We start from the raw sequence: 115343 nt of genomic DNA, 5'->3' as shown, positions 1-115343 counted from the left end.
ATGTAGGCTGCGACATCAAGACGGTGCGCAAGTGGCGCAACCGGATCGCGGCGTTTGCTGACGAGGCGGTGCTGCAGGACAGGATGCGCAGGGGCCGACCGCCGCGCGTGGCCACCACAGTGCACTACGACCTTATCAAGTTGGCCTGCAGTCGCCCCGATGAGCACAAGGTCCCGTTCGAACAGGTCTGGACTCTGGAGCGGCTGGCGAAGGCCCTGAAGCTCGAGACCAAGGTAGAACTGAGCCGCACCGAGATCTGGCGCGTGCTGCGGGGAGCAAGCCTCCGACCGCATCGCGTCCGGCTGTGGCTACACAGCCCGGACCCGCATTTCCGCCCCAAGGTCGAGGCGATCTGCAAGCTGTATTTGGAGCCTCCCGCAGGCGCCACCGTGCTCTGCGTCGACGAGAAGACGGGCATGCAGGCGCTGAAGCATCGGTTCCCCATGCAGCCGTGCCGTAGCCGAAGAGCCGCGCGCAAGGAGTTCGAGTACCAGCGCCACGGCACGCGCACACTGATCGGGGCCTTCAATATCAAGACGGGCGAGGTGGTGTCGCGCTGCGGACCGACACGCACCGCCGCCGATCTGCTCGCGTTCATGGACGAGGTGGCGGAGCGCTACCCCACGGGCGACGTCTATATCATCTGGGACAATCTCAACATTCACCACGGCGCCAGGTGGAATCAGTTCAACGCGCGGCACGGCGGACGCTTTCACTTCGTCTACACGCCCATCCATGCGTCGTGGGTCAATCAGATCGAGCTGTGGTTCAGCATCCTGAGCCGTCGGGTGCTCAAGCACGCCTCCTTCGCGTCCGCCGAGGAGTTGAGCCGTTGCGTGCTCGCCTTCGTGCGCCACTGGAACAAGCACGAAGCCCGGCCCTTTCGCTGGAAGTTCCGCGGCCAGTGGAGGGCGACCTTGCCGTCCTACGCCGCCTGAGCTTCCGTGCGGTCCGATGTCGAAGCCGTCCGCCTCCCCGGAGCACGCCGCCTCCGTCCGCGCCTACCTCGCAGCCGAGGGAATGTCCCATCTGCGGGCCCGCAAGTACGGGCAGCTCGTGATCATCGAGTCGGGTCCTGAAGCGGGCCCGATAGCCCACGCCAGGCTCCGCCGTGACACTGTCCACCTCTGGACGCTCGAGATCGCAACCCACACCGGTAGGTGGGAGAAGACCGGCTTCCGCGGCCCGTGGCAGGACTTGCTCAAGCTGTTGATGACCGACTTCCCCTGGACGCTCGCGCCGATCGAGTAACTCGCTCCGCGGCGTTGTCCCGCGACGAGCTCGCTCCGTTTCAACGCCCGGCCAGCCCGGCTCGCGGCCGGGTGGCACAGCGCCGATCCAGGGACGAACTTGGGGAACGCTGTACTAGCTCATCCGTCCGATGCCACCGGCACCCCGAGCAATCGACCGATCGCCTCGTGAACAACCCGTGCCGCCGCCTCGTCCCCGAGGGCGACAGCGCGGCTCAGGGTGCTGGCGAGCAAGGCGACCACCGCGGCCCGACGCGACGTCTCGGTCACCGCGAGCTCCCCAAGCCCGGGGCTTGGCCGCTGGGCCCGGGTTGGGCCCGGGCCTCCCAAGGGGGTGCGATCCGTCGTCACGCTCCCCCCAGATCCCTGGGGAAGTGACGGATCGCGACGGTTCGCCACCGTGGAACAGTCCCGCCAGAGAAACCGGTCGATAGCGAGCGGTCGCCGGAAACAGCCGCGATTTTCATAGCTTCCGCCTGTTTCGCCGCCGAGGGCGGCTCCGGTGTGGCCCAACAGGGCGCCCTCCGCCGTCGCGTCGCCCACGGTGAAGGTCCCGCAGCATCACGTGCACCGCCCAGGCCTCGCGGCATGCCTCGATCGCCACCCGGGCCGGCGAGGATGACGATGACGAGCGGGACCGTGCGCGATGGCCGGCGCGTGGACACCGATTCTACCACGACGTGCTAAGCGCTCGGAGATGGCTTCGACAATGGGGTTATTGCGCTGCACACCGCTCGCCTTGGTCATCGCCTGCGCGGCCGAATCCTCGCGCGCGCCCGTCGACGCGGGCACCGACGCGCCGCCCGCGGGCACCGTCACCGCGCCCCCACCGCTCCCGCGTGAGGCCGCCCTCGACGCACGCTTCGTGAAGATCACGCTGCACCGCGAATTCTACTGCGAGGGGGCGAGCTTTGCGGACTTCAATCACGACGGGGTGACGGATGTCATCGCGGGCCCGGATTGGTACGAGGGGCCGGGGTATGGCACGAGCCATCCCGTGTGGCCGAAGGAAGCCTTCGATCCGCACGGCTACTCGGATTGCTTTTTCGAGTTCCCCTACGACTTCGACCACGACGGGTTCACCGACGTCCTCGTCGTCGGCTTTCCGGGTGTGCCCGCGGCTTGGTACCAGAACCCGCGCGACGGCGACGCGCTCTGGGCTCGTCACGACACGCTGCCGTGGCCGATCGACAACGAGTCGCCGCTGTTCGCCGACATCACCGGCGACGGCGTGCCCGAGCTCGTGCACATGTCGGGGGGCGTGCTCGGAACGTCGTCGCCCGGCGTGGACCCGACCGAGCCGTGGGTCTTCCGGGCGCTCACCGAGAATCGGGGGTACGGCGCGTTCACGCACGGCCTCGGTGCAGGCGACGTCAACGGGGACGGCGCAAGCGACTTGGTCGAGGCGAGCGGCTACTTCACGCGGAGCCCGGAGTCGCCCGACGGCTTGCCGTTCACGCGCGTCGAGCAGCCGTTCGGTGCCGGGGGAGCGCAGATGCCGGTGGTCGACGTGGACGGCGACGGGGACGCGGACATAGCGACCACGCTCGCCGCTCACGGCTACGGGCTCTCCTGGTTCGAGCAGGTTCCGAACGCGGTCGGCACTGCGTTCGTGGAGCACGTCGTCGTTCCGGGGACCACACCCGATGCCGCGTCGAGCGTGTTCATGCACGAGCCGCACGCGCTCGCTCACGCCGACATCGACGGTGACCGGCTCCAGGACCTCGTGAGCGGCGAGCGCTTCTGGGGTCATGTGCCTGCCGGCATGCCGGACTTCGACGCGCCGGCCCGGCTCTACTGGTTCGAGCAGGCGCGAGCGGCGGAACGCGTCGACTTCCGGCCCGTTCTCATCGATGACGATTCGGGGGTAGGCACCCAGCTCACGGTCGCGGACGGCAACGGAGACGGCCGGCCGGACATCGTCATCTCGAACAAGAAGGGCGCTTTCGTCTTCCTACAACGCTAGGGCAGGATCCTCGCGCCCATCCAGGACGGCCTCCCACCGGCGCGAGACTTGCGAACTTGCGAACTTGCGAACTTGCGAAGCGACGGAGTCGAGCTCCTGGTCGCGGGCCCACGGAGCCGCTCCTCGGAGCGCGCGCTCATGGCCGGACGCATCCGCATCGGTATCTCGGTCTGGCGCTATGCGCCTTGGCGGGGCACCTTCTATCCCAAAGGCCTACGGCAATCCGAGAAGCTCGCCTTTGCGGCGCGGCATTTCGACTCGATCGAGCTCAACGGCTCCTTCTATTCGCTCCGTCCGGTCGTCGGCCGTCGCCGATGTAGAGCGGCTCGTCGTCGGGCCGAAGCTCGATCGGCCGCGGCGATGCGCGATGGCCGTCCCGCTCGTCGCTCGCGTCGAGCCCGATCGAGACGGCGGCGGTGCCCGCCACGAGCACGGGCTGCCCCACCTCGATGACTGTCTCCCGATAGCGAACCGTGCCGTGAAAGCCGGCGAAGAACGACGCGCGCTCGTGGCCGTAGCGCTTGCGAAAGGTGTCGACGTGGTCAGCGGCGTCCGGGGGCGGCTCGGCGTCCGCGAGGTCGAAACGCACGTGGCCGCTCGGGCGGACGAGCGCCTGGCCCGCGCCGTCGTCGAGGGCGAAGTCGGGGGCCCACTCGGCGGCGTCGTCGACGACCCAAACGAAGCCCAGGCCGTTGGGGCCGAAGCCGCCCTTGCGCTCCTGCCGCCAGCGCACGACCCGGAAGGCGACGCACGGGCGCCCGCTGAAGGGCGAGACGAGCGGCTCGCCGACGGGCACCGCTCGGCCCCTCGCGGCGGTAAAGCGGGCTGGCCGCAGCTGCGCGATCGATTCGACGCACGCCCGGCGCAGGCGCTCTCGCTCGGCGCGCCACAGCGCCCATCGAAGCCCGGCCCCGCCGAGGCCGAGCGTCAGCGCGACACCCTCCCGTAGGGGGCGAAATCAGTGCATCGAGACCCTCCTTGAGGTCGAGACCGGCCTCGACCGAGCCGTTACCGCAGCGGCGCCGAGTCCCTTGGGAGCGTGGACGGTCCGTGGAAGATTCTTAGCGCATCGAACGACGCGCTCCGAGAGGTCGCCACCGCCTGCCTGAAGGCGGTGACGCCGCTCTGGCCGAGCACCTGTGGTGCGTGGCCTCTGCCCGAGTTGCGGGGACTGGCTAGCGACCGCTAGCTGGCATACCCCGGCAAGACCATCTCGCGCGGCAATTTCTGGCTCGCGTCGATCATCTGCTCATAGGCCGCGAGCGGAACCGCCGAGTGCTTCCTGGCGTACTGGAAGAGCGAGTGGGACCAGGCGTCGAAGATCTCGAAAACGCGGTCGACCACCGCCTCCGCCTCCGCCCGCTGCTCGGGGGTGAGCGCCATCTGGGTCGCCTTCGGCTGCCCTTCGGACTTGATGAGGTGGCCAGCCTCCGCCAGGTAGTGTTTCGTGCCGAAGAACTCACATTCGACGCCGCTCTCGAGCACGATGCCCTGACAGTGCTTGAAGATCGTTACGGACACGGCCTCTATCGCCTCGACCATGGCGAAGACGCCGAAGGCCTGCGTCTTCGACGCAATGGCAGCGAACTCGAGGCAGAGCTGCCGGGACACCTTCATCTCCGGGCTCCAGAAGACGCGGGCGGCATCGGACAGGGTGAGCTTCGGGTTCACGCCGAGCCTGTCCAGGTCATCGAGCATCCACTGCCAGTGAAAGTCCTCCTCGTACGTGTGGATGTTCAGCATCCGCTGCAGCGGATCGTCGAGCTTCGCCTTCGATTCGTCGCGGAAGACGTACTTGTTGAGGTCCGAGTAGCCCATGATGAACGGGATCACACAAGGGGCCCACGCGAGCCGCTCCCTCGCTGAGAGACGCTGGTTGTCGAGCAGCTCCGTGAAAAACGGATGACGCTCGTAACCGTTTTGCCGCTTGTCGATGTAAGACAGAACGTGATGCATTGACTCACTCCCTACGTTGCACGCCAACGACAAGGCGCCGCGCGCTCTCGCGCGTCGGAGACGCACGTCGGCTGGCTGGACCTCTCCAGCGTTCTGAGCGCTGCGACACCTCGCACTTCCAATACGACCGTCGACGCGCCGCCCGCAGGCAGGCGCGATGCGTGCCGGACGCAATACAGCTAGCATGGCAGTCGATGGTGGGGAGTGACGCTTTCGCGAACTTCTGATGGATCGCCACAACGACCGTCTTGCTCTGCTGGCCGTGATGTTCATGTGGATCCGGAAAGTCACAGCACCGTAGAGATGCTGGCCGCCAGCGCCCGCACGATCGCGCGGGCGATGCGCGGGCCAGAGGACCAGTAGGTCGACCTGGGCGCGCTCCGCAAGGCGGCGCCCGCGGGTGACGTGCGCTCGCGATGAGGGCGGCCGCGGCGGCGTGATCGCCGCCTGCTTGACGGTTTGCGTCGATTCGCTCGATCCGTCCGCTTCAGAGCCGGCGGGGTCGGCCTCGGCCTCGATGCCGCCACAGAGAGGCGAGAGGCGAGAGGCGAGAGATTGGATGATTGCTTGAGCTTGCCGCGTGGCGGGTGCGCGAGGGCGCGCGCGTGCCGCCGGACGGAACCCCATCGGCCAACCAGCGCCGCCTGCGCGCGGCTACTGCTCACGGCACGCTACCCTGGCGCCGGTGATCCGCTCGAGCTCCCGGCTCACGTGGGTCCGGAAGCGCTCCATGTCCTGCCAGAGCCTCTGGACCAGTCTACTGTTCACCTGAGAATGCCAGTAGAGGACGTCCTGAGGCATGGACAGGTAGAGCTTGATCATCGAGACCAGAGGCCGCGCGGACGCCGTGAGGAGCGGAGCGACCTCCGCGTGGGTGAAGGCCTCGTCATCCCACCAGAGGACGATCTCGGACGAGCTGGACGCTGGCTCGAAGCAGAACCATCCCCGCATCCTCCGCTGTGCGATGGATTCAAGATGCGGCGGTCATCACGCCAGCGCGCAGCGATCCGACCGTCATGCCCCCTCCAATGCCCAGGATGCCTCATCCCATCCAGAACATCCCCGGATCAAGCCGCGCCCCTTCGGACCAGGGCCCGCAGGCGCGGCGAGAGGGCGCGGCCCGAGAAGAAGAGGTCGCGGAACCAGCGCTGCGCCGGGTCGTCGTCGTGGCGCTGTGACCACACGGCGACCACCTGGGCGGCGGGCAGCTCGAAGGGGGGCGCGAACACCCGAAGCCCGAAGAGCTCGCGGGCGCGCTGGGCGACGCTGCTCGGGATCGTGCAGAGGAGGTCGGAGCTGCGCACGGCGAGGGGCGCGGACATGAAGTGAGGCAGGCGCAGGGCCACGCGCCTGGTCTTGCCGAGGCGGGCCAGGGCGCGGTCGACGGCGCCGTCGCGGTGGCCCTCGACGCTGACGAGGACGTGGCCGAGGGCGACATAGGTGTCGAGATCGAGGCGGCGCTTGATCGCCGGGTGGCCTTTACGGGCCATGACGGCGAAGGGATCCTGGTAGAGCGGGGCGCGGCGGAGGCCGGCGGCCGGCACCGGCTGCGAGGCGCCGAACAGGGCCAGATCGATGTCGCCGCGGGCCAGCGCGGGGGTGACGTCAGGGGAGAAGCGCTCGATCTCCAGGCGGATGAAGGGGGCGTGTTCGCCCAGGTGGTCGAGCACGTCGGGCAGCGTCGTGAGCTCGAAGTAGTCGACGGTGGCGACGCGGAAGGTGCGCGCCGAGGTGCGCGGATCGAAGGGCTCGGGGGGGAAGCGAGGGCGCGGCGGAGGTGCTCGAAGGCGGCGGGCAGGGCCGCGCGGAGCTGGAGCGCGCGCGGCGTGGGGGTGAGGCCGCGGCCGAGGGGGACGAGGAGGGGATCGCCGAAGAGCTCGCGCAGGCGCGCGAGGGAGTGGCTCATCGCCGACTGGCTGACGTGGGCGCGGCGTGCCGCGGCGCTGACGCTGCCCTCGACGAGCAACGCCTCGAGGGCGGGGAGGAGGTTCAGGTTGATGCTCCGAATATCGATCTCGCTCATGCCTGGCATGAGATACATCCCATTTTCCTCATGGGTCCAGCGACGCATGCTGGCGGCCCATGAGAGCGTGCGATGTCGAGGTCATGGTGACGGGGGGTACGGGATTCATCGGGCGATGGCTGCTGGCCGAGCTGACCCGGACGAAGGCCGCGGCATCGCCGCCCACCTGAGGCGCAGCCCCGCGGCGTGGGTGCTGCCCCTCGGCCTTGTGCGCCTGCTGCCGGAGGCGCTCACCGGGGTGACGCGAGAGAGCCTGTCGTTCCTCGCCGAAGATGCGTATGACACAAGCGCGGCCGACGCCCACGCCCGCGCGGTCGGTCTGGTGATGCCGCCGATCCATACCAGCGTGGAGCGCTGGTGCGACTACCTGGTGGCGACGCGCTTCGGCGCCACACCCGGGAATGCGCCCGGCCGCCGGCCGGCATCCTCCGTCGCCTGAGCCGTCCGAGGGGGTGCGATGTTGCTGGCGATGGCGAACGTCGCGGGGCCTCCTGCGCTCGTCGCGCCGGCCGGGCAAGACGAGGACGGGCCGCCCGTCGGCGCGCAGATCGTGGGACCGAGGTGGTCGGAGATGTCGCTCCTGAACATCGCCCGCGCAACGAACGGCACGCCACCGCAGGCGAGGTGCTATAAAGAACGAGGAGCGGAGATGAAGAAAGCAAAGGCGCCGGAACCGTCGCTCGAGGAGCAAGTGCAGTGGGTCCTCGAGTGGCTGAAGGCTCACAGCACGAAAGCAACGCTGGACGGCATGTCGCGCTACGCCATCCCGTCGGACAAGGCGTTTGGCGTCGCGATGAAGGACATGAAGGCGCTAGGCAAGAAGCTCGGGCACAACCACGAGCTTGCTTTGGCGCTCTGGGAGACCGGCTGGTACGAGGCGCGGATGTTGACGTCGTTCGTGGCGGACCCCTCCGCGCTCACGGCCGAGCAGATGGATCGGTGGTGTAAGGAGTTCGACAACTGGGCCTACTGCGACACCCTGAGCTTCAACCTCTTCGATCGCACGCCGCACGCGTGGGCGAAGGTCGAGCAGTGGAGCCGTAAAAAGGGGGAATTCGAGAAGCGAGCGGCGTTCGCGCTGCTCTGGAGTCTTGCTCTCCACGACAAGCGCGCGAAGGACCAGCAGTTCGTCGACGCGCTCGGGCTCATCGAGCGTGAAGCCGGCGATGACAGGAACTTCGTCAAGAAGGCCGTGAGCATGGCGCTTCGAGCGATCGGAAAGCGCAATGCTTCGCTCCAAGGCGCCGCCGTCGCCGTCGCCGCTCGTCTCGCCCAGTCCCCGCAGCCTTCAGCGCGATGGATCGGAAAGGACGCATCGCGGGAGCTTGCAGCGGCGCTGCCCAAGGCGTCGAAGCGCGCGGCGCCCCGCTAGGGTGGCGATCACCCTGCTCCAGGATGGGGACGGGTCACCCGACAGGTTGAACCCCCGCTCGTTGACCCGACGCCCGACGAAGGTTAGCAAGGCGTTCGATGAGCTTCGCCGACGGTTCGCCGCTCGCTTTCATCCTGGCCGCAGTGATCGCTGCGGTCGCCCTGCTCGCCGTGGGGCTCTACCTTGCTCACTCGCGGCTGGGCGCCGGCAAGCCCGGCATTGCCAGCGCGACGCTCCACGGCGCGGGCCCCTTCACGCTGACCGTCGCGGCGCCGCCCGCGGGCCCGGTGGACCTCTTCATCCGCTACGCCGTGGCCTTCCCCTTCTTCAAGCCTTCCGGGGGGCCGACGAGCCGCACCTTCGGGCTGATCGTCGAGCTCGTTGCGGACGGTCAGGTCCTGACCTTCGGCCACGGGGGGACGCACCCAGCGGGTCTCCTCGAGTTCGAGGGACTGGCCCACTACATGACCTCGTTCCGACCGGGAAACCCCGGGGAGCCCACGCGCTACACAGCTTCCGTGCTGGTGAAATCTTTCTCGAGCTGTCCGCGCACGCTTTCGGGCGTCGTGCGCACTGCCGAGGGGACCACGCTGGCGACCGCAACACTCACGCTGAGGTGAGCGCGGCCCTCAGGGCGCCACAACGCTACGTACGGAAGTACTTCGTCGGGGGAGCGCCGAAGGTGCGGCGGAACAGGGCGCTGAAGGCGCTCACGGTCTCGTAGCCGAGGTCGATAGCGATGGCGGTGACCGGCGTGTGCGCGGCGAGCAGCTCGAGGGCACGCAAGAGGCGGGCGCGCTGCCGCCACTCGCTGAAGCTGAAGCCGGTCTCTTCCGGGAAGCGGCGTGTCAGCGTGCGTGCCGAGACGCCAGCCCACCTCGCCCAGGCTTCGAGGCGGCGGTTGTCGGCGAGGTCGGCGAGGAGGGCGCGCGCGATCCGCAAGAGGGGCGGGTCGGTGGGCATCGGCAGCCCGAAGTCCTCGCGGGGAAGCGAGCCGATCTCGTCGCAAAGAACGGCGACGAGCCGCAGCTCCGGCGCGCTGAGCGGCGCGAGCTCCGGCCAGGTCGACACGCGCGCGACCGCCTCGCGCAGCAGCCCCGACGTGCGCACGATGCACGGCTCCGGCGGCAGATCCGCGCACGCGGGCTCGGCGACGTAGACGCTCCAGCCGGCGAATGGGCCGTGCGATTCGAGCGAGTGCTCGTGGTGGGGTGGAATCCACGCCGCGTGGGTCGCCGGCACGACCCAGCGGTTGCGCTCTGCGCCCACGGTGATCAGCCCGCGCGTCGCGCCGAGCAGCTGGCCGCGCGCGTGCCGGTGCGCTGGCGTGGTGCGAGGTTCGTCGCCGTCGCGCGTCACCGCGACGAGGAGCGGGGGGCAGGCCGAGCGCGCCCGCTCGGCATCGATGAACGGTCGGGTTGGCGCCAACGGCGTACAGCTTGGCCGCGCGCGCGCAGCGACGCCAGCGTGCGCGGCCTACGTTGAACGCATGAGAGCTCAGGACATCCTCCCCGACGACGTCAACCAGGCCGAGATCAACGGTGTCACCGTCCGTAAGGGCTCGGTCGCAGCGTTCCTGATCAACGCCCGCCTCTTCGCCGACCCGCACACGCGCGCTGCCGCGGAGCGCGACATCATCGACGCGCTCCCGGCGCTCCGTGCCCTCGGCCTGTTCGCGGTGCTCGAGATTCGCGACGCCGAGCTGCGTGCCTTCGTCGAGCGGACGCCGCTCGACGGCGCGCGGTAGGTCCCGCGGGAGACGAGTGCGCTGGACGAAACCCGTGCGCGCGCCGGGGGAGCTTGTCAGCGCACGAGGAGCTCCGAGGCGCGCTTCAGGCCGGTCAGCGCCCTGTAGCGGGCGGCGATGGCCTCCAGCTCGCCGGGGGCGAAGACGTCCTCGATACGGTCGAAGCCGTCGGGCGCGCGCTCATGGGCGATCTGCAAGCACTGCTCCGGACCGTTCCGGCGATTGGCCGCGACGCTGGTCGTCAGGAGGACGGCGCCGGGAGGCCCTGTGAAGCGGAAGCGGGATCTATTTGGATACCGCTTTTCCTGGCCAACCAACCTATCACGCCATGCGTACTGAATAGATCGGCGGCAGGTTATTGGCGACGGGCGTCCAACCCTCTCCGCCGTCATCGCTCACGTAGAGATTGCCCGTGGTGGTACCGAACGCCACAGTGCCGTCTTTGTTGGCGAGCGCATGGCGGTAGATGACGTCGTAGGCTTGCTCCTGGGGCAAACCCCGGCGGAGTTGCTCCCAGGTCTCACCGCCGTCCTTCGTGCGAGCCACGAAGAGCGCGCCGTCGACGGTGATTCGCTGCATGTCCGACTTGCCGGGGACGACCCACGCCGTGCGTCCGTCCCTCGCGTCCGCTGTGATGGGGAAGCCGAAATGCACGCCTTGCTCAGGGCGGCTCACCTTGCGCCAGCTCTTTGCGCCGTCGCTGCTGTAGTAGATCCCAACGTGATTCTGCTGCCAGATATGGTCGGGATCGCCCTCGCATTGCTCGATGTAATGCGTATCGTGGCCCCACTCGGCGTCTGGTTCGGGCGTGTGATCGAGCCGCATGCCGTTGTTGCGCGGTTGCCAGGTCTCTCCACCGTCCGCTGTTTCGATGACGCCCGCCGTGGACACGGCGACGAACATTCGCTTCGGGTCACGCGGGTCCACCACGATGGAGTGAATGCCCGGGGCGAACTCGCCACCCTCGGAGGCCGGCGTGCCAAACCATTTCGTCTCGCCTTTGCCCTCGCCTGTGAACAGGTCGCCGCCGCGTGATTCGTGGTTCCAGAGCGGCCGGTTGAGCTCGAAGGAGCCGCCGCCGTCGCGGCTGACGAACAAGCCACCCGGAATGGTGCCCACGTAGACCGCGCCACCCGGGCCGAAGCCGATGATCCAGAGCTTTTGTACCGTGGCCGGGCGCGTGACGATCTTGATGCCGACGCCGAAATCGCTGCCGGCGTCTTCGTACATGTCCTGGCCGATGTAGCGAGCGCCCTCGGGATATTTGATCTGGGCGGTGTTGTCATTCCAGGTCTCGCCTTCATCCGTCGAGACGGACAGCTTGGCCCCCCAATGGCCGAAGCCGAGCAGCGCCCAGAGCTTGCCCGTGTAGGGATCACGCGCGACATAGTTGACGCCGCCGCCGGCATGGCCCGCGAGGCGCGGCTTCCACGAGCCGTTCTGTTGTTCGACGATAAACGTGCCTTTTCGCGTGCCTACCAGAATACGGCTTGCCATTTCACCCTCCGCTCAACGCTTGCAGAATGTGGACCTCGTCATCGGCAGCGACTGCGTCTGTGAGCCCCTTACGGTCGCGGATCATCTGCTTGCCGACGAAGATGTTGACGTGCGTCCGCAAGCGGCCGCGCTCGTCGCAGATGTAGAAGCCGATGCCGGGCGCGAGCCTCTCCAGGGCCGCTACGACCTCACCCGCTGTCGACGCCTCGACGATGAGGTGTTGACCTTCGAGGTGCGGGAAGAAGGTGTAGAGGTGGCGCGTCAGGTGGACAGACGGCATGGTGGGCTTATCGTATTCCCGAGTTTGCCGCGCGTCAATTGGTTTCACCAGGTCGGCAGGCACGACGCAGCCACACGCAGAGCCCTGATGTTTTCTCAGTCGATACCCTCCTTCATCACGTCGTCATGGATGTGGCTCGCGAGGTGCTCGATCAGCGCCCGGACCGCGGGCGGTAAGCCGCGGCGCGAGGTGAACACGATGTGGACGATGCCCTCGGTCACGTACCACTCGGGGAAGACGCGGATGAGCTTGCCAGACCTCAAGTCCGCCGCAGCGATGTGATCGGGTAACAACGCCACGCCCAACCCTGCGATGGCCGCCTCTCGCAGGGCGGCGAAATCGCCGCACGAGAGGCGCGGCGCGTGATGCACGACCTGCGTTTGCCCGTCGGGCCCGACGAGCTCCCACGCATCTTCGCCGGCCTGCTCGCTCTGGCTGAGGGTCGGTACGGAGGCGAGCGCGGCGATCCCCGGCGCGCCGCCCAGGCGACGCGCGAGGGCGGGGCTCGCGACGAGGAACCGGCGGCTCTTCGCGAGCGTCTTCCGGGTGAGCGTGGCGTCGGTGCCGAGCTTTGTGCGCACCCGAAGCGCGATGTCGATTCGCTCCTCGATCAGATCGACGGGTCGATTGGTGGGGATGACCTGCAGGGCGACACGCGGGTAGCGCTCCATGAAAGAGGGCAGGATGGGCCCGACCAGCTCCATCATGCCCGTGGGGCAGCTCAGTCGGACGAGCCCCTGCGGCTCGCCTTGCGCCTCGGCGACGATAGCCTCCGCCAGCGCCACCTCGCTCATGACGGATCGGCAGCGCTCATAGAACGCCTGGCCCACCTCGGTGACGCTGAAGCGGCGGGACGAGCGCTCGATGAGGCGAACGCCGAGCCGCGCCTCGAGCTGCGCTATCCGCCGGCTGAGCTTCGATTTCGGCTGCCGCAGCGCGCGCCCCGCCTTCGCGAACCCGCCGTTCGCCACGACCTCGGCGAAGAAGAAGAAGTCGTTCAGGTCCTGCATCGGTGATCTCTTCGTTCTGTGAGCAGAACGCAGCGTGCCACGATCGCCGGCTGGCCGCCCTCCGCTTCGGCTCTAACTCCAGGGGGCCGGCGACGTTGAGCGCCGCGATCAAGGACGGACACCATGAGCAACAAACTCCAGGGGAAGATAGCGATCGTCACAGGCGGCACCACGGGGATCGGCCTCGCGACGGCGAAGCGGTTCGCGGCGGAGGGCGCGCGCGTCTTCATCACCGGGCGGCGGCAGGCGGAGCTCGACGCGGCCGTGAAGGAGATCGGCGAGAGGGCCACCGGCGTCCGGGGCGACGTCTCCAGCCTCGCCGATCTCGATCGCCTCTTCGAGGTGGTGAAGCAGCAAGGCGCCCCCATCGACGTCCTGTTCGCCAACGCCGGCGGCGGCGAGTTCGCCCCGCTCGGCGCGATCACCGAGGAGCATTTCGACAAGACCTTCGCCATCAACGTCAAGGGGATGCTGTTCACGGTCCAGAAGGCGCTGCCGCTGCTGCGCGACGGGGCGTCGATCCTCCTCAACGGCTCGACGACGGCCTCCACCGGATCCCCCGCGTTCAGCGTCTACAGCGCGACCAAGGCCGCGGTGCGGAGCTTCGCGCGCACCTGGGCGCTCGACCTGAAGGACCGCGGCATCCGCGTCAACGTGATCAGCCCGGGGCCGATCGACACCCCAGGGCTGCACGGGCTTGGCGCGACCGAGGAGCAGGCGCAGCAGATCAAGGCGAGCCTCGTCGCCAGCATCCCCCTCGGGCGGCTCGGCTTGCCGGAAGAGGTGGCCAAGGCCGCCGTCTTCCTCGCCTCCGATGACAGCAGCTTCACCAACGGAACCGAGCTCTTCGTCGACGGCGGCATGGCGCAGGTCTGAGCGCTCGGCGCCGGGCGCCTATCGCCGCCGAGGCCGCGCAAGAGCCAGGCCTGACGACGTGGAGTGAAGGTGCTACACCGCGGGCTGACGCTGGCCCTCCGGGGCGACCGCCCCCAGAGCATCGATATGACGCAGCCCCAGCCCGACAATCCTCTTCACGGTGTCACGCTCCAGATGATCCTCGAGCACCTGGTCGCGCAGCATGGCTGGGAGCAGCTCGGACGCCTGATCAACATTCGCTGCTTCAAGTACGATCCCAGCATCAAATCGAGCCTGCACTTCCTGCGACGGACCCCGTGGGCCCGGCAGCAGGTGGAGGCTCTCTACCTGCGGGACAAAGCCAAGCCCAGCCCGTGACCGGCCCGCTCGAGCGGATGCCGCGGGTGCGCATCACTTCCTCCAACGCTGGAGTCAGGCGCCCGTGGCGCGCACGAACTGCTCGTAGACCACGAGCGTGACCGGCTTGTCGTTGGCGACCTTGACGAGGATGCTCTTGACGCGCAGCCACTCGAGGCCGGTCTTGCCGGCGCCCACGCGCGGTACGCCGATCCGCACGATCCCCGCCCCGGCGGCGTGCGTCACCATCGCGGCGAGCGAGCGCTCGAGCGCGGCGAGCGAGGGCCTCTTCGTCGCGTTCTCCTGGATCGCGAGGGTGTACACCGTGTCGCTGCCCTCGCTCCAGACGAAGGCCTCCCCGAGCTGGAGCTTCCGCTCTGCGCTCCGCTGCTCGAACGCCGGGAGCAGGCCCGGCCAGCGCTTCTTGAACGCCACGGAGATCCCCGTGTCCATCTGGCCCACGCAGCTCACGCCATGCGCGTACGCGTGAAGATCCGGGGTGTTGAGGAGATCGCCCTTGGTGAAGATCGTCGGCACGCGGGGCACCCTAGCACTGCCGCGGGCAGCTTCGTGAGAAGCCGACAGGCCCGCGAACGCGAGGCGAGGAGCCGCCTATGCCCCCGCCACCTCAGGCGCGCCGTTCCGGCCCACCCGGTACGTCCGCACCGGCACCCCCGTACGAGCCGGTCGTGCTCGCTCCAGCGCGCGGCCTCTTCCTCCAGCCCGAGCAGCCGGCCGATCGCCTCGTGCGTCAGGACGAGGCCGGGCGCCTGGCCGGAGCACGACGGTGGCCCCAACTCAACGCTTCCTGGAACGCGAGAGGCCCTGGGCGATGGATCCCACGATGGTGATGCCGGTCCCGTCAAAGCCCGATGCCACCAGGGTGCGGGCCAACTCGGGCTGGATGCCCGTGATCATGGCGCGTGCGCCGAGCAGCCGGATGGCTCCTACCATCTCGAGCAGGTGCCTGGCGCCGGCCTCATCGAGCGCCGCGGCGCCGGTCATATCGAGGATCACGCGGTCGACCCCGGAGCCGGCGATCGCAGGCAGGAGCCGCGCCGCGATCTCCGCGCTCCGCTCTCGGTTCAGCGCCCCGATGATCGGCAGCGCCAGCGCGCGCGCGCCCACGTCCAGGATGGGCGCGGAGAGGGCGAGGATCTCACCGCGCTGCTGCTCGACGAGCGCTAACGTCGCGTTCAGCTCCTCCAGCAGGCGGCCGCGCTCCTCGGCGGAGCGCTCCGCGCCTATCCGCGCCGTTTCGTCCGTGTGATGGAACAAGACCCCCATGGCGCCCGTCACGGGATCACGCACCGCTCGCCCCTCGACCGCGTGCAGGCGCTCCCCATCCACGGTGCGGGTGAGCATCTCTCTCTCCACGACGTCGCCGTCCAGCGCCGCCCTGAGCATCGCGTCCGCCTCGCCCGGCTCGCTCAGCCAGGCGCTCCACGCCCTCGTGCGGCCGAACGCCCGCAGAGCCGCTGGGTTCTGCATCAGGAGGTCTCCGCTCGGGTCGACGAACGCGATCATCACGGAGGTGTGGCGCAGCGCCTCGATGCCTCGGACGAGCTCCGGCTCAGGCGCTCCCTCCGTGGGAAGCGCCTGGTTCAAGATCGCGAATCGCCCGTCATCGAGCTCCACGCTCGAGGTGTGAAGCGTCACCGTCACTGGCACCCCGTGCGGGTAGAACGTCCAGCTCTCGCGCACGACGCCCCCCTCGCGCAGCTTCGCGGCGAGCGCCTGGATGCGCGTCTGGACCCGCGCGGGCACCGTCGAGAAGTCGCGCGCGAACAGCTCGTCGCGCTCCTGCGCCCGCCACAGCTCCAGGCCGGCCTCGTTCACCCAGCAGACCCGCCAGCGGTCCACGTCGAGGACCCACACGGGGATGGCCGACAGCTCAAGCCCGGCCAGGCGCTGCGCAAGCTGCATCCGCATCACACTCGCTTACCGGGCTGCGGCGCGCAATGGGAGCCGGTCCGCTGTGTGATGCTTCTCATAAATTCGGCCTACAACGGCGGCAGGCACACCTGGCCGCGCTGCCCCCCTCCTGGGCCAGCTCCCGCGCCGTCTGGAAACATGCCGCCTTGCCCTCCTTGATCTGCCGCCATGGGGAAGAGCGCCGATGCGGAGGCCGCTCTCTGTCGTTGCGTGTGTTGCGATTTCGCATACCTGATGGATGGACCTGTTCTCTCTCTCCCTTCAAAAAGAAGTTTCTTGCCCAGTAGAAATCCACACGCGAGCAGCCTTGCGACGCCGAGCGATCGTCATCCGGGCACCCGCGAGATCTGGAGCGATCCGGGGACCTCGGCGTGGAGGGATCTGCGGTGCAGCGCTGTGCGTCGCCGCGGTCGCCATGGTCGTTGGCTGCAGTCAACCCGAGCAAGCCGCCGCGACGACCCACCCAGGAGGGACCGGCGGCGGCAGCGGGGGTGGCGGCGGTGGGAGCGGCGGGAGAGGGCCTGATTCGGGGATCGGCGGCTTCGGCTCCCTCGTCGACTCGGCAGCGGCGGGATCGAGCTGCGGCAGCGTACCGCCAGCGTGCTCGGCGGACATGCACTCCGTCGTGGACTGCAACGGCAATCCGGTGAAGGCGTGCGGGCCCTCGGAGGGATGTTCGAACGGCGCGTGCATCGCCGCGTGCGACGCGGCGGCCGCCGCCAAGAGCTCCGTCGGGTGCGAGTTCTTCGCCCACGTCCCGGCGGCGTCGGGAGAATGTTTTACCCTCTTCGTCGCCAACACGTGGAGCGGGCCGGTCTCCCTGGCGGGCGACGTCGGCGGCGAGACGATCGATCTCTCGAAGTACACGTATACGCCCGAGGGCAGCGGGCCGAGCCTCACCCTGACGCCCATCGGCGCAGGGGGGACGATCCAGCCGGGCGAGGTGGGGATCGTGTTTCTGCGAGGCAACCCCTTCATGCGCGGCGACATCTCGGGCTGCGGCTACCCCATCGAGGTGGCCGAGATGGATCCGGCCGCCTCGGCGTGGAACGACCCGGCGTGGAGCACCGACAACACCGCCACGGCGCTCCGCCTCGTCGCGTCGGTCCCGATCGTCGTCTACGACATCATGCCGTTCAGCGGCGGCTCCTCCGCGATCGCCGACGCCACGATGCTCCTGCCCACATCGACATGGGACACCAATTACATCGCCATCACGCCGTGGCCCTTCGGCGAGAACGAGGGGGCACCAGCGTTGTCGATCGTGGCCTCGTCCGACGACACGGACGTCGTCATCAACCCGACCGTGGAGCTCCAGCCAGGGAAGGGCGTCCCCGCCGCGCCGAAGGGCCAGCCGGCGCACTTCGCGCTCCGGAAGGGGCAAGTGCTCAGGCTCGAGCAGCAAGAGGACCTGCTCGGCAGCATCATCAGCGCGAACAAGCCGATCGGGGTGTGGGCGGAGCAGACCGGCATCAACATCGATCAGGGGTATGCCGACAGCGCGCACGAGCAGATCCCGCCGGTGCGCGCGCTCGGCAGCGAGTACGTCTATGCGCGTTACAGAAACCGCGTGCAGGGTCAGGACGAGACGCCTCCGACGCGCATCACCGGGGCCGTCGACGGCACGACCCTCTCGTGGGATCCAGCGCCGCCGCCCGGCGCCCAGGCCACGGTGGACAAGGGGAAGAGCTTCGTTGTCCGGTCCAGCACGCCGTTCGTCGTCAAGAGCCAGGATGACGAGCACCCGTTCTACGTCTCGACCTACATGACGGGCGGCGCGGCGTTCCAGAATGCCGGGGATCCCGAGTTCGTCAACGTGGTCCCGGCGGGGCAGTACCTGTCGCGGTATCTCTTCTTCACAGATCCGACCTACCCGGAGACGAACCTCGTGTTCGTGCGCAAGAAGGGGGCTGACGGCGTATTCCACGACGTCGTGCTCGACTGCGCCGGGGCGCTCTCGGGGTGGACGCCCGTGGACAGCGCAGGACAGTACGAGGTGACCTGGCGCGATCTCGCGCGGAACAACTTTCAGAGCCAGGAGGGGTGCAGCAACGGCAAACACGAGGCGTACAGCGATGGCCCGTTCAGCGTGACCGTGTGGGGCTGGGGCTCGGAGGTGCCCTTCAACCACAACAGCTACGCTTACCCGGCCGGCGCGAGCGTTCGAGCGATCAACCCGGTCGTCATCCCTCCCGAGCTTCCGCAGTGAGCAGGACACGCGGGTTCAGGGGCTGCGGGCCACGCCCGGGCGACCCCAGGCGGCGCGCGCACAGCCCAGGCGGACCCGGTACGGCCGTCGTGGCAGGGCGGCCGCGGAGCGGACGCCGGGGCTCGCGGCGGAGCGTCGAGGGCGATAGCCGCGGCTGGCTCGGCTACGGCGATCCCATGTCTCGCGCTCATTTCTTTCCCTACGTTGCTCTACGGAATTTCCGCGATGGTGCGGTGAGGACCACGGCGATAGGTTCCCTACCTGCGATCCCGGTTCGTCCGCGGCAGCCGCGCGCGGAAGCTGTGCCGAGCTCCATCCCCGTGGCGGACCGGAGAGCCCACGCTCATGCTCAAGCGCCTGATCCTCATTGACGGCCCCTCTTCGAGCAGCGATGGACCCTCGATCTGCGGGACGCAGCTCCTCTCCCCGTCCGAGAGGGCGGCGCTCTCCAGGGAGTTCCCTGGCGTGGAGGTGGAGAGCGGCGCGCCCGGCCCGTCCGGAGGGGCGCTCCACGCTGTCGTCGACGCCCGCGCGTGGCGCGCGTCGGCGCTCGACCTGTGGGCGCTCGACACCCGCCTGCACGCGCTCGACGCCGGCGGCCTCTTCGACCTCCGGATCGAGGGGCTCGAGCGAGCGGGCGCCGCGCGCGCCGCCTACGAGGTCCTCACACGCTGCCAGCGCTTCATCCGCAGGAGGAACCTTGCCTCCGCGACCGCGGCCTTCGCCCGGGTCCTCGGGCGGCACCGGGAGCTCCACGACCTCGACAGGCCGCTCGTCCGCGCCGATTACGATCATGCGATCGACGTCTGGCAATGGATGCTCCGCCTCGATCCGCGCGCCGGCGTCGCCGTCCAGGCGGCGGCGCTCTTCCACGACGTGGAGCGGCTCGTCTCCGAGGCGGACGTCCGGAGAGAGCACCGGGCCCCGGACTACCAGGCGTTCAAGGACGAGCACGCGCGGCGCGGCGCGGCCCTGACGCGCGCCGCGCTCGCCGGCGTCGGGCTCGCGCCGGAGGTCCTCGACCGGATCGGCGCCCTGGTGGCGTCGCACGAGCGGCCGGGGGACGACGCCGAGCTCGCCTTGCTCAACGACGCGGACGCGCTCTCGTTCTTCTCGCTGAACAGCGCCGGGTTCCTCGACTGCTACGGGCCCGAGCACACCCGCGCCAAGGTGGCGTACACGCTTCGCCGCCTCCGGCCCGAGGCAAGGGCGCTCCTGCCGAGGATCCGCTGCCGCCCCGAGGTGGAAGCGATGATCCTCGGCGAGCCGGGCAGGCCGCCGGCGCCGGCGCCGGAGACGCAGGCATAGAGGAGGTCCGCTCCGCCATGAGGCTCGTCATCTTCGGTCTGACGATCAGCTCGTCCTGGGGCAACGGCCACGCCACGCTGTGGCGCGGCGTCGTCTCCGCCCTCGGGCGGGCCGGGCACCACGTCACCTTCTTCGAGCGCGACGTCCCGTATTACGCCGCGCACCGGGATCTGGACGCGCTCTCGCACGGCAACACGCTCCGGCTCTACACCTCGTTCGAGGACGTCCTCCCCGAGGCCAGGCGCGCCGTCCGCGAGGCCGACGCGGCGATGGTCACGTCGTACTGTCCTGACGGCGGCCCCGCGACCGACGTGGTCCTCGAGTCCGGCGCGCTCAAGGTCTTCTACGATCTCGACACGCCGGTGACGCTGGATCGCATCCAGGGCGGACAGCCGGTCGGCTACATCGGCCCTCGAGGCCTCGTCGATTTCGATTGCGTGCTCAGCTACACCGGCGGCGCGGCGCTCGATCAGCTCAAGGCGAAGCTGGGCGCCCGGCGGGTGTTCCCGCTCTATGGCAGCGCGGACCCGGCGGTGCACCGCCCGGTCCCGCCGCGGGACGGCTTCCGCGGGGATCTCTCGTACCTCGGCACGTACGCCGCCGACCGGCAGGCGGCGCTCTCCCGCCTCTTCCTCGAGGCGGCGAGGAGGCTGCCCGAGAGGCGGTTCGTCATCGGGGGCTCGCTCTATCCCGAGGACTTCCCGTGGGCGCAGAACGTCTATTACGTGCGCCACGTGGCGCCGCCGGATCACCCGGCGTTCTATTGCTCCTCGCGGCTGACGCTCAACGTGACGCGGGGGGCGATGGCGGCGATGGGCTACTGCCCTTCCGGGAGGCTCTTCGAGGCCGCCGCCTGCGGGACGCCGATCCTGAGCGACGGGTGGGAGGGGCTCGACCGGTTCTTCACGCCGGGGAGGGAGATCCTCGTGGCGGCGACCACGGACGAGGCGGCCGCGGCGCTCTCGCTCCCGGCGGGCGAGATCGCGGCCATCGCCCGCGCGGCGCGGGAGCGGGTGCTCGCGGAGCACAGCGCGGCGCGCCGCGCGGCGGAGCTCGTGACCATTCTCGAGTCGGTCTCGGCTCATTGAACGGAGTCGAGGTCGGCTCATGAAACGGAGGGACGGCGCGATGTGGGGAGTGATTCCGGCGGCGGGCCTGGGCAGCAGGATCCAGCCGCTCGCGTTCTCGAAGGAGCTGCTCCCGGTGGGGACGCGCAGGGACGGCGACGTGGAGCGGCCGCGCGCGGTCAGCGAGTACCTCATCGACCGGATGGTCCTCGCCGGCGCGACCCGGCTCTGCATGGTGATCTCGCCGGGCAAGTCCGATATCGTCGAGTACTACGGCGCGAGCGTCGGCCCGGCGCACATCTGTTATGTCGTGCAGCCGGCCGCCGCCGGGCTCTGCGACGCCATCTTCCGGTCGCTCCCCTGGATCCGGCCGGAGGAGGACGTCCTCGTGGGGCTCCCCGACACGGTGTGGTTCCCGGAGCACGGGCTCTGCTCGCTCGGCGGCGGGGCGCTCTCGTTCCTGCTCTTTCCGGTCGAGCATCCGGAGCTCTTCGACGCGGTCGTCACCGACGAGGAGGGCCGGGTGCTCGAGATCCAGGTCAAGCAGCGAAACGCGCGCTCGCGGTGGGTCTGGGGCGCCTTCAGGCTCACGGGGGCGGTGATGCAGGAGCTCCACGACCTCTGGTGCGAGCGCGGGCGGGAGGACCCGTACATCGGGACGCTGGTGAACGAGTACCTCGCCCGCGGCGGCAGCGCGCGCGCCGTGCGGGCCGGGGAGGCCTACGTCGACGTGGGGACGCTGCACGGCTACCACGAGGCCATCCAGCTCCTCAGCCGCGCCGCTGCGTGAACGGAGGGGCCATGGAGAGGTGCGTCGGAGGAGCGGCGAAGTGGACGCAGGAGCAGATCCAGGAGCGTGTGCGCGGGCTCGGGCCGTGGTTCCACAACCTCGATCTCGGCGGGGTGAAGACGGCGCCCGACCATTTCCTGGGCGACTACCCCGCGTTCAAATGGAGGGCCTTCGCCGACGCCGTCCCGGCGGATCTCACGGGCAAGACGGTCCTCGACATCGGCTGCAACGCCGGCTTCTACTCGCTCGAGATGAAGCGGCGCGGGGCGGCGCGCGTCCTCGGGATCGACAGCGACGAGGACTACCTGGCGCAGGCGCGCTTCGCCGCGGAGGTCTCCGGGGCAGACATCGAGTTCCGGAACCTCTCCGTGTACGACGTCGGCAGCCTGGGAGAGCGCTTCGATCTCGTGCTCTTCCTGGGCGTCCTGTACCACCTCCGCCACCCGCTCCTGGCGCTCGATCTGCTCCATGAGCACGTGGTCGGGCACACGCTGATCTTCCAGAGCATGCAGCGCGGCAGCGCGGAGGTGGCGCTGCTGGAGGAAGATTTCCCCTTCTCCGAGGAGGAGATCTTCGACGAGGCGGGTTATCCCCGGCTCCATTTCGTGGAGCACAGCTATGCGCACGACCCGACCAACTGGTGGGTGCCCAACCGGGCTTGCGCGGAGGCGATGCTGCGGAGCGCCGGCTTCGAGATCGTGAACCACCCCGAGCCCGAGGTCTATCTCTGCCGCCGGCGCGAGAGGGCCGCCGGTCGTCCGCCTGGCGCCGTCTACCCGGCGAGGCGAGCTTTCGAGAAGGGAGAGCTGGCGTGATCGAGGCGGTGATGCTCTGGAACGAGCCCAACAACAAGTCGCACTGGGATTTCGAGCTCGATCCCGAGTGGACGACGTATGGGACCATGGTGAAGCTCGCCGCGGACGCGATCCGGAGCGAGCGCCACTGGCTGCTGCGGGTGCTGGGCGGCATCTCGCCGATCGATCCGGGGTTCATCGCCAACATGGGGCGGCAGGGCGTGCTCGAGCACATCGACGTGGTCGCGGTGCACGGCTTCCCTCTCGACTGGAATCACTGGCAGATCCACGAGTGGCCCGCGAAGCTCGAGGAGATCCGCGGGGTGACCGACAGGCCTCTCTGGATCACCGAGGTCGGCGTCTCCACGTTCGGCGCCGAGGAGGTGCAGGAGTTCGGCCTCCGGCGGAGCGCCGAGCTGCTCCGCGGCAAGGTCGAGCGGCTCCACTGGTACAGCCTGTATGATCTGCCGCGCGCGTGGCCCGCGACGACCCGGCACCGGGAGGCCGAGGGCTCGTCGTATTACCGGCATTTCTACATGGGCCTGCTCCGCGAGGACGGGACGCCCAAGCGCGCGCTCCGGCTCTTCCCGGAGTACACCCCTGAATTCGGTCTGTGCCAGTGGTTCCACTTCGAGGACCACCGGCTCGACGACGCGGTGGCGTGGCTGAAGGAGCTCGGGGTGCGCCACCTCCGCACGGGCCTCAGCTGGGCCGACAGCTTCCGTCCCGGCGCGGAGGCCTGGTTCGACCGGCAGATGAAGGCGCTCGAGCCGTTCGAGGTGACCCTGACCTACTGCTTCACCCCGGAGCACGCCGGCGTCCGGCCCCACCACACGAGCCCTCCGCAGCGGATCGAGGAGTTCGCCGACTTCTGCGCCCGGATGACGCGACGCTACGCATGAGACGACGCCATGCGTAAATGGCCAGGGGCGGGTACGCGTCTGCTCGTCTGTCCGCGCTTTACGCGCCGTCTGGCGCGCCGCGTCGCCGTTTGGTAGTGTGGAGATCGCTGCGTTTTTCGCCAGGACGACCGCATGCACTCCAGGTGGCTCATGTCCCACGTCGCGAGCACGCCGAAGCGAAAGAGAAGACCCGAGGAGCACTGCGGCATCCCGGGGGGGCGGCCCGAGCCGCGCACCGGGCTGCGCACCAGGCGCGCGGAGGTGCTGTCGTGAACCTCGCCGTGCTGCGCCGTCAGGGCCGCTCCGCCCAGGAGCTCGCGTGGCCGCCGTTCTCGTGGCTCTCGTCGGGCCGGGCGCCGCGCTGTCTCGTCGTGCTCGCCCATCCGGACGACGAGACCATCGGGCTCGGCGCGCGGATCGGCCGGCTCAGCCCGATCGAGGTGGTCCACGTGACCGACGGGGCGCCCCGCGACGAGCGCTTCGTGCCGGCGGGCCTCGCTGGCATCGGGCGCGAGCGCTACGCCGCGCTCCGGCGCGAGGAGGTGACCCGCGCGCTGTCGGTCGGCAACGTGCCTGCGGGGCGGCTCAGGTGCCTCGGCGCGGTCGACCAGGAGGCGATCGAGGAGGCGCCGAGCCTCACCCGGCGGCTCCTCGAGCTGTTCGCCCGGACGCGGCCCGAGGTGGTGTTCACCCACCCCTACGAGGGCGGCCACCCCGATCACGACGCGGCGGCGCTCGCCGTCCACGCGGCCGCGGTGCTCGCCCTCTGGAACGGCGTCACCGCGCCGCTGATCTTCGAGGCGGCGTCGTACCACGCCGCGCGCGGCCGCCTCCTCACCGGCGAGTTCATCGCGCACCCCGGTGTCCCCGAGATCGCGCTCCGGCTCTCGGACATGGAGGCGTCGCGGAAGCGCGCCATGCTGGCTTGCTTCGCCAGCCAGCGGGAGGTGCTCGCCCCGTTCGGCGCGGAGGTCGAGCGCTTCCGGCCGGCGCCCGCGTACGATTTCCGCAGGCCCCCGCACGAGGGCCCGCTCCAGTACGAGCGCCTCGGCTTCCCGATCGACGGCGCGCGCTGGCGCCGGCTCGCGGCGAAGACGCTCACGCTGCTCGGCCTCGAGCGTGAGCTGTGCCTCTGACGGTCCTGCTCGTCGGTTATCCGCTCGCGCCCGTGGGTCCGGACGCCGTCGGCGGCGCCGAGCAGGTGCTCTCGATGCTCGACGAGGCGCTCTCGCGCGGCGGCCACCGGTCGATCGTGGTCGCCCCGGAGGGCTCCACGTGCGCAGGGACGCTGGTCGCCACGCCGGCGCCCCCGCCGGGCGCGGTCCTCGACGAGGCGGCCAGGGAGCGGGCCTTTTGCCATCACCGGAGCGCCATCGCGCTGGCCCTGGATCGGGTTCCGATCGACCTCGTCCACATGCACGGCGTCGATTTCGATCGCTATCTGCCCGAGCCGGGCGTGCCGGTGCTCGCGACCCTCCACCTCCCGCCGAGCTTCTATTCGCCTGCGGTGTTCTGTCTCGAGCGGCCGAGGACATTCCTCCACTGCGTGTCCGCGACGCAGCGGCGCGCCTGTCCGCCGGAGGCGCGGCTCCTGCCCGACATTCCCAACGGCGTCCGGCTGGAGCACTACCGGCCGCGGCGGTACAAGCGCGGCTTCGCCCTCGCGCTGGGCCGGATCTGCCCGGAGAAGGGCTATCACGTCGCCGTCGAGGCCTCGGTCCGCGCCGGCGTGCCGCTGCTCATCGCCGGCCAGGCGTTCGGGTACGAGGAGCACACGCGGTATCTCCAGGAGGTCCTGCTGCCGATGCTGCGCGGGCCCGGGCCTGCGCGGCGCTTCATCGGCCCGGTGGGCCTCGCCCGGAAGCGCCGCCTGCTCGCGGCGGCGCGGTGCCTGCTCGTCCCCAGCCTGGTGCAGGAGACCAGCTCGCTCGTGGCGCTGGAGGCGCTGGCCTCGGGCACGCCGGTGATCGCCCTGCGCGGCGCCGGCGCGCTGCCGGAGATCGTGGAGCACGGCCGGACGGGGTTCCTTGTGGACGGCGCCGCGGAGATGGCCGACGCGATGCAGATGGTCGACCGGCTCGACCCGGCGGCGTGCCGTCACGCGGCCGAGGAGCGCTTCTCGGCGGCGGCGACGGCGGCGGCGTACCTCGAGACGTACCGCCGGATCCTGCGCGAAGGGTGAGGAGGAAGAGCGGCTCAGCGAGCGTTGCAGGCGAAGACGTGCTCGATGGCGTCCACGCACATCTGCTCCGCCACCTCTCGGTTGATCCGAGCCAGCACCCGAAACCGCGTGAGCTCGGTCAAGGTCTGGTAAACGTTGACCTCGGCGATCACCTCTCCATCACCCGCGGCCTCGGCGTTGTAGAAGAGGCGGATCAGGTTGTTCGCGTTCGCCGGCACGCCCCGGAGCAGGAGGTGAAACTCGATGCTGGGGGTCTTCTCACCGACGTCATGCTCGATCCGGTAAGCGTGGCCTGACGAGGCGAGCTCACCGCCGATCGCTTCAAACGTGGGCACGAAGATGTCGGCCAGGATCCGCCGGAATTCATCGATGAAAACCTGGCGCCGATCCGGCGGGTTGGAGCCGTTCGTGCTCCGGGCCAGGCGAGCGCCGTATTTCTTTTGAATGATCCCCAGGCGGATGCGGGTAGTTTCATCGATGGCCACGTGGGTGTCCCTCAGCGGTCAGAACAGGGCGGGATCTCGGGGCGCTCTCGCGGACGACCGAGCGGCCGTCATTTGAGAAACAGAACCTTGAACTGGCCCGGGATGATGGTCGTCCCGTTCACATTGATCTGGTTGTGAAGGCCCAGACCGCTGAGCCGCGACGGCGGTTTGTTCCCAACGATGATCCCGCGAACGGGGACGGTGTGCCTCCGGGGGCCCATGTTGCGAGGGTAGACCACGCCACCAAGAACCCCAGGGTTATCGCCGGAGGAGAGGGGGATGGTGGTGCCCACGGTATGGGCGAAACCGCGCCCCAGAATCACCTTGTACACGACGCCCGTCGCCATGCTATTGGATGCAAAGTTTGGAAAGGGGACAGGGACGTTCGGCGGAATCTTGCAGACGTCCGGGATGCCAAAGTTGAGTCCACCGCCCGATGTCGTGGCAAACATGTCCGGTCACCCTACCTGGATCTGGTCGCCATCGATCTTCACGACGTGCGACGCGGTGATCTTGGCGTTCTCGCTGTGGATGGCGAGGTTGCCCTTCGCCGCATAGTCGATGCGCTCCGCGCGCACATGGTCAGCCTCTTCCACGATGCGGTAGGAGCGCTTCACCCTCTGCGACAGCCGTTCGAGCGCCGAGTCGAGGCTCCGGCCGATCAGCTTGGCCCGGTCGACCTCCCCGCGCGCCATCTTGCTGAAGAACGAGAACAGCTCCAGCGCGACGTGCCCCTCCTTGGCCTCCACACGGAAGGTCGACGCGGCCATCGAGAGGTCTTTGCCGGATACCACGTGTACACCGTCAGGCGCCGCGAGGTCCAGCGAGCCGCTCCGCAAACGGATCTGAAGATCCCCTTCGGCGACGAGGCGCGAGGGGGCGCCCTCCTCCCGCTCGAGAACGGCGAGGATGTAATGCGTGCCATTCACGGCGGTGAGGAGCACCAGATCTCCGGTCGCAGGCTCCAGCAGGCAGCTCGTCGCGCGCCTCGCGCGGACCTCGCCTTGCTCGGTCTCGACGATGTACGCGGAGCTGTCGATACGGAGCACGGCGCCGTGTTCGCCGTAGGCTTCCCGCTGGTATTGTCTCGTTCTTGCTGCGCTCTGCATGGTTTCCTCATCCGTGAGGGGTGCGTTGACTGCCGGCAGGCCTCCCAAGCACGTTGGCCTGCCAGTCTTCTGCTTCCTTGAGCTCCTGGTCGTCGCCGTAGGCCAGCGCCTTGTCCACCGGCCAGATCGTGTCCTTGTCCGTCACACGATGGAGCCGCGCGCGCGCTACCGTTGCACCGGAAAAATCGGCGAGAGACACGTCGGCATGGGAGAGGTCTGCATGGATCAGGTTTGCCTGGCAGAAGCGGGCCCCCGTGCAGATCGCCCGGTGCCAGACGCTCATTTCGAGCCGCGCGCCTGAGAGGTTCGCGGCGCTGGCACGCGCGTCGACAAAGATCGACTGGCTCAGGTCGGCCTGGGTGAGGCTCGCGTTCATCAGGGTCGCTTCGACAAAGTCGGCCTGCTGGGCGATGGCTCCATCCAATCGCGCCCCGGTCAGGTTGGCGCTCTTGAAGCTACAGTTCGACAGCGTGGCGCCTGAGAAGTCGCAACCGTGCAGGTCGGCCTTGGTGAACAGCGTCCTGCTGAGGTCCATTCGCCGGAAGTCCTTGGGCCCCAGCTGCACCTCGATCAGGATCGCCTCCACGAGGGTGATCCCCGTGAGGATGGCCTGGGACAGGTCCTGGCGGAACAAGACAACCTTGGTCAGGTTGGCCTGGGAGAAGTCGGCGCCTTCGACCTCGGCCTGGAACAGGCTGGCGTCGGTCAGGTTGGCACGGACCAACCGGGCGTTCTTGAGCGTGGCATGGTCGATGGTGGCCGACGAGAGGTTCGCTCCGGTCAGATCGGCCGATTCGAGGTCCACGCCCGCAAAGCTCGCTCCGACCAGCGAGGCGTCGGCGAGCACGGCCCCCGCGAGCGTACAGTCCATGACGGTGCCAAGGTGAAGATCCAGTCCCTTCAGGTTGGCTCCCGTGAGATCACAGCGGTGAAAAATCGCCTCGCGCACCTTGACGCCCGCGAGGTTGGCGTTGGTGAAACGGACATCCTCGAAGATCCCACCGGAGAGGTCGAGGCCCGACAGGTCGAGGCCCGACAGGTCCAGCTCCGAGACGACCTCTCCTTGCTCAATCAGCTCGCACAGCGCTTCCCTATCCATGCTGCCTCTCGGCCGGTACCACCCTGAGTCGCTTGAGGTTGGCGCCGGCAAAGCTCGTGTCGTCATCTCCAACCATCCGGTCGGCGCACACGCCAAACAGGTTGGCTTTCACGAACCTGGCCCCCCGGACGCATGCGTAGTTCATGATGCTCAGCCGCAGGTCGGCGGCGTAGAGCGACGCCTTGGTGAGGTTGGCTCGGGTCAGCATGGCTTCGGTGAGGTTCGCGCGGTCCAGGCTCGCCTCCGTCAAGTCAGCCTCATCGAGCAGCGCGCCGCGCAGGTCGGCGTCAGAGAAGTCGCTGCCAACAAGGTTCGTCCCCATCAGGTTCGCGCCGGTGAGCGTCGCGCCGGCGAAGTCTGCGCCCGCGAAGGACGAGCCCTTCACGCTCGCGAGGTCCTTTGCGATCGCGTTTCGGAAGATGGCGCGGTCGCCCTGGGCGGCGATGAAGGTGGCGTCGCTCAGATCGACGCCGGTGAAATCGACCTCGGTCACGTTCACCTCGTTGAAGGTGCACTCCGAGAGCCGCGCGCCCACGAGGCGCGTTCCCGTGAGGTCTACGCTCTGGAACATCGCCTTTTCTGCGACGATGTTTTCCAGATTGGTGTCGCAGAGATTGGCCTCGGAGAGGTCAGCCCCCGAGAGGTTGGCGCCGGATAAATCCGCTCCCCAGAGATCAGCCTTGACGAGCACGGCCTCGCCGAAATCGACGCCTCCCGTGGCCTTCACGTCCCGCAGGCACGCCGAACCAAAATTGGCCCCATCGAGCCTGGCCTCCGAGAGATCCGCCGCCTCCAGGTTTGCGTGCGCCAGGATGGCTCTTGTGAGCTTCGCCTTTCGCAAGATGCTCCCGGTGAGGAAGGCCGACTCGAGATTGGCGCCCTCGAGGTCGATTCCCTCGAGGTTGAGGTGAGAGAGGTCGGCGCCCGCGAGGTCGCACCCCGCAAAGCTCCGCCCCTCCTTGTGCCCGGCTTCCACCTCGCGGCGAAGTCGCAGGGACTCTTCGCTGCCCAGGGGCGCGGAGGCCGCCAGGAGGTGCGCGAACCGCGGCCCGTCGTCGCCCCACTCGCCGAAACGCGAAGCCTTCTGGTCCAGCTCCTCCGCAAACGCGAGGTCATCATCGTCCGCAGGCTCACCGCCCCAGGCCTCGTCCTCTGGCAGGGGGTCCCCGGCTGGCTCCTCGGGCTGGGCGTGGGCAACCTCGGGCGCCTCGTCGGGGAGGTTGTAGGTGTCGTCGAGGTCCGCGTCAGCGGCGGCCTGGGTCTCGTCCTCGAAGGCCTGCCAATCCAGCGACGACACCATCTCTTCGGTCTTCTCTGGCGTGAAGCCCTCGTTCGCCAGCGACTGCCGCATGCGCTCGCGGACCTCCGACATCCTGATCTCGCTCGGACGCTCGGCGGCGTTCTGACGCGCCTTCGAGAGCAACGCACCGACGTCGACCCCGTGCGCCTTCAGCCCGCTGCTGAGCCTGCTCTCGATCAAGCTGACCGCGGCCTCGTCGGATCCGTCCGATTCGGCGAGGGACGCAATATCGTCGGAGGGTTCTTCCTGGCCGAGGTGCGCCTCTGGATCGATGCCCTGGTCCCGCAGCTGCTTCTTGCCCCACTCCATGAGGGCATCCTGCCGGCGAAGCGCTTCGGCCTCCTCGGCGTCGTCTTCCAGGGCGGGGGTCGCCGCCGAGGCCGCAAACTCGAGGGCCTCCGGGTCCTCCTCGTGGCTCACCCCCGTGTCCGCCTGGGACCACGCGGGGCTCTCCACTTCCTCCTCCGTGCCCTCTGGGACGTCCGCGGCTTCCTCCGCCTCTTCCTCGTCCTCGTCGGCCGCGGCGGCGAGGCGCTCGGGGCCGGTCCCCGTCTCGGCGAGCTCGGCCTCGGCGGCCTCGACGTCGAGGTCCCCCTCGAGCTCGGCCTCGAGCGTTTCGACGTCGAGGTCCCGCTCGAAATCGGCCTCGGTCGGTTCGGCATCGGGGTCCGCCATGGCTTCGGCTTCGTGGACACCCGTGGCGGCGATACCGGAGCCGGCCGCAACGGCGGCCGCGCGCTTGATGGATCGAGCCGGGGTACCTCCCAGAAACCCTTCCCGCCTCAGCCTTGACGCAAGCCCGGAGAGCTGGTCATCGGGCAGCGGCGGCGCGTCCGGATCCTCGGGCTCGGGCATGAGCACGTCATCTTCGTCGTCCGGGAGATCAGGGTTTCGGGGGCCGAGCCGGGGGGTCAGGTAGTCGTGGTAATACGCGACGGGCCTGGGAGCGCCCATGGCTTCGCAGGCGACCAGCACGGCCACCACGTCCTTTGCGTCGTCCTCGGAGATCTCGATGCCGCCGCGAAAGAGAACGACTCCCCGTTCGCGGTGCGGGAACAGACGCACCGTATCGAGCTTCATCGTGGGCTCGCGGATCTCCACGCCGTCGCGCGTCTTGAGGCAGACGAAGCATCGGCTCGCGACCCCGGGAAGGGCGCTCTCGATCCGAGGCTTGTCGGGGTGCATGTTCTCGACCACGAAGGCCTCGTCGCCCCGGAAGAAGCCGTCGATCTGCTGGTCTTCCGGCGCCATGTTGAACAGCGTCGGGTCCATATCCCGCGCGAAGCCAGGGAAGCACTCGTCGCGCCACGATGCGTCGTAGGTGCCGATCTTGGAGAACCGCTGGGGCCAGGTCAGATCGTAGCTGTCGAGACCGGCGGGCGTCGGGGAATCGCTGCGTGCGTGGATGAGGTGTTTGGGCGACTCGATGTTGGGGAGCGCCGCGCTTTTGTCGCCGTGGCCCTTGCCCAGCGGGTTCCTGGCAAAACCGTTCCCGCCAAAGGCGTTTTTCCAGGTGACGGGCATCTCGGTGAAAGGCGCCGGATCCGACATGCCGAGCAGACCCCACGTTCGGTCGCCGATGACGTAGAGGCTCTTGTCGATGGGTCCGAGCTGGACGCGGACCGAGCTCGCGGGGCGAGCGACGCGCCCCGGCGGATAGCAGCGGCCCGTGACGAGGAGGTCGCCCCGGGTCTTGGGGTTGAACTCGTCGAGGAGGCCATCGTCGCCGAGGTCCTCGGTGACCATCTTCCAGACCGACGGCTCATAGAGCAGGCGGGCCGGTCGGTCATAGGAGAAGCCGACGAACGTGGTGACCACGAGGTGCGGGGTGCGCTGGTTCATGAAGACCCTGGGCATCACCCCGAGGCGCATGGGCTTGACGATTTTCATCCGACGGACTCCAGGGTAGCGGGCTCAATGGATCCTATGACTCAGCGGTGAGCGCGAGCCTGTTCCACACGCAGCAGGTGGATCACTTCACGATGTGCAAGTCCGCTTTCATGAGGTCGAGCTGGGACGCAATGCGATTGATCTCGAGCTTGGCGTTGAAGCCCTTCGCCTTGAGTTGCGACATCTTCAACTCCTTCACCTCGAGAGGGGCACGTTTGTATGCCAGCCCGTCGATCCTCTCAGTTTTCGTCCCGTAGATTTTCTCGACGCGTGACCCGATTTCGGTCTTGTAAAGGCCAGTCACCGTGCTGGAGGCGGGGCCGACGACGGTGCTCTTTCTCCAACCCCTGATCGTGGAGCGGACCCCCCCTTTGACTTTGCTGATGCTCTGACCTGTGACATCCGTGACGTTCAGGCCCTGAACCGTGGTCTCTCGCCCTCCGCGGAAGTTGCTCGTGGCGCGGCCCGTGATGTCCGTTCGTCGCGTGCCGGTGACATCGGTCTCGCTGGTGCCGTTGATCGTCGTCTTGTTCGATACGTTGACCGTCGTCGTTCGCCCACTGACGAACGTGCTCCTGTCGCGGCCCATGATCCGAGTGGCACGCCTCCCAAAGACGCGCAAGCCGCTGTTGCCCCTGATGGTGGTGGTGCGATCGCCCGCGAGCGTGTACGTGTCGTCGCCCCCGATGATCGTGCTTCGATTCCCCGTGATGGCGGTCTTTCGGTTGCCGCGGAGGATCGTCTTCTCATTGCCAAGGATGGTTGTGTGGCGATAGCCCAAGATCACGTTCTGTGAGTATCCAGCGATGAAGCTCCCGGCGTATCCCCCGACGGCGCTCAAGCTGAAGCCCCCGATCACGCTCTCGGAGATGCCCACGGTGATCGCCGTTCGGTTGCCAGTCACGATGTTCTCGGAGCTGCCTCCGATCCACACATAAGCGTGGCCCTGCGACTTGACCTCGTACGAGGCGCCGCCGTTGGGCGCCCCCATTCGGAGGTAGGTGTTGTCATAAGGCGTCGACAGCGTGACCCGCTCTTGCCCGGCCTGGTCTTCGAGCTCGAGCCGGTTCCGCCCGCCCGTCTGGATCACGTTCCGCGTGTTGTTCCCCGACGTGACCGGGCTCGGCGTGAGCGCGTTGGGCGCGACGCCGACGATGGCCGGCCGGTCAGGATCGCCCCCCTCGAAGGCGCACATGACCTCGACGCCAGCGCGCAGCGGGAAGTGGAAGCCCTCGATGCCGCCGCCATGGGGCTGGAGCATCCGGACCCAGGTCGACGCCTTCCCCCCGCTCAGGTCGCTCTCGTCGAAGAGGAACTTGATCCGGTAGCGACCATGGCTGTCGATCTGCGCGTACTCGCTGACCGCCGCGCCCTCGACGATCGCGATCTCGGTGCCGTAGATGCGCGGCCACTCGGTGACCTGCGGCGCGCGGAACTGCGTCGTCGTGGGGATGGCCTTGGCCTCCATGCGGTAGTTCTCGGTCCACGTCGTGAAGTCGCGGAGCTCGGGCATGTCCGGGGCCTGGTTGGACCAGTGCTCGACCTCGATGGCCAGGTACTTCGTGTTGAACGCGGCCCGCGGATGGTCCTCGATCTCGAAGGTGAACCCAGGGACCACCGTCGCTGCCTTGCCCATCGCCTGGTACACGACGCCGGTCGCGGAGAGGCTCTCGGCCTTGATCCGCGCCAGCCGCGCCCCGTCGCCCGCCGAGAAGAACCGCGCGCCGAACACGCTGACCTCGCCAACGCCGCTCGGGCTGACCGACGCCTGCCCGGTGACCGGTACGGCCGGCGTGGCGTAGTTGTAGTCCTTGAGGCGGACCGTGCCGGGTATGGCCTCATGCCGGCAGGTGAAGGCGTGGAAGGTGTCCTTCGCGGTGTTGGCGCCGCCCGGTTGCGGGAAATAACGAATGGGCTTGCCGCCATGGGGCTGATGGGCCGACTTGTCATCGACCAGCACCAGCGTCTCGCCGCCCTCCCCATGCTCGAAGTAATAATAGATGCCTTCGCGCTCCATCCACCGGGCGATGAACGCATAGTCGGTCTCGCGGTACTGACAGATATGCTCCTCGGGGTTGTAGGAGCCCTGGAGCTGGAGGGCGCAGTCCGTGACGCCGCCCTTTTGAAGGACGGCTTGAAGGATCGCCGGGAGGGCCTGCACGGTGAAGACGCGGCTGTGAAACGACATGGCCAGCAAGGCGAGGCGCGGGACCATGGTGGCCCGGAAGACGGACCGGCCGGCGAACTCGTTGATGAGCTCGATGCTTCCGATGACGCCGCTTCGAAGGAAGGGCTCGCCGCCGTCGCTCCGCTCCAGGGAGATGCTCACCAGCTGGCCCACGGCCGCGGCCATATCAAAGCTCTGGCCGGCATCGTTGGTCATCACGAGGTAGAGCTCGAAGCGATAGAACTTCGAGATTCCCTCGGTGCCATGAAACGCGACGAGCTTGGTGGAAGAGGGCAGGGCGCTTGATTGGACGACAAAATTGTCAGGCATGGCGAGCCTCAGGGGTGAGAAACGGCGGCAAGCAAAGACGCGCTGGCGAGTGTAGACGGAATTTGTGTCGATTGTGTGGCGAGCTACCTGCTTGTCGTTGTCTTTCGATGGCGCTGGGGCGACGGGCTCGTTACAGGTAATGTCATCCGCTGGACGACTCCCTGCTCGCGCCGATCATTCCTCGCCGTCTGTCGGCGGTGCTTTGTGCCTGCTCGCCCCCGGGAGCGCCGGACCGCCCGCTCTACGTTCGAATGAGCGGTCGCCCTGCGAGCGTCGTCAGCGAAGAGCGCCAGCGCGACGGCGTCGTAGCCGACGCCGAACGGGATGAGCCACCGCGCTGCCCGCTGTATGCGCGACACCGACCCCGGCGCCTGCGCCGACGGGTAGTGCCCGAGCAGCGGGGCGGTTTGCAGCGTGTGCATTTTTCCAGACCGACGGCTCATCGAGCAGGCGGGCCGGTCGGTCGTAGGAGAAGCCGACGAAGGTGGTGACCAGGAGGTGCGGGGTGCGCTGGTTCATGAAGACCGTCGGCACCACCCCGAGGCGCATGGGCTTGACGATCTTCATCCGACGGACTCCAGGGTAGCGGGCTCGATGGATCGTACGACGCAGCGGAGAGCGCGAGCCTGCTCCACAAGGAGTAGGTGGACTACCTGATGATTGTCAAATCCGCATCCGTCAAGCTGAGGTGGGTTTTGATCTTTTGCAGCTCGACATCAGTATTGATGCCCTTCCCCTTGAGCTCCTGAATCTTGAATTCCTTCACCTCCAAGGGGGCCTTTTTAAATGCCAGCCCTTTGATTCTCTCGTACTTTGTTCCATTAATGACCTCGACCCGCTTTCCAATCTCGGTTTTGTAAAGACCGGTCACGGTGCTGGCGGCGCTGCCCTCGATGATGCTCCTGCTCGGCCCTACAACTTTAGTGTAGCGGGGGCCATTGATTGTGGTGCGGGCGAGACCGGTGATCTTTGTGATGCTTCCCCCGCCGTGAATCGTGGTTTTTCGCCCTCGGAACAGGTCGGTCTCCACGTGGCCGAGGATTTTCGTTGTTTTCTTACCACCAACAACTGTCGTGCTATCGCCATCGATCTTCGTTTCGTTGTCTCCGTCGACCTCTGTCTCACGGTCACTATGAAAGATGCCCGTGTCCTTGCCCCCGATAGTGGTCGTACGGTTCCCGGCGACAGTCACCTCGCTTTTGCCATCGATCTCGACCTCGCGATCGCTTTTGAACACGGCCTTGTCCTTACCCCTGACCGTCGTTTTTCGTTTCCCCTTGATGAGGGTCTCTCGGTTTCTATGGACGGTCGTTTTTTCAGAGCCAAAGATGCTTGTCCTGCGATAGCCCAAGATCACGTTCTGTGAGTATCCAGCGATGAAGCTCCCGGCGTATCCCCCGACGGCGCTCAAGCTGAAGCCCCCGATCACGCTCTCGGAGATGCCCACGGTGATCGCCGTTCGGTTGCCAGTCACGATGTTCTCGGAGCTGCCTCCGATCCACACATAAGCGTGGCCTTGCGACTTGACCTCGTACGAGGCGCCGCCGTTGGGCGCCCCCATCCGGAGGTAGGTGTTGTCATAGGGCGTCGACAGCGTGACCCGCTCTTGCCCGGCCTGGTCTTCGAGCTCGAGCCGGTTCCGCCCGCCCGTCTGGATCACGTTCCGCGTGTTGTTCCCCGACGTGACCGGGCTCGGCGTCAGCGCGTTGGGCGCGACCCCGACGATGGCCGGCCTATCGGGATCGCCTCCCTCGAAGGCGCACATGACCTCAACGCCAGCTCGCAGCGGGAAGTGGAAGCCCTCGATGCCGCCGCCATGGGGCTGGAGCATCCGGACCCAGGTCGACGCCTTCCCCCCGCTCAGGTCGCTCTCGTCGAAGTGGAACTTGATCCGGTAGCGACCATGGCTGTCGATCTGCGCGTACTCGCTGGCCGCCGCGCCGTCGACGATCGCGATCTCGGTGCCGTAGATGCGCGGCCACTCGGTGACCTGCGGCGCGCGGAACTGCGTCGTCGTGGGGATGGCCTTGGCCTCCATGCGGTAGTTCGCGTTCCACGGCGCAAGCTCGCGAAGCTCGGGCATGTCCGGGGCCTGGTTGGACCAGTGCTCGACCTCGGTGGTCAGGTACTTCGTGTTGAACGCGGCCCGCGGATGGTCCTCGAGCTCGAAGGTGAACCCAGGAATCAGCGTCGTCGCATTGCCCATCACCTCGTAGACAACGCCGGCCGCGGAGAGGCTCTCGGCCTTGATCCGCGCCAGCCGCGCGCCCTCGCCCGACGAGAAGAACCGCGCGCCGTACAGGCTGACCTCACCAAAGCCATTGGGGCTAACCGACGCCTGCCCGGAGATCGGTACGGCCGGCGTGGCGTAGTTGTAGTCCTTGAGGCGGACGGTGCCGGGTATGGCGTCATGCTGGCAGGTGAAGGCGTAGACGGTGTCTTTCGCGGTGTTGGCACCGCCAGGTTGCGGGTAATAGCGAGCGGGCTTGTCGCCAGAGGGCTGATGGGCCGACTTGTCATCGACCAGCACCAGCGTCTCGCCGCCCTCCCCATGCTCGAAGTAATAATAGATGCCTTCGCGCTCCATCCACCGGGCGACGAAGGCGTAGTCGGTCTCGCGGTACTGGCAGACATGCTCCTCAGCGGCGTAGGAGCCCTGGAGCTGGAGGGCGCAGTCCGTGACGCCGCCCTTTTGAAGGACGGCTTGAATGATCTCCGGGACGGCCTTCGTGGTGAAGACACGGCTGTGAAACGACATGGCAAGCAAGGCGAGGCGCGGGACCATGGTGGCCCGGAAGACGCACCGACCGGCGAAGTCGTTGACGAGCTTGATGCTGCCCAGGATGCCACTTCGAAGGAAGCGCGCGCCGCCGTCGCTCCGCTCCAGGGAGATGCTCACCGGCTGGCCCACGGCCGCGGCCATATCAAAGCTATGGCCGACATCGTTGGTCATCACCAGGTAGAGCTCGAAGCGATAGAGCTTCGAGATGCCCTCGGTGCCACGAAAAGCCACGAGCTTGGTGGAAGAAGGCAGGGCGCTTGATTGGACGACAAACGTATCGGGCATGGAGCTCCTCACGGTGAGAAACGACGGCAGGCGCAGACGGGCTGAGGAGTATATGCGAAATTTGTGTGAATGGTGTGGCCCTGCGCCTGGTTGTTGCTGTCTTTTGATGGCGGTCGGGTGACGAATTTGTTTCAGGTGACGCCGTTCAATCGACGACTTCCGGCTCGCGCCCATTGTCACGCGCCACCGGTCGGCGATCCGCGCCGGCTCGCCTCCGGGAGGACGGGGCCGCCGTTCGCCTCGGCGCGCTACATTCGAAGGAGCGGTCGCCCTGCGAGCGCCGTCACGAAGAGCGCCAGCGCGACGGCGCCGTAGCCAATGCCGAACGCGATCACCCATCGCGTTGCCCGCCGCGTGCGCGGCGCCGAGCCTGACGCCCGCGCCGACAGCCAGTACCCGACCAGCGGGACGGCTTGCAGCGCGTGCATCCCGAAGAAGTGGGCTATGCGCAGGTCGCCTCCTCGTGTGCTCCAGTTGACGACGGGGAGCCCGGGTCCGCCGTCGGCGACGCCGACGCTGTGCGCGTTGTGCGCCGACATGAAGCCGCCTTCCGCGCACGCCAGCAGGAACACGAGGAGACCCAGGCGGATGCCCCAGAGGTAGGGAGCCGGCAGCGGGGGTCGCGTCGTCCAGAACCTGTACGCGAGGTACGCCGCGAGCGCCGTGTTCACCAGGATGGCGATGCCCATGAGCGCGAACACCGCTCCGTCGAACAGCGTCGATTGATTGAAGTGCGACGCCACGCCCCGCGCCGCCTGCGCGGCGATCGCGATCATCTCGAAGCTCACAAGCCCCACCGTGCCCCAGACGACCGCCCTCCGGCCCCTCGGCGGGAGCGCGACATCGCCGACGAGCCAGTTGATCGTCAGGAGGTAGATGGCGATCGAGGCGGCGAATTTGGCCGGCTTGATCCACGGGTTCACCCCCATCACGAGGCGCGCATCGAGCGGGGCGACGGCGAGCAGCACGACGAGCAGCGCGACGTGGGCGGCCGCCGCCACGAAAAGGACGGGGCTTCGCCGGAGGAGCTCCTCGATCGAGCGAGGGAGCGAGAGCGAGAGGCTCAGCGAGCGCGCGCTCATCTCAGGCCTCCCCGGCGCGGTGCTGCACCGCCGTCTTGCCGAGGGCGCGCGCCGACCGATCGGCGATCGCGCGGACGGCGAGGTAGAGCGAGAACCCCATCGGCCCGAGCATCAGCGTCAGATAGAGCACCGGGGCCATGAGCCACGGCGAGATGTCGCGATCGCGGCTGTCGAGGTACACCCACCGGCCCACGAAGAGATCGAAGGCGAGGAAGTGAACCCAGCCGATCGTGGCGCCCGCGGGCGAGCCGAGCAGCGGGGCGACCGTCGCGAGGCTCGGCTGGTTGACGATCGGGAACACCTCGCGGAGGACCGGGAGGACGAGCGCCGTGTAGAGCAGCGCGGGCGCGACGACCACGAGCGGCGACTCCATGATCCGCCGCGTCCATCGAGAGCGGGGCAGAAAAACCATCAGGAACCAGAACGGCATCACGAGGAGGCCGCTCAGCCCAAAGACCCTATCCATCATACCCTCCACCGACTGTTGTTTGTAACGATGAAACTATGCGTAACAGTGTTAACTTTGCGGGAAAAAAAGAGAGCGCTCAGGGGCGCAGGCCTCGGACCATCATCTTCATGGCGATCGCCATGGTCCGGTCGACGTCGTCGGCCGTGAAGCGGCCGCGGTCGGCCAGGCCAAGGGCGGTGATCCCGTGGACCAAGGCCCAGACCACCTGGCTGTGGCGCTCCACGTCGCCACGCTGCATCACGCCGGCATCCATCGCGGACGCGACAGCGTTTTGCAGCACGTTGAACGAATCGATCATCGGCTGCTGCCGCGCTTTCCGCTGGTCGAAGACGAAGTCGAAGCGCTGCATGAACATCAGCCGGTAGTGCACCGGGTTATCCATGCCGAAGCGAACGTACGCGGCGCCGAGCGCCACGAGCCGCTCGATCGGGTCCGCCGTGCTCTCGGCGGCCGCGACGAGCGCCCGCTGGAACTCGGTGAAGCCGTCGTGAACGATCGCGAACAGGAGATCGTCCTTGTTCTCGTAATAGCGGTAGATCGTCGTCGCCGAGTAGCCGATGCGCTCGGCCACCTGGCGCATCGAGAACGCCTCGTAGCCCTGCTCCAGAAATAGCTCGCCCGCCGCCGACAGGATCGTGCCCCGGAGGTTCTCCTTCTGCTGCTCGCGGCGCTGCAGGCTCGACGCCTGCAGGCGCTCCGCCTGGGTCGTGCCGCTGGTCTTCGTGGTCTTCGGGCGCGAGCTCGCCATGTCCGTGTCGCCTGTCCTCCGGGCGGCGCAGCCGCCGCCCCCATCGTCATACGTAACGGTGTTACTTTTTATAACGACAGCATCGTCGACCGTCAAGGGTCTCGTTGCGAGGGCGTTGTGGAGGCCTCCCGGGCCTGAGCCTCTTCGAGCGGGCGCGGGGCGGGCCGGGACCTGGCGACCGGCTCGGCCTGCAGGCGCGGTCGCTCGATCCGCGGGAGGGAGGTCCTGCCTTGCGGTGGGCGTGATAGGCTCTGGTCATGGCCCAGGCCGCAGCTCTTTCATCCGCACCCCCGTCAGGCCGGCGGATGTCGCTCATCGAGTGGGCGGCCCTGCCCGAGGATGAGCCGGGCGAGCTCGTGGACGGGTTGCTCGTGGAGGAAGAGGTGTCCGGCTACGTTCACGAGGTCGTGGTCGGCTGGTTGATCCACATGCTCCGCGTCTGGATCACCCCCCGGGGCGGGCTGGTGGGCGGCTCGGACGCGAAATTCGCGGTGAAGCCGCAGCGGGGCCGGAAGCCCGACGTGACCGTCTTTTTCCCCGGGAACCGGAGGCCACCAGCGCGGGGGCTCGTGCGTATCCCGCCCGATATCGCCGTCGAGGTCGTCTCTCCCACGCCGAGCGACGGGCGCCGCGATCGTGTCGAGAAGCTCCGCGAATATGCTGCCTTCGGGGTGCGCTGGTACTGGATCGTCGATCCGCAGCTCCGGAGCATCGAGGTCCTCGAGCTCGGGGCGGATGGGCGCTACGCGCACGCGCTCGACGCGACCGATGGGAGCATCGATGTGCCTGGATGCGAAGGGCTCCGGCTGGATCTCGATGCGTTGTGGGGGGAAGTCGACCAGCTCGGCACCGAGGAGGGCGGAGCACTGGAGGAAGACCAGGAGAGCTGGCCGCGGTAGCCTGCCGGCGGCGCCTTACGGCGCCGTCCGAGCCGCCCTTCGTCAGCTCGCCTCGCCGGTGCGGTCAGTTGATGGGCACGAACTCCACACACGCCTCTTCGATCGCTGCGAAAGCGTTCGTGAGGCCGTCCTCGAGGTGCCCTTCGCACAGATCCCAGAAGAACCCACGGCCGTCGGCGGCGAACAGGTCCACGAGCTCCTGCATGTCCCGGGCTTCTTGCGCGCTCCCATATTCGCCCTCGCACTCCCGCCTCCCGGCGATGCCGAGGAACACCACGTTCTTCGCGTCACCCTTCGCGGCGACCAGCCGATCGTGGATCTGCTGCGGCGTCTGGCGCGGGACGGGCTGCTCGTCCTCGTCGGTGATCGCCACCACCACGAGCAGGGCGTCGTTGCGGAGGAACCCCGCGTTCTGGGCGGTCGAGAACGGCGGCTCCAGCGCGGCGGCGACGGTGGACGCGGGCTGCTCGTCGTCGCTGTCGCCGGTGCACTCGACGTCGTCCCCATAGAGATCTGCAGCGCACTGGAACTCGCTGGTGAGGTCGGTGCTCGTGCTCTCCATCCAGGCCTTGCCGCTCTGGAACGAGCACTCGCCCGCGGCGCCGCGCGTGTGGAAGTTGGCGGGGAGGGGGCAGGCGTCCATCACGGCCGCGCGGAAGTCGAGGATGCTATCGATATTGAGCAACGCCTGCGCGAACGCCGGGAACACGATGTCGCGCATCGATGCCTTCTCCTCATCCATGCTCGAGGAGTTGTCGAGCGCGAACACGACATCGACGTGCTCGCACCCCGAGGAGGCCGCGCCGCTGCCTCCTCCCCCGCTGGTCCCGCTGCCGGACCCGATCCCGGAGCCAACCCCCTCGCCGAAGGAACCCCCTTGGCCGCTGGTACCACCCGCCGGCTCGCCGCCCGAGCTCGATCCGCCCGGCGAACCGCCGGTATCGCTCGTGCCCGAGTCCCCGCCGCAGCCCACGAGACCCACCGTCGCCGCGCAGAGCGCTGCGCACCATGCCCTGAGATCCATGCCGCTCTCCTTCGCTTTAAGTTAAGGGCGCAGTGCCCCTGCCGTTCGCCGCACGGCCCTGTGCGACAATCGGGCGTCAGAGAGCTGACGGTATCATGAGCGCAGCACCGACTCTACGGTCGGCTCGACTCAGCCGTTCGCCGCACGGGGCAACGGTGCGTCATCGTCCGACACCGGGAGCCCAGGTGCGCGATGGCCCAGCCCGAGCGCGCTCCGGAAACCCTCGATCGTGCGGCGCAGACCCGTGCGCAACGGCACCTTCGGCTCGAACCCGAGCACCCGCCTCGCGCGATCGATGACCGGCTGCCGCTGCCTCGGATCGTCCTCGGGCAGCGGGCGGAACACCACACGACCCCGGCTCCCGGTCAGGTGGAGCACCTCCTCGGCGAGCTCCAGCACCGTGAACTCCTCGGGATTGCCCAGGTTCACCGGGCCCGTCTCGGCCGGGTGCTCCATCAGCCGGACGATCCCCTCGATGAGGTCGTCCACGTAGCAGAAGCTCCGTGTCTGGGAGCCATCGCCGTACACCGTGAGGTCCTCACCCTGGAGCGCCTGTACGATGAAGTTCGACACCACCCGACCGTCATCGAGCGCCATCCGCGGACCGTACGTGTTGAAGATCCGCGCCAGGCGCACCTCGACGCCGCGGCGGCGGTGGAAGTCCATCACCAGCGACTCGGCGCAGCGCTTCCCCTCGTCGTAACAGGAGCGGATCCCGATCGGGTTCACGGCGCCCCGGTAGCCCTCTGGCTGCGGGTGGACCTCGGGATCGCCGTAGACCTCGCTGGTCGACGCCTGGAAGACCCGCGCCCCGCAGCCCTCGGCGAGCTTCAGCGCGTGGAACGCGCCGACCACATTGACCAGCGTGGTCCGGACCGGATCGCGCTGGTAATGCGCCGGGCTCGCCGGCGAGGCGAGGTTGTAGATGCGGTCGACCTCCCGCTCGTAGGGCTGCAGGACGTCGTGCTCCATCAGCCGGAAGCGCCGGTGAGAGAGGAGATGGGCGACGTTGTCGCGGGAACCGGTCGAGAGATCGTCGAGCGCGACGACCTCGTGGCCCTCCCGGATCAGCCGATCACACAGGTGGGAGCCGACGAATCCAGCGCCCCCGGTCACCAGGATGCGCAGCGCTGCGCTCATGTCTCTCTGACCTCCTCTCCAGGTCGACTCCCCACGTCGACGTCACCGTCCCCGGTCCCCCGGGCGCTCCGGCGCGTCCTGCTCGTCGAGCAGCTCCCGGGCGTATCTCTCCAGCGCCTCGGCGCGGTGCGCCGCGGTGTGCCGGGCGAGCACGCGCTCGCGCGCCCGCTGGCCGATCGCGATCCGCTCCCGCTCGGGGAGCTCGCGGAGCAGGTGGAGCACCTCCTCCGGGGAGCGGGCGACCAGGATCTCCTTGCCAGGCTCGAAGAGCTCGTCGAGGCCCGGCCAGTCGTCGCTGATCACCGGTACGCCGCAGGCTGCGGCCTCGAAGAGGCGCACGCTCGGCGAGTACCCCGCCTCGATCATGTCCCGGCGGGTGACGTTGAGCGTGAAGCGCTGCGCGCCGTAAAAGCCTCGGTGCTCGCCGGGCGGGACGTGATCCGTGCGATCGACGTTGGTGGGCCAGCCGATGTCCGCCGGGTACTGCGGGCCTGCGACCACGAAGCGGCCTCGCCCCCAGCGGCGCGCCGGAGCGACGAGGAGCCGGTCCAGCGTGGGCTGGCGATCGGCGCTGTACGTGCCGAGGTAGCCGAGATCCCACCGGGGCGGCGCGCGCTCCGGGAAATACTCGTCCGGATCCACCGCGCAGTAGAGCGGCCGCGCCCGCTTCGCCCCGTGGCGGCGCTCGAGCCGCTCGAGCGTCGGGCCGCCGGTGAACGAGAGGTACAGGTCGTACCGCGGGATCAGCGCCGGAGACAGGTACCCGGCGCCGCCCCGCTCGATCTGCTTGAGCGTCACCGGCGTGTCGATGTCGTAGAACGCGGTCTTCCCGCGCGCCGTCTCCGTCACCCAGGCGCCGACCTCGGCGCCGTCGGGCACGTAGGACCCGACGACCACCAGGTCCGCGTCGCGCACCGCGCCCCCGAAGCGCGCGCGGAGATCGTCGAGCCCCCGGTAGAGCTCGGTCCGGCCGTAGGGCGGGCTCGGGAGGTCGCGGTTCTCCGCGTAGAACGAGAGGTCCCGCTCCAGGAACAGCACGCTGTGCCCCCGCTGGGCCAGCCGCCGGAGTAGCCCGCGGTACGTCGTCGCGTGGCCGTTGCCCCACGACGAGGTGATCGACAGGCCCAGGAAGAAAGACCAGGTTGTAGCGCGGGATCTGCGCGCGGAAGGGATCTGACGGCGCGGCGCGGACCCGCTCGAGCGTGGCCGGGGCGTCGACGTCCCAGAAGATCGTGGTGAGCCCCGGCCGATCGAGCGCGGCGACCTCGGCCTCGAGCAGCTCGTCGAAGACGCCGACGCCGCTGGCCTTGACGACCACGTCGGCGCTGCGGGCCTGCTCGACGAGCCGCCTGGGCTCCTCGGGGTCGGTGCCGGAGTAGACAACGACGCGGGCCCACGGCGGGTCCTCGATGTCGCGGTGCTTCTGGCGATCGTAGGCGTCCGGCTCGTGGAAGGTGATGCGGTGCCCTCGCGCCGCGAGGGCGCGGAGGATGCCGCGGTAGTAGGTGGCGGCGCCGTTCCAGTAGGCGGAGACGAGGCTCGATCCGAAGAAGGCGATGTCGAGCGATCGGCTCGGGGTCGGGCGTCGGTTGCGTCGGTTCATGACGTGGCTCGCTGGGGTGTGGCGGCGGGCGCGGGGCGGTCGACCTCGACGCCGAGCTCGGCGGAGATGGCGAGGAGCCCCGCGCGCCGCGAGCGCGCGCGCGAGCTCGATCGCGTAGGAGAAGACGCCCCCCACCGTGTCGGCGGTCATCAGGACGGAGCCGGGGGCGCGCGCAGCGTCAGCCATGGCCGGGGGGCGCGATCAGTTGTCCTTCGCGCAGAAGGTGCAGTGGTAGGGGCACCCTCTGGACGCCTCGACCTCGGCGCCGGGGCCGATCGGGGCGGTGTCGAAGCGGTGGTGGTGGTGGGCGTGGCGCGCCACCGTGGCCTCGTCCCAGCGGAGGGCCGGCAGCCGGTCCATGTCCGAGCCGCGCGGGCCGCCCTGCACGCGCGCCTCGTCGCCTTCGAGCCAGGCGATCGAGTCGATCTCGCCCCAGCGCGATCGCGGGCGATCGGCGAGCTCCACCAGCACGTCCTCGCACTCGCCCATCACCACGGCGTCGACCCCGAGCTTGCGCAGGGTGGCGCGGGGGGTGGTGGAGGCGTGGGGGCCCACCGCGAGCCGGAGCCCTGGCAGCCCGTGGAGCGCGCGGAGCGCCTGCTGCGGGACGCGGAGCTCGGGCGGGGCGCAGCGCCAGAAGAGGTAGCTCGGCGCGGTGGTCACCACGATCGCGTCGGCGCGGAGCGCGGCCACCTCGTCGCGGAGGGCGCCGTCGGCGAGGCCCCGGGCCTGGGCGTCGACGACGGTCGCCTCGTGCTCCGCGGCCTCGAGCAGCGCCCTGGCGTAGCCGTATTCGAGGGGCAGGTGGGGCTCGCGGCAGCCGAAATAGATGCTCCCCTCGAAGCTCCAGGCCGGGTTGACGAGCGCGAACCTCACCGGACGCCCCCCGCGCACGGCTCCTTCGCGGCCTGGCCCGCGATGGCGGCGGCCTTCCCGGCGCCGGTCGCCTCCGTCATCTCCCGCAGCCAGCCATGCAGCCTGCGCACCCCCTCGCGGACCCGGACGCGCGGCCACCACCCCGTGGCCGCGGAGAGCCGGCGGCAGTCGGAGACGTAGTACCGCTGATCGCCCGGCCGCCACCCTTCGAAGCCGATCAGGGGGCGCTTGCCGTCGAGCTCCTCGATGAGGTCGAGCAGCTCGAGCAGGCTGAGGGTGTTCTCCGGGCCCCCGCCGACGTTGAACGCTGACGCCGAGATCTGCCGGATGTCCCTGCGGGCGAGGAGGAGCGCGTCGACGAGGTCGTCGATGAAGAGCACGTCCCGCACCTGCATCCCGTCGCCATAGAGGGTGATCGGCTCCCGCCGGAGCGCCTGGAGGAGGAAATGAGCGACCCACCCCTGGTCCTCGGTCCCGAACTGGCGAGGACCGTAGATACAGCTCATCCGGAACACCGCCGCGGGGAGCCCGAAGGTGCGGGCATAATCGATGACGTACTGGTCCGCCGCGCCCTTGGAGCAGCCGTAGGGGCTGTGGAAGTCGAGCGGGCGGGCCTCGGAGACGCCGGAGGCACGGAGCCCTGGATCCGTGGGCTCGTAGCGCCGAGCGCTGCACGAGAGCGGGACGTCGGGGAGGCCGCCGTACACCTTGTTGGTGGACGTGAGGAGGAGCGGCGGCGGGGCGCTCTCGGCGCGGATCGCCTCGAGGACATTGAGCGTCCCGCGGGCGTTGATCTCGAAGTCTTCCACCGGCTGGACGAGGCTCGTTGTCACGGCCACCTGGGCGGCGAAGTGAAAGACGCTGGAGGCGCGCCGGACCGCGGCCGCGACCGCGCGGGCGTCCCTCACGTCGCCGGTGATCAGCGTGACGCGGTCGCCGTGGGTGCGCCTCAACCACTCGACGTTGCGCGCCACCGAGGGGCGGGAGAGGTTGTCGAAGAGGATCACCGTCTCTCCCGCCTGGAGCAGGCGGTGGGCCAGGTTGGCCCCGATGAAGCCGGCGCCGCCGGTGATCAGCGCCGGGCGTCCTGGCGCTGGGGTCGCGCCGCCCGGGTCGAGCGCCGCGGCGCTCATACCGTCAGCCCCCTGGATTCCAGCTCGGCGCGGGCCTGGGCGACAGCGTCCTTCGCCACCTGCCCCTCGAGCCAGTCGGCGAGATCGCGGAGCCCCTCCTCGAGCGAGACCCGGGGCGCATACCCGATCTTCTGCTGCGCCGCGCTGATGTCGGCGAAGCAGTGCCGGACGTCGCCCAGCCGGGATTTCCCCACGATCTCGGGCTCGATACCGCTCTTCCCCATCACCTCGCGGACGCGCTCGGCGACCTCGCGCACGCTGTACGACCGCCCGCTGCCGATGTTGAGCACCTGGCCCACCGCGGCGTCGGCGCCGAGGGCCCGGACGCAGGCGCGGGCGACGTCGGTGACGCTCACGAGATCGCGCCGCTGCAGCCCATCCTCGAAGATCACGGGCGGACGGTCGTTGAGGAGCCTCGCGGCGAAGATGGCGAGGACGCCGGTGTACGGGTTGGAGAGGGCCTGACGGCGGCCGTAGACGTTGAAGAAGCGGAGGGCGACGGTCGGGATCTGGTACGCGCGCCCGATCATCAGGCAGAGCCGCTCCTGGTCGTACTTGGAGAGCGCATAGACCGACTCGAGCGACGGGGGCTTGGACTCGGGCGTCGGGATGGGCACGAGCGCCTCGCCGGCCTCGCTCCGGACCTCCCAGTCGCCGCGCCTGAGCTGCTCGAGCGGCCGGCTCGCGCCGGGGACCACCGCGCCGGAGGCCGTCCGGTAGAGCCCCTCGCCATACACGCTCATGCTGGAGGCGACGAGCAGCCTCGAGACCGGCTTCTCGGCGAGCTCCTCGAGGAGCACGGCGGTGCCGACGTTGTTGATCGAGGTGTACTCCGCGATCTTGTACATGCTCTGTCCAACCCCGACCGCGGACGCGAAGTGGACAACCGCGTCCACGCCGCGGAGCGCCGACTTCACCGCGTCCCGGTCGCGGACATCGCCCACGATGAGCTCGACTTCCGGGTCGAGGTACGCTGGGCGGCGGCGGTCGGGGCCGTGCACCTGGGGGACCAGGCTGTCGAGCGCCCGGACGCGGACCCCCTGGCGCAGGAGCTCGTCGGCAACGTGAGAGCCGATGAACCCCGCTCCACCGGTGATGAGGACGTGACTCGTCATATCCCTCTGGTTCGATGATCAGCGCGCGGCGGAGACGCCGCGAGCCCGGGCGGAGCAGGCGAGGCGCGCGAGGCCAGATGAGGCCGGAGGCCGAGGTGCCCTTGCGATGACATCGTGCTCCGGCGGATCGCTGCGCATCGTGTCCGGCTCCGTTCGTTGCAAACAGGGCGTGATCGTTGCCCCGGACGCCATCCGAGTATCATGCGACTCAGGATCACGCAACATGGTTTGTGAGGTATTCAACAAGGGCCCGTTCCGTGCGATTTTCCGTGCTCCGTTGAGGAATGCTCGAGTCTGGCGAGCCCATAGGGGCTTTCCCGTCCGTCTTCCGGGCTGGTCTGTACCGTTCGAGCGCGCGAGATCCGCTGACATCGGAGCAGCTAGGGCGAGCCCGTAGCGATTGCTCTGATCGGTTGTGTCTCGCCACATTGCATTGAGCTGCGAGGAATTCCACGACCTTTCTGCCGGCGTGCGAGCGGCACTGGCGCGCGAGCGTGCGAGCACGCGGCGGCGAGCGCGGCGTGGCCCCGGCCGGGCACAGGCGCTGCTATGCTTGCCGCCGCCCGCAGCGTGCGGGCCTCCCGTACGAGCAAGAAAAGGAGAGGAGCGATGATCGTCGTTACCAACCGCATTCCCGTCGCCGAGGGCCACGAGGCCGATTTCGAGGATCGCTTCAAGAAAAGGGTCCACCTGGTCGATCAGGCACCCGGCTTCATCCGGAACGAGGTCCACAGGCCGAAGCCGATGAAGCTGGACCACGCGACCGGCGCGTGGAGCCCGGACCCGGACGCGCAGGGGTTCTACGAGGTGAAGACCTGGTGGCGGTCCATGGACGACTTCATCGCCTGGACGAGGAGCCCCGCGTTCGCGGAGGCGCACCGGAACCGCGCGCCGAAGGAGATGTTCGCGGGCCCGAGCAAGCTCGATATCCACGAGGTGTTTCTCAGCACCGATCTGAAGGAGTAGGTCCAGAGCGTGCTGGCGCTCGATCGACCGACGACGCGCGACGACCGACCGCGCGTCTGCCTCCGCCCGCCGCCTCGAGCGGCGCGTCGGGCCCTGCAACGCAGGCGCCGCGCGGGGCCTGCCGGGACGGTAGACCCGGTCCGAGGCATCTGTTATAACGGATCTACGTAGCCGGTCTGATCGGGTCCGGCCCGACGCGTGGAGCCGCCAGGGGAGGGGGCGAATCGGCCAGGTCGCCTGCCGCCCTTCACGGCCTCGCGCCGCGGGCAGCGCACGCTGGTCCTCACCGGCGGCGCCTGGAAGAACACGCGAACGCCCAGAACCAAGGAGACGCAGCGCATGCGGTTTCGTCCCGATCCCACCTTTTACCCGTCGCCGCGCCTGGCGATGGAGGCGCCGCCCGAGCGGCTGGCTTACGTGACCGCGCTCGACGCGGGCGCCGCGCTGAAGCGCCAGGGCGAGCTGCGCCATGACGCGCTCACGGTCGTCGATCTCGATCCGAGGTCGCCGACGTACGGCACCCTGGTCTCGGTCAACGAGCTGCCGACCTACGGCGACGAGCTCCACCATTCCGGCTGGAACGCGTGCAGCGCCGCCCTGTGCCCCTACGCGCCGCACCCCCACGTCGAGCGCCGCTATCTGCTGCTCCCGGCGCTCCGCTCGTCGAACATCTTCGTCTTTGACGTCAAGGCGGACCCGCGCCGCCCCGAGCTCGTCCACACGGTGCGCGCCGAGGAGATCGCGAAGCGGGCCGGCTACTCTCGCCCGCACACGCTGCACTGCGGCCCCGACGGCATCTACGTGAGCGCGCTCGGCAGCCCTGACGGCGATGGGCCGGGGGGCATCTTCGTGCTCGACTGCGAGAGCTTCGATGTGCTCGGCCGATGGGAGATCGATCGCGGGCCGCAGTTCCTCCACTACGACTTCTGGTGGCACCTCGGCCACGACACCCTCCTCACGAGCGAGTGGGGGACGCCGAGGATGATCGAGGACGGCGTGAATCCGGAGCTCCTGCTCGGCAAGAAGTACGGCCACAGCGTTCACGTATGGGATCTGCGGAAACGCAAGCACCTCCAGGCGCTGGATCTCGGCGATGAGCACCAGATGGCGCTGGAGCTCCGCCCCGCCCACGACCCGACCAAGGCGTATGGCTTCGTCGGCGTCGTCGTGAGCGTCAAGGATCTCTCCGCCTCGATCTGGCTCTGGCATCGCGACGGCGATCGGTGGGCGATCCGCAAGGTGATCGAGGTGCCTGCCGAGCCCGCGGATCCCGACCTCTTGCCGCCGCTGCTCAAGGGCTTCAAGGCGGTGCCGCCGCTGATCACCGACATCAACCTCTCCCTCGACGACCGGTTCCTCTACGTCTCTTGCTGGGGCACAGGCGAGCTCCGGCAGTACGATGTATCGGACCCGTTCCACCCGAAGCTGGTCGGCTCGGTGCACCTCGGCGGGATCGTGCGCCGGGCGGCGCATCCCCGCTCTGGCCCGCTGCGGGGCGCGCCGCAGATGGTCGAGGTGAGCCGCGATGGCCGGCGCGTCTACTTCACGAACTCGCTGTATGCGTCGTGGGATGAGCAGTTCTATCCCGAGGGCGTCGGCGGCTGGATGGCCAAGGTCGATGTGGCGGCGGGCGGGGGCATCGCGCTCGATCCCGACTTCTTCGTCGATTTCGGCTCGCTGCGCCCTCACCAGGTGCGGCTCGAGGGGGGCGACGCGTCGTCCGACTCGTTCTGCTACCCCTAGCCGGCCATGATGCCCTGGCTCACGCTGGCGCTCCTCGGCGCCTATCACGGCATCAACCCTGGCATGGGCTGGCTGTTCGCCGTCGCCCTGGGCCTGCAGGAGAAGAGCAGCCGCGCGGTGCGGCGGGCGCTCGTCCCGATCGCGCTCGGCCACGCGGCGTCGATCGGCCTCACGGTCGCGTTGCTCGGGGTCGGGCTCGCGAGCGTCCCCGCCGCGGCGCTCCGGTGGCTCACGGCGGCCGCGCTTGTCGCGTTCGGCGTGCTCAAGCTGGTGAGGCCGCGCCACCCGAGGTGGGTCGGGATGCGCGTTGGCTTCCTCGACCTGACCTGGTGGTCCTTCCTGATGGCCACCGCGCACGGCGCGGGGCTCATGCTGCTCCCGATCTTCCTGATCGGCGCCGACAACCCCGCTCCGTGCCACGGCGGGTGTCACAACGCGGCTGGCCTGTCGCTCGCGAGCCCGCTGGGCTACCTCGCCGCGGTCCTCGTGCACACGGCCGCCATGATGGCTTCGGCCGCTGCCGTCGCGCTCGTGGTCTATCACAAGCTCGGCGTCGCCATCCTTCGCACCGCCTGGTTCAACCTCGATCGGGCCTGGGCCGTCGCGCTCATCGTGGCTGGCATCATCGCGGTGCTGCTCTGACGTTGTGACGGGCGACCGGGCGACAGCCTGGCTCCCGAGCTCGCCCGCACCCACCTCGACACCCCGAGAGTCGACGGCGGCCCGCCTGCGCACCTCTGCGCGATGTGCAACCGTGCCCGACAACTCTATAAATTTGTCGCGCATCGCGCTGACCTAGCCCGATCGTCGTCAAAGGCTCTCGCATGGCCAGGGATTCACATTATGTCAAGCTCGAGCTTCTCCACGAAGGGGCAGATACCCTTGTCTTTCGAGCGCGTCGGGAAGAAGACGACCGGCCGGTAGTGCTCAAGGTGTTGCGACGCGACCACGCCGACCCCCGCGCTCTCGGGCGGCTGCTCCACGAGTACGAGATCGCCAGTGCGATCGACGCTCCGGCTGTCGTCAAGCCTTACGCGATCGACGCGCTCAACGGCCAGTCTGCGCTGATCCTGGAGGACTTCGGGGGCCGCCCGCTCGATCATCGCCTCGACGAGCCGATGCCGCTCGAGCGCTTCTTCCCCCTCGCCCTCCGCATTGCCGGGGCGCTCGCCGAGCTGCATCGGCATCACCTTATCCACAAGGACATCAAGCCTCAAAACCTGCTCTACAACCCGGATACCGGCGAGGTCAGGATCACCGATTTCGGGATCGCCTCCCGAGCGCCTCGCGAGTCCCAGAACCTCACCCACGCCGGTCTCATCGAAGGAACGCTGGCCTATATGGCCCCGGAGCAGACGGGCCGGATGAACCGCTGGATTGACGAGCGGAGCGACCTGTACTCCCTCGGGGTCACGTTCTACCAGATGCTCACGGGCCGCCTGCCCTTCGAGGCGCGCGATCCCCTGGAATGGGTGCATTGCCATATCGCCCGAGCGCCGCTACCGCCCCACGTGGTCCAGCCCTCCGTTCCCCCTCCGCTGTCCGCCGTCGTGCTCAAGCTGCTGGCCAAGGCCGCCGAGGAGCGTTACCAGAGCGCGCTCGGCCTGCGGCACGACCTGGAGGCGTGCTTCGCAGCGTGGCGGGCCACCGGCACCGTGAACGCCTTTGCGCTCGGGCAGCGTGACCTCTCCGACCGCTTCCAGGTCCCGCAGCGGCTCTATGGACGCGAGCGCGAGGTCGAGGCGCTGCGCGCCACCTTCGAGCGGGTGGTCGCGCAGGGTCGGACGGAGCTCGTGCTCGTGTCAGGGTACTCGGGCATCGGCAAAACGTCGCTCGTCGCCGAGCTGCACAGCCCGGTGGTGCGGGAGCGGGGGTATTTTCTCTCCGGCAAATGCGACCAATACAACAGGAACATTCCCTACCTTCCTTTCCTCCAGGCGTTTCGAGGTCTCTTGCAGGAGATCCTCTCCGCCAGCGAGGAGCGGGTCGACCGTTTCCGGCAGCGTCTCCGGGAGGCCCTTGGCTCGAACGGTCGGCTGCTCGCCGACGTGCTGCCCGAGATCGAGCAGCTCGTGGGCCCGCAAGAGCCCATGCCCGAGCTTCCGGCGACCGAAGCCCAGAGCCGGCTGCTCGCGACAATCCAGCGCTTCGTCGCGGCGACCGCCCAGAAAGAGCACCCCATGGTGCTCTTCCTCGACGATCTTCAGTGGGCTGACGCGGCCAGCTTGAAGCTCGTCGAGCAGCTCGTGACGTGCACCGAGACCGCGCACCTGCTCGTGCTCGGCGCCTATCGCGACAACGAGGTCATCCCCGCGCACCCGCTTCCGCGCATGCTGGCCGAGGCGAAGAAGCACGGCGCCGTCGTCTCCGACGTCGTCCTCGCGCCCCTCTCGGGGGCTGATGTTGGAGCGCTCGTGGCCGAGGCGGTCCACGCCAGCGCGGCGAAGGCCGAGCCCCTCGCGCGGCTGGTCCACGAGAAGACGGGTGGCAACCCGTTCTTCGTGCTCCAGTTCTTGATCGCGCTGCATCAAGAGGGGCTCATCACCCTCGACGCCGAGGCCAGCGCATGGCGGTGGGACATCGCCGCGATCCGCGACAAGGGCTTCACCGACAACGTCGTCGAGCTGATGACGGAGAAGCTAAGGCGGCTCCCGGAACTGGCGCTGGACGCGCTCAAGCTCGCCGCGTGCCTGGGCAGCCGCCTGGACCTCGACACCCTCGCCGTGGTCGCGAAGCGGCCGGCGGCAGAGCTCCGCGAGGCGCTCGAGGCGGCCGTACAGGAGGGGTTGATCGTTGGTCAGGGCGGAACGTATAGGTTCCTCCACGATCGGGTGCAGCAAGCCGCCTATGCGTTGATCCCGGAGGGACGGCTCGCCGAGGTGCACCTGGGGATTGGCTGGCTGCTCTTGAAGCGACAGCGCGCGGAAGAGCGTGAGGACATGATCTTCGACGTCATAGGGCACCTCAACCGCGGCGCGACGCTCGTCCGCTCCCGGGCGGAGAGGGAAGAGCTCGCCGCGTTGAACCTGCGCGCCGGCAGGAAGGCCAAGGCCGCGGCGGCGTTCCACGGCGCGGCTGCCCTCTTCGCCGCGGGCATGGCGTTGCTCGCGCCGGACCGCTGGGAGACGCAGTACGAGCTGACCTACAACCTGACCTTCGAGCGCGCCTACGCCGCGTACGTCACAGGCAGCTTCGAACACGCCGAGCCGCTCTTCGAGGAGCTCATGTCTCGGGCGCGGACCGAGCTCGAGAGGGCCGCGGTCGTCGAGCTTGCGGTCGGTTTCCTTGTGACCCGCAGGCAGAGCGTTCGCGCGCTCGAGCTCGGGCTCCGGTGCCTCCGCGCCCTCGGCATCGATTTGCCGCTCCATCCCACCGACGCCCAGGTCGAAGAAGAGACCGAGCGCGTGTGGCAGACGCTGGGGGACCGGGCGATCGAGGATCTGATCCGCCTGCCCCCCATGACGCACCCGGAGATCAAGGTCGTGATGGGCGTCCTGCGAGGTGTGGCCCTCGCCGCGTATTTCGTGGACCCGAACCTGATGTATCTCGTCAACGTGCGCAAGATCGAGCTCAGCCTGCGTCACGGCAACGCCGAGAGCTCCGCCCACGCGTACATCAGCTTCGCGGTCGAGATCGGCCGGAGGTACCGGAGATACAAGGAGGCTTTCCGCTTCGGCGAGCTCGCCTGCGGCCTGGCGGACGGGAGCAGCCTCCTCACGAAGTCCTTCGTGTTTACCATCTTCGGTCATCACCTGAGCCTCTGGCGGCGGCACTACCGAGAGGCTCCCTTCTATGCGCGTATCGGCTTCGATGCCGCGATCGAGTCCGGCGATCTGCACCTGGCGTGCAACACCTGCCTGTACGCCCCGCTGTTCCCGCTCGCCTGCGGTGAGCCTCTGGAGGACGTCCTTCGTGAGGTCGAAGAGCGACTTGGCTTCGTGCGCAGAGCACGTCACGCGTTCTTTCATGACATCCTCCTCGGCGTTTATTGCCTGATCCAGACGCTGCGAGGGAGGCCGGTCCGCCTCTCGATGCTGGATGGAACCGCGCTGGATCAGGCGGCCTTCGAGGCGCGGCTGGATCCGAAGGATCTGGAGGGGGCTCACTGCTTCTACTATATATTGAAAGCACAGGCGTTGTTCGTGCTCGGCCACCCCAGGGAGGCGGTTGCAGCGACGACCATCGCGAGCGCCGAGCAAGCCTGGAAGTTCGAAATGGGCCCATTGATCGTCGAGTTCGTCTTCTATCGCACCCTCGCGCTCGCCGCCGTCTGCGATGAGTCGCCGTCGCCACGGCGGGAGCTCCCCGATGGCCTCCTCTCCGGCGAGAGGCAGCTCGGCGTGTGGGCGGATAACTGCCCCGAGAACTTCCTCCACAAGCACGCCCTGGTGCGCGCCGAGATCGCCCGGCTCCTGGGGCACGACTCCGAGGCGAGCCGGCTCTACGAGCAAGCCATCTCGTCGGCGCGGGAGCACGGCTTCGTCCAGCACGAGGCCATCGCGTGCGAGCTCGCTGCGGCGTTCAGCCGCGAGCGCGGCCTTCCCATTGCCTCCGACGCCTACCTGCAAATGGCCCGCGCCGGCTACTTCCGCTGGGGCGCTCATGCCAAGGTGGAGCAGCTCGACCAGCGCTACCCCCACCTCGCGGGGCGCAAGCCGATCGCCCCCACCGTCACCTTCGCGCTGCGGGCCGAGCAGTTCGACGTCCTTTCGGTGGTCAAGGCATCTCAGAGCATCTCCGGGGAGCTGAAGCTGCCGCGCCTGCTCGAGACATTGCTGCGCGTCGTGGTCGAGCACGCAGGCGCCGATGAGGGGGTTGTGCTCCTCGTCCGTGGCGAGCGCATGTCGACCGCGGCCGCGATCGCGGCGAGCGGAGGGACGGTGCGATCGTTCGATCTGGGCGGGGAATCGACCGCGGCGCTCCCGCGATCGATCCTCAACTACGTTCGCCGGAGCCGCGAGCGCGTGCTGCTCGACGACGCCGCCGCCCCGCACCCGTTCCTGGAGGACGAGTACTTCACGCGCAGGCGGCCGAGGTCGTTGCTATGCCTCCCCATCGCGCGCCAGACCCGGCTGGTCGGCGTCCTCTATCTGGAGAACGGCCTGGTCACCGGGGCGTTCACCCCCGGGCGGCTCAACGTGCTCGAGCTGCTCGCCTCGCAAACGGCGATCTCGCTGGAGAATGCCCTGCTCTATTCCGATCTCGAGGAGGAGAACGCCGAACGGCGGCGGGCAGAGCAGGAGCTCAAGGCGAATCAAGAGATCCTCCAGGGCATCGTCGACAACTCGGCGGCGGCCATCTTCCTCAAGGATCGCGAGGGCCGCTTCCTGCTCGCCAATCGGCGCGTGTGCGACCTGTTGCGCCTGCCGAGCGAGCAGCTCCTCGGGAAGACCGATGCAGAGATCGTCCCCGGTCCGATCGCGGAGACCCTTCGTGACCACGACCGGATGGTGCTCGAGGCGGGAACGCCCATGGAATGGGAGGAGGAGCTGCCGCTCTCCGATGGGCCGCGCACCTTCCTGTCGGTCAAATTTCCCCTCGGCGGAGGCGCCGCGCCGCGCGCGCTCTGCGGTATCTCCACCGACATCACCGAGCGCAAGCAGGCCGAGCGGGCCCTGCGCTTTCTGGCCGAGGCGAGCCGCAAGCTGATGGCGCTGGGCTACGACGCTACGCTCGAAAGCGTGGCCGATCTCGCGGTGCCCGATCTCTCCGACCAGTGCCTCGTCAGCGTCCTCTCCGAGGACGATGCGGTCTTTGGCACCGCCGCCTCAGGGGTGCGCCTCGAAGAGGTCGAGGCGCTGCGTCAGGCGCTGACGTCCCCCGCGGCGGCGACGTCGACCGAGGCCGAGATCGGGAACGTCCGCGGCCTGCCCCTCATGCAGCAGTTCGGCGTCCACGCCTACCTTCGCGTTCCGCTCCGCGCGCGCGATCGATGCCTCGGGGTCATGTTCCTGCTCGCGACCGCGCCGCAGCGTCGTTATGGGCCCGCCGACCTTGCGCTGGCGGAGGAGCTGGGGCGCCGTGCCGGCCTCGCGCTCGACAACGCCCGGCTGTACGCGTTGGCCCGGGAGGCGATCGGGCGGCGGGACGAATTCCTCACGATCGCCTCTCATGAGCTCAAGACCCCGCTCACGTCGCTGCAAATGCAGATTCAGAGGATCGAGCGGCTCTTGCGCCACGACCCGTCCGCGCACCTCAACCCAGCGCGGATCGAGGCCATGCTCCACGTCCTCCATCGGCAGAGCGCGCGGCTCGGGAATCTGGTGAACGAGCTGCTCGACGTCTCGCGGCTGAACGCCGGACGCCTGACGCTGGCGTGCGAGCCAATCGAGCTCTCCCGCCTGACCCGCGAGATCGTCGAGCGGGTGGCGCCGCAGCTCGCCGCGGCCGGCTGCCGCGCAGAGCTCGACGTGGACGAGCCGGTGGTTGGGTTCTGGGATAGGTCCCGCCTGGAGCAGGTCCTGCTCAACCTCCTGTCGAACGCGATGAAGTATGGCATGCATCAGCCCATTCACGTGGGCGTGCGCAGGCAGGGGGACTCGGCGGTGATCACCGTCCGAGATCAGGGGATCGGGATAGCAGAGGAGGATCAGGCCAGGATCTTCAATCGCTTCGAGCGCGCGGTGTCGGTGCGGAATTTCGGTGGTCTTGGCCTCGGCCTGTATCTGGTGCGCTGGATCGTGACGTCGCATGGCGGGACCGTCCGGGTGGAGAGCAAACCGAACGCTGGAGCGACGTTCATCGTGGAGCTCCCCTTGCGCTCCCCGGCGGTGGGCAACCAGGACGACACGGCACGCCACAGGGCTGACGACGAGGGCCTGAGGCGTATCCCAGGAAACGCTTGAACGCGAGCGCCCTCGTGTACTACGAGGCCGGCCGGGCGTGCTCGTCGGGCAGCGGCCTGACGCCGCGGCGCCCCTATCCCGCGGGGTCGCCACCATGTCAGAACATCATCCAGCAGCGTGGGACACCGGCGTCGGGCCGTGGTGTCCCGCGGGCTCGGGGCAGGGGACAAGGGCGCGTCCCGAGCGCCCGCGCGGCGAGGTGGGGCTGGAGCGGCCGCGGCCGGCGCCAAGGCGGGCCCTGTACCTCCTTCCCAACCTGATCACGCTGTCCTCGGTCTTCTGCGGCTTCGACGCGATACGGCTCTCGGCCTCTGCGCGGTCCGGCGACGACTTCCAGCGCGCCGCGCTCCTCCTCCTCTTCGCGATGCTCGCCGACACGCTCGATGGCCGCGTCGCGCGGATGACCCGGACCGAGAGCGCGTTCGGGGTCCAGCTCGACTCGCTGGCCGATCTCGTCTCCTTCGGCGTGGCCCCGGCGCTTCTCGTGTACCAGTGGGCGCTCCACCGCCTCGGCCTGGCCGGTGTGCTCGGCGGGTTCGTGTTCGCCGCGTGCGGCGCGATCCGGCTCGCCCGCTTCAACGTCCTCTCCATGGGCGAGGCAGGCAGGCCGCCTTCGCCCGCGAGGTACATCGTGGGCCTCCCTGTCACGGGCGCGGCGGGGATCCTGATCGCGATCGTCATGACCCACGACGGCGCGGACGGGCAGCGCGGCGGCGCCGGCGTCGCGCCGGCGGTCCTCGCGACGACGCTGCTCCTCTCGTTGCTGATGGTGTCGACCCTCCGGTTCCGCTCGTTCAAGGACCTCCGGCTCGACCCCCGCACGCTGCTGGCCATCGCGCTCGGGCTCGGATCGAGCGCGCTCCTCTCCGTCCGCTGGGGGCCCGCGCTCGTCCTCGCCTGGGGGCTCGGCGTCTATGTCCTGCTCGGCGTCGTCGAGTCGCTCTGGCAGCTTCCGGCGCTACGGCGCGGCGCTCCGGCTGCGCTCGACGCGCGCGCCCTGGGAGGCAAGGAGCGGCTGTAGCGCGGCCCGCCGATCACGGCCTCCCGGACTGCCAGTATCCGTTCCCCTGCTGCTTCCACCACTTCACCTCGGCGGTCTGCGGGTAGGGGGCCCCCGGCCACGCGCGATACGTGTAGATGCCGTCATCCAGGAGACAGATCGGGTCCAGGCGCTCGTGCCTCAAGCAGACCTTCCCGGGCCCTCTGTCGTACTCGAGATAGTAATCCACCTGTTCGGGGTCCTGTAGCCCATCATTCCAGATATTTTTCGTTCGTGCCTCCCATCTGCCCATTGACACATAGGTGAACGTTTGATGGGTGGTCCCGTTGACCCCTCCGGCCCTGGTGACGGGCCCGGAGTGCGCATAGATCATCATCTGCGCATAGGCGGCCGTCGACGTGAGCGACACGACGGCCAGGGTAGCGAGACCGCGGCGTAGCCTGCTCATGGATCACCCCTCCTGCCATTGAGAGAAACGGTGCTTGTCTCGGACGATCGTCTGTTCGCCAGGTCCCCCTCCGACCTTGACGCGGTTCACCATCTAAAGCTCTGGCGCTGACCGTCAACCCTGTGTACCGGCCTCTGGCGTGGCCCTTGCGCGGGCGCGAGCAGGCTCGTGCTGGAGCGCCGAATAGGTTGAAAGTCGTCTGAACTCAATGGGTTGTGGAGCCCAGCGAGCCGCCGGGGAGCAAACTCCAACGGCAAGGGAATGCGGGAAAGAGAAAAACCGCAAGGACGCAAGGGGCGCAAGGGATGAGAGAGGAGATAATTCCTGTCTTCCACTGGCGCCTTGCGATTTTCTTCTCTTCTGTTGATTTCCCCGAGACTCTACTGTGAACGGTGTTCTAGAGGCGCACTTGGCGCTTCAGCGCTCGGCCTCGACCTTGATGGGTTGTGTCCGAGCGGCGCCTCAGAACGCCGAGCCGTTCGCGCGACGGCCCGGAGAGGTGCTCGCGCCAAGGGTGCTGTGAAGGGCGAAGGGCGCTCCCGGGGAGGCGTCGGGGCTGCGGTTCATCGAGACGCCGTCCTGCGCCGCAAGCCCGCTCGCGTAGGTGACGGTGTCCACGGTCGCGCTCGAGGCGTTTCGCAGTGTGACCGTGTCCCCGCTGTTGCCGAGGTTCAACGACCCCGTGGACGCCGCGACGGCCCCGCTGCCGCTCGGCACGGCGGAGGCGCCGCCATACACCACGATGGCCGTCGAGGGAGCGAGCGACGCGCCGGTCGGGAAGGTGTGCCGCGTCGATGTGCCGTCAGAGAGCGTCCACCCGGCGAGGGCCGCCGCCGCCGTGCCGACATTGACGATCTCCACGAACTCGCCGGCCGTGTTGCTGCCCGGCTCGTTCGCGAGGACTTCGTTGATGATCACGGCGGCGGTGCCCCCGCCCCCGCCGCCGGTCCCGCCGCTGCCGCCGGTCCCGCCGCTGCCGCCGGCCCCGCCGCTGCCGCCGGCTCCGCCGCTGCCGCCGGCCCCGCCGCCGCCGTCGGGGACCAGGAAGTCGCGCACGACGCCCATGTGCTGCATGTTCGAGGCGCCGCTGTCCGACGAGAGCGCGGGGCTGATCTCGGAGAGCGGCGAGTAGACGCGCGTGTCCGCCACAAGGCCGTTCGCGAAGCTGCTCCCGCCGATCACGACGGCCGTCTCGTACGCCTCCAGGTCGCCGTCGACGAGCACCCAGTCGTAAGGCTTCGTCCTGCCGGCGTTGGTGTTCGCGTTCCCGTTCCCGTCGGCGGGATAGGGCCCGGCCGTGACGACGACGTCCGAGAGGCTCGAGACGCACGCCTCGGTCCGGCTCCCCGTGTTGAAGTCGCCGCCGATCACCAGGTAATCGCCCTGGGCCACGTTCGCCTCGATGAACGAGACGAGGTCCTGCGCCTCCGTGTTGCGCGCCGCCGCGCTGGACGTCAGGAGGTGGACGCTGATCGCGAACACGTGGCCGGGGCCAGGGATATCGATGCGCGCCCACGCGAAGTCCCGGTTGCTCACCGACGTGTCGTCCCACTCGCCGGACGCCACGATCGGCCACCGGCTCACGATCCCGTTCGGGATCTGCGCCCCGCTCTCGCGGTAGTAGCTGAACCCGGCGCCGAACGTCGCGTCCACGAAGGCGCGGATCTCGGAGGTGGTGTTGCCGCCGTAGTTGAACTCTTGCAGCAGGGCGATATCTGGCTTGATTCCCTGGAGGATGCGCTTGCCGTGCCCGGGATCGTAGCTCTGGTTGTTGCCGCTCGTGATGTTGGCGGCCATGAGCCGGACGCGCGTCGACAGCGCATCGCTGTGCTCGCCGAGGAGCTCCGCCTCCGCGCCCTCGTCCACGTCGAGCGGCAGATCGGCCACACACGCGGACATGGCGAGCGCCGAGGCGAGCAGAGGCAGCCGAACCCATAAGCATCGCTTCAAGAGGGAAGACGTCGATCGCATATCGCTGCACCAGACCTTTCTGGGGATCGTCTCCTGAGCATCCCCTCGAATTTTCTGGGAAAATTCAACAGGGAGGCAGGGAGACGGGGAGTGAAATACCACCGAACTCCCCGTCTCCCCGTCTCCCTGTTGAATTCTTCTCCAAAAATGCGAGCAAAACGAGGGGTTTGTCAGGAACATCTCATTACAGCACGGAACGAGGGCGCGGCGGTGTCGCGTTCGTCCCTGTTCCATGCAGTGATGATGCCGTTCCGGTTGCGGACGGACGACACCCGACGTCGGGCGCGCTGGTCGGCTCAGCGGCTCAGCGGCTCAGCGGCTCAGCGGCTCAGCGGCTCGCCATCGCGAACGCGATCCCGCTCTGGAGGGAGCTCTTCACCGCGCAGCGGCCCATGTCCGCGCCGCGCTCGGCGAGGCGGTGGGCGACCTCGGGGCGGATCCCCGTGAGGACCACCTGCGCGCCGAGGAGGCGCGCGACCCGCACCGCCTCGAGCAGCGCCTCCATCGCCGGCGGATCGATCTCGTCCACGCCGGTCAGGTCGATGATGGCGATCCGCGTGCGGCGGTCCGCGATGCCGCGCGACAGCGCCTCGATCATGCGGCGCGCCCGCCCGGCCTCGAGCGGGCCGATGAGCGGCACGACCACCACGTCGTCGCGGATGGGGATGAGCGGCATGGACAGCTTCGCCAGCGCGGCGTCCTGGGCCTTGATCACCTCCTCCTGCAGCCGCGCGCGCTCCTCCTCGGCGCGCTTGCGCTCCGTCAGATCGATGCCGGTCATGATGATGAACCGGACCCTCTCGTCCCTGCCGCGCAGGACGGCGCCCGACCACGCCGTCACCCGGCGGGCGCCGTTTGCGGCCGTCCACGGGACCTCCACCTGCCTCTTCGACCCGCCCGCGCCGAGCTGCTCGAAGAGGCCTTTGAGCTGCGCCGACGCGTGTGGATCGGGCGTGAGGTCCCAGAGGAACCGGGCCTCCCGGAGCCCCCGCGCGCTCCCCAGCGCCTGCTCGGCGGCGCTGTTCGTGCGGACGATGCGGCCGCGCGCGTCGAGCACCACGATGAGGCCGTCGACGAGGTCCATGACGGCCGCCATGAAATCCCGCTCCCTGCTCAGCATCTCCTGCTCGTGCTTGCGCTCGAAGATGCGGCCGAGCTGCCGCGCGATGCGGTCGATGGTCGCCGTGAACTTCCCGTCGTCCGCGTGCTCGGCGTCGGAGAAGAACTCCAGCACGGCCACGACGTCCGCGCCGACCACCACGGGGAACGCGAACCCCGCCTTCACGCCCAGGTTCCTCGCGAGCCTGGCGCGCGGGAAATTGGCGTCCGCCGTGACGTTGCGCACCCACGCCGGCTGCTTCGAGGCGAACACCCTCCCCGGCAGCCCGACCCCCGCGGTGAACTGTGTCGCCTCGGTGACAGCCTTGAAGGTCGCGAACTTTGCTTCATCGTTCAGGTGCCAGAGCGCCGTGGGAAGGAGCAGAGACGGATCGTCCGCGGCCGGCACGTACGCATGCCCAACCGGCCAGCCGAGGTGATTGCAGATGTGCGTGATGGTGCGATGCAGCGCCTCTTCGACGCTCGCTGCCTCGTGGACGTCGACGGTGACCACCCGGAGCAGGTCCACGAGCGACCGCTCATCCGTCAGGAGATTGTCGAGCCTCAATCGAGCTCGCGCCGCCAGTTCATCCGAGCGTTTGAGGGGGCAAGTCATGCATGAAGCCGTAACATGCGCCATGTATCAAATCCGTTTCGACGCTGCGTCGTCGGCGGTCCGCTTGTTTCGCTCGTTTGCCATTGACCGGCGCGGCGCGCGCGGTCCCCGGCGAGCGCCGCCGCGTCGCGGTGACCTCGCCGGGCGGGCGGCGGGCGCGACGGAGATCCTGGGAGATCGCGGCGCTCGTCATCCGAGTCGTCGCTGGACGGTGGTGCGCTCTTCCCCTTAAGGTGTCGACCGCCGCCGCGGCGAGGCGGCGCGCGGGGCCGTGAAGCAAGCGACGGCCTCCGCGTCCTCTCCGGCTTCTGCTCCAGTTTTTGACGGCTTTTGACGGCTTCTGACGGATAAGGATGATGATGCTCTCGAACTGTCTTCGCCGGTGTGCGTTCGTTGTGACGTTGCTGGCCGCCGTGCCGGCGCTCGGGGCGCCTCCGCCGGACGGCGCCTCGGCCGAGGCGCAGCAGGCCGCCCGGACCAAGGCGCACGAGGGGCTCAAGCTGTACGGCGCGGACCGCTGGCAGGAGGCGTTCGACGTCTTCCAGGAGGCGGATCGCCTCTTTCACGCGCCGACGCTCGTGCTCTACATGGCGCGGTGCCAGCGCAAGCTCGGCCGCCTGGAGGCCGCGCGCGACCTGTACGAGCAGGTCCTCGGCGAGCCGCTCCCGGAGGATCCGCCGACGGCGTTCCTCGAGGCGCGGAAGGACGCCGAGACCGAGCTCGCGGGCGTGCGCGCCGCGATGGAGGCGGCCGCCGTGAAGGCGCCGCCCCGCGCCGAGCCCGCGGCCCCGGCCGGGGCGGAGGGCGGCGGCTCGCTGGTCCCCGCCGGCGTCGCGTTCGGGATCGGGGCGGTGGGCATCGGCGTCGGCGCCGTGACCGGCCTCATGTCGCTGTCGCAGGTCTCGGACATCAAGGCGCGCTGCGAGGGCCAGCGCTGCCCGCCCGAGCTGCAAGGCGACGCGGACGCAGCGGCCACGCTGGGCCATGTGTCCACCGTGGGCTTCATCGTGGGCGCGGCGGCGGCCGCGACGGGCGTCGTGCTGCTCGTGGTCCGGTCCGGCGGCGGCAGCGAGGCTGCGGGCGCGCCTGCGGCTGCGGGCGCGCCGCGGCGAGCGCCGCGCGGCGTGGCCTGGAGCGCCGGGGTGGGCCTCGGGCGGATCGAGCTCCAGGGGAAGTTCTGATGCGAGCGATGGCGCCAGGCGCGAGGAGGGCGTGGATCGTGGGAGCGCTCGCGGCCTTGGCGCTCTCCGGCGGCGCGTGCACGAGCATCTCCGGGGTCGGCGATCTCGAGTTCGGCGTCGGCCAAGGCGGGGGAGGCACAGGCGGCGGCGTCGGCCAGGGCGGGGCAGGCGGGAGCGGCGCAGGCGGCGGCACAGGCGGCACAGGCGGGAGCGGCGCAGGCCAGGGAGGCGCTGGCGCCGGCGAGGGGGGCGCTGGCGAGGGCGGCACAGGCGCGGGAGGCGGCGGGGGCGCTGGCGAGGGCGGCGCCGGCGGGGGTCAGCCGCCGGGCCCTCCGACGGCGGCGGAGCTGCTCGCGCTCACGGCGTCGTGCCGCCCGGCCTCGTCGGGACCCTTCAGGAACGCGTTTGACGGTAACGCGGAGCCCGGCATCCCTGTCTGCGGGCTGAACGGGGCGTACTTCTGGCAAGCCGGGATGGGGATCGACTGCGACGGGCTGTCCCATGAGTCCTCCGAGTGCCCCTCGTCGACGGCTCACACGGCGCTGTCCGACTCGCAGGGAAACGCGCTCGACTCGGTCCATCTCCCGTTCATCGTCGCCCCCAACAGCTGGCCCGGCGAATGCGACGCGCTCGCGTGGAACCACAAAGACGCCGGTGTCGAGCTGGGGGCCGTGGTGGCGGTCATCCGCGGCGATACGGTCGCCTATGGCATCCTTGGTGATACCGGGGAGTGCGATACGATCGGGATGGGATCGTACGCGATGGCGCAGGCCGTAGGCATCGAGCGGCCGGGCGTCGGGGTGGCGAGCGGTATTACCTACATCGTCTTCGCGGGGCCGCGGGCGGTCGTGGATCCTGTCGAGGACCACGCGAAGGCCGAGGAGCTGGGGATCCAGCTCGCGGCCCAGCTCCTCGCGGCTCCCTGAGCTGGCAGCGCTCAAAGCCCGTCCCTCCCCCACCATCGCTCACCAACGTGAACGTGGACGTGGACGTGGACGTGGACGTGAACGTGAACGTGAACGTGAACGTGAACGTGAACGTGAACGTGGACGTGGACGTGGACGTGGACGTGGACGTGGACGTGGACGTGGACGTGGTCGTCGACGACACGATCGTGGACGTAAACGTTCTGCCGAACCCTTGGTCAACGAATGAAAGCGGCGACTTCCGGGTGACGTTCACGTTCACGACCGAGCCGTTGACGACCACGACCACGACCACGTTCACGTCCACGACCACGTTCACGTCCACGACCACGACGGCTTCGTGCCTTGAGCGTGACCGAACGGGCTTGGTTAACACCGATGACGGGGCCGGGAGGATCGCCTCCGGGAGCGAGAGGATCGCCGCGGGGCGGAGCAGGGCCGCCCCGCGGCGCCTGTCATAGCGACGTCAGTCGCACGTCGCGGCCTGGCAGGCCTCCATCTCCGCGGCGCACGCCTCGCCCACGCACGTATTGCAGGCCTCGGCGTCCTGGCCGTCGCACGCCTCGATGCAGGCGCCGTTCCCTCCCGTCATCTGGCAGGCGAGCGCCGCCGAGAGCTGGGGCCCGACGTTCTCGCAGCTGTTCACGATGCAGCCGAAGACCTCGGGATCCTCCCCGTTGCTGTTGTTGAGGCACTCGAACGTCTGCGCGCACGTGGTCTTCCCGTCGCCGAACCACGTCGCCGCGACCAGGCCCTCCTCGGTCTCGCAGTTCTCGTAGGCCGGGGAGCGCGGGAAGTACGGCCCGATCAGCATGCACATCTCATCGCGGGTGGTCAGGCCCTGCGCGATGGTGCGATCCTCGACGTTGTTGAAATCGCAGCGGTAGTCCAGGGACTCTCCCGCCTTGACCTCGAGGAACGGCGAGAACTCCTTTGACGGCACCCCCTCCCACCGGTCGTGGGCATAGAGCTCCGTCATCGTGCCGTCGAGAGCGACCTTGTTCGCGACATAGCCGACGCCGCGCCGGTGCATGTGCGACTGGATCCTCACGACCGAGATATCGTTCTCGGTGACACAACGCATCCGCGCCGCGGAGCTTCCGTGCGCCGGCACGCTGATGAAGGGGTTGTAATGGAAGAGCATGCCCGCCTCCACCTTCACCTCGTCATCCGCGATCGTGTAGAGGTTGATGCGCGCGTCGGTCTCGATCGGCTTGGACGACGAGTTCAGATAATGGGTGTTCATGAGGAGCACCGTGCCCGGCGGGACCTTGAGCGCCACGCCCTCCGGGAGATCGCCGAGGAAGGAGTTGCCGTCGGGCGACTGGGAGCCGGCGACCACGCCATCGACCTCCCACTCGGCCTGGGGGCCGTCGTTGCAGTCGTGGACCTGGGTCGCGTCCAGGGCGACGCCGCGGCGCGTCTCGGTCGGGATCGACGTGTAGGGCGTCGTGTACAGGAGCACGTGGTGGCTCCCGCCGGAGAACCGCACAAGCTCCCGGTTGACATTGAGCCCCTCCGGCGGCGCGACGAAGAGCTGGCAGCGCTCGATCTCCTGCGCCGGATCGAGCGTGGAGACCATCCGATACTGCACGCCGGCGCCCTCGGCCGGCGGCGCCAGCAGCTCGTCCTCGGAGGGTTGAGGGTTGGTGTCCGAGGAAGAACAGCCGAAGAGGGCGACTGCACCGAGGAGAGCGATGAGTGAGGTCGTTGTTCGCATGCGTTGATCCCTGCCGTGTGTTGGTATCGCATCTCGCGCGCGCCGGTCGTGTCGCGCGCACATGGCTCCCGGGGGCTCGCAGAGGGGCGCGCACCCAAGAAAATCGATCGACGCCGGCATGTCCGCGCCGGCATGTCCGCGGCCGACCTCACCCCATCGAGGGCGGAGTCGGACGCATCATGAAGTCATCTCCAGGTTCGAAGGCGGCCGCGCCCGCTCGGCCGGTCCCGCGAGCCCCATCTCGGAGAGCGGTCGAGCAGCGTGTCGATGGCGAGCCGCACCTCGATGCGAGCCAGCGTCGCCCCGATGCAATAGTGATTGCCGCCGCCGAAAGCAATGTCCTTGTCGGCGCCCCGCTGCAGATCAAACGCGGACGCGCGGGGTAGAGGATCGTACCGCTCACCATGTCGACACGTACGCTCAGCGCCGCGTAGAACTCCCCACTGTCCTCGCTGTCACCCGCCGCGGCGAGGGGCGCATGGGGCGACTTGGCGGTTCCCTCACGCCGGCAGGAAGGGGGAATCCCCCCACCACGCACACGTGAGTCTGCCGCGAGAGCGAGGACAGGCTGTGCTCGTGCAGCTGCTCGCAGCTCGCTGTTCAAGGCGAGCTGCGGGTCGTTCGCTGTGAGCTCCCACGCTGAACGATCGGTCGTCAGGCGGCCATGGCGCAGCAAGGATACGACGTCCTCAGCGCCGGAGGACGAGCCACGCGCCCCGCATCCGTCCGCGTGCCATCGCACATCGAACGCCTCGGCCGACAGTGCGTACATCCTTTCGCTTCGTTGTGAGTTGTGGCCAGGGCGCGCTCGACCGCCGTTGAGTCCGGCGTCGAGCATCGCTGGATGCCATGCGGACCAGCGCCTGTCGAGCATCGATCCCGGCCGCGATGGGTCACCCGGAGCGGCATTGGCGTGCTGTTTTGTGCCTGTTTTCGCGCTGGTGCCGGTCAGATCATGTGTTGAGTGAAGAACTGTAAAGACGCTTTGATAAGCGTGATGTCGCGAGCGCGGCGCAAGGGAGGGGGCGCGCCAGTGCGCTCGCTCTTCCGGCTTCCGGCGCGGCGAGGGCGAGGCGATCCGGACGCCCACCGCCGCTCGGTCGCCTGCGCCGCTCGGGTCGCTGCGAGCGCACCTCGGCCGCGCGCTCTGGTAGCCTGGGCCGGTGCAGCCTCGCGCCACCGCCTGCCGCCTCCCTTCTGCGATCGTCCTCGGGGCGGCCGTCGCCCTCCTCGCCCCGGCCTCGGCGCAGGCCGCAGACCCGGCCCCCGCCGTCGCGATCGACCTCGGGGGGGTGCAGCTCGATCTCGTGCTGGTGAAGGCGGGGCACTTCCGCCAGGGCTCGCCGCCCGCGGAGGCCGGGCGCGGTGATGACGAGGCGGTCCGGGACGTGACCCTCGGCCGCGACTTCTACCTGGGGAAGTTTCCGGTCACGGTCGGGCAGTTCGCGCGCTTCGCCACGGAGACCGGCTACCGCACGGAGGCCGAGGTCGGCGCCTCCGGCGGGTTCGGGTTCGACGGCAAGGGCCTCTCGCAGCGCAAGGAGTTCACCTGGAAGACTCCCGGCTTCCCGCAGACCGACCTGCACCCGGTGACGCTGGTGACCTTCAAGGATGCGGGCGAGTTCACCCGCTGGCTGACGCAGAAGACCGGCCGCGCCTTTGACCTGCCGACCGAGGCGCAATGGGAGTACGCCGACCGCGCAGGGACCCAGACGCGGTTCTATGCGGGGGAGAACGACAGCGCCGCGGCCGTCATCGGGTGGTTCAAGGGCAACGCGGGGAGCGGGACGAGGCCTGTCGGGCAGAAGCAGCCGAACGCCTTCGGCCTGCACGACATGAGCGGCAATGTCTACGAATGGTGTCGCGACTGGTACGGGCCTTATGCGTCTGGCCCGGCGGTCGACCCGGAGCAGACGGCGCCCCCGGCCGGCGACAAGCCCCGGCGCGTGCTGCGCGGCGGGTCGTGGCTCAAGGACGCGAAGCACCTGCGCGCCGCGGCGCGGTATCGCAACGACCCCGGCAGCCGCAACGCGGATAACGGCTTCCGCGTGGTCGCCGCGCTCTCGGCGAGCGCCCCTGCCGCGGCGCCTGGGCCGACCCCGCCGCCGGCGGCGACCGCGCAGGCGCCGCGCTCGAGCTCCTGGTCGACCGCGGCGACGGTGGGGTTCGTCGGCGGCGGCCTCGTCCTGGCCAGCGCCGTCATCGGCCTCATCGGCCTGCTCGTGCACCGCGCGGTCGGCCGCAGGCCCATGGCCGGGGCGCCGCCCGGCGTGACGTTCCGGCCGCAGGGCGACGGCTTCTGGCTGCACGCCCCCCCGCACCTGCACGGGTCGATGCTCCACTACCGCTGCCTCGTGAAGGGCGCGATGCGGCGCGCGTCGGTCCCGATCGAGCCGGGCCCGCGCGGGCAGTTCGTCTACACGGGCGGCGTCCCGTCCGCCGTGGAGGTGGAGCAGATCGGCGCGGCTGCGTGGGCCGCTCCGCGCGCGGCCGGGTGGGCTGCGGCGCCGTCCGCCGCGCCGCGCGCGGCCGTCGGGGGGCACCGGTCGAGGGACCGCATCTCGAGCGCGCCGGACGTGGCCGTCGCCGCGCCGTTCCGCGGCTATCCGTCGGCCTACTGAGCCGCGCCGCTCGATCGCGCATGTCTCGCATGTCCCGCAGCTCCCGCATGCGCCGCCCGCTCTGCGCCGTCTTCGCCGAAGCGCCCGCGCACCGCGCCCGCGCCGGCCGCACGCTGCGCGCGCTGCGGCTCGCCGGGCTCGCGCCTGTCGACCTCACGGCGGCGCCGCTCGCGGCCGCGGCGGAGGAGCTCGCGGCGGGGCCGGTGTGGCTCGTGCGCGGGGGCGCCTGGCCTGCGCCCTCCGCGGCGATCGAGCCGGACCCGTTCCCGCCGCCGAGCGACACCGGGCTGCCGCTCTGCGCGCTCGGCGCCGTCCTTGCGCCGATCGACCTCGCCGCGCCTTCGGCGCCCGAGGCGGACGCCGCGGCGTGGGCCGAGCTGCTGCGCGCCACGGGCGGCGAGCTGAGCCGCGCCGCGCGCGGCCGCCGCGCTCCGGGGCTGCCCCGCGTGGCGAGCGTGTACCTCGACGGGACGCTCGCCGCGGGCGTCGCGGCGCGGCTCGGCGCGGGCGAGCCGCTCGACGCCGCGCTCCAGGGCGAGCTCGGGGCGCGGCGGGCGCGCGTGGTGCGGCACGCGCCGCTCGACGTGTGCGACGACGCGGCGCTGCGGGTCGCGCAGGTGGTGACCAGCTTGCAGCAGGGGGGCGCCGAGCGGATCGCGATCGACCTCGCGAGGGAGCTGCCGCGGCGCGGCGTGCGTTCGCTCGTCTGCGCGGTGTACCGGCCGACCCGCGCCACGTTCGCCGCGCCGGCGGGGGCGCTCGACCTGTCCGAGGCGCGCGGCGATCGGGAGGCGCGCTTCGACGCGCTCGCCCGCGGGCTCGCCGCGTGGGGGGCGGATCTCGCGCACGCGCACCTGCTCGACGCCGAGGATCTCGCGCGGCTGTCCGCGCGCGGGTACCGCCCGCTCGTCACGGTGCACAACGTGGCTGCAGGCTGGCCGGCGGGGCTCGATCGTCTCCGTCCGGAGGAGGCGGCGCTGCTCGTTGCGTGTGCGCGCGCGGTCGAGGCGGAGCTCGCGGAGCGCGCGCTGCCGATCCCGGCGCGCACGGTCTGGAACGGCATCGACCTCGCGCCTGCGGAGGCAGCGCGCAGGGCCGAGGCGGCGCGCGGGGCCGAGGCGGCGGAGGCGTATCGGTCCGGGTCGGGGGAGGCGGTGCGCCAATCCGTGTCGGCGGAGGCCGCGGCGTGGCGGCGGCGCCTCGAGATCGCGCCGGACGACCTCGTCCTGCTCGCCGTGGCGAATCCGCGGCCGCAGAAGCGGCTGCACCTGCTGCCTGGAATCCTCGCGGCCACGCGGGCCGCGCTGGCGGCGGCCGGCGATCCGCGGGCGGCTCGGCTCGTCATCGCCGGGAGCGCCTCGCCCGGCAGCGAGCAGGCGCTGGCCGCGGAGGCGGAGATCCGGCGCGAGGTCGACCGGCTCGGCCTGCGCGCCGAGGTGCGCTTCGCGGGGGCGGTCGGCGACGTGGCCGGGCTGCTCGCGGCGGCCGACGTCCTCGTGTCGCCGAGCGCCCACGAGGGGCTGAGCCTCGCGCACCTGGAGGCGCTCGCGGCGGGCCTCCCGGTCGTCGCGACCGGCGCCGGCGGCACGGCGGAGATCGCGGCCGAGACGCCGGCGATGGTCCACCTGCCGCTCGACGCCGCGCCCGAGCGGTTCGCCGAGGCGATCGTAGCGGCGGCGCGCGCCGGTGCCGCGGGCGACGCGGGTGACGCGCCGACGAGCGGCCGGGAGGTTGTGGCGGAGGCGCGCGCTGGCGCCGGGATGCCGAGCGGCCGCGAGGTCGTGGCGCGGCACTTCAGCCTCGCGCGGATGGCCGAGGGCTATGCGCGGCTCTACCCGCGGGCGATCGCGCGGAACCGCGGCGTGCGCCGGGGCGACGGGTTGCTCCTCGTCACGAACAATTTCTCGATGGGCGGGGCCCAGTCGAGCGCGCGCCGGCTGCTGCTCGGCCTCGCGGCGGCCGGCGTGCGCGGCCGGGCGGCCGTGATCGAGGAGCAGCCGGAGTACCCGACGCCGGGGCGGCGCGCGCTCGCGGCCGCGGGCATCCCGGTGCTGGCGGTGCCGCCGCCGGCCGACATCGAGCCGGCCGAGGCGGTGGAGCGCCTGCTGCGCGCGATCGAGGAGGACCCGCCGGAGGCCGTGCTGATGTGGAACGTGATCGCCGAGCACAAGGTGCTCCTGGCCGACGGGCTGCTCGACGTCCCGCTCTTCGACATCAGCCCGGGCGAGATGTACTTCGCCTCGCTGCGCCGGTATTTCGCGTCGCCGCGCCGCGCGCTGCCCTACCGAGCGCCGCGCGACTATGGCGCTCGTCTTGCGGGGGTGATCGTCAAGTACGGGGCCGAGGCGGCGCTCGCCGCGGAGGTGCTCGGGGCGCCGGCGCACGTGGTGCCGAACGGCGTGGCGCTCGGCCCGCGCCCGATTGCGGCGCCGTGCGCGCCGGCGCCCGAGCCGTGCGCGTCCGGCGGCGGGCGCGCGTTGTTCGCGATCGGGACGGCGGCGCGCATCCACCCGCACAAGAAGCTCGACGAGCTCCTCGCCGCGCTGCGCCTCGCGGCGCCGCGCCTGCCGCCGCACGTGCTGCGCATCGCGGGCGGCATGGAGCGCGGCGCCGAGGCGCACGCCGAGGAGCTGCGGCGGATGGCGGCCGGGCTGTCGGTCGAGTGGGTCGGCGAGCTCGCCGACACGCGCGCGTTCCTGCGCGAGCTCGACGTGTTCGCGCTGATCGCCGAGCCCGCCGGGTGCCCGAACGCGTCGCTGGAGGCCATGGCCGAGGGGCTGCCGGTGGTGGCCACGGCGGTCGGCGGCATGGCCGAGCAGGTGGACGACGGCGTGACAGGCCGGCTGGTGCCGCCGGGCGACGCCGAGGCGCTCTCCGCGGCGCTCGTCGAGCTCGGCGCCGATCCGGCGCGGCGGGCGCGTATGGGGGCGGCAGGGTGGGAGCGCGCGCGGGAGCGGTTCTCGCTGGAGAGGATGGTCGCCGACTACGTGGGCCTGTGCCTGGGCGGGCGGGACGTGCGGGGGAGGTGAGGCGAGACGCTGGAGCACGAGGCCTGCTTCGTCCAGCACCTTCCCCGAAGACGCCAGCTCGCCTGGGACGCCATGGCAGCGCTGCTCAACCCGGCGGCGGCTCGGCTGGATACCTCACAGCTCTGATTGTCCATGTCCGCACGCACGAGGGCACGCGACCAGCGAAAGTTCTGCACCTCTCGCAGCAGGTGGCCTGTTAATTCTGCCACGCCGTCAAGTTGGAGCTGCCGCTGCTCGAGGGGTTGAACACCTCTGTTGCCATCACCTGGTAATTGTGAGTGCCAAGGCTCCACCCCTTTGACGCCCAAGCATTTACGTGATTGGAAAACGTGATGACGCTGTTGGTCCCGGTGGTCCTCTTCGACGTTCGGACGCTCCAGTACTGATAGAACGTCGCGGTGCCTATGATGGAAGGCGCGTTGACTCGCTGCGTCCTGTACAGGTCGTAGGTGCCCCCGTCCGTGGTGACCGTGCCCGCCGGCGTTCCCCCCGGCGGTCTCCAGCTGCCCCAGCTGTCAACGACGTAGTATTCCACGAGTGGGCTCGTCGTCCACCCATAGAGAGTCAGATATGCATTGCTGCTGCCCGTCGACCAGACGCCGGCGTTGTAGCCAATGTTCCTGCTCGATGACCCGGTGAGCCAGCCCTTGCCGCCAACGAAATTATAGTTGCCGCTTGCCCAGTTGACAGCGTAATTGCCGCCGCCGTTCAAATTCATGCTGACCGACCCGCTATCTTTCCAGAACGTGTACCACAGGCCGTCCGTGCCGGTTTGATTCGTGGTTATCGTGAGAGCGCTTTGAGCGGTGGCCAGATCGGTCTCGGTCATGTCCACTTCTGCGCCATCCATGACGCAGTTGGTCAGTAGGAGCCCAAGGGCGGAGCACATGCCGAGCCGGGTGATGTTGTTCATGGCGATCGCCTTTCTTGGTTGGAGTTGGACGCCACAGGTAGGCGGCATGGCTGCCGTGTCTCCGAGAGCCTGGGGCCAAGAAATCCAGACGCGATCCGAAAGTAAGGCTCTTCGTAGTGGCTCCAAACCTACTACCCAATGCCCACGAACGGGACGAGGGTCGCGAGAGATTGCTCAGTGAGCCTCAATCGACGCCGCTCCCCTTGTCACTATATCGCAACACACCAAGGTGGCTCACAGAAAAATCGGAGAAACCGAAAATAAAGAAAGTCGCCGGTCGACGCGTTGTATTCTGGTTGGCCTCTTTGTCCTTCGATGTCAGAGGAGGTGAGAACGGTGGCCTGCGAAACCGGGGGCGAGCCGCAGATCACAGGATATCGAACGGCGTGATCCTCATGGGCGCGCACCGCGATCGCCTTGCGCAGCTCGTCGTCGTTCTTCTGAAATCCAACAAATGCCGTGTGAGCCGCCTGTGCGCCACGCGGGGCTGGGAAATCCAAGCGCGATCCACAAATCCAGCTCTGCGCAGTGGCCGTCCCATCGTACAGCCACGCTGCACGCGGTGGTTGATATATAAACCCTTCCATGATCCGCATCCCTCCTGGAACAGTGACGCTGTATCAATCGTTTATTCATGCATTGAAGGGGCCGCTTTCACTCCCAAGATCCCGGAGGAGCCGACGGATAGCGACGCTTCGCCCCCGCGGAACAGTCCCGTTAAAGTTTGCTGACGCGCGGAGCGAAGGGCGGGGCCGCCGCGAGCGCGCCGCGCTCATGCGCGCGCGAAGTACGTGCTGTGCTCGAGGTCGGCGAGCAGGCCCGCCTTCTAGGGCTTCCAGCCGAACCGGGGTTCGGAAGGCAGGTGCCTCCGCCCCGCCGGCGTCACTTCAGGCGCAGGTAGAACTCCGCCGCCTCGAGGCGGTTCATCGAGCCGGCCGGACCGGTGATGACGGCATGTTGACCGGCGACCAGCAGACCGGTCGTGGAGAGCGCCTTCATGCCGCCTTCGACCTGCGTCGACGTGGCCCCGGACGCGGACAGATCGACGCCGTCGAGTGAACCGCTCAGGTTGGTGTTCAGGCTATGCTCGGAGAAGGAGGGACAGGGATACGTCACGCACACGATCCCGGTGCTGTCGACACGAGAAAAGTGGCCCTTCGGCGTATTGCCCGTCGCCCCGAGCCAGATTTCGCTGGCGATGAGGACGTCAGCCGGCCGCGACCGCAGGTCGCCGAGCACAACCTGCTTCAGGCCGCCGCGGACCAGCGCCTGCCCGGCGCCGAACGCCTCTCTGGCTTTGGCCTCCGTCGAGCGGTCGAGCCCGAGCCCGGATAGATCCAGCTCGAACATATGGCATTCTTCTTGCCAAGTCCCATCGGCGCAGCGGGTCACGCTGGTGTTGACGCGGGCGACGAAATGGCCGCCGCAGATCGGCGCGACGCATTTGCGGTAGTCAGGACGGGTCGCGATGAAATAGTCCGCCACGGCGACCTCGGCCGCGGCCAGCGCGCCGACATCGTCCTCGACGTCGAGCTCGGCCTGGGCGAGGTCCTCCGCGACGCCGCCCTCGCGCGGGGCTTCGCAGGCGAGCGCTGGCGCGGCCAGCACGCCGAGCAGGGCGAGCAGCGAGAGGCGATGATGGGTGAGGTTGAACATCGGTGTTCTCCAGGAGCGGACACGGGTCAACGTGGATGCGAGCGCCTCGGCCGGTCCGCAAGCTCGGGGCGCCTTCATGGGCTTCCACGCGTCGAGGGGGCGAGCTGCCGCGAGCACGGTACGCGCCTGCCGCCCGACCACCCGCTCGCCGTGCTTCGCCCGGAGACGATCGGCTCCAGCGAATGAATATAGTGCGCTGCCAGACCTACCGAGTGAAATACTGGCCGGAGCAAGAATTCGACGAGCAACGAGGTGTCGCGAAATCGATCCGACTTTAATTCTTCGGAAATTTCACAGGGAGGCGGGGAGGGAAATTCAAAATACTCCCCGTCTCCCCGCCTCCCTGTTCAATCTCCCCGCTGGAAAGGGGCTGCAAATGAAGGGGATTCCTTGGGTGCTGAGCCGTTGCGTCATATCAACACAACGGAAAAGAGGCAGGATTGCGCGCACTTACGGATTCGTCATGACCCGGAGCGCTGAGTGGACGCCACCGGATTTGGCCAGGACAGGGGGAAGCCGGCGGATCCTTGGCGACCTGGTCGCAGGATTGTCGGTCGAAGCGAGCTGCGCGCTATCCCGGCTTCTTCGCCACGATGAACGCACATATCCTCCCACCACCAACCTCCCTCTCCTTGATCTCGACGAACCCTGCCTCGCGCATCTCGCGGAGGATCGTCTCGCGATCGTAGCTGTGGACGACCGGCGCCTTCCCGAACCAGCGCAGCACCGTGATGATCGCGCCGTACGGCACCCAGGTGCCGCCGAGGCAGGCGTTGGACGAGATGAACGAGCCGCCGGGCTTGAGGAGATCGAAGATCGCCTTGAGGATGCGCCTCCGATCGGGGACGAGGTGGAGGATGGAGTAGGCCCAGGCGCTGTCGAAGTGCTCGGGCTCGTACGGGGTAGGTCCGTCCAGCGTGCCCTGGCGAAAGGTGACGTTGGTCACGCCCTGGGCCTGCTTCTTCCGGTTGGCGATGCGGAGCATCTCGCCCGAGACGTCCATCGCGTGGATGTGGCCGGCGAACGGCGACATCTCCAGGGCGAGCGAGCCGGTGCCGCAGCCGATCTCGAGCACCGTCGAGCTCGGGCGCAGGTGCTCGCGGGTGATGGCCTTCTTGCGCTCGAAGGCGGTGACGTTCTCCACCGGCTTGGCGGCGTACTTCTCGGCGATGTCGTCCCAGAATCTGGCGTCGGCGGTCATCATGGTCGAAGAATCTACGCACGCGGCGCGCCTGCGCCCGGTGCAAGTTCGTGACGCAGGGGCGCAGTTTCGCGCCACCCCTCGGCCTCGCCGCGAAACAGCGCTGCGCGCTCTGTCAGCGCCGCGGTGATGCCCTCGCGCGCGGCCCGCAGGCGCGCGTTGTCCCGGAGGTCGCGGTGGCTGAGGAGCCAGAAATCGGCGACGTGGCGCAGGTCCGGCCTCGCGAGGCGCTGCAGCCCAGGCTCCGGATCGCCGGCGTACGTGGGTAACATCACGAAGCCGAGGCCCGCGTGTGCGGCCTCGATCATGATCGCCATCGAGTCGAACGTGCCCCAGATCGGAACCTCGGGATAGCTCGACGACGCGATGAACTCCTTGGCGACCCTGTGCACGCTGGATCCGAGCCAGCGCGCGGGGCGCGCGCCGCGCTCGGGGTCGAGCTGGGCAGCGTGCGCTGTCGCGACGTAGTTGCAGAGGGTGATGGGGGCGAGCCGCCGCCCGATCAGGTGCTCCGGCGGGGACGCGCCGGGCAAGAGCGCGCGCACCGCGACGTCGGCCTCGCGCTTCGACAGATCCAGGTTCTTGGCGTCAGCATCCAGCTCGAGCTCGATGCCGGGATGCTGCTCGCAGAGGCCGGCCAGGGCGCGGAGGAGGATCTTCGCGATGAAGGGGTCGGTGCAGGTCACGCGCACGGGCCCCTCGAGCCGCGCGTCTTGCCCGGCGACCCCGCGCTCCAGCGCGGCCATCTCCCGCTCGACGCGCTCCGCCCCCGAGACCATCTCGTTGCCCGCGTCCGTCAGCAGGTACCCGTCACGGTGCCGGTCGAACAGCTTCACGCAGAGCCGCGCCTCGAGGGCCTCGACCCGCCGCGCCACGGTCGAGTGGCTCACGCCGAGCATCGAGCCCGCCGCGCGGACGGAGCCCGTTCGAGCGAGCGCGAGAAAATGGCGCACGTCATCCCAGTCCACGACGCTGCTAGAAGCCCTGGTAGTCGACCTTCATCTGATCATAGGGAGCGATCATGCTCTCGATGATATCGCCGTTCGGCGCGAAGATGCGCTCGTGCCACTCGGTCGGCTCCCAGATGAAGGTGCCGAGCCCGCGCTTGTCCGGGATGTTGAACATCAGGTCGTTGGCCGCGCGCTTCTCCCACGAATACTCCGCCACCACGAACTTCAGGTCGGGATAGCGCTTCACGATATCATCGAAGTTCGCCTTCCACCCCGAGGGCGGCCCCTGGTACTCGGTGTAACAGGACTGGCCGAGCACATCGAACTTGACGCCCTGCCCGAGCACCCCGTCGACCCACCAGCGCGTCGCCGCGTTGTCGTTGCAGCGGTCGAGGTGCAGCATGACGGTGATCGTGTCGTCGGCGTCCTTGACGCCCTGGATCCCGGCCTTCAGGAGCGAGCCGAGCCCCTGGAACGCCTGCCCGGTGACGAAGCCGTCAGGCCACAGCAGCCCCTGCGGGGTCTCGTTGCCGATCTGGACCATGTCCGGGCGCGCGCCGGCGGCACTCAGCTGCTCGATCGCGTCCCGCGTGTAGTCGCGCATGGCGCTCGCCAGCGCGTCGCCCTCGAGATCGGTCCAGGCGACGGGCTTGTGTTGATCGTCGGGGTCGGCCCACACGTCGCTGTAGTGAAAGTCGAGCAGGAAGCCCATGTTCGCTCGCTTCACGCGCCGCGCCATCTCGATCGTGTGCTCGAGATCGCAGAAGCCCTCGCGCGAGTAGGGGTCGTCGTCGATGGCCGAATCGGCGTACACCGCGGTCGGGTCGTTGAACAGGCGCAAGCGGATCCAGTTGAACCCGTGCGCCTTCAAGATCTCGAGGATGTCCTTCTCGACGAGCTCACCGGTCCGCGGATCGATGTCGCGGAACACCTTGCCTCCGGCCTCGCGCTCCTGCACCCAGGAGATGTCCGCGCCGAGGATGAAGCCCGAGGGCGCGCCCGGCGTCCCGTCCCCTCCGCTCCCGCCCGTGCCCGCGCCGCCCGCGCCGCCCGCGCCGCCGGTGCTCGCGGAGGTTCCACCCGCGCCGCCGGTGCTCGCGGACGTTTCACCCGCGCCGGCTCCGCTTCCGGTTGTGCTGCCGCTCGCGCCGCCTGCTCCGCTCCCCGTGGACGCCTCGGCGCCCGTCGACGCGGCCTGACCGGCGCCGCCCCCGCCGGCCGCCCCAGCCCCCGAGCTCTCGCCGCACGCGGAGAGCGCCGGAAGCAGCGTCACCACACCCATCCATCCCAGCTTCTGTCGCAGCATCCTTGACCCCGGCGACGATCCTACCATCGGCCATTCGCGCGATCACCGCGCACGAAGAGGGCGCGTCCACGAATGCGGCGCTGTCAGTAGAAAGATCCGTTGTTGATAGGAATGCCGCAGCGGCTGGAGGGATGCAGCTCATGCCGCCGAGCTCACGCGACCTCAAGACAGCGCCTGCGCTCCGGGGCGCATAAATGGCGAGAGCCCGCCGCACAGCGTGTGCGCGGCGGGCCCTCGGACTGCTTACAGACGATGTGTTACTGCTGCTCCGGCCCCTTGCCCATCCAGTAGCTCTCGGGCGGGCCCAGGAGGCTCTCCTTCACGCCACCGGCGTCCACCACGATCTTCTGGACGATCACGCCCGGATGGACCATCCACACCTTCAGCGTGTGGTCACCCGCCGCGGCGATCGTGTGCTTGGTGCGCATGATGTTGGCGTTGTCCGAGGTGTGCCGCTCCCAGATCTTGTTGCCGTTGCCGTTGAGCTCGACGGCGTGGCTCGTATTGACCTTCTGGACCGGACCGTCGTCGAACGACACGGCGTACTGCAGGCCCTCCTCCCAGTTCTGGAAGTTGTTCCTGGGCGACACGTAGACATACACGTTCACCGGGCCGCTGCTCGTGAGGTGCATGTCGTACTCGAGGCGAGGCGACGCGCCGCCGGGCTCCTGCGCCTCGGCCGTCACCGGGAACGGCGTCACGCCCGACCCGGTGCGCCCGATGTCCGGGAGCAGCTTCCACTCGACGTCATCCGTGCTGACCGCGCGGCTGTAGTGATCGGCTTCCATCGAGACATAGCCGTTCGCCTCGATGAAGCGGTTCGGCTTCCACGCGACCTGCCGCGGGTCCTGGACGCGGGCCGTGACCACCACCGAGCTCCCGTCCGAGCCCGTGACCGTGATCGGGACATCGACCGGGAACGTCTGGTTCGTGGGGATCATGACCCAGTCGACCCTCACCGTCGCGCGGACCTCCTTGTCGACGACACCGTGGCTCGGATAGACGTTCAGCCACGGCGGGCACGGCGTGTTCGCGGCCCAGCCGGCGGGGCACTCGACCGGGAGAGCGGCGTCGATCGTGTACTCGAGCGGCGCGCTGCCGCGGTTGAACACCTCGATGTACTGCTCGGGCTGCGTCTGATACCGGCTGAACGCGGGCAGCACGGGGGTCGCGGTGGTCCCGTCGCCTGCCCCTTCGCCCGTCCAGAAGTTGCTCGACCCGTCGATCGCCACGCCGAGCTCCGCCTCCGCGGGGACATCGATCGAGACGAGCTCAGGCCAGATGAACTCCTGGATGTTGTTGTACTGGTACTCGGGCTGCTGCCAGGACGGGTTCCCCGGCGCGCCGTAGCCGATGTGCGGCTGCGTCTGGAAACCTTCCCACTTCCCGTTGGCGAGATCGCTATTGTAGTAGGAGGCGAGCGTCAGATCGTCCTGGAGCCGCGCCTCTGCGACGGCCGCCTGGTCGTTCGTGGACGCGCGCCCCTGCGCCGCATAGAGCTTGTTCTTGAACCCTGCCAGGCGCAGCGCGTACAGGTTCGCCGTCGCCTTCACCTGGTAGAGCACGAGCTGGAAGTAGGCGTCGTGCGCCTCCTCCGGCAGGAGCCTCTCCACGAACTCCGCCTGCGACGCCAGCGCCTCCCACTCCTCCGTGACGCTCTCGAGCTCACGGTAGTTCGTGAGGCTGAACGGGCTCGCGCTGTCGTCGTACGTGATCGCGGCCGTGTCGGGATCCGGGACGTCGGTCGTGGGCGCGCTGACCATGAGATCGTAATCGACGGTGATCTTCCGGTTGGTCAGCTCCGGCTTGCGATCCGACTGCAGCAGCGAGTAGCTGTGCAGGATGTCGGCGATGATGTCCGCGTGCTCCGAGCCGAACTGCAGCTCGGTCCACCGCCGCTCCCATTCGCCGATGCGCTCGACCGGCCAGCGGTCCGGGTTCCACGCGTAGTCGAGGAAGAACTGGAGCGGGAGCTCCTCGTTCTTGAAGTCTCCGACGTTGACGACCCAGAGCCGATCCACGCCGTAGTTGTAGGCGAGGTGGAGCTGCTCCCAGACGTTGGGCAGGAGGATCGTGTCGACCCACTTGTAGTTACGCCCGCCGCCGACGTAATCGAAGTGGTAGTAGAGGCCGAAGCCGCCGGCCCGCTGCGTGCCGAGCTCCGGCAGGCGCTTCATGTTGGACCAGTTGTCGTCGCAATAGACGACCGTGACGTCGTCCGGCACGGTGATGCCGGCGTCCCAGTAACCCTGGATCTCCTTGTACAGCGTCCAGACCTGGGGGATGGTCGTCACGTCCTGCCCCGTCACGTCGGCGAGGATCTTCCGCTGGGAGTCGACGATGTCCTCCATCAGCGGGATGCCGTCCGCCGGCGGCAGGCTGACGTCGCCGGGGCCGCGCATGCCGAGCGTGACGACGCCCTCGAACTTCTCGTTGACCATCCGCTGGATGCCCTTGGTCCAGTGCTTCTTCAGCGCCTCGGCGTTCACCGAGAAGCGCCAGTCGCCCGTGCCGCCGTACGGATCGGTCTTCGGCTTGGTGACGGTGCCAGCCGAGTCCTTCACCTCGGGGACCACGTGGCGATTCCACTCCTCGATGCCCATCATCATCGGGGCCTCGTGCGAGGTCCCCATCACGACGCCGTACCGCGTGGCCGTCGCGTGGTTCTCCGGGTCGTCCTCGGCGAACGCACGGCCCCAGACGGCCGGCCAGATGTAGTTCGCCTTCATGCGGAGCGCGACCTCGAAGATCTTCTCCCAGTAAAGGTGGTTGAGGCCTCCGGGGAAGCCCTCCGCCTTGCCCGGCCCGAACATCTTGGCCGCCCAGTTGCCCGTCGCGGGGTTCTCGTCGTTGATGAAGAAGCCGCGGTACTTCACCTTCGGCTCGCCCTGGGTGTGCTGCCCGGGGAGCACGAACAGCGCCTGCTTCTTCTGGGCCGGGACGTCGTCCCACCAGTACAGGGGCGATACGCCGATCTGCGAGGAGAGGTCGTACGCGCCGAAGATGGTGCCGCGCTGGTCGCTGCCGGCGATGACGAGCGCTCGGTCCACGCCCTCCACCGGCTGCTCGACGATCTGCGTGACGAACGTCTCCCACTTCCCCGTCAAGCCGGAGACGTCGAGCCGCTCGTCCGCCACGAGCTGATCGATGATCGGGCTCTTGCCCACCGTCCCGACCAGGACCACTTCCTTCGCCGACGCCGGGATCTCGTTGTCGACGGCCGCGGCAGTGCCGGTCACCCGCTGGATGTCCGCCGCGAGGTCGCCCACGACGCGGTTCACGCCCGCATAATCGCTCTCGCTGACGACCAGCGGAGCGACCTTGCCGCCCACGGCGAGGGGGAAGCGACCCGCTCCACCTTCGGTTGAAACGTACTTCTCCAGGGAGCCCGTCACCGGGTCGACCGGCGACACCGGCGTCTCGCCGGGCGGGCCCTGCGGCCCCGGCTCGCCGGGCGCGCCCGGCTCCCCCGGATCGCCCTTCGCTCCATCCGACCCGCAGGCGGTCAACGAAGCGAGCGACATGGGGAGCAGCAAGCAGAGTAGCGAGGATCCGATTCGACCCTTCCTGATGACCATGCGTGCGTAACTCATAACGGTGTTTCCCTCGTTGATGCGGCTGACCGGCGTCGTCGACGCGCCCGCGCTGGACACGGGCCGTGACCTCCGGCGCTGAGGCCGGGCGCTCCTATGCAATCGTCCAAATCCCTGCGGCGATCCGCGCGATCGTGATCGTGATCACGAGGCGCTGTTCCGAGCGATCACGCCGTGGCGATCCCGGTGATCACCACCGCGTGACATGCACACCGACGGTCCCGAGGCCCGCAGGCTCGACCCGCACCGGCCGCGCCGGACAGGACGCGCCCGCTCCGGGCCGCCGGAAGCGCGTGGAAGCGAGGCGCCGTTGACGCGCGGACACGGTCCGGCGCGAAGGGCCCCTCGCTGCGCCGCGTCTCCTGCGGTCGGGCTGGGTTCCGTGGTCAATAGTTGTTGACAGATGAAGCTCGGAGGCAGAGTACGCCTTCTCTGCACAAGTTGGCTGGGTGTCACCCAGGTTGCACCTCGCTGGTGTGGCCCGGGAGAATTCCCGCAGCGCGCCGATCTGATCACGCAATCCCCTCGATTTTTCGGGTCGGCGCCCGTTTTCGTGATCGCGGCGCACGGCGGGACGCCGCCATGCGTCGAGGTGGCGGTGGCCTGGTGCGCGCGTTTCCTGGCTTACCGCAGCGGCGGTGAATGACAGTGTCTATAGAGTTCTCCAGTGGCTCTGAAGGCGGCCCTCGCATCCTTGTTGGAGGCGCTGCGCTCAGTAGATGATGGGCTCGCAGTTCGTGAACTTCAGCGTGGTCTGGAGGCTGAAGTTCGAATCCGTCGCGCGCCGCTCGGCGTGGAACAGGGCGAGCGAGTACTCGTTCCCGATCTCCAGCCCGAGATCCGCGGCGCGCGCGTCGAGGTCGATCGAGTCGGTCTCCACCTCGTGCAGCCCGCCGAGATCGATGGCGAGCTTGTCGTTGATGAAGACCCAGAGGTCGTCGTCGCCGGAGAAGGTGAAGACCTCACCGCCGTTGTAGTGGAAGCTCATGTGGAGCTCGGTGGTGAAGTGATAGTTGTGCGGATAGCCCTCGTTGCCCCAGCCGCGCTCGTCGATGGGGAAGAAGGCGTTGTTCTGATAAACGATGTTGCCCTGGGCATCCGCCGTCACGTTGAAGGTGAACTCGACCGGCGAGCTCACGCCCTCGACGTCGTGATACCACTGCGCGAACTCCTCCGGGCCCGTGGTGCACTCCGTACCTTGCTCGTGGGCATAGACGGGTTTGTGATCGGGCCCGAGCTCCGGCTCGACGATGCCTCTCAGGCTGCAGGCCCCGAACGTCTGAAAGTCGGGGTGCCCCTCGCCCGTGCCATAGTCGTAGGCCTTGAAATCGCGGATGACGCCGGTGAGCGTGGGGGTGCAGCCGTCGCCGCCACCGCTGCCAGTCCCGCTGCCGCCGACGTTGCCGACCGGATCGAACGGGTCGCCCGAGGTCGCGCCGACGCTGCTGCCGCCGCCGCTGCCGTTGCCCGCGCCAGACGCGGCGCCATCACCGCCGCTCGTGGCTTCACCGTCGGTGCCATTGTCCGGCGAGGAGGAGTCATCACTCGCGCATCCAACCGTCGAGAGCGCTGCCAGGAGCGACGCCGCAACGACATTCAAAACCCCCAGATGCCGCATAAGTCACCCTGCCCCGAAGCGAACGAGGATAAGTAAGACTAATTACAAACAAACCAAGAGAGGGTACAGCGAGGCTGGCCCGTTCCGCCGCGATACTGCTTCGAGAACAGCGCCATTGCAAGAGGAGGCTTTCGGGCGCTCCAACAGAGCTTCGAGGCACGGGTTTGCGTCGTTGTGTGCCGGATGGTGGGTCCGCTGGCCGTTTTTGTGTCATAATGGGTCAACGGCAAGGGCTGAAGGCGGCGCGTCAATGTCGTGGTCGTGGCGCTCCGGCGTGCGACGTCGCCCCGCCGCTGTCCGCCTGCGGATGGGGGCTGGAGCCGCGGAGCGCAACGGCCCCGCCGCGATGCGAGGACGGTGTGGCGCGCCGCTTGCTGTGCGCCATGCCTGGCACAGTCTCCGCACACTCGTCGAAAGGGCAACACCATGAGGGCACATCGCATCATCCAGGGAGCGCTCCTGCTGGCAGCGGCGCAGCTTCCTTTCGTCATCGCTTGCGCGCGCGTCGTCGAGGGCTCGGACGGCGCCGAGACCGAGGCGGAGGCGGACAGGGGCGACGACGCGGATCCCGGACCGGAGTCGTCCGACACCACGTCGGGCGGCGGGGCGGATACGCCCGATCCGGCCCTGGATCTCTTCGCTTGCGGCTTCGAGTTGAGCTGCGAGCGGGTCGTCGTGCACCTCTCTGCGTTCCCGCCAGAGACGCTCCCCTGCGCGGCCAGGCTCGTGCTCGAAGGCGGCACGGGCGTCCTCGGCTCGCTGCTCACCCCTGGCCCGTGGATCGACGAGACCGAATCGCTGATCTTCGTGCTGGGTGACGGCACTGCGCTGGTGCAGACCCGCGAGAGGCACTGCGGAAGCCCAGGGACGGAGGAGTGCGGGCCGACGCCGGTGTGGGAGCTGTCGCAACATCAGATCTGCGACCTCGTTGTCTCTCCGGACCTCGAAGCAGCGTGCGAAGCCGACACCGAGGAGTGCGCCTTCCTGCCGTGGGGTGACGTGACGAACTGCCGGGCCGTCGAGGAGCACGCCTGCGAGGACGTCGCCGCCCTGCTCGCGGCGAGGTGATCGCGGCGGGGCGCGCCGGCCGCGGGCTGCCGAGCGCGCGGGCGGAGACGGGCAGATCTCCCGTCAGAACGGCCAGATCGTCAGTTCCAGCTCGGAGAGGGAGGAGACCTGGGACTCCCAGCCCTCGAGCCTGAGCTGGAACCTGAGATTGCTGTACCGGTGCAGCAGCGCGAGGGCCATCAGCTTGCGGCTCAGCGCTGGGCCCAGGTCGGTAGGCGGGTATCCGTAGGCGCCGAGAAAGGCGCGCTGGAGGTCCGCGCTGCCGGCCGACAGGAAGAGGCACGGGCCCAGGAGATCGTACTCGGGTGCTCCGAGGCACGCGTCCGCGAAGTCGATCATGCCGGTGACGCGCCACCTCCCGTCCGCCTGGGTCACGAGGAGGTTCTCCGGCGTGTATTCGCCAGTCAGCAGGGCCGGGACCACGGACCTCGGCAGGAGAGCGCGGGCGGACTCGAGGTAAGCCGGGATCTGCGAGACGAGGCGCTCGGGCAAGCCCATCCGCCGGTGCCGGCTCTCGCATCCGGCGATCTGGCGCTCCAGGAACGCATCCCAGCCGAGATCGATGCTCTCCAGCCCAGTGGTGGGCAGCGCGTGGGCGGCCCTCATGATCTCGCCGACGCGGGCGAGCGCCTCGGCGCGCTCCGCGCCGCTCATCGCGGGCCAGGCCTCTTCGAGCGTGCGCCCCGGGAGGCGCGAGATCACGAGATAAGGCCATCCCTCGAGCTCCGCTTGCCAGAGGAGCTCCGGCGTGGCCACGGGGACGTTCCCGTGGAAGCGCCCCAGCGAGAGGCGCTCGGCCTCGAACTGGTGCCGGAGGAAGGGAGGGAACAGCTTGATGATCTGGCCTGCGTCGTTCGCGACGACCACGTTGGTCCCGTGCGCGAAGGCGGAGAGCCCGCCCAACGAGAGCCCGTGGCGCTCGCACACCGCGCGGATCGCCGGGAGAAAGGCCGGGAGGTCGGCGCGGATCCGGTCGAAGCCGCCGGGGCCGTCGAACGATGGGAACAGGGATCGATCGCCAGGGGGCGCGCTGTGATCGGGCGGCATCGAGGCGGCGGGTACCGTAACCCGCGCGCGCCGGCGCGACCATCGCGGAATGGGGCTGCGCGCGCTCCTGGTGAGGATGGGCCGCGGGCCTGCGCGAGCAGGGAGACCTGGTGGCGGGGCCCGAGTCGTCGGATAATCCACCGCGGGAGACGTCGTTCCCCGAGCTCACCCGGTCCGCCTGAGAGGAGCATTCCGCATGCAGAGACCCGACGCCCCGGAAACCTCCATCGAGCAGGTCGTCGCGATCTGCTCCTCGGCGCCCGGCGGGCCCGGTGCGGTCGCCGCCTTCTCCTGGGGGCGCGACGTCCTCGAGGAGGCCGGCGGGTGAGCGCGCCCCTGTTGCGGACCGCTGCGAACCGGGACCGTGCGCGCGCCGCCGCCGCGGCGCTCGGGGTCGGCCTGCTCCTGAGCTGCCTGGGCCCGACGGCGGGCCAGGTCGATCTGCCGGGCCTGGACACCCCCGTCGAGAAGGCGCTCTCCTTTCCGGCGGGAAAGGCGCTCGAGTTCCCGGTGCACGCCGAAAGCTACGAGCACAGCGGCGTGAACGACGTGCGCATCGAGGTGACCCTGCTCCGAGGAGGCGCGCCGGTCGGCACGATGGCGTGCAACGGCTTCGAGCTGGAGGGCGATGCCGGGTGCGGATCGAGCGCAACCCACCTGAACGGCAGCTGCGCGATGACGGTCCCCGCCGGCGGGAGCGACGCCATCCGGGTCGTGGCGAGGCTCGCGAACAGGGACAATTCGGCCAGGTTCGAGGGGCTGAGCGTTTATATCCGGGATTGAGGGCCGGTCGAAGGTGGGCGGGGCATAGGCGTTAACCAAGCTTCGCGCCGCGTTCTCCTACATCCGAACGTTTACGTGGTCGTGGTCGTTCACGGCCTACCGTTGACGACCACGACCACGACCACGTTCACGTAAACGTCCACGTAAACGTTCACGTTCACGTGAATGTTGGTGACCGATGGGGGCTGGAGGAGGGCGGGCGGCCCGCTGAGCAATGGCGCCCGAGGAGGGAACCGGGGTCGGACGTCGCGCGTAACCCACGCGGAGGCGCGCTGCGCTGTGGAGCCGTGCGCGCCACAGGCGCGGAGCGTTGCATTTCACCGCAAGAAAGGCGTTCTTAATGAATCGTCATGCGATGGTTCTCCCGGCGGGTTTCGTCGCTTCTGTGAACCTGCTCGGCGTCCTGAGCGGGTGCTCGAGCTCGAGCGGCGAGATCGACGACCTCGACCTGGAGCCTGCGTCCTACGCCATGACCAGCGACGTGGCGCAGTGTGATGACAGCTCGGGATCCGCGTGCGTCCTGCGCAACGAGGCCCCAGACCCCACCGACCTCCTTGAGGTCGTGGCGGAGCCGAGCGGGAATGTGCAGGACGACTCCGCTCCGACGGCCGTTCCGCCTGGCACCGCGTGCCCACCCGCACCCAGCCTCGGTACGTGGGGCGGCACTCCGCTGGCGACGGCGATGGGCAACATCACGGTGCAGCAATGCACCTATACCCCTGGCTCGTACGTGTGCTCGAACTTCGCGAACGGCTTCTGGTGGCAAGCGCAGCAGAACGGGCTCAATGCAGCGATCTTCAGCTTCGGCTGCACGACGGTCGGGCATGCGATCAACGCCATCCAGACCGATTGCACGGGCTGCGCCTCTGACATGCAGCGCTACTGCCTCATCGAGCCGCAAACCGGCGCAGCCGTCGCGTGCTGGGTGCAACGGGGCGGCGCGCCGACCGTGCCGTCGTTCGTCTACGGCACGCTCCAGGCTTGCTACCCCTGGTACCGGGCCTGCATCGCCGCCGGGGACTCACGCAATCCCCCGGGCGTGCTCTACGCGACCTCGAACGACTACCGCTACAGCCGCTATTCGCCGCTCGCGAAGCCGGAGTGAGGCGTCGCGCTAGCGCTCCTCGCCCGCTCGCCTCCTTTTCAGCTCCTGGCCGACCGACGCGGCCAGCGCCCGGAACCAGGCGTGCCCTGGGTCCTGCCGCATCCGCTCATGCCATGCGAGCGCCAGCGTGAACCCCTTCAGCTTGAACGGGAGCTCCATCGTGCGGAGCGGCAGGTAGCGCTGCGCCCTCGCGGCGATCCGCTCGGGCAGCGTCACCATGAGGTCCGAGCTCGCCACGACCTCCGGCGCGGCGATGAAGCTCGCCACCCGGACCGCCACCCGGCGCCGCAGGCCCATCTCGGCGAGGACATCATCGATCACGCTCCCCGGCCTCCCCTCGGGCGCCACGAGCACCTGGGGTATCGCGGCGAACTGCTCCGCCGTCAGCTTGCGCGAAGCCGCCGGGTTCCCCTCGCGGACGAGGCACACGAAGCGCTCCGGGAACAGCGGCGTCCAGACGATGGCGGGCCTCGCCGCCCGCTGTGCCATCAGCACGAAATCGAGCTCCCCCGCCTCGAGCGCGCCGAACGGATCCTGCGCGCTCGCCCGGGCGTCGATGTTAACGGCCGGCGCCTCGCGGCTCAGGCGCTCGATCAAGGGTGGCAGGACGAGCGCCTCGCCGAAGTCGGGCGAGGTCATCGTGAAGGTGCGCTCCGCCGTGCGCGGGTCGAACCGGGGCCCATCCGCGAGGACAGCGGTGATCTCGGCGAGGACGCGCCCGAGCGCCGGGGCGAGCCGCTCGGCGCGGGGCGTGAGGCGCATCCCGCGGCCGGTGCGCACGAGCAGCGGATCGCCTAGCACGTCCCGCAGCCGCGCGAGCGACCGGCTCATCGCCGACTGGGTGAGGCCGATCCGCGCAGCGGCGCGCGTCACGTGCGCCTCGCGGAGGAGCGCGTCCAGCGCGACGAGCAGGTTGAGGTCGATCCCGGAGAGATGCGCGGAAGTCATGATGCGCATCGCAATCATGCATTGGAGAGCTGACCGAAGTCAGCGCAAAACGTCCTCCATCGAGCGCGCGGCGAGGCTCCCGCAGGGGGAGAGGCCGCGCATCCACCGCTCGAAGGGAGACATCCATGTTCGCTGTCGCCGGAGTCACTGGGAACACCGGGTCTGTGGTCGCGCGCGAGCTCCTCGCCGCCGGGGAGAAGGTGCGGGTCATCGTCCGCGACGCTGCGAAGGGGCAGGCGTGGAAGGCGAGGGGGGCCGACGTCGCGGTCGCGCATTTCGATGACGTGGCGGCGGTCGCGCGGGCGCTCGAGGGCGTGAAGGGCGCTTACCTGCTGAGCCCGACGTCGGTCGCCTCGGCCGATCCCCTGGGGGAGAGCAGGGCGCAGGTCGACGCCATGGCGCGGGCGATCGCGGCCAGCGCGGTCCCCCACGTCGTCTTCCTCTCGTCGATCGCCGCGCACCACGCGGAGGGGACAGGGCCGATCGTGATGGTGCACCACGCCGAGGAGAGGCTCTCCGCCGTGGCGCGGGGCGTGACGTTCGTCCGACCTGCGTACTTCCTCGAGAACTGGCGCTCGGTGTTCGCGGCCGTGAAGGGCGACGGCGTGCTCCCGAGCTTCCTCCAGCCGGGGCGCGCCTTCCCGATGGTCGCGACGGAGGACATTGGCCGGGTTGCGGCGGAGCGCCTCCTCGCCGGGCCGGCGGGCCGGCGGGTCATCGAGCTCGCCGGGCCGGAGGACTACACCCCCGAGGCGATCGCGCGCGCGCTCGGCGAGGTCCTCATCGGCAGGGAGGCGCGCGTGGTGCGGCTGCCGCTCGAGCAGGTGGAGCCGGTCTTGACGTCGTTCGGCGTGTCCGCGCCCATGGCGGCGATCTACCGCGAGATGTACGCGTCGTTTCACAGCGGCCACATCGACTTCGAGCGGCGCGACGGCGCGGTGGTGCGCGGCAAGGTCGGCGCGCAGGCCGCGTTCGCGGCGCTGGCGGCTTGACCGAGCTCGGGACTCGCGGCGCTGGCCGCTCGACCGAGGTCCTGTATGCTCCTGGGCCGCCCGTGAGACCCTGGCCGCCGGCATGCCGCTGATCGTCGTCGAGGATTTGCGCAAGGCGTATCGGGTGGCTGAGCGCCGGCCGGGCGCCCTGGGAGCGCTCGCCGGGCTCGTGCGCCCGCGCTACCGCGCCGTCGATGCGCTCGCGGGCGTCTCGTTCTCGCTCGATCGGGGCGAGCTCGTCGGGTACATCGGGCCGAACGGCGCCGGCAAGTCGACGACGGTCAAGATCCTGGCGGGCATCCTCGTGCCGGACTCGGGGCGATGCGAGGTGGCCGGCCGCGTCCCGTGGCGTGAGCGCGTCGCGCACGTGGGGCGGCTCGGCGTCGTGTTCGGCCAGCGCACCCAGCTCCTGTGGGATCTGCCGGTGATCGACTCGTTCGAGCTCCTCCGGGACATCTACCGCGTTGGCGCGGCCGAGCACGCCCGCGCGCGCGACGAGCTCGTCGCGATGCTCGACCTCGGGCCGCTGCTCGACACGCCGGTGCGGCAGCTCAGCCTCGGCCAGCGCATGCGGTGCGATCTCGCGGCCGCGCTGCTCCACGCGCCCGACCTGCTCTTCCTCGACGAGCCCACGATAGGCCTCGACGCCGTCTCGAAGCTCGCGGTGCGGCGCTTCGTGCAGCGGCTCAACCGCGAGCGCGGCGTCACGGTGATCCTGACGACGCACGATATGGACGACATCGAGGCCCTCTGCTCGCGGGTCATCCTCATCGCCGGGGGGCGGGTGCTCTCGGACGGCTCGCTCGAGGCGCTGCGCGCGCAGGTCACCGCGGAGCGCTGGCTCATCGTGGACCTGGCGGACCCCGCGGCGGAGATCGCCGAGCCGCGCGCCGAGGTGATCCGCCGCGAGGGCGACCGCGTGACGCTGCGCTTCGACCCCGCCGCGATCTCGACGGCGGAGCTGGTCGGGCGCGTCACGGCCCGCACCCCGGTGCGCGATCTCCTGGTGCAGAACCCGCCCATCGACGAGATCGTGGCGCGGCTCTATGGCGAGAGCGGCGAGGCGGGGGCGCCGCCGTGAGCGCGCCGTTCGGGAGCTTTGCGGCCCATTTCGCCGCCTGTGTCGCCGTGTTTCGGGCGCGCTGCCGCGCGCTCCTGCAATACCGCGCCGCGGCCGCGGCCGGGTTCGGCACGCAGCTGTTCTGGGGGTTCATCAAGGTCATGGTGCTCGAGGCGTTCTACGGGAACGCCATCTCGGGCGCGCCGCCGCCGATGGCGCTCGGACAGGCGATCACGTACACGTGGCTCGGACAGGCGTTCTTCCAGCTGCTGCCCTTCTCGACGAACCCCGACCCCGAGGTGCGCGAGCTGATCCGCACCGGCGCGGTGGGCTACGAGCTGGCGCGCCCGCTCGATCTGCATGCGCTCTGGCTCGCCCGCGCGCTCGCCGCGCGCGTCGCGCCGACGCTGCTGCGCGCGGTCCCGATGTTCGCGGTCGCGGTGCCGCTCCTCGGCATGGGGCTGCCGCCGTCGCTGGCCGCCGCGGGCGCGTGGGCGGCGGCGATGGTCGGCGCGGCGGCGCTCGTGGGCGCGTTCGCGACGGCGGTGACGTCGACGATGCTGTGGACGACGTCCGGCGACGGCATTGCGCGGATCGTGCCGTCGCTCGTGCTCGTCGCCTCCGGCATGATCGTGCCGCTGCCGCTGTTTCCGCCGTGGATGCTGCCGTGGTTCGACGCGCTGCCGTTCCGGGGCATGGTCGACGCGCCGTTCCGGCTCTACCTCGGGCACCTGCCCGCGGGGGCGCTCCCGGGCGTGCTGCTGCACCAGGCGCTGTGGACCGCCGCGTTCGTGGCGCTCGGCAGGGCGATGGTCGCGCGCGGCCTGCGCCGGCTCGTGGTGCAGGGCGGCTGAGGGACGAGGGCGAGGGCGAGGCGAGGGCGAGGCGAGGGCGAGGCGAGGGCGAGGCGAGGGCGAGGCGAGGAACAGACGAGATGTCGCTCGATGCAACGAGGCTTTACCTCCGGCTCGCCGCCGCGTCGCTGCGGGCGCAGATGCAGTATCGCGCGTCGTTCGTGATGTGGTCTGTCGGGCAGTTCATCACGGTGGGCATCGAGCTGCTCGGGGCGTGGGCGCTGTTCGACCGGTTCGGCGCGGTCCGAGGGTGGCGCTTCGCGGAGGTGGCGCTGCTGTTCGGCCTCGTCAACGTCTCGTTCGCGCTCGCCGAGTCGTTCGGCCGGGGGTTCGACACCTTCTCGGCGATGGTGAAGTCGGGCGATTTCGACCGGCTCCTCCTGCGCCCGCGCTCCACCGCGTTCCAGGTCGCCACCGGGGAGTTCCAGTTCCTGCGCGCAGGGCGGCTCGCGGTCGGCCTCGTGATGCTCCTGTGGGCCGGTAGCGCGCTCAGCGTGGCGTGGACAGCAGCCCGGCTGGCGCTGCTCGCCGGCGCGATCGTCGGCGGCGCCTGCGTGTTTTATGGGCTCCTCGTGCTCCAGGCCACGCTGTGCTTCTGGACGGTCGAGTCGCTGGAGATCATGAACGCGTTGACCTATGGCGGCACGGAGGCAGCGCAGTACCCGCTGACCCTTTACCGCGACTGGTTCCGGCGCTTCTTCACGTTCGTCGTGCCGCTCGCGTTCGTGAGCTACATCCCCGCGGGCGCGCTGCTCGATCGCCCCACGGTCCCCGCGCTGCCCGAGGCCGCGCGCTGGGCGTCGCCGCTCGTGGGCGTGGCGTTCCTGCTCGTGTCGCTGCGCATCTGGCGCTTCGGGGAGCGGCGGTACCAGTCCACTGGATCCTAGAGCGATAAACGGATTGGAACCTCCTGAACAGGGCAGAATTTGACGCTCGCGCCCGGCGCCTCTATAGCCGCCAAACCCTCGTCGCCCAAGGATCTCAGCGTGTCGATCAAGGACTATCTCTCCATCTCGCCCGAGGTCAGGAAAGCGCTTGCTGACGGCCGGCCGGTGGTCGCGCTGGAGTCGACCATCATCACGCACGGCATGCCGTATCCGCAGAACCTCGAGATGGTGCAGCGCGTGGAGGCGGTGGTCCGCCGGAACGGGGCCGTTCCGGCGACGATCGCCATCATGGATGGCAAGCTCAAGGTGGGCGTGAAGGGGGAAGATCTCGAGCGGCTGGCCAGGGGGGGCGGCAAGGCGGCCAAGGCCTCGCGGCGCGACGTGGCGGCGCTCCTGGTCCTGGGCGGGCTGGCCGGGACAACCGTGGCGACCACGATGATGGCGGCGGCCTGGGCCGGTATCCAGGTGTTCGCCACCGGGGGCATCGGCGGCGTGCATCGCGGGGCCGAGACGACCTTCGACATCTCCGCCGATCTCGAGGAGCTGAGTCAGACGCAAGTGGCCGTGGTCTGCGCGGGGGCCAAGTCGATCCTCGACATCCCCAAGACGCTGGAGACGCTGGAGACCCATGGCGTGCCGGTCCTGGGCTACAAGACCGAGGATTTCCCGGCCTTCTGGGCGCGGCAGAGCGGGCAGAAAGTGGACCACAGGATCGAGAGCGCCAAGGAAGCGGCCAGCGTCATTGCGCTGCAGTTCGAGCTCGGCATGGGCGGGGTCCTTGTGGCCAACCCGATCCCCGAGAGCCATGCGATGGACGCCAAGGCGATCGAGGCGCGGATCGAGGAGGCGATCAGGTGCGCCGAGGCAGAGGGGGTGAGCCGCAAGGACCTGACGCCGTTCCTCTTGAAGCGCATCTTCGAGCTCACCGAGGGCAAGAGCCTCATCGCGAACATCGCGCTGGTCGAGAACAACGCGGCGGTGGCGGCGGAGATCGCGGTGGCGATGAGCGAGCTCGGGGCCAGGCCCAAGTCGAAGTCGAAGGCCAAGGCATGAGCGAGGCCGACCGCGTGCTCGTGGTCGGCGATGTGATGACGGACGTGATCGTCCGCCCCGAGGGGCCGCTGGTGCGCGGCTCGGACCGGCGCGCCAAGATCGAGAGCCGGCCGGGAGGCTCGGGGGCCAACCAGGCGGTGTGGCTCGGTTCGATGGGAGCGAAGGTGTCGTTCGTCGCCCGGGTTGGAGCCAGGGACAAGCCGCATCTCGACGCCTATTTCAGGAGCTTCCATGTCGACCCGATCCTCGTGGCCGACCCGCAGAATCCGTCGGGCGTGCTGGTCATCCTCGTCGACGCCGACGGGGAGCGGAGCTTCCTGACCGACCGTGGGGCGAACCTCGCGCTCGAGCCTTCCGACATGCCGTTGGGGCTCCTGGACGAGACGCGGCTGGTGCTCATCTCGGGGTATTCGCTCTTTGCCGAAGGGCCTCGGCGGGCAGTGCTGATGCTCGCCGAAGAGGCGCGGCGCCGCGGCGTCCCGATCGCCCTCGACGCCGCGTCCGTGGGCTTCCTGCGGGAGGTGGGGGTCGGGACCTTCCTTGAGTGGACAAGGGGGATATCGACGCTGCTCGCCAATGCCGACGAGGCAGAGGCGCTCTCGGGCACCGGTGACCTCAGAGCGCAGATGATCGCGCTGGGCGCCTACTTCGAGCGGGTGATCATCAAGCGTGGCGCGCGGGGCGCGGCGGTGGGCGGACGGCAGGGCGTGCGCCTCGACGAGCCGGCGCCTCAGGTCGAGGTGGTGGACACGACCGGGGCCGGCGATGCGTTCGCTGCCGGGTTCATCACCGCGGAGCTCCAGGGCGCGTGCGAGGCGGAGTGCCTGCGCCGCGGGATCGAGGCGGGATCGAAGGCGGTGAAGCAGCTGGGTGGGCAGCCGGAGTAGGCGGCAGCCTGGGCGGTGATCAGCTCGCCTGCGCCTCCGCCGCGGCCGCGGCCTCGTGCGCCGCGGCGAGCTCTGCGTCCTTCGCCGCGATCCGCGCGAACGCCGGCCGGTTGCACACCCGCGCGATGTAGTCCTTCACCTCCGGCAGCTCGGGCACGAGCTTGAACTTCACCATCCACTCCAGCGCCTTGCCCCAGAGGACGTCGGCCGCCGAGAATCGATCGCCGAGCAGATACGGCCCTTTCCGGAGCGCCTCTGCCACCACGCCGAACATCGTATCGAAATCTCCGTACGGAGACATCGCGGCCGGGGCCGGCTCGCGCTTCATCGCCCGATCCACGATGCCCGGCTCGAAGCACGAGCCGTAGTACGCGATCCAACGGAGGTACGGCCCGCGCAGCGGATCCCCGATGGCCGGGGTCAGGCCGGCCTCCGGGAAGAGATCGGCGAGGTAAATGACGATCGCGACCTGCTCGGTGACGAGCGCGCCGTCGTGCAGGATCGCGGGCACCTTCCCGAGCGGGTTCACGGCGAGGTAAGGGGCCTTGCGCTGCTCCCCGCCCTTCATGTTCAGCACGCGGAGCTCGTGGGGCGCGCCCAGCTCCTCGAGCAGGATGCGCGTGCCCATCGAGCGCGAGTTCGGTGAATGGAACAGGACGAGGTTGCCCCTCGGGGTCGTGGTCGAATCAGCCATGTTGCTGCCTCCGGGGCGGACGCTACTGCCCGGGCCAGGCGCGGTATTGTAAAAGAGCGCCACGCGCGATCATGAGCCAGAGCATCACCCCCGAGGACCCCACCCGCGGCATCCTGAACCCGGCCGCGGGTCTCCAGCGCTTCGAGCTGCACCGCCACGCGCCCGCGCCGGAGCTGGCCAGGCTCGTCGACTGGCACTGGGTCGTCCGCTGGTCGCTCACCGCGCCGTTCGAGCAGGAGCTCTTGCCGCACCCCTGCGTCAACCTGGCCATCGAGGCGCCGGGCTCGGCGGTGCACGGCATCGGAACCCGGCGCGAGGTCGTCCGGCTCGAGGGCACGGGGCGCGTCGTCGCGACGAAGTTCAAGCCAGGCGGCTTCTTCCCGTTCGCGCCCCTCCCCATGCGCCGGCTGGTCGACCGCGTCGTCCCCCTCGCCGAGATCTTCGGCAGCGCGGCCGGGCCGCTCGAGCGCGCCGTGCTCGACCAGCCGGACGACGCCGTCGCGATCCGCGCCGTGGAGGAGCTCCTGCGCGCGCGCAAGGGCCCGGAGGACGCCGGGCTCGACGAGGCCATGGCGCTCGCCGTCCGCGCGCAGGAAGACCGCGACATCCACCGCGCCGAGCATCTCGCCCGGATCGCGGGCGTCTCGGTCCGCACGCTGCACCGCGCGTTCGAGCGGTACATCGGCGTCGGGCCCAAGTGGATCATCCTGCGGTCACGCGTGCAGGAGGCCGCGGAGCGCGTGGCCACGGGCGCGCCCGTCGCGTGGGCGGCGCTCGCGCAGGAGCTCGGGTATCATGATCAGGCGCACCTGATCCGGGAATTCAAGGCCCAGGTCGGCTTCACACCGGCCGTCTATGCAGAGCGATGCGCAGCAGCGAGGTTGAAAGGCGGCCCCCCCGGCGTGAAGGGGTGAGCTGCGGGTTCACGGCCATTCACAGCGTGAGAAGGCTTCATGACGCGCAAGGTCTTGGTTCAATTTTCTCGAGCTGGAAGAACCCAAAGCGGCTTGCGTCAAAGTTCCTCGCTTGCGTCAAAGTTCCTGTATCGATAGCATCCACGCGCCAATCGCGCGCCGTCGTCGGCGACGCCAGCTTTAGAGGTAATCGAACATGCGTCGATTTCAGAATCGCGTTTTCGTGGTCGGGTCGTTCTCTTTGGGACTGTTCGCGGCCATGCCCGTGTACGCGGCGTCAGTGCAGGCGGTGAGCCGGGCGACGTGGGGAGCGAACGGCGTCCCGAGCTACGTCAACATGAACATCTACGTCCCGGACAAGCTGGCCGAGAATCCGCCCATCGTGGTGGGCTGTCACTCGTGCAGCACGCCGGTGAGCTCGTTCTTCAACAGCATCTCGGGCATCAAAGCGGGCGCCGACAAGAACGGCTTCATCATCATCCTTCCGGAAGCCACCGGCCGGAACTGCTGGGACGTGGGCACAACGAAATCCCTGACCCACGACGGCGGCGGCGACACGCAGGCTGTCGCCCAGATGGTGAAGTACACGCTCGAGAAGTACAAAGGCGACCCGAAGCGCGTCTACGTGATGGGCGGCTCGTCCGGAGCGATGATGACGCAAGCCATGCTGGCGGTGTACCCGGACATCTTCCGGGCCGGCGCGGCGAGGGCGGGGGTGGCCGCCGGGTGCTGGGCGGACGGCTTCGACGGGGGCCAGCAATGGAGCAACAACTGCGCGGGCGGCAGGACGAGCAAGTCGGCGCAGCAATGGGGAGACCAGGTTCGCGGGATGTTTCCTGGGTATACGGGGCATCGCCCGCGCCTCCAGATCTTCCACGGCACGGCGGACGCGACGATCAACTACAAGAACCAGGCCGAGGCGATCAAGGAATGGACGAACGTCCTCGAGCTGAGCGAGACCCCGACCTCGACCGACATGATCACCTCGGGCGGGACCACCTATGATCGCCAGTTCTGGAAGAACGAGTGTGGCTACACGGTGTTCGAGGCCTGGTCAGGGAGAAACGGCGCGCACTCCATGCCGTACGATAGCGACGCCATCCTCGCGTTCTTCGGCCTCGACAAGGCCGGTGGCGCCGATCCAGAGACCGACTGTTCCGACGCTGCCGGCAGCGGCGGCACGGGTGGCTCGGGAGACGGCTCCGGGGGTGATCAGAACGTCGGCGGCGCCGGCCCTGCTGCGGGGAGCGGCGGCGCCTCGGGTGACGGCGGAAGCGTAGGCGAGGGCGTGACCGTCGGCTCTGGCGGGCAGCCCACCGGCGGCGGCGAAGTCACCACGACGGGCGGCAGCGACCCGAGCAGCACGAGCGGTTCGAGCGGTTCGAGCGGCACTGCTGGCGCCGCCACCACCGGCACAGGCTCAGATTCTTCCGGTGAATCGGGTGAAACGGGCGGGTGCGCCGTCGTCAGTGGCGATGCCAAGCCGAAGAGCTCGTACGCAGCGGTCGTCGCAATGGGCCTTGCGCTGTTGACGCTCCGTCGCCGGCAGCGAAACGCCCGGAGCTGACACGTGTCTTGCCGGTGAGCTGAAGCAACCCCTCGACCATTTCGAGAAAATTCGCAGGGAGGCGGGGAGACGGGGAGCGAAATCCCATCAATCTCCCCGTCTCCCCGCCTCCCTGTTCAATTTTTTTTTCTTCTAAGAATGCCAACAAGGGGTCTCCGCGCTAGAAAGGCACCTCCGGAATCGGTGCGCGGTCGAGCCCTGGCGCGGTCGTCGGCGGGATCGGCGGCCTCCTGGCAGGAGCGGGGACAGCCGTATGCGGTGCCCTGGGCGTGGCGCTCGACGGCGGTCGCGCTGCCCTGGTGGACGTCGGGGGCGCCGGTCGCGCTGCGGTCTCTCCGGCGACGTCCGCTGCCGAGCCCGTCCCTTCCGCAGCGGGCACCGCGGGCGTCACGCTCTCCAGCGGCTCCGGGGAGGGCTCGACCTCTGCTGACGCGCTGGCGGCGATCTCCTCCGACGCCGGCGCGCCGGCCGAGGCGACCTTCGCATCGCCCCCGCCGCTCGCTCCGCCCCGACCGAGCGCGATGCTGACGCTGGCGCCGAGCAGCATCGTTATCGCGACGCCGATCACCAGCATCGCGCGCTGAGGCCGCTGCTGTCCGGCCTCCTGCGCCGTCGATCCGGCGCTGGTCAGGGTGCCGGGGCTCGCCGAGCGGGGCGCGGCCGCTGGCTCGTCGAGCTTGGCGGCGTCGAGCGCTATCGTCCCGCTGAGCCTCGGCCGAGCGGTGCTCGGCACGCCAGAGCACGGGGATTGCAGATCGGGAATCGATGGCGACGCCATGCCAGCGATACGGCGGAGCTCGCCCATCATCTCTCCGATCGACTGGAAGCGATCCGCCCGCTCGCGGGCCAGCGCCCGCGCAAAGAAGGCATCGATCGTCGGCGGCAGGTCGGGCGCGATCAGGGACGCGCTAGGCACCGGACCGACCAGGATGTTGGCGATCACGGCGCCGAGCTGGGCCCCCTGAAAGGGCAGCTCGCCGGTGACGCCATAAAAGAGGATGACCCCGAGCGACCAGAGATCGCTGCGCTGGTCGATGTCCTTTTCGCCCCGGACCTGCTCCGGGCTCATGTAATGGGGCGAGCCGAGCAGCTCCCCGGTACGGGTCACCTCTTCCGTCAGCGCCGCGCCGGTCTCCTTGACGATGCCGAAATCGAGGATCTTGACGATCTCGTCCTGCTCTCCCTCCACGCGCACGAGGAACAGGTTGGCAGGCTTGAGATCGCGATGGACGAGGCCGGCGTCGTGTGCGCGACGGATGGCCTTGCCGGCCTGCACCAGGATCAGGGTGGCGTCCACGAGAGAGAGCCGGCCGACGTGCAGGAGGCGCGTGCCCAGGTCTTCGCCCTGAAGCAGCTCCATCACGAGGTATGGAGTGTCGTCGTCGACGCCAAAGTCCTGGACGTAGACGACGTGTGGGCTCTGAAGGCTCGCAGCGATCCTGGCTTCACGCTCGAAGCGGGCGAGGAACGTCGATGACGCAGCATAGGTCGGGTCCATGAACTTGACCGCGACGAGAGAGCCCAAGTTGACGTGTCGCGCCACCCACACCGAGCCCATCCCGCCGTGCGAGAGCGGTCGTTCGAGACGATACTTCCCACCTACGACGGAATCCGGAGCGAACTGCATGGTGATGGCTTCCTCCTGATAGCCGAGGGAGGTGAGGGGAGCGTACAGGATAGGAAAGGCGCCGGCCACGATGAGCCGGGAGATGTCAGATGGATTATCCTTTTGTGCGCCACGTTCCGGGCGCCTCGGGCTCGACACGGCCACGAGATGGCTCCCCGGATCGCCGTGGCAGGTGCGGGTCCGACGCGGGCGTCGAGAGCGCCGTCGGTGAGTGACGTTCCTGACAGCAGCGGTGTTCGACGACGGGGATGCGCTCGGGGCGACGGCGAGCGCGGACGCTGCGCGCGCCGACGCTGGACGCCGGTGCGCGGCGCACCGGGGGCCTCGCTTGCGCAGCGCAGCACGCCGGGCCTGCGCGGCGGTCCGCCGGCGCCCGCGCGCCGCAAGAGACCGAGACCACGACGCCCCCACATCCGAACCCCTGCGCGGCAGCACGAGACCGCCTGCGAGAGCTATTGCGATCCCCTTGCCTCCGTCTAGAATCCACACTGCAATGAACAAATTATTCTGCAATTCAACTATCATCGTTGCTGGTCTCTCCCTCGCCCTCGGCGTGCTGGCCTGCGGAGAAGACGACAGCCCGGCAGACCAGAGTGGAACGGGCGGCGGGGCGACCGCCGGGTCGGGCGGTGGGGCGACCACGGGGTCGGGCGGCGCGTCGACCAGCGGGTCGACCACGGGATCGGGCGGCGCATCGACGTCGACGTCGGCGTCGAGCGGCGGGGTGACGACGGCGTCGGGCGGCGATCCCAACCCCGATCCCGCGAACGCGCGGACCTTCGACCACCGGCACGCGAGCCTGGACGGTATCCCGGCGAGCTGCACCGAGGCGCTCAAGTCGGGGGACTTCGTCTTCCATTACGCCCACCGCTCACACGGCTTCCAGATCATCGTCGGCGCCGAGAGCATCGAGGCGAAGACCCCTGCCTACGCCTTCGAGACGGAGTATTGCGATGTCCCGCAGCAGGAAGGCGCCTTCCTGATGTGGGACGGGATGATCGACACCAACCTCATCCCGGGCGAGGAGTACTGGGCGACCGAGGCCGGGATCAGCGACGTGCGCACCATCCTCGAAGAGCACCCGGAGATCCGGTACTCGATGTGGGCGTGGTCCTCGGAGATCTCCGAGCAGACCGAGGAGGACGTGCAGCGGTACCTCGACGTGCTCGACGCGCTCGGGCAGGAGTTCCCGGAGGTGACCTTCATCTACATGACGGGGCCCGGTGACGAGGAGTACAACGGCGTGAACCGCACGGCGCGCAACCAGCAGATCCGCGATTTCTGCCGGGATCATGGGAAGATCCTCTATGACTTCGAGGACCTCGACGTCCACGCGGACGGCGAGCGACACACCGCGATGGTGGACGGCGTCGAGATCCCGATGCAGCACCCGCAATACGATGTGGAGACGTCCGGCAACACGGAATACGAGCACACCCACACGACCCAGGGCGCCTGCGAGAACAAGGCCATGGCCTTCTGGCGCATGATGGCCGAGCTCGAGGGGTGCGCGCAGTAGTTCCCGAGGTCGGCGGGCGTGTGACGGAAGACCGACGGAGCGGGCGCGGTCGCTTCACGGCGGGGCGGGCGCCGCACGCCCTGCTGTCGTGAGCCGCTCGCGCTCGGCCCTCCTGCCGGGAAACGACCGCGCCCGCGCGCTGCCCGGGCCGGCGCTCGGCCGCGGCGACGCCCCGCGAGCCGCTGTCTTTCCTGTCGGTTAAGTCCCGGTTTCCGGCGGAGAACTCCGCCGGACCGCGTCGCTCACGCCTTGCGGGCCGCCTTGCGCCCATGCTACTCGGCTGTCGCACGGGCATGCTCCCCCGCGCGCCTCCCGCGCAGGGGCGCCGCCTGGCAGCCGATCGGAGGCGGGCCATGGAAAGCGCGATACCGCTCGGGAAGAAGCAGATCATCGACGGCCAGCTGCGGGTCTACTACTACGGCTACTGGATCAAGGCTTACGAGGCGCCGGCCGACACGCTGCTCGCGAAGAAGCGCCTCATCGAGGCGCTGACGCGGCGCCTGTTCAACCACGTCGAGCACGGCATCAACGTCCCAGGAAAACGGCTGGACGAGGCGCGGCTCGCCTTCGAGTCGGAGGCCGATCCGCAGCGGAAGCGGGTCAAAGCCGCCATGCTCGCGGGCGCGATCTTCAATCGAGCGACGGATATCTTCACCAAGCTCGTCGAGATCCAGGAGCTCGGCGTCACCATCGAGCCCGACAACGCCCTGATGCGCGAGTGCGGAGAGCACCTCCTCGAGGCGCTGACGCTCGGGAAGATGGTGCTCCACCGCAGCGGCGAGGAGGGGCTCGACGAGCTCTGGGGCGAGCCCTTCAAGGCGTTCTCGTTCCCGATCGAGGCGTTCTACAACAGCCGGTATGTCAAGATCGCCCAGAGCATGAGGGCGATCGACGGCATTCGCGACGCGATGATCGCCACCTTCGCGGGCTCGCCGCTGTTCGCCGGGCTGGACCGCCTGGCCCGCGAGTTCGCGCACGCGGCCAAGGTCAAGTGCGAGACGCTGCGCACCGACGACGACATCTTCGAGGTCTGGACGTCGTTCGTCGTGTCGGCGGAGAAGCTCGCCGGCTTCCAGCCGCTGCTCGGCGCGGACGCCTCGCCCCACGAGCGGGAGCAGGCGGCCCAGGGCGTCGAGCTGGTCGTCCATGGCAAGAACGTGATCTCGTACATCACACGCGCACGCGTGCCGATGCCCAAGACCACGGGCGAGCTGCTCGAGCGGTACGAGCGCTATCGCGCCGCGTACGGCGCCGCGCCCGCGTCCGGGCCCGCGCGCAGCGTCGCCTGAGCGCGCGGGCCGGCGGCGCTCACCCCGCGTCCTGCGCCGCCACCAGCTGGATGGCCTTTTCGGGACAGGCGACGACGCAGAGGCCGCACGCCTGTCCCGGTGCGACGCGGCGCGACGCGCCTTCTCCTTGTTCAACGATCCTGTCATTGCGTGCCTCGTGGTGATGCGCGCGACGATCAGCGCAGGCGCGCCGCCCCGCAATGGGCCACCAGCTCCACCCGCGCCGGTCAACGAGGCGAGGCTGGCTGAACGCCGTCGCCAGCGAGCTCGTCGGCGGTCGGCGCCACACTGCCCCGAGAAATGATGGCCGTTCGACTCGGGTTGTGGCCGCCGCGAGCGCAGAGGCTTGCACGCTCATGAGCGTCGGTGGAGCGGTGTTGTAGGCAGGCCCCCGACATTTCGTCCGTCCGCTGTCATGGAATGTTTCCGTTGACGCTGGGGCGCGCGTCTCTGTATCACCAGATGATGAAGTATGCTTTGACTCTTGCGGGAGCTCTCTCCATCGGCCTCTCGTCGCTTACCGCGAGTGCGCTGGTCACGCAGCCGAACGGCAGCGTCATGCCGCAGGACTCGAGGAACAACGAGGTCCAGCTCTACACCCTGTTCGACAATCGGGGAGAGGCGCTCGACTACCAGGCCGATGGGAACACCGAGCCATCCACGTTCTCGCCGCTCTGCGGCTTCACGGCGGAGCTGGTGCTCAGGCAGACCGGGTCTCGCCTCGGGGTCGGCTGGTACAACGTCGACCCTGCTGCCGCGGCGCCGCCGGCGCGCGGCGACATCCACGAGATCGTCCCCGCCGGCGCCCAGGTCGGCACCGTTATCACCGCCGCGGATATCCGGAGCGATCTAGCCTATGCGGGCGGGCAGATCGGCTTCGCGCTCCTCGGCTCGCAGATCCACTACTCCGAGCAGCGGTGGAATCAGGTGTGCACGGGCTGTACCACGCCTGGGCCTTGGGTCACCGCCGTCATCTACGCTTCGACGGTGACGCCCAACGCGTTCTACGTCGCCTTCGAGGATGGCAGCGTCGGCCCGAACCCCGGCGATTTCAACAATGACGGCGACTACAACGATTATGTCTACTTCTTCAGCGGCCTCACCTGCACCGGCGGCGGCGAGCCGTGCGACACCGGGCTGCCCGGCGTGTGCGCGCCAGGGGTGACCCAGTGCGCGGCGGATGGGCTCACCTGCCAGGGGCTCGTACCGTCGTCGCAGGAGACCTGCGATGGGCTCGACAACGACTGCAACGGCACCACCGACGAAGGCGAGCTCTGCCCGCCGGAGCATGTCTGCGATCGGGGCGTGTGCGTGCAGGCGTGCGGCAGGGGCGAGTTCGTGTGCCCGCCGGACAAGGCATGCAATGCCGCGGGGTTCTGCGTCGAGCCAGCCTGCGCCGAGGTCCCCTGCGACGTGGGGGAGGTGTGCGTCGGCGGGCGGTGCCGCGCGCCTTGTGATGGAGTGCAGTGCCCGTCCCCGACGGTGTGCCGGGTCGGGGTCTGCGTCGACCCGTGCAGCAACGTGACTTGCGAGGAGGGCACGGTCTGTGACGGCGGCGTGTGCAAGCCGGAGTGCCCGTGCACGCCGTGCCCGAGCGGGCGCGCGTGCGAGGAGGCGAGCGGGCTTTGCAGAGAGTCGGCCTGTGTTGGCGTCGAGTGCCCGCCTGGACAGCGCTGCGACGCGGGTGCGTGCGTGGACTCGTGCGCTGGAGCGGTGTGCCCGAGCGGGCAGACCTGCGCCGGCGGCGCCTGCGTGGAGGACACGAGCACGACGGCGGCCAGCGGCGCCCATGGCTCGACGGGCGCGAGCCTGGACTCCGGCGCGGGCGGCGGCCTCACGGATCCGGCCAGCAGCGGCGCCACGGGGGGCAGCGGCGGCGTCGGCGGCGGCTCGGGCGGCGGCGGCTCGGGCGGGGCTGCCGCGGGCGGCTCTGGCGCGGACGGCGGCTGCGGCTGCACCGTGGCCGGCGCGCACGGCTCGCTCGGAGCGCCGCTCGCGGCGATCGCGCTGGCGCTGGCCGGCGCGATCCGCCGGCGGCAGCGCGGCGGCGCTTTCGCGGAGGGGAAAGAGGTTCGGGGATAGGCAGGGACATGACACCGCCGCGCCCGCTCCTCTCCGGCGAGCGGGCATGGCATAGTCCGTTCATGAGACATGAACTCCTTGGCTCCGTGCTGTGCGGACTCCTCCTCGCCGCCTGCAGCGATGATGAAAACGTGTCGCCGATCGGAGCGGGCGGCGCGGGCGGCAGCACGAGCAGCAGCACTGGCGGCGGTACGACCGGCGACGGCGGAGGCGGAAGCGGCGGCGCAGCGCCGGTCGCCTGCGGAGGGAGCGCGGGAGCGACCTGCGGCGAGACGGAGTACTGCGCGACGCCCGACACGACGTGCGCCGCAGAGGCGCAGGGCGAATGCACACCGAGGCCGAGGGTCGGGGAATGTCCGGACGAATGTCAGGGGATCTGCGGGTGCGATCAGCGCACCTATTGCAATGAGTGCATGGCGCACGCAGCCGGGGTGAACGCGTCGAGGGATACGGTGTGCGCAAGCGCAGATTACGTGATCGCCGATCACGACCGTGTCTACGTGCACCACGTCGACCTGCGAGAAGATCGATGTCTGGCGATCTCGATCGCGGCGTTCGCAGATAGCGATCCGCTCTATGCCGGGATCGCGCTGGAGGACCTCTGGGGCGTGCTGGACGTGGCGCTCACCGACCAGATGGGCGATTGCACCGAGCCGGGCATGCCGCCCCCCGACGAGCGCGCTTATGTCGTGACCGGGGCCACCGGGACGATGTCGTGGGAGGCTGAGCCGAACACCGGCATCCCGTGCATCATCGACATGGATATCACCGTCACGCTCGACGGGGAGCCGGGGACCGTGCGCTTCCAGGAGACCGGCGTGGTCGTCGACAATACGTGCCTGTAGCCAGCTGCTTGCCGGCGACCGGATCCGGTTTCTCGGGGCTGCCGAGCTGCCTGCCGGTAATCGGGTCCGGTTTCGCGAGGCTGCTCTTTCTCTCGCTGCTTCACCTTGCCACATGGTCGTGTGTGAACCCGGGGCTTCGTGTAGCGCTCCTCCTCCGCAGCGAGGCGCCTCGCGAGCGCTTCCTGCGCGCCGTGGAGCGCTCTCGTGCGCCGCTTGTACGCCGTGCTGAGGGTACAGACCGGAAGCCTGGATTACAAAGGCGACTGGGACCCCTGGTCACTTGTCGCGGGCGCCTGGGTCGCTGGGCCTCATCGCGGCGGGTACGCCCTCCGGCCAGAGGAGCTCTTCCTCTGGGCGCCATGTCGGGTCGTCCGCCTCGTCCCAGCCGCCCGGAGGCTCGTGTTGGCCATCCGCGTGGAGGACCGCCCGCGCGGCTTCGCTGATCTCTGCGGGAAGTCCGGGAGGCGACCAGGTCTCGAGCTGCGCGCGCAACTTCAGCGCGAGCGGCTCGCGTTGCTCGTACGGTACGGGCGGGGAGTCCGGATCCACCCCCTTGGGCCCTCCTCGCCGGGCGTAGGCGAGGAAGAGATCCACCATGCGGAGCAGATGCTCGCGCGGGGGCATCCGTTTCATCCGCAAGAAGACGCGCGGCGCCGCCAGGCAGATCAGCCACTGCAGCGCATGACTCGAATTCACCATGTCCGAGAGCGGGGACGTGCCATCGGGCCGCTTCTTGGCCATCTGCTCGAACGCCATGCGAAGTAGGGCGTCGTTGTCGATCGTGTCGTGCTTCTCGTCAACCATGCGTTTCATGGCTCCAAGGGGACGGGGGTGTCAAGCGGCCAACATTCCTCATATTTCCAAAGAGCGAGAAATACCATTGGACTTTGATGCCGACGATCTGCCTGTCGCGCGCGCAGGTGTAACTGCACCATTCCTTGATGATGAGCGCGTCCAGGTCCAGAAACCGAGGACAAACCGGACACCTGCCCTCACCGCATCCCGTCACGATGCAGGTGCCGTAGGTCTTGCCATCCTTGAAATCGCAGTAGGACTTGCGCTTGCAGCCGAAGTCCCATTTGTCGACGCAGTCCTCCCTCGGCGTAATCCGCGCGAGCTCGACAGTCGAGGGTCGAGCGTGTTGACCCACTGCTCGGCCTGGTCCCACACGATCGGCGTGTATGCGTCAATGATCTGCTGGACAATGGCGGGATCGACGGCTTCCGGGGCCTCCCCAACCTGGTCCTCCACCACCCCGGCCAGCGCAGACGCGGCGTATTGCGTCTTGAGATCCAGGAGCGCAAGCTCATACGGATCGGCGCGCGCGAGCACTTCCTCGAACGCGGCGACCTCTTCTTCATCCTCGGACGGAAGCTCATCCTCCGACGGTAGGCAGGCCCCGCCGGGGTCTGCCTGCTCGTCATCGCCGGACGGCTCAACCTCCCGGTCTCCGGTCTCGTCCCCGTTCCCCTGCTGCAGCCGGATGGTGCACGCCGGAACTGCAAGCGCGGCGCTGATCCCCACGAGTACGAGGGCGACAGCGAGGCTCAACAAATGCCTCATCATCTCCTCACCTCCCAAGCCGGAGACTATCGAAGGGAGAAGGGAACGTAAACCGATCTGCCGTCCAGCGGCTCGGGCGGGGGCGGCGGCTGCGGGGCGTAGTGGCCGGGGAGGCGGCGACGGATGCGGTAGCTTCGGGATCGTCGCCTTGCACGCTCACGTCCCGGTGGACAAGACTGCGATCATCACCGGCGATGGGCGTCGCGGCGGCAACGACGGGAGGTGGCAAGGGCCGGACAGGCGACTGCGGCGGCGCGAGCATCGAGATCTTCGCCCACCCGGGCAGCAAGCCGACGCTGCGGGAAACGCCCGTCGTCACGGGCTGGGGCGGCTCCGGAGGCCGAGGGTGCGCGAAGGCCAGCTCGACGGGCTGGGGGAAGCTCACACCGGGGCAGGCGCCGGACCTGGGCGGCGCACACGCTTGCCGAGGAGGCTACGGCGGCTGGGGCGGCAAGGGCGGCTACGGCGGCGGGGGCTCCGGCGGGCCCTCGATCGGCATCGCCTATGCCGACGACGAGCAACTCACCCTGGATCGCGTCGCGTTCGAGATCGGCGAAGGGGGCCCGGGCGGCGTCGCGGATGTGTTCGACGAGACGCGCGACAAGGCGAACAGAGGCAGCGACGGCTTCGCCGCCGAGACGATGCGCTTCTCGCTGTAGGTTCGCGCGCGGGAGCGCCGCGACCGGTTCCCCTGCCCGATCGGGAGCAGGGTAGGACGAGCGCCTCGCCCCAGCACCAGCCGCTGTATTGATGGCCGCTCCCATGGTCGCTCTCCGCGGCGGGAACGTCCACCGCGCGTCGTGTGCTCGCGTCACGTGCAGCGCCGCCGACGAGCATGCCTTATGCGTTGTCGTTGCTCGGCCCTTCCAGCGGCCCCTCGGGCGCGTCCCACCCGCCGGGAGGCTCTTGGATTCCCAGCGCGGCGAGGAGCTCGCGGGCGGCCGCCGAGATGTCGGCGGGGATCTCGGGCCCCGGCTCCCAGGCCGACAGCAGCGCGCGAAGCCTCCGGGCGGGCGCGGCGAATTTCTGCTGATCGAGCTCCGTTCCGAAGGCGGACAGGAGCTGGTCCACGTGCTCGACCAGGTGCTCTCGCGACGGCCACGACGTCGCCTTGGCCCACAAGCGCGGCGAGGCAAGCGCGCCGGCGATGTTCACGGCGCCCGCGACCGCCTGGGCCAGCCGGGCCGCCTTCTTCGACGCATCGCTGGAGCTCCGCGGCGCGGCCGCTGCTTTCATTTCGGGCGGCGGCTCCGCTTCGTCCGTGTCGCGCTCGATCGCGCGCATCCGGTAGCCGTCGTCGTTCTCCCAGCCGCACGGGGGTTCCCTCCCGCCGATGGAGAGGATGAATCGCCGAGCTGCCTCGTGGACCGCCTGCGGGACCTCGTCGCCTTCTCTCCAGGTAAGAGCCGCCTGCCGGAGCTCGCGCGCTCGCTCACGGCTATTCTCGAGCGGATCGATCGCGATGTAGAGGTCGAGCGCCGCGAGGAGCTCCGATGGCGTCGGTTGTCTCTCGAGGGTCGACAGCCTACGGGCCGAGGTCATCTCAGCCATCAGATGCACGGCGTTGTTGAATGCCTCGGCCTCGTTGTCACGGTCCGATATCTGCTGGAAGGCGCGCGGCTCTCTCGGCCGATTAAACGTCATGGTCATCGGTTCCTGCTCACGGATGAGCGATGCAGATGGGTCCGAAGAACGTGTCCCTGAGCGCCGAGATGGCGCCGGCCCCGACGGCAACGACCTCGGGTGGCGATGTCCCGAGCTGGATGCAAACATAAGAGCACCACGACCGTATCACGACGTTCTGCAGGATCTCGTTCACGAAGCCCGGGCAGGTGGGCACTTCGCTTTCCCGCAATCGTCAACAAAGCAGATATGGCGGACGGCAGGAATGTATCCCTGCTGGCATTCCGAAGTGTACTTGCAGGCAAAGTCTCTCGCGCACTCGTACTTCGGAGTCAACGTATACGCGAGCATCGACGGGTCGGTGCTCGAAAGCCATGCCCGCGCCTGATCCATCGCTCCCGGCGCGTACTGTTCCAGGAGCGCCCTGAGCGTCTCGTCATCGATCGCGGTCGGATCGATCTGCGCAGTCTCGACCGCGCCGGCCAACGCGCACGTCATGTTCCCGGCCAGGGCGGAGGCGAACGCCAGCTCCTCTGGGTCAAGTTGAGCATAGAGTTCCTCGCCCAGCTGCTGCTCCTCCGGGCTGACGCTCGCGTCATCAACGGAGCTGCTGCCGCCGGTACCGTCGCCAGCGGTGCTGCTACCGCCCGTGCCGTCGTCGACGGGGATGCTGCCGCCCGCACCGCCCTCGGGGACGCTGTCCCGGTCGCTGGAGCTAGGCCATGCCCCGTCCTCATCTCCCGGGCCCACCCGGATGACGCATCCGGGAACCACCGCATATCCGGCCAGCCCCATGAGCACGACCGCCGCCGCCCCTTGAGTCGCTCGCTTCGCCATCACGACCACCTCCGCCCCTTAAGTCGCTCGCTTCGCTATCGCACCGGCTCTGAAACATGGCGGGTCGCATTCGGCAACACTGCCAAGCGTCCAGCCGCGTAGCACGCGCGCTCTCCCGCCACAAGCGAGCGGCGGACGAGCTGGCGGCAAGCGGCGCAGCGCCGTTCGGTTCTGAATGTGGAGGAAGCGGGACGGCGACGACTCGCACGCACTGCCATTGCACGGGGAGAACGGCGCGATCGGGAAGGACGCCTGCTCGGTAGCCACCGTGACCGACGCGCCCGCCGTGACGAGCGCGTGCGGCGACCAAACAGGCGCGAAGGACCGCGCCGCGTGCCAGCTCGGCCGCGATGGGGAAGACGGCGCGCCGGGCGCGCCCGGCGCCGGCGGCTGGGGTGGACACCTCACCGAGGCTGGGGTGGGAAGGCGTGTCCGGTGGCCACGGCGGTACGGGAGCGCCCGGCCAAGGGGCGGCGGCTGGGGCGGCGGGAGCGCCGGCGGGCCCTCGATCGGCATCGCTTATGTCGATGACAAGCATCTCACCCTGGATCACCTCACCTTCGAGATCGGCCCAGGGGGCCCGCTGTGTCCCATAACCTACGCCGCGGATGGCAAGGACACTTCCTTCCCGGCTCTCTTTGCATCGATGATGTGAGCGGTGTTGACGAGCCCGACGTGAGAGAACGCCTGTGGGAAATTGCCGAGCTGGCGGCGCAGCTCGGGGCTGTACTCCTCGGCGAGCAGGCCGACATCATTGCAGAGGGAGACCAGGCGATCGAGGAGCGCCTCCGCGTCGTCGAGGCGACCGGCCATCGCATAGTTGTCGGCGAGCCAGAAGCTGCAGATGAGGAAGGTCGCTTCGTCCCCCGGCAGACCGTCCACCCCCGTTTCCGTCGCGTAGCGCAGGACGAGGCCATCCCGGGTGAGGCCCTTCTCGATCGCCGCGACGGTGGACAGCATGCGAGGATCATTGGCGGCCAGGAAGCCCATGTGCGGGATCAGGAGCACGCTGGCGTCGAGGGCCTCCGAGCCGTACGATTGAGTGAAAGCCCCGACGCGCGAGTTGAATCCGCGCTCGAGCAGGTCGATGCGGATCTCCTCGCGCAACGCGCGCCAGCGCTGGAGCCGCTTCTCCAGTCGATGCTGTCCGCCTACACCGAACTCCTCGATCATGCGTACGGCGCGATCCACGGCCACCCAGGTCATCAGCTTCGAGTGCGTGAAGTGCAGCTGCTTCCCCCCGCGTATCTCCCAGATGCCTTCGTCCGGCCGCTGCCAGGACTTCTCGACGAAGTCCACGATCTCCACGATAGGGTCCCAGGTGTGCGGCAGATCCGGCAGGCCGTGCGCGCGGGCATCGTAGAGCGTGTTGAGCACCTCGCCGTAGACGTCGAGTTGAAACTGATCGTATGCGCCGTTGCCGATCCGCACCGGCCTCGATTCCTCGTATCCCGGGAGCCACGGCAGCTCGATCTCGGTGAGCCGATGCTCCCCGGCCACGCCGTACATGATCTGCAGCTGCGCAGGAGCGCCGGCGACCGCGCGCATGAGCCAGTCGCGCCAGGCCTGCGCTTCCTCGAGATACCCGCCGCGCATCAGGGCGTCGAGCGTGAGCGTGGAGTCGCGCAACCAGCAGTAGCGATAGTCCCAGTTGCGAACGCCGCCGAGCTCCTCCGGCAAGGACGTGGTCGGCGCCGCCACGATCCCACCCGTAGGCGCATAGGTGAGCGCCTTCAGCGTAAGGAGCGACCGCACGACGGCATCACGCCAGCGGCCCTGGTAGCGACAACGGCCCGCCCACTCTCGCCAGTGACGCTCGGTTCGCGCGAGCTCCTGCTCCGCGTCGACGGGGTGCGACGGCGCGTGTTCATGCGACGGATAGAACTCGAGAGTGAACGGCAGGCGCTGACCCGCGCGGACGACGAAGTTCGTCTCCAATCGGGCGGCGTTCCAGTCGGGGGCAAGCGATGCTGGGCTGCTGAACGCAAGCGCGGCGGGTCCAGACGTGAGCGTCGCTCGGCCGCCGTCACACTGGATCCACGGGATCACGCAGCCGTAACCGAACCGCGCCCTCAGATCGGAGTGCATCGGGACTTCGCCCTCGATTCCTTCGACGATCCGGATGACGTCGTGGGCTCCGTCGACGAGCCGGGTGGCATCGTGCGAGGCGACGCCTGGGGGCATGAAGTCGATCAGGCGCACGCGGCCGCTCTCGCAGGCGAACTCGGTCTCAAGGACCAGCGTGTCCCGCCGATAGCGCCGCTCCAAGCTTCGTATCGCCGTGGCTGGCCGGATGGTCCAGTAGCCGTGGTCGTCGCGTCCGAGCAGCTTCGCGAAACACGCGTCGGAGTCGATGCGTGGCAGGCAGAGCCAGTCGAGCGAGCCGTAACGCGAGACCAGACCGACCGTGGTCGTGTCACCGATGAGGCCGTAATGTTCGAGCGGAGCTGACATCGCTACACTATGCATGTCCGTGTCTGGACCGCAATCCTCGAGCTGATCGTTCGCCGCCCAGACTGCCTGATCCGATCCGCGTCCGCAGCGCCATGTCTCAACGCGTTCGCTCGCTCATTCCGCAAGCAAGAAAGCTCATCAAGGCCGTCGTGGCGGGACGGCACGACGCTCGCCTGCGAGGCGTGTTCCGGATCACGGCATCTCGCGGGCATCCTCGCACCCCTTCCCACTTACGTATCAATCTACAGAACGCGGGCGGTCCTGGCCGACGAATCAATGCTGCTCGCCCACCGCCTCACGGCGGAGGCTTTCGGCCGCCCGCCGGTGGTGCAGGAGCCTCGGCCGCGGCGGCCACGCCGGCCGCAGCGGCCAATCCGGCGACGATGCCATCCCAGTGGCTGCCCTTCCACAGGACCTTGCCGCATCGATCGCACCGCCAGAACTCGTCGTGCCGATCCGCCACCACCGCCGGCACCGCATCCCGGACACTGTCCTTCGTGGCGGCCGTGAGCGCGCCGCCGCACGCCATGCAGCGGGGGTCCCGCACGGGCAGCCCGAGCTCCCGCAGGACGAAGCCGGCCTGCTCCGTCGGCCGCAGCCCGCGCGGCACATAGAGCCCGCGCACGGCCGCGGTGCGCAGGGAGCGCCGCTCGAACACGCCGGCGTCGGAGCTCAGCAGCACCCGGCCGGTCTGCTGCGCGAGGCGCACGAGATCGCCGTCGTCGATGCCGTGCTCGAACATGGCGTCGTAGCCTGCGCCGCGCAGCCAGCGCGACAGGCCGCCCAGCATCGCGTCGCACAGGAAGCTCGGCGCCGCCGCGCCGCCCTGCGCCGCCACGCCGCCCTGCGCCGGGGCCGCGCCGCCCTGCGCCGGAGCCGTGCCACCCTGCGCCGCCACGCCGCCCTGCGCCGGGGCCGCGCTGCTCCCTTGCGCCGGAGCCGCGCCGCCCTGCGCCGGATCGGCTCCGCCGCCCGCCTCACCCACGAGCACGCCCCATTGCGCTCAGGATGGCGGAAGGCCAGCGGGCGGCAAGGGCGCCGCTCGCGAAATCCCCACGCGCCCGCCGCGCGCTGCTACCGTCGCCTTACGGTCAAGCGACCGTGGAGGAGTCGATGTCGATGAAGGGTGCAAGGTGCTCCTGCGTGGCGGTCGCGCTCGCCGTGCTGGCGAGCGCGCAGCAGGCGTCGGCCTACTGCCGCTCGAACACCTGCAAGAGGTCGGAGCTCTGCCTGCAGGACGACCAGCCGGTCGGCGAATGCAAGCCGCTGCGCTGGACGGGCGATTGCATCGGCTTCAGCATCCAGGAAGACGCGTCCAGCGAGATCTCCTACCAGGAGATCTCGGACGTGCTCGATGCCGCGTTCGACACGTGGATGCAGGCGCCCTGCGAAGGGGGAACGCCGGGGCTCCGCGTCCAGAACCTCGGGCCCGTCACCTGCGGAGCGGTGGAGCTCAACGCCAGGGACGGCAAGACCAGGATCGTCGATGGCCTCGTGCCGGGCAACGCCAACGTGGTCGTCTTCCGCGATCTGGAGTGGCTCGCGGCCTCGGGACACAACACCGAGATGCTCGCGCTCACGACGGTGCAGTTCGACAGGAAGACCGGTGATCTCTGGGGGGCCGACATGGAGATCAACACCGATCTCTACGATTTCACCGTCGGGGACGACTCCGCCGCGCCGAGGGAAGATCTCCTCGCCATCGTCACGCACGAGGCCGGGCATTTCCTGGGCCTCGACCACAGCATGGCCGGCCCCGAGGCGACCATGCACTCGAGGTACGACAGGTCGGACCCGATGAACTTCCGGACGCTGCACGACGACGACATCGCGGGCATCTGCCAGATCTACCCCCCTCGGGATCTCTCCGCGTCGACCTGCAACCCCATCCCGCCGCACGGGTTCTCTCCCGAGTGCGCCGACGATCAGATGGTCCGCTGCAGCGCGGCGCCGCCCGCCGCCGGCGGCCCAGGGGGGAGCGTACCGCTGGCCGCCGTCGCGATTGGCGCGGTCGCCTGGCTCCGCGCCGTCGGGCGTCCCCGCGCCGGCGAGCGCGGCCGGCGCGAGGCCCGCCGCGCCGACGTTAGGCGCCCTTCCGGATGAGGATGACTCACCACCATTTTACGGTGGTACCCCAATTTGCCATGCGCAACCTCGCGAAGTTACTCCGATCCGGAAACCGTCAAGTGCCCTGATCAGGACACCACGTGGGCGTGGTGGGGCCGCCGCTCCAACGCGACATCGAGCCGGCGATCTGATAAGTTCGACGAATGAACCTGCGTCGAGCGATCCCATACCTCTGTCCGTTGGCCCTGCTCGCCGCGTGCACGGATGAACAGCGCTCTGACGCGGGCACAGGCGGAGGCACCGGGACCTCCGCGAGCAACGGGAGCACGAGCGCAGTGACCGGGACCAGCGCAGCCAGCGGCGGCACGGGCGGCGGTGGCGGCAGTGGCAGCAGTGGCAGCACGGGTGGCAGCGGCGGCAGCGGCGACGTGCCGCCCCGGGAGCCCGAGGAGGTCCCGGTGCTGGAGGACATCACGTTCTACGACGGCTACGCCGAGACCGTCGACGAACCGATCCCGGCCGGCGTGATCCGCCACAACAACTCGCTGGTTGCGACCAGGTTGACCGACGAGCTGCTCGCCAAGGTCCAAACGACCCTGAAGGTCCGCGTGGTCGTGGGAGCGCTGTGCGACAACTACGACCGACTCGGCTCGGTCAACCTGGCGCTGGTCCCCAAGGGCGCCCAGACCTACGTTCCGGGGGAGGTGGACCGGATCGAGATCGCGCGATTCGTCACGCCGTTCATGGACATGAACAAGCAGCCGAAGACGGTCCCCTATGAATGGGAGGCCAGCAACCTCGTGCCGATCTTGAAGGACCCTGACCTCCTGGCCGAACACGATTTTTGGTTCGAATTGGGCATCTTCGGCGTGCCTTACGCCGCGAACGACGAGGTCCCCGGGTGCGCTGGTCGCAATGACACGCAGCTCGGATCGCTGCTGTTGTATACCGACAGCACGCAGGAGGCCCAGGACTTCAGCGTCCTGTTGCCGCTGGCGATCAGCGAAGAATTCAACAACTACGCCACGGGCGCCAGCGACAAGGTCGGCACGACCCGCAAGACCGTCAGCTTCGAGTTGCCGGCAGATACACAGAATGCACAGCTCGTGTTGATCACGTCGAATCACGGCGCCAACCAGGGCGGGGAGGAGTATGTTCGCCGCGACCATTACGTGTACGTCGACGGCGAGCTGGCCTTGCAGTACAAGCCCGGGCGCACGTCGTGCGAGCCGTTTCGCAAGTACAACACCCAGGCCAACGGCATCTACGGGACGTCCCCGCGGTCGGACAACGAGTGGCAGTCGTTCAGCAATTGGTGCCCTGGCGACAGGATCGACACCCGGATCGTCCCGTGGGGCGCCGCGAGCGCCGGCATGCACGAGTTCGTGATCGACGTCCCTGACGCGACCTTCGTCGGCGGGGAGGGCAATATCCCGTTCTCGCTCTACGTGCAGGCGCGTTAGGAGCTCCCAACGCGATCCGAGCGTCACGCTCCCCGTAGCGGCCGTCCCACGGTACAATCACGCTGTCCGCGCGGGGTGACATAGAACACCTTCCGGCCAGCACCCGACGCGGGAACAGCCCGGGCCGTCACCGCGCTCCCGGCGCCTGCGCGCGGCGGCGTCCGTGCCGCCGCGCGCGCAGCAGCGCGCCGCCGGCCGCGGCGAGGCAGCTCAGGAGCGCCCCGGCGCGCCCCCCGCCCGACGCCCCGCAGGAGCAGCCGCCGCCGGCGCTCGGCTCGGCTGCGCCCGCGCCGGCCTCTCCTCCGGCGGCGCTCGCCTCGCTCTCGCCCGCGCCCGCGGCGCCGCCCGGGCCGGCGCCGGCCTCGCACGAGTCCGCGGCGCCGACGAAGCGCGCTGTCGCCCGCCAGAGCATGGGGCAGGTCCGGCCGGTCGAGCTCTCGCCCCCGCAGGCCTCCGGCGCGCCGCAGAGCCGGTCGAGCGTCATGAGCGGCGAGAACGTCCTGCCCCCGTCCGTGGAAACGCCGGCGGAGAAGCCGTCCACGGGCTCGTCGGCGCAGGCGAAGAGGCCCCGCGGGGTCCAGGTCAGGCAGCGGACGCCGAGCTGCCCAACCTGGGTGAACTCCAGGGTATCCGTCGGCGCGACCCACAGACCGTCCAGATCGCTGCCGGCCGCGATCTCGGTCCCGTCGGGCGAGAGGGCGAGGCCGAGGAGGCTCGCCGCCTGGAACACCTCACGCCACGTGGCGCCGCCGTCCCGCGAGACCAGCAGGGCGTCCGCGCCGTCGCCGTCGCGGCGCACGTACACCACGTCAGGGTCTTTCGGGTCCACGGCGCCGAGGTACGGCAGGTTGCGATCGTCGCTGCCAGGGACGTCGAACTCCTCCCAGGTCGCGCCGCGATCGTCCGAGCGCCGCACGATCCCCTCGAACGTGGGGCCGTTGCGGCGCCCGCTCACGTAGATGCGCCGCGGATCGCTGGGCGCGCTGTCCAGGGTCACGCCGAGGAACGTGCTCGGGAAATCGACCCCGGCCTGCGTCCAGGTCCGTCCGTCGTCCTTCGATTCCCAGACCTGCGTCAAGATCGCGTCGCTGGCCATGACGCTGGAGCCGAGAAGGAGGACGCTCGCGGGATCCGCGCGATCGATCGACAGATCGACGATGTTGCGCTGGGCGAGCGCGCCCTCGGCGATGTGCCAGTCGCAGCCGCGGTCGTGCGTCGCGCTGAGCCCGTCGAAGAGCCCGGCGAGGATCGAGCCGTCGGCGGTGACGACGAGCATGGGGTCCTCGAAGCCGCTGTAGCCAATGGCCGCTTCACAGATCCACGACCAGCGCTCGCCGCCGTCGTGGGTGGTGAGGACGCCGTAGGTCGCGCGGACGATGATGTGCTCGGGATCGGCGGGATCGACGAGGATCTGGCCGGCGGTGGGGTATCGGCCGTTGGCGCGCGCGGGCGTGGCGGCGGAGAGGGCGAGGCCCGCGGCGGCGGCCGCGAGCCCGAGAGCGATACGGTTCATCGAGGCGAGGTTAGCTACTGCCGCCGGAACTGCTGGTTCGTCCCGCTGTTGCACGTGTACTGGGCGAGCCTGGCGCCGTCGGCGGTGCTGGCTCCATAGACATCCACGCACTTCCCGCTGTTGACCGAGCGCAGCGAGACGACGCCGTTGCCGCGATCGATGAGG

General features: G+C 69.1%; 97 protein-coding genes and 5 pseudogenes (2 of these 102 only partly in view). 49 read left to right on the top strand and 53 right to left on the bottom strand.

Annotation, left to right across the window (positions count from 1 at the left end; translation table 11 throughout):
• The 4 genes and pseudogenes from WME79_RS37135 to WME79_RS37120 all read left to right on the top strand — a co-directional run.
• Positions 1–938: the 3' portion of an IS630 family transposase gene (locus WME79_RS37135; protein ID WP_437523247.1), read on the top strand. 130 nt of this gene lie to the left of the window's left edge; 938 of the gene's 1068 nt are visible here — the last part of the coding sequence; its start codon lies off the left edge, out of view; its stop codon occupies positions 936–938.
• 16 nt (positions 939–954) lie between these two features.
• Entirely contained in the window at positions 955–1251 is a 297-nt protein-coding gene (locus WME79_RS37130; protein WP_437524905.1) for a hypothetical protein, read from the top strand.
• Positions 1252–1959: 708 nt separating this feature from the next.
• Positions 1960–3216: an FG-GAP repeat domain-containing protein gene (locus WME79_RS37125; protein WP_437524903.1), complete on the top strand. Its 1257-nt coding sequence runs from the start codon at positions 1960–1962 to the stop codon at positions 3214–3216.
• 138 nt (positions 3217–3354) lie between these two features.
• Positions 3355–3510: pseudogene (locus tag WME79_RS37120) on the top strand (DUF72 domain-containing protein); the annotation flags it as partial.
• On the opposite strand, the gene WME79_RS37115 reads toward WME79_RS37120, so the two are convergent.
• The 5 genes and pseudogenes from WME79_RS37115 to WME79_RS37095 form a co-directional block, all read right to left on the bottom strand.
• On the bottom strand, positions 3485–4012 hold the full coding sequence (locus tag WME79_RS37115; protein ID WP_437540123.1) for a hypothetical protein: 528 nt from the start codon (positions 4010–4012) through the stop codon (positions 3485–3487). The pseudogene WME79_RS37120 and the gene WME79_RS37115 overlap by 26 nt on opposite strands.
• 389 nt (positions 4013–4401) lie before the next feature.
• Positions 4402–5172 carry a hypothetical protein gene (locus tag WME79_RS37110; protein WP_437524900.1) on the bottom strand — a complete coding sequence of 257 codons (771 nt, stop codon included), beginning with the start codon at positions 5170–5172 and terminating at the stop codon, positions 4402–4404.
• Positions 5173–5826: 654 nt separating this feature from the next.
• Positions 5827–6123, bottom strand: a complete 297-nt coding sequence (locus WME79_RS37105; protein WP_437524897.1) for a hypothetical protein — start codon at positions 6121–6123, stop codon at positions 5827–5829.
• A 116-nt stretch (positions 6124–6239) separates the two neighbouring features.
• Positions 6240–6890: pseudogene (locus WME79_RS37100) on the bottom strand (LysR substrate-binding domain-containing protein); the annotation flags it as partial.
• Positions 6891–7000: 110 nt separating this feature from the next.
• Positions 7001–7195: pseudogene (locus tag WME79_RS37095) on the bottom strand (helix-turn-helix domain-containing protein); the annotation flags it as partial.
• 115 nt (positions 7196–7310) lie between these two features.
• Between WME79_RS37095 and WME79_RS37090 the strand changes: the two are divergent.
• From WME79_RS37090 to WME79_RS37080, 3 genes are all read left to right on the top strand, one after another.
• Entirely contained in the window at positions 7311–7634 is a 324-nt protein-coding gene (locus tag WME79_RS37090; protein ID WP_437524895.1) for a hypothetical protein, read from the top strand.
• A 30-nt stretch (positions 7635–7664) separates the two neighbouring features.
• On the top strand, positions 7665–8567 hold the full coding sequence (locus tag WME79_RS37085) for a DNA alkylation repair protein (protein WP_437524892.1): 903 nt from the start codon (positions 7665–7667) through the stop codon (positions 8565–8567).
• Positions 8568–8665: 98 nt separating this feature from the next.
• Entirely contained in the window at positions 8666–9187 is a 522-nt protein-coding gene (locus WME79_RS37080) for a hypothetical protein (RefSeq protein WP_437524889.1), read from the top strand.
• Positions 9188–9212: 25 nt separating this feature from the next.
• On the opposite strand, the gene WME79_RS37075 is transcribed toward WME79_RS37080, so the two are convergent.
• On the bottom strand, positions 9213–9995 hold the full coding sequence (locus WME79_RS37075) for an AraC family transcriptional regulator (protein WP_437524886.1): 783 nt from the start codon (positions 9993–9995) through the stop codon (positions 9213–9215).
• A gap of 61 nt (positions 9996–10056) precedes the next feature.
• Here WME79_RS37075 and WME79_RS37070 point away from each other — a divergent pair, with 61 nt between their 5' ends.
• Complete coding sequence (locus WME79_RS37070) at positions 10057–10314, top strand: hypothetical protein (protein ID WP_437524883.1); 258 nt, start codon at positions 10057–10059, stop codon at positions 10312–10314.
• Positions 10315–10370: 56 nt separating this feature from the next.
• Here the strand turns inward: WME79_RS37070 and WME79_RS37065 are convergent, their stop codons facing one another.
• From WME79_RS37065 to WME79_RS37050, 4 genes are all read right to left on the bottom strand, one after another.
• Positions 10371–10511 (bottom strand): hypothetical protein, encoded by a 141-nt coding sequence (locus WME79_RS37065; RefSeq protein WP_437524880.1) that lies wholly within the window; start codon positions 10509–10511, stop codon positions 10371–10373.
• Between the two features lie 124 nt (positions 10512–10635).
• Positions 10636–11811, bottom strand: a complete 1176-nt coding sequence (locus tag WME79_RS37060; RefSeq protein WP_437524878.1) for a WD40/YVTN/BNR-like repeat-containing protein — start codon at positions 11809–11811, stop codon at positions 10636–10638.
• Between the two features lies 1 nt (position 11812).
• A complete protein-coding gene (locus WME79_RS37055; RefSeq protein WP_437524876.1) occupies positions 11813–12154 on the bottom strand; it encodes a MoaD/ThiS family protein in 342 nt (113 codons plus the stop codon).
• A 32-nt stretch (positions 12155–12186) separates the two neighbouring features.
• On the bottom strand, positions 12187–13101 hold the full coding sequence (locus WME79_RS37050; RefSeq protein WP_437524873.1) for a LysR substrate-binding domain-containing protein: 915 nt from the start codon (positions 13099–13101) through the stop codon (positions 12187–12189).
• 123 nt (positions 13102–13224) lie between these two features.
• Here WME79_RS37050 and WME79_RS37045 point away from each other — a divergent pair, with 123 nt between their 5' ends.
• Together WME79_RS37045 and WME79_RS37040 are read left to right on the top strand one after the other, a co-directional pair.
• A complete protein-coding gene (locus WME79_RS37045; protein ID WP_437524871.1) occupies positions 13225–13977 on the top strand; it encodes a glucose 1-dehydrogenase in 753 nt (250 codons plus the stop codon).
• Between the two features lie 63 nt (positions 13978–14040).
• Complete coding sequence (locus WME79_RS37040) at positions 14041–14334, top strand: VF530 family DNA-binding protein (RefSeq protein WP_437524868.1); 294 nt, start codon at positions 14041–14043, stop codon at positions 14332–14334.
• A 54-nt stretch (positions 14335–14388) separates the two neighbouring features.
• On the opposite strand, the gene WME79_RS37035 is transcribed toward WME79_RS37040, so the two are convergent.
• Together WME79_RS37035 and WME79_RS37030 are read right to left on the bottom strand one after the other, a co-directional pair.
• On the bottom strand, positions 14389–14850 hold the full coding sequence (locus WME79_RS37035) for a macro domain-containing protein (RefSeq protein WP_437524865.1): 462 nt from the start codon (positions 14848–14850) through the stop codon (positions 14389–14391).
• A gap of 261 nt (positions 14851–15111) precedes the next feature.
• The gene (locus tag WME79_RS37030; RefSeq protein ID WP_437524863.1) at positions 15112–16245 is read right to left on the bottom strand and encodes an STAS domain-containing protein; all 1134 of its coding nucleotides are present in this window, start codon (positions 16243–16245) and stop codon (positions 15112–15114) included.
• Between the two features lie 418 nt (positions 16246–16663).
• On the opposite strand from WME79_RS37030, the gene WME79_RS37025 reads away from it, so the two are divergent.
• The 8 genes from WME79_RS37025 to WME79_RS36990 all read left to right on the top strand — a co-directional run bounded on the left by WME79_RS37025 (position 16664) and on the right by WME79_RS36990 (position 25500).
• On the top strand, positions 16664–18457 hold the full coding sequence (locus WME79_RS37025; RefSeq protein ID WP_437524861.1) for an IgGFc-binding protein: 1794 nt from the start codon (positions 16664–16666) through the stop codon (positions 18455–18457).
• 345 nt (positions 18458–18802) lie between these two features.
• On the top strand, positions 18803–19765 hold the full coding sequence (locus WME79_RS37020) for a DUF4202 family protein (protein WP_437524858.1): 963 nt from the start codon (positions 18803–18805) through the stop codon (positions 19763–19765).
• Between the two features lie 17 nt (positions 19766–19782).
• Entirely contained in the window at positions 19783–20853 is a 1071-nt protein-coding gene (locus WME79_RS37015; RefSeq protein WP_437524855.1) for a CgeB family protein, read from the top strand.
• A gap of 40 nt (positions 20854–20893) precedes the next feature.
• Positions 20894–21622, top strand: a complete 729-nt coding sequence (locus WME79_RS37010) for a sugar phosphate nucleotidyltransferase (protein WP_437540013.1) — start codon at positions 20894–20896, stop codon at positions 21620–21622.
• 11 nt (positions 21623–21633) lie between these two features.
• Positions 21634–22437, top strand: a complete 804-nt coding sequence (locus tag WME79_RS37005) for a TIGR04290 family methyltransferase (protein ID WP_437524852.1) — start codon at positions 21634–21636, stop codon at positions 22435–22437.
• On the top strand, positions 22434–23318 hold the full coding sequence (locus WME79_RS37000; RefSeq protein WP_437524849.1) for a beta-xylosidase: 885 nt from the start codon (positions 22434–22436) through the stop codon (positions 23316–23318). The genes WME79_RS37005 and WME79_RS37000 overlap by 4 nt, the downstream gene beginning before the upstream one ends.
• Before the next feature lie 269 nt (positions 23319–23587).
• Positions 23588–24454: a PIG-L deacetylase family protein gene (locus WME79_RS36995; protein ID WP_437524846.1), complete on the top strand. Its 867-nt coding sequence runs from the start codon at positions 23588–23590 to the stop codon at positions 24452–24454.
• Positions 24445–25500, top strand: coding sequence for a glycosyltransferase family 4 protein (locus WME79_RS36990; RefSeq protein WP_437524844.1), 1056 nt, complete (start codon positions 24445–24447; stop codon positions 25498–25500). The genes WME79_RS36995 and WME79_RS36990 overlap by 10 nt, the downstream gene beginning before the upstream one ends.
• 14 nt (positions 25501–25514) lie before the next feature.
• On the opposite strand, the gene WME79_RS36985 is transcribed toward WME79_RS36990, so the two are convergent.
• The 11 genes from WME79_RS36985 to WME79_RS36935 form a co-directional block, all read right to left on the bottom strand.
• A complete protein-coding gene (locus tag WME79_RS36985; protein WP_437524841.1) occupies positions 25515–25985 on the bottom strand; it encodes a hypothetical protein in 471 nt (156 codons plus the stop codon).
• Between the two features lie 68 nt (positions 25986–26053).
• Positions 26054–26437, bottom strand: coding sequence for a PAAR-like domain-containing protein (locus WME79_RS36980; RefSeq protein WP_437524839.1), 384 nt, complete (start codon positions 26435–26437; stop codon positions 26054–26056).
• A 6-nt stretch (positions 26438–26443) separates the two neighbouring features.
• The gene (locus WME79_RS36975) at positions 26444–27094 is read right to left on the bottom strand and encodes a DUF3540 domain-containing protein (RefSeq protein ID WP_437524836.1); all 651 of its coding nucleotides are present in this window, start codon (positions 27092–27094) and stop codon (positions 26444–26446) included.
• A 7-nt stretch (positions 27095–27101) separates the two neighbouring features.
• Entirely contained in the window at positions 27102–28193 is a 1092-nt protein-coding gene (locus WME79_RS36970; protein ID WP_437524834.1) for a pentapeptide repeat-containing protein, read from the bottom strand.
• Positions 28186–31383, bottom strand: coding sequence for a DUF2169 family type VI secretion system accessory protein (locus tag WME79_RS36965; protein WP_437524831.1), 3198 nt, complete (start codon positions 31381–31383; stop codon positions 28186–28188). The genes WME79_RS36970 and WME79_RS36965 overlap by 8 nt, the downstream gene beginning before the upstream one ends.
• Before the next feature lie 82 nt (positions 31384–31465).
• The gene (locus WME79_RS36960; RefSeq protein WP_437524828.1) at positions 31466–33880 is read right to left on the bottom strand and encodes a type VI secretion system Vgr family protein; all 2415 of its coding nucleotides are present in this window, start codon (positions 33878–33880) and stop codon (positions 31466–31468) included.
• A 276-nt stretch (positions 33881–34156) separates the two neighbouring features.
• A complete protein-coding gene (locus tag WME79_RS36955) occupies positions 34157–34447 on the bottom strand; it encodes a hypothetical protein (RefSeq protein WP_437524825.1) in 291 nt (96 codons plus the stop codon).
• Between the two features lie 82 nt (positions 34448–34529).
• On the bottom strand, positions 34530–36947 hold the full coding sequence (locus tag WME79_RS36950) for a type VI secretion system Vgr family protein (protein ID WP_437524823.1): 2418 nt from the start codon (positions 36945–36947) through the stop codon (positions 34530–34532).
• A gap of 248 nt (positions 36948–37195) precedes the next feature.
• A complete protein-coding gene (locus tag WME79_RS36945) occupies positions 37196–38029 on the bottom strand; it encodes a hypothetical protein (protein ID WP_437524821.1) in 834 nt (277 codons plus the stop codon).
• 1 nt (position 38030) lies between these two features.
• Positions 38031–38495, bottom strand: a complete 465-nt coding sequence (locus WME79_RS36940) for an ABA4-like family protein (protein ID WP_437524819.1) — start codon at positions 38493–38495, stop codon at positions 38031–38033.
• 79 nt (positions 38496–38574) lie between these two features.
• Positions 38575–39342, bottom strand: a complete 768-nt coding sequence (locus WME79_RS36935; protein WP_437524817.1) for a TetR/AcrR family transcriptional regulator — start codon at positions 39340–39342, stop codon at positions 38575–38577.
• 209 nt (positions 39343–39551) lie between these two features.
• Here WME79_RS36935 and WME79_RS36930 point away from each other — a divergent pair, with 209 nt between their 5' ends.
• Positions 39552–40145, top strand: coding sequence for a Uma2 family endonuclease (locus WME79_RS36930; RefSeq protein WP_437524814.1), 594 nt, complete (start codon positions 39552–39554; stop codon positions 40143–40145).
• Positions 40146–40209: 64 nt separating this feature from the next.
• Here the strand turns inward: WME79_RS36930 and WME79_RS36925 are convergent, their stop codons facing one another.
• The 7 genes and pseudogenes from WME79_RS36925 to WME79_RS36895 all read right to left on the bottom strand — a co-directional run bounded on the left by WME79_RS36925 (position 40210) and on the right by WME79_RS36895 (position 47036).
• Positions 40210–41169, bottom strand: a complete 960-nt coding sequence (locus tag WME79_RS36925; protein ID WP_437524811.1) for a hypothetical protein — start codon at positions 41167–41169, stop codon at positions 40210–40212.
• A gap of 129 nt (positions 41170–41298) precedes the next feature.
• Positions 41299–42309: a UDP-glucuronic acid decarboxylase family protein gene (locus WME79_RS36920; RefSeq protein ID WP_437524808.1), complete on the bottom strand. Its 1011-nt coding sequence runs from the start codon at positions 42307–42309 to the stop codon at positions 41299–41301.
• A 42-nt stretch (positions 42310–42351) separates the two neighbouring features.
• Entirely contained in the window at positions 42352–43482 is a 1131-nt protein-coding gene (locus WME79_RS36915; protein WP_437540012.1) for a CgeB family protein, read from the bottom strand.
• A pseudogene (locus tag WME79_RS36910) lies at positions 43432–43912 on the bottom strand (hypothetical protein); the annotation flags it as partial. The pseudogene WME79_RS36910 and the gene WME79_RS36915, both read right to left, overlap by 51 nt.
• A gap of 204 nt (positions 43913–44116) precedes the next feature.
• Positions 44117–44788 (bottom strand): annotated as a pseudogene (locus WME79_RS36905) (TIGR04295 family B12-binding domain-containing radical SAM protein); the annotation flags it as partial.
• Entirely contained in the window at positions 44785–45921 is a 1137-nt protein-coding gene (locus WME79_RS36900; RefSeq protein WP_437524805.1) for an SDR family NAD(P)-dependent oxidoreductase, read from the bottom strand. The pseudogene WME79_RS36905 and the gene WME79_RS36900, both read right to left, overlap by 4 nt.
• Positions 45918–47036 (bottom strand): NAD-dependent epimerase/dehydratase family protein, encoded by a 1119-nt coding sequence (locus WME79_RS36895; protein ID WP_437524802.1) that lies wholly within the window; start codon positions 47034–47036, stop codon positions 45918–45920. The genes WME79_RS36900 and WME79_RS36895 overlap by 4 nt, the downstream gene beginning before the upstream one ends.
• A 609-nt stretch (positions 47037–47645) precedes the next feature.
• Between WME79_RS36895 and WME79_RS36890 the strand changes: the two genes are divergently transcribed.
• The 5 genes from WME79_RS36890 to pssA all read left to right on the top strand — a co-directional run bounded on the left by WME79_RS36890 (position 47646) and on the right by pssA (position 57611).
• Positions 47646–48002, top strand: a complete 357-nt coding sequence (locus tag WME79_RS36890) for an antibiotic biosynthesis monooxygenase family protein (RefSeq protein ID WP_437524800.1) — start codon at positions 47646–47648, stop codon at positions 48000–48002.
• 339 nt (positions 48003–48341) lie between these two features.
• Positions 48342–49745, top strand: a complete 1404-nt coding sequence (locus WME79_RS36885; RefSeq protein WP_437524798.1) for a selenium-binding protein SBP56-related protein — start codon at positions 48342–48344, stop codon at positions 49743–49745.
• 6 nt (positions 49746–49751) lie between these two features.
• A complete protein-coding gene (locus WME79_RS36880) occupies positions 49752–50387 on the top strand; it encodes a hypothetical protein (RefSeq protein ID WP_437524796.1) in 636 nt (211 codons plus the stop codon).
• Positions 50388–50569: 182 nt separating this feature from the next.
• A complete protein-coding gene (locus WME79_RS36875; RefSeq protein ID WP_437524793.1) occupies positions 50570–56590 on the top strand; it encodes an AAA family ATPase in 6021 nt (2006 codons plus the stop codon).
• Positions 56591–56684: 94 nt separating this feature from the next.
• Positions 56685–57611, top strand: coding sequence for a CDP-diacylglycerol--serine O-phosphatidyltransferase (gene pssA / locus WME79_RS36870; RefSeq protein WP_437524791.1), 927 nt, complete (start codon positions 56685–56687; stop codon positions 57609–57611).
• 13 nt (positions 57612–57624) lie between these two features.
• Here the strand turns inward: pssA and WME79_RS36865 are convergent, their stop codons facing one another.
• From WME79_RS36865 to WME79_RS36855, 3 genes are all read right to left on the bottom strand, one after another.
• Complete coding sequence (locus tag WME79_RS36865; RefSeq protein WP_437524788.1) at positions 57625–57819, bottom strand: hypothetical protein; 195 nt, start codon at positions 57817–57819, stop codon at positions 57625–57627.
• A 681-nt stretch (positions 57820–58500) separates the two neighbouring features.
• The gene (locus tag WME79_RS36860) at positions 58501–59937 is read right to left on the bottom strand and encodes a lamin tail domain-containing protein (RefSeq protein ID WP_437524785.1); all 1437 of its coding nucleotides are present in this window, start codon (positions 59935–59937) and stop codon (positions 58501–58503) included.
• A 400-nt stretch (positions 59938–60337) separates the two neighbouring features.
• Positions 60338–61675: an STAS domain-containing protein gene (locus tag WME79_RS36855; RefSeq protein WP_437524783.1), complete on the bottom strand. Its 1338-nt coding sequence runs from the start codon at positions 61673–61675 to the stop codon at positions 60338–60340.
• Between the two features lie 401 nt (positions 61676–62076).
• On the opposite strand from WME79_RS36855, the gene WME79_RS36850 reads away from it, so the two are divergent.
• From WME79_RS36850 to WME79_RS36840, 3 genes are read left to right on the top strand one after another with little or no spacing between them, the layout of a single operon-like run.
• Positions 62077–62904 carry a tetratricopeptide repeat protein gene (locus tag WME79_RS36850; protein ID WP_437524780.1) on the top strand — a complete coding sequence of 276 codons (828 nt, stop codon included), beginning with the start codon at positions 62077–62079 and terminating at the stop codon, positions 62902–62904.
• Positions 62905–62942: 38 nt separating this feature from the next.
• Complete coding sequence (locus WME79_RS36845; protein WP_437524777.1) at positions 62943–63830, top strand: glycoside hydrolase family 75 protein; 888 nt, start codon at positions 62943–62945, stop codon at positions 63828–63830.
• Between the two features lie 47 nt (positions 63831–63877).
• Positions 63878–64291 (top strand): hypothetical protein, encoded by a 414-nt coding sequence (locus tag WME79_RS36840; RefSeq protein ID WP_437524774.1) that lies wholly within the window; start codon positions 63878–63880, stop codon positions 64289–64291.
• A 5-nt stretch (positions 64292–64296) separates the two neighbouring features.
• Here WME79_RS36840 and WME79_RS36835 read toward each other — a convergent pair whose 3' ends face one another.
• Positions 64297–65550, bottom strand: a complete 1254-nt coding sequence (locus WME79_RS36835) for a hypothetical protein (RefSeq protein ID WP_437524772.1) — start codon at positions 65548–65550, stop codon at positions 64297–64299.
• Between the two features lie 1163 nt (positions 65551–66713).
• Here WME79_RS36835 and WME79_RS36830 point away from each other — a divergent pair.
• The gene (locus tag WME79_RS36830) at positions 66714–68171 is read left to right on the top strand and encodes a formylglycine-generating enzyme family protein (RefSeq protein WP_437524769.1); all 1458 of its coding nucleotides are present in this window, start codon (positions 66714–66716) and stop codon (positions 68169–68171) included.
• A 29-nt stretch (positions 68172–68200) separates the two neighbouring features.
• Complete coding sequence (locus tag WME79_RS36825) at positions 68201–71200, top strand: glycosyltransferase (protein ID WP_437524766.1); 3000 nt, start codon at positions 68201–68203, stop codon at positions 71198–71200.
• Positions 71201–71396: 196 nt separating this feature from the next.
• Here the strand turns inward: WME79_RS36825 and WME79_RS36820 are convergent, their stop codons facing one another.
• The 7 genes from WME79_RS36820 to WME79_RS36790 all read right to left on the bottom strand — a co-directional run bounded on the left by WME79_RS36820 (position 71397) and on the right by WME79_RS36790 (position 82419).
• Positions 71397–72113, bottom strand: coding sequence for a glycoside hydrolase family 11 protein (locus WME79_RS36820; RefSeq protein ID WP_437524763.1), 717 nt, complete (start codon positions 72111–72113; stop codon positions 71397–71399).
• A gap of 882 nt (positions 72114–72995) precedes the next feature.
• A complete protein-coding gene (locus WME79_RS36815; RefSeq protein WP_437524760.1) occupies positions 72996–73769 on the bottom strand; it encodes a DUF6748 domain-containing protein in 774 nt (257 codons plus the stop codon).
• Between the two features lie 571 nt (positions 73770–74340).
• On the bottom strand, positions 74341–74973 hold the full coding sequence (locus WME79_RS36810; RefSeq protein ID WP_437524757.1) for a class I SAM-dependent methyltransferase: 633 nt from the start codon (positions 74971–74973) through the stop codon (positions 74341–74343).
• A gap of 11 nt (positions 74974–74984) precedes the next feature.
• On the bottom strand, positions 74985–75938 hold the full coding sequence (locus tag WME79_RS36805; RefSeq protein WP_437524755.1) for a LysR family transcriptional regulator: 954 nt from the start codon (positions 75936–75938) through the stop codon (positions 74985–74987).
• A 7-nt stretch (positions 75939–75945) separates the two neighbouring features.
• On the bottom strand, positions 75946–77193 hold the full coding sequence (locus WME79_RS36800; RefSeq protein WP_437524752.1) for a glycosyl hydrolase 53 family protein: 1248 nt from the start codon (positions 77191–77193) through the stop codon (positions 75946–75948).
• 290 nt (positions 77194–77483) lie between these two features.
• Positions 77484–80750 (bottom strand): glycosyl hydrolase 115 family protein, encoded by a 3267-nt coding sequence (locus WME79_RS36795; RefSeq protein ID WP_437524749.1) that lies wholly within the window; start codon positions 80748–80750, stop codon positions 77484–77486.
• Between the two features lie 781 nt (positions 80751–81531).
• Positions 81532–82419 carry a fibro-slime domain-containing protein gene (locus tag WME79_RS36790; RefSeq protein WP_437524746.1) on the bottom strand — a complete coding sequence of 296 codons (888 nt, stop codon included), beginning with the start codon at positions 82417–82419 and terminating at the stop codon, positions 81532–81534.
• A 444-nt stretch (positions 82420–82863) separates the two neighbouring features.
• Between WME79_RS36790 and WME79_RS36785 the strand changes: the two genes are divergently transcribed.
• Positions 82864–83505 carry a hypothetical protein gene (locus tag WME79_RS36785; RefSeq protein WP_437524744.1) on the top strand — a complete coding sequence of 214 codons (642 nt, stop codon included), beginning with the start codon at positions 82864–82866 and terminating at the stop codon, positions 83503–83505.
• A gap of 63 nt (positions 83506–83568) precedes the next feature.
• On the opposite strand, the gene WME79_RS36780 is transcribed toward WME79_RS36785, so the two are convergent.
• Positions 83569–84552: a phosphotransferase family protein gene (locus WME79_RS36780; RefSeq protein ID WP_437524741.1), complete on the bottom strand. Its 984-nt coding sequence runs from the start codon at positions 84550–84552 to the stop codon at positions 83569–83571.
• A gap of 196 nt (positions 84553–84748) precedes the next feature.
• Between WME79_RS36780 and WME79_RS36775 the strand changes: the two genes are divergently transcribed.
• From WME79_RS36775 to WME79_RS36765, 3 genes are all read left to right on the top strand, one after another.
• Positions 84749–84880 (top strand): hypothetical protein, encoded by a 132-nt coding sequence (locus WME79_RS36775; RefSeq protein ID WP_437524739.1) that lies wholly within the window; start codon positions 84749–84751, stop codon positions 84878–84880.
• On the top strand, positions 84877–85335 hold the full coding sequence (locus tag WME79_RS36770) for a hypothetical protein (RefSeq protein WP_437524737.1): 459 nt from the start codon (positions 84877–84879) through the stop codon (positions 85333–85335). Before WME79_RS36775 ends, WME79_RS36770 begins: the two co-directional genes overlap by 4 nt.
• A 340-nt stretch (positions 85336–85675) precedes the next feature.
• Positions 85676–86440, top strand: coding sequence for a hypothetical protein (locus tag WME79_RS36765; protein ID WP_437524735.1), 765 nt, complete (start codon positions 85676–85678; stop codon positions 86438–86440).
• Between the two features lie 9 nt (positions 86441–86449).
• Here WME79_RS36765 and WME79_RS36760 read toward each other — a convergent pair whose 3' ends face one another.
• Entirely contained in the window at positions 86450–87388 is a 939-nt protein-coding gene (locus tag WME79_RS36760) for a LysR family transcriptional regulator (protein WP_437524732.1), read from the bottom strand.
• Positions 87389–87513: 125 nt separating this feature from the next.
• Here WME79_RS36760 and WME79_RS36755 point away from each other — a divergent pair, with 125 nt between their 5' ends.
• The 6 genes from WME79_RS36755 (at position 87514) to WME79_RS36730 (ending at position 93121) form a co-directional block, all read left to right on the top strand.
• A complete protein-coding gene (locus tag WME79_RS36755; protein WP_437524729.1) occupies positions 87514–88380 on the top strand; it encodes an NmrA family NAD(P)-binding protein in 867 nt (288 codons plus the stop codon).
• 82 nt (positions 88381–88462) lie between these two features.
• Positions 88463–89461 carry an ABC transporter ATP-binding protein gene (locus tag WME79_RS36750; protein WP_437524726.1) on the top strand — a complete coding sequence of 333 codons (999 nt, stop codon included), beginning with the start codon at positions 88463–88465 and terminating at the stop codon, positions 89459–89461.
• Entirely contained in the window at positions 89458–90294 is an 837-nt protein-coding gene (locus WME79_RS36745) for an ABC transporter permease (RefSeq protein ID WP_437524723.1), read from the top strand. The genes WME79_RS36750 and WME79_RS36745 overlap by 4 nt, the downstream gene beginning before the upstream one ends.
• 80 nt (positions 90295–90374) lie before the next feature.
• Positions 90375–91181, top strand: coding sequence for an ABC transporter permease (locus WME79_RS36740; protein ID WP_437524721.1), 807 nt, complete (start codon positions 90375–90377; stop codon positions 91179–91181).
• Positions 91182–91286: 105 nt separating this feature from the next.
• Positions 91287–92234, top strand: a complete 948-nt coding sequence (locus WME79_RS36735; RefSeq protein WP_437540010.1) for a pseudouridine-5'-phosphate glycosidase — start codon at positions 91287–91289, stop codon at positions 92232–92234.
• Complete coding sequence (locus WME79_RS36730; protein WP_437524718.1) at positions 92231–93121, top strand: carbohydrate kinase family protein; 891 nt, start codon at positions 92231–92233, stop codon at positions 93119–93121. Before WME79_RS36735 ends, WME79_RS36730 begins: the two co-directional genes overlap by 4 nt.
• A 19-nt stretch (positions 93122–93140) precedes the next feature.
• Here WME79_RS36730 and WME79_RS36725 read toward each other — a convergent pair whose 3' ends face one another.
• Entirely contained in the window at positions 93141–93815 is a 675-nt protein-coding gene (locus WME79_RS36725; RefSeq protein ID WP_437524715.1) for a glutathione S-transferase family protein, read from the bottom strand.
• A 71-nt stretch (positions 93816–93886) separates the two neighbouring features.
• On the opposite strand from WME79_RS36725, the gene WME79_RS36720 reads away from it, so the two are divergent.
• Positions 93887–94729 (top strand): AraC family transcriptional regulator, encoded by an 843-nt coding sequence (locus WME79_RS36720; RefSeq protein WP_437524712.1) that lies wholly within the window; start codon positions 93887–93889, stop codon positions 94727–94729.
• Between the two features lie 259 nt (positions 94730–94988).
• Entirely contained in the window at positions 94989–96296 is a 1308-nt protein-coding gene (locus tag WME79_RS36715) for an extracellular catalytic domain type 1 short-chain-length polyhydroxyalkanoate depolymerase (protein WP_437524709.1), read from the top strand.
• A gap of 160 nt (positions 96297–96456) precedes the next feature.
• Here the strand turns inward: WME79_RS36715 and WME79_RS36710 are convergent, their stop codons facing one another.
• Positions 96457–97923: a protein kinase domain-containing protein gene (locus tag WME79_RS36710; protein WP_437524706.1), complete on the bottom strand. Its 1467-nt coding sequence runs from the start codon at positions 97921–97923 to the stop codon at positions 96457–96459.
• 493 nt (positions 97924–98416) lie between these two features.
• On the opposite strand from WME79_RS36710, the gene WME79_RS36705 reads away from it, so the two are divergent.
• The 4 genes from WME79_RS36705 to WME79_RS36690 all read left to right on the top strand — a co-directional run bounded on the left by WME79_RS36705 (position 98417) and on the right by WME79_RS36690 (position 103658).
• Positions 98417–99442, top strand: coding sequence for a hypothetical protein (locus WME79_RS36705; protein ID WP_437524703.1), 1026 nt, complete (start codon positions 98417–98419; stop codon positions 99440–99442).
• 353 nt (positions 99443–99795) lie between these two features.
• A complete protein-coding gene (locus WME79_RS36700; protein ID WP_437524700.1) occupies positions 99796–100731 on the top strand; it encodes a hypothetical protein in 936 nt (311 codons plus the stop codon).
• 462 nt (positions 100732–101193) lie between these two features.
• A complete protein-coding gene (locus WME79_RS36695) occupies positions 101194–102813 on the top strand; it encodes an MYXO-CTERM sorting domain-containing protein (protein WP_437524697.1) in 1620 nt (539 codons plus the stop codon).
• Between the two features lie 131 nt (positions 102814–102944).
• On the top strand, positions 102945–103658 hold the full coding sequence (locus WME79_RS36690; protein WP_437524695.1) for a hypothetical protein: 714 nt from the start codon (positions 102945–102947) through the stop codon (positions 103656–103658).
• A gap of 276 nt (positions 103659–103934) precedes the next feature.
• Here the strand turns inward: WME79_RS36690 and WME79_RS36685 are convergent, their stop codons facing one another.
• Positions 103935–104471: a hypothetical protein gene (locus tag WME79_RS36685; RefSeq protein ID WP_437524693.1), complete on the bottom strand. Its 537-nt coding sequence runs from the start codon at positions 104469–104471 to the stop codon at positions 103935–103937.
• Positions 104472–104663: 192 nt separating this feature from the next.
• Positions 104664–105209, bottom strand: a complete 546-nt coding sequence (locus tag WME79_RS36680; RefSeq protein ID WP_437524691.1) for a hypothetical protein — start codon at positions 105207–105209, stop codon at positions 104664–104666.
• A gap of 206 nt (positions 105210–105415) precedes the next feature.
• Here WME79_RS36680 and WME79_RS36675 point away from each other — a divergent pair, with 206 nt between their 5' ends.
• A complete protein-coding gene (locus tag WME79_RS36675) occupies positions 105416–105880 on the top strand; it encodes a hypothetical protein (RefSeq protein WP_437524688.1) in 465 nt (154 codons plus the stop codon).
• Positions 105881–106061: 181 nt separating this feature from the next.
• On the opposite strand, the gene WME79_RS36670 is transcribed toward WME79_RS36675, so the two are convergent.
• Together WME79_RS36670 and WME79_RS36665 are read right to left on the bottom strand one after the other, a co-directional pair.
• The gene (locus WME79_RS36670) at positions 106062–106871 is read right to left on the bottom strand and encodes a hypothetical protein (protein WP_437524685.1); all 810 of its coding nucleotides are present in this window, start codon (positions 106869–106871) and stop codon (positions 106062–106064) included.
• A gap of 165 nt (positions 106872–107036) precedes the next feature.
• Positions 107037–107681, bottom strand: a complete 645-nt coding sequence (locus WME79_RS36665) for a hypothetical protein (RefSeq protein WP_437524682.1) — start codon at positions 107679–107681, stop codon at positions 107037–107039.
• Between the two features lie 175 nt (positions 107682–107856).
• Here WME79_RS36665 and WME79_RS36660 point away from each other — a divergent pair, with 175 nt between their 5' ends.
• Positions 107857–108336, top strand: a complete 480-nt coding sequence (locus WME79_RS36660) for a hypothetical protein (protein ID WP_437524679.1) — start codon at positions 107857–107859, stop codon at positions 108334–108336.
• Here WME79_RS36660 and WME79_RS36655 read toward each other — a convergent pair.
• Positions 108279–110135, bottom strand: a complete 1857-nt coding sequence (locus WME79_RS36655) for a glycoside hydrolase family 15 protein (protein ID WP_437524676.1) — start codon at positions 110133–110135, stop codon at positions 108279–108281. The genes WME79_RS36660 and WME79_RS36655 overlap by 58 nt on opposite strands.
• A gap of 295 nt (positions 110136–110430) precedes the next feature.
• Positions 110431–111126, bottom strand: coding sequence for a Mut7-C RNAse domain-containing protein (locus WME79_RS36650; RefSeq protein ID WP_437524673.1), 696 nt, complete (start codon positions 111124–111126; stop codon positions 110431–110433).
• 128 nt (positions 111127–111254) lie between these two features.
• On the opposite strand from WME79_RS36650, the gene WME79_RS36645 reads away from it, so the two are divergent.
• Entirely contained in the window at positions 111255–112238 is a 984-nt protein-coding gene (locus WME79_RS36645) for a matrixin family metalloprotease (RefSeq protein ID WP_437524670.1), read from the top strand.
• Between the two features lie 167 nt (positions 112239–112405).
• Positions 112406–113665 carry a peptide-N-glycosidase F-related protein gene (locus WME79_RS36640; protein ID WP_437524667.1) on the top strand — a complete coding sequence of 420 codons (1260 nt, stop codon included), beginning with the start codon at positions 112406–112408 and terminating at the stop codon, positions 113663–113665.
• A gap of 127 nt (positions 113666–113792) precedes the next feature.
• On the opposite strand, the gene WME79_RS36635 is transcribed toward WME79_RS36640, so the two are convergent.
• Both WME79_RS36635 and WME79_RS36630 read right to left on the bottom strand, forming a co-directional pair.
• The gene (locus tag WME79_RS36635; protein WP_437524665.1) at positions 113793–115178 is read right to left on the bottom strand and encodes a WD40/YVTN/BNR-like repeat-containing protein; all 1386 of its coding nucleotides are present in this window, start codon (positions 115176–115178) and stop codon (positions 113793–113795) included.
• A 14-nt stretch (positions 115179–115192) separates the two neighbouring features.
• Positions 115193–115343: the end of an RICIN domain-containing protein gene (locus tag WME79_RS36630; RefSeq protein WP_437524662.1), read on the bottom strand. 1631 nt of this gene lie beyond the right edge of the window; the window shows 151 of its 1782 coding nt (coding positions 1632–1782); the start codon falls outside the window, past its right edge; it ends in the stop codon at positions 115193–115195.

The sequence above is a fragment of the Sorangium sp. So ce726 genome (assembly GCF_051521405.1).
Taxonomy (GTDB): Bacteria; Myxococcota_A; Polyangia; order Polyangiales; family Polyangiaceae; genus Sorangium.
Note: the sequence above shows the minus strand (reverse complement) of the source record. Positions and strands in the feature narration are given on the sequence as shown.

Bases quoted from the DNA above. Each gene is read 5' to 3' on its own strand.
- WME79_RS36695 (WP_437524697.1), top strand. From the start codon at position 101,194: ATGATGAAGTATGCTTTGACTCTTGCGGGAGCTCTCTCCATCGGCCTC.
- WME79_RS36970 (WP_437524834.1), bottom strand. From the start codon at position 28,193: ATGGATAGGGAAGCGCTGTGCGAGCTGATTGAGCAAGGAGAGGTCGTC.
- WME79_RS37070 (WP_437524883.1), top strand. From the start codon at position 10,057: ATGAGAGCTCAGGACATCCTCCCCGACGACGTCAACCAGGCCGAGATC.
- WME79_RS37130 (WP_437524905.1), top strand. From the start codon at position 955: ATGTCGAAGCCGTCCGCCTCCCCGGAGCACGCCGCCTCCGTCCGCGCC.
- WME79_RS36660 (WP_437524679.1), top strand. From the start codon at position 107,857: ATGTGGAGGAAGCGGGACGGCGACGACTCGCACGCACTGCCATTGCAC.
- WME79_RS37045 (WP_437524871.1), top strand. From the start codon at position 13,225: ATGAGCAACAAACTCCAGGGGAAGATAGCGATCGTCACAGGCGGCACC.
- WME79_RS36925 (WP_437524811.1), bottom strand. From the start codon at position 41,169: ATGGATCTCAGGGCATGGTGCGCAGCGCTCTGCGCGGCGACGGTGGGT.
- WME79_RS36725 (WP_437524715.1), bottom strand. From the start codon at position 93,815: ATGGCTGATTCGACCACGACCCCGAGGGGCAACCTCGTCCTGTTCCAT.
- WME79_RS36930 (WP_437524814.1), top strand. From the start codon at position 39,552: ATGTCGCTCATCGAGTGGGCGGCCCTGCCCGAGGATGAGCCGGGCGAG.
- WME79_RS36740 (WP_437524721.1), top strand. From the start codon at position 90,375: ATGTCGCTCGATGCAACGAGGCTTTACCTCCGGCTCGCCGCCGCGTCG.
- WME79_RS36640 (WP_437524667.1), top strand. From the start codon at position 112,406: ATGAACCTGCGTCGAGCGATCCCATACCTCTGTCCGTTGGCCCTGCTC.
- WME79_RS36825 (WP_437524766.1), top strand. From the start codon at position 68,201: ATGTCCCGCAGCTCCCGCATGCGCCGCCCGCTCTGCGCCGTCTTCGCC.
- WME79_RS36775 (WP_437524739.1), top strand. From the start codon at position 84,749: ATGCAGAGACCCGACGCCCCGGAAACCTCCATCGAGCAGGTCGTCGCG.
- WME79_RS36965 (WP_437524831.1), bottom strand. From the start codon at position 31,383: ATGAAAATCGTCAAGCCCATGCGCCTCGGGGTGATGCCCAGGGTCTTC.
- WME79_RS36750 (WP_437524726.1), top strand. From the start codon at position 88,463: ATGCCGCTGATCGTCGTCGAGGATTTGCGCAAGGCGTATCGGGTGGCT.
- WME79_RS37010 (WP_437540013.1), top strand. From the start codon at position 20,894: ATGTGGGGAGTGATTCCGGCGGCGGGCCTGGGCAGCAGGATCCAGCCG.
- WME79_RS36730 (WP_437524718.1), top strand. From the start codon at position 92,231: ATGAGCGAGGCCGACCGCGTGCTCGTGGTCGGCGATGTGATGACGGAC.
- WME79_RS36705 (WP_437524703.1), top strand. From the start codon at position 98,417: ATGAACAAATTATTCTGCAATTCAACTATCATCGTTGCTGGTCTCTCC.
- WME79_RS36920 (WP_437524808.1), bottom strand. From the start codon at position 42,309: ATGAGCGCAGCGCTGCGCATCCTGGTGACCGGGGGCGCTGGATTCGTC.
- WME79_RS36755 (WP_437524729.1), top strand. From the start codon at position 87,514: ATGTTCGCTGTCGCCGGAGTCACTGGGAACACCGGGTCTGTGGTCGCG.
- WME79_RS36900 (WP_437524805.1), bottom strand. From the start codon at position 45,921: ATGAGCGCCGCGGCGCTCGACCCGGGCGGCGCGACCCCAGCGCCAGGA.
- WME79_RS36665 (WP_437524682.1), bottom strand. From the start codon at position 107,681: ATGGCGAAGCGAGCGACTCAAGGGGCGGCGGCGGTCGTGCTCATGGGG.
- WME79_RS36715 (WP_437524709.1), top strand. From the start codon at position 94,989: ATGCCCGTGTACGCGGCGTCAGTGCAGGCGGTGAGCCGGGCGACGTGG.
- WME79_RS36980 (WP_437524839.1), bottom strand. From the start codon at position 26,437: ATGTTTGCCACGACATCGGGCGGTGGACTCAACTTTGGCATCCCGGAC.
- WME79_RS37050 (WP_437524873.1), bottom strand. From the start codon at position 13,101: ATGCAGGACCTGAACGACTTCTTCTTCTTCGCCGAGGTCGTGGCGAAC.
- WME79_RS37080 (WP_437524889.1), top strand. From the start codon at position 8,666: ATGAGCTTCGCCGACGGTTCGCCGCTCGCTTTCATCCTGGCCGCAGTG.
- pssA (WP_437524791.1), top strand. From the start codon at position 56,685: ATGTCAGAACATCATCCAGCAGCGTGGGACACCGGCGTCGGGCCGTGG.
- WME79_RS37030 (WP_437524863.1), bottom strand. From the start codon at position 16,245: ATGCGGATGCAGCTTGCGCAGCGCCTGGCCGGGCTTGAGCTGTCGGCC.
- WME79_RS36685 (WP_437524693.1), bottom strand. From the start codon at position 104,471: ATGAAACGCATGGTTGACGAGAAGCACGACACGATCGACAACGACGCC.
- WME79_RS36670 (WP_437524685.1), bottom strand. From the start codon at position 106,871: ATGACCATGACGTTTAATCGGCCGAGAGAGCCGCGCGCCTTCCAGCAG.
- WME79_RS36960 (WP_437524828.1), bottom strand. From the start codon at position 33,880: ATGCCTGACAATTTTGTCGTCCAATCAAGCGCCCTGCCCTCTTCCACC.
- WME79_RS37090 (WP_437524895.1), top strand. From the start codon at position 7,311: ATGGCTGCTGGCCGAGCTGACCCGGACGAAGGCCGCGGCATCGCCGCC.
- WME79_RS36860 (WP_437524785.1), bottom strand. From the start codon at position 59,937: ATGTCCGCGTGTGTGGCCGATCTGCCGCTCGACGTGGACGAGGGCGCG.
- WME79_RS36945 (WP_437524821.1), bottom strand. From the start codon at position 38,029: ATGAGCGCGCGCTCGCTGAGCCTCTCGCTCTCGCTCCCTCGCTCGATC.
- WME79_RS36955 (WP_437524825.1), bottom strand. From the start codon at position 34,447: ATGAAGATCGTCAAGCCCATGCGCCTCGGGGTGGTGCCGACGGTCTTC.
- WME79_RS36950 (WP_437524823.1), bottom strand. From the start codon at position 36,947: ATGCCCGATACGTTTGTCGTCCAATCAAGCGCCCTGCCTTCTTCCACC.
- WME79_RS36635 (WP_437524665.1), bottom strand. From the start codon at position 115,178: ATGAACCGTATCGCTCTCGGGCTCGCGGCCGCCGCCGCGGGCCTCGCC.
- WME79_RS36850 (WP_437524780.1), top strand. From the start codon at position 62,077: ATGATGATGCTCTCGAACTGTCTTCGCCGGTGTGCGTTCGTTGTGACG.
- WME79_RS37125 (WP_437524903.1), top strand. From the start codon at position 1,960: ATGGGGTTATTGCGCTGCACACCGCTCGCCTTGGTCATCGCCTGCGCG.
- WME79_RS36700 (WP_437524700.1), top strand. From the start codon at position 99,796: ATGGAAAGCGCGATACCGCTCGGGAAGAAGCAGATCATCGACGGCCAG.
- WME79_RS36765 (WP_437524735.1), top strand. From the start codon at position 85,676: ATGAATCGTCATGCGATGGTTCTCCCGGCGGGTTTCGTCGCTTCTGTG.
- WME79_RS37020 (WP_437524858.1), top strand. From the start codon at position 18,803: ATGCTCAAGCGCCTGATCCTCATTGACGGCCCCTCTTCGAGCAGCGAT.
- WME79_RS37015 (WP_437524855.1), top strand. From the start codon at position 19,783: ATGAGGCTCGTCATCTTCGGTCTGACGATCAGCTCGTCCTGGGGCAAC.
- WME79_RS36820 (WP_437524763.1), bottom strand. From the start codon at position 72,113: ATGAACAACATCACCCGGCTCGGCATGTGCTCCGCCCTTGGGCTCCTA.
- WME79_RS37060 (WP_437524878.1), bottom strand. From the start codon at position 11,811: ATGGCAAGCCGTATTCTGGTAGGCACGCGAAAAGGCACGTTTATCGTC.
- WME79_RS37025 (WP_437524861.1), top strand. From the start codon at position 16,664: ATGGTCGTTGGCTGCAGTCAACCCGAGCAAGCCGCCGCGACGACCCAC.
- WME79_RS36785 (WP_437524744.1), top strand. From the start codon at position 82,864: ATGAGGGCACATCGCATCATCCAGGGAGCGCTCCTGCTGGCAGCGGCG.
- WME79_RS37085 (WP_437524892.1), top strand. From the start codon at position 7,665: ATGGCGAACGTCGCGGGGCCTCCTGCGCTCGTCGCGCCGGCCGGGCAA.
- WME79_RS37110 (WP_437524900.1), bottom strand. From the start codon at position 5,172: ATGCATCACGTTCTGTCTTACATCGACAAGCGGCAAAACGGTTACGAG.
- WME79_RS36710 (WP_437524706.1), bottom strand. From the start codon at position 97,923: ATGCAGTTCGCTCCGGATTCCGTCGTAGGTGGGAAGTATCGTCTCGAA.
- WME79_RS36835 (WP_437524772.1), bottom strand. From the start codon at position 65,550: ATGCGAACAACGACCTCACTCATCGCTCTCCTCGGTGCAGTCGCCCTC.
- WME79_RS36890 (WP_437524800.1), top strand. From the start codon at position 47,646: ATGATCGTCGTTACCAACCGCATTCCCGTCGCCGAGGGCCACGAGGCC.
- WME79_RS36780 (WP_437524741.1), bottom strand. From the start codon at position 84,552: ATGCCGCCCGATCACAGCGCGCCCCCTGGCGATCGATCCCTGTTCCCA.
- WME79_RS36810 (WP_437524757.1), bottom strand. From the start codon at position 74,973: ATGATGACCGCCGACGCCAGATTCTGGGACGACATCGCCGAGAAGTAC.
- WME79_RS36760 (WP_437524732.1), bottom strand. From the start codon at position 87,388: ATGACTTCCGCGCATCTCTCCGGGATCGACCTCAACCTGCTCGTCGCG.
- WME79_RS36880 (WP_437524796.1), top strand. From the start codon at position 49,752: ATGATGCCCTGGCTCACGCTGGCGCTCCTCGGCGCCTATCACGGCATC.
- WME79_RS36895 (WP_437524802.1), bottom strand. From the start codon at position 47,036: ATGACGAGTCACGTCCTCATCACCGGTGGAGCGGGGTTCATCGGCTCT.
- WME79_RS36795 (WP_437524749.1), bottom strand. From the start codon at position 80,750: ATGTCGCTCGCTTCGTTGACCGCCTGCGGGTCGGATGGAGCGAAGGGC.
- WME79_RS36720 (WP_437524712.1), top strand. From the start codon at position 93,887: ATGAGCCAGAGCATCACCCCCGAGGACCCCACCCGCGGCATCCTGAAC.
- WME79_RS36975 (WP_437524836.1), bottom strand. From the start codon at position 27,094: ATGCAGAGCGCAGCAAGAACGAGACAATACCAGCGGGAAGCCTACGGC.
- WME79_RS37105 (WP_437524897.1), bottom strand. From the start codon at position 6,123: ATGCGGGGATGGTTCTGCTTCGAGCCAGCGTCCAGCTCGTCCGAGATC.
- WME79_RS36940 (WP_437524819.1), bottom strand. From the start codon at position 38,495: ATGGATAGGGTCTTTGGGCTGAGCGGCCTCCTCGTGATGCCGTTCTGG.
- WME79_RS36655 (WP_437524676.1), bottom strand. From the start codon at position 110,135: ATGTCAGCTCCGCTCGAACATTACGGCCTCATCGGTGACACGACCACG.
- WME79_RS36645 (WP_437524670.1), top strand. From the start codon at position 111,255: ATGAAGGGTGCAAGGTGCTCCTGCGTGGCGGTCGCGCTCGCCGTGCTG.
- WME79_RS36875 (WP_437524793.1), top strand. From the start codon at position 50,570: ATGGCCAGGGATTCACATTATGTCAAGCTCGAGCTTCTCCACGAAGGG.
- WME79_RS36885 (WP_437524798.1), top strand. From the start codon at position 48,342: ATGCGGTTTCGTCCCGATCCCACCTTTTACCCGTCGCCGCGCCTGGCG.
- WME79_RS37005 (WP_437524852.1), top strand. From the start codon at position 21,634: ATGGAGAGGTGCGTCGGAGGAGCGGCGAAGTGGACGCAGGAGCAGATC.
- WME79_RS36815 (WP_437524760.1), bottom strand. From the start codon at position 73,769: ATGTTCAACCTCACCCATCATCGCCTCTCGCTGCTCGCCCTGCTCGGC.
- WME79_RS36675 (WP_437524688.1), top strand. From the start codon at position 105,416: ATGGGCGTCGCGGCGGCAACGACGGGAGGTGGCAAGGGCCGGACAGGC.